The sequence below is a fragment of the Aestuariivivens marinum genome, assembly GCF_022662175.1.
GTDB classification, from domain to species: Bacteria; Bacteroidota; Bacteroidia; order Flavobacteriales; family Flavobacteriaceae; genus Aestuariivivens; species Aestuariivivens marinum.
Genome location: NZ_JAKMCR010000008.1, coordinates 1 through 89,452 on the forward strand (window position 1 = coordinate 1; position 89,452 = coordinate 89,452).

An 89,452-nucleotide genomic window follows, 5' to 3' on the forward strand; every position below is an offset into this window, starting at 1 on the left:
GGGGCTCACCTCTTACCATTCCGAACAGAGAAGTTAAGCCCGTTAGCGCCGATGGTACTGCATCTGTGGGAGAGTAGGTCGTTGCCTTTTTTGGAAACCCTTCACTATTTTTAGTGAAGGGTTTTTTGTTTAAGTTTCTATTTTATTCTATAATACTAAAAGTTTTAAACATCCCTTTAGATTTACTATTAGGGACTTCTGCAATAAAAGCATAGTTGCCGGGCTCTAAGTTTACCTCAAAATATTGAATGTTACCTGTAAGGCCATTATTTACGCCACCTAAAAAGGTAACACCTTCAGGAGCTGGGGAAATTAAACCTTTTGGGTTCATCCAATTCATCCAGGCTTCAAGTTCATCTAGGTTTGCATTATCACTTAACTTTACAAGATTCACATCATGACCAACAAAGTTTTCATGAACAATCTGATCCTTAAAAAACACTGATATAATATGGTTTCCTTTAGTGATTTCTTTGTTATATACAATTCCTTCTGTACTTGAAATAGTAATATTAATATCAGCTTCTGGAGGTTGATTGCCACTATCTTCTTCTAGAATATAAAGTTCTTTTGCCATTCCCATAGAGGCATGAAACATACCATTTTCCATTTTTACATAGCATTCCATAATATGAAATCCTGGTTCAAGTTTAATGGTTACATTTGCAGTCATTCCAGGGGAAATTAAACCGGTACCCCCAACAAATTTAACGTCTTGAAACCATTCTGGTAATGCGCCAAAAGCGTTCATTGCAGCATCCATATCTCCTTTCATAATGTACATCATACCGTCATCAAAAGGTTTCATAACCTGAGATTTGATTGTATCTATAGTCTTGTCATCTGGATAATCATCAAACATTAAAAAATGGGGTTCGTTTGATTTGTTAATATATTTAAACGTATTCCATCCAGATTTAATGGTATCTACGCATACAAAATCCATTACATTGGTCACCACTTCAATACTGTTGTCGATTTTTTCTGTTGCTACAGAATGGTTTGTCTTCTCTTTTTTATCAGTTTTGCAGCTTATTATTAAAACAAAGGTTAGTGTTAATAGAATTTTTGTTTTCATTTATTTAAATTTTATTGGTTTTATATTTCATGAGAAATTAGCAAATAATCATTTCGGCTGATATCAACTTTTTGTTAAGACTCATTATAAATCAAATGTTTACATAAATATAATAAATAATTGTAAGTTATATTTTTTAGTGTACAATAAAGTGTGTTTTGATAAAGCAAGATTTATAAACTAATGTTTGGTCAGTTTTTTCTATTTTCGAGAAATTAATAAAACTTGCGTTACCACAGCTCTTAAAAACTATTGGAAATATTAATTAAGTATAAATGAAACAAATTTTAATAATTATAAATACAGTTGTTTTAATTTCAACTCAAAGTATTTTAGGACAGAGCAATAAAAAAGGAGGTGTTGCATTTGCTGAAGCATTGACTAAGGTATCCACTTCCAATGTTCCAGATGATCAAAAATTACTTTTAGTTAGAAAGCTTATGCCTTATGCTACTACTGTAAACCAAAAGAAACAGATTATTGAGGCAGCAGGAAAAATAAAGACCTTTTTGGCACTGGTATTTGTTTCAGAGTTTTTAGAAGACAAAGACTTATCCACTGCAGCATCTAATGCAGCAATAAACATCGCATTACCAACCCACGGAAAGAAAAATGGTTTAAGCGGTGTATTGGTTAAGGCTATTGTGTCTAGGAGCATTAATAATTTTACTGAAGTATATAGTGGATATAAGAAAGCTGATGTAAAAGAATTTTTAAAAAATATGCCAAAAGATGAAGGTTTTGTTTCCATTTTTAATGGAAAGGATTTAACGGGTTGGGAAGGATTGGTTAAAAACCCTATTGAAAGAAAAAAAATGTCTCAAGAAGAATTGGCACAGGCACAGGCAGAAGCTAATGAACAAATGCAAAAAGATTGGTTTGTTAAAGATGGTATAATTGGTTTTAAGGGAGAAGGCTATAACAACATATGTACCATTAAGGATTATGGTGATTTTGAAATGCTTGTGGATTGGAAAATCACAAATGGAGGTGATAGCGGTATTTACCTTAGAGGGACACCGCAGGTACAGATTTGGGATATTGCAAGAACCAATGTGGGTGCGAAGGTTGGTAGTGGTGGCTTGTACAACAATCAAAAACATGAAAGTAAACCTCTTGTGGTAGCAGATAACCCTGTTGATGAATGGAATACCTTTCGTATAAAAATGGTTGGAGAACGTGTTACGGTTCATTTAAACGGTATTTTGGTTACCGATAATGTGCCCTTAGAAAATTATTGGGACCGTAGCAAAAAAATATTTCCAAAAGAGGCAATTGAACTACAGGCGCATGGTGAAGATCTTGGATTTAGAAATGTGTATGTAAGGGAAATTATATCTGGAGGTAGTTTATTAACAAAATCAGAAAGAGAAGAAGGTTTTAAATCATTATTTAATGGTAAAGATTTAGATTATTGGGTTGGAAACAAAGACGTTTATGTTGTTGAGAATAATGAAATTGCTGTTAAACCAAAGCAGGGAGGTTACGGTAACTTGTTTACGGCTAATGAATATTCCGATTTTATTTTTCGCTTTGAGTTTAAATTAACACCAGGAGCCAATAATGGATTGGGAATTCATGCACCTCTTGAAGGTGATGCTGCATATGTAGGTAAAGAATTGCAGATATTGGACAATACGGCTCCAATTTATGCAAACTTAAAGCCGTATCAATATCATGGTTCAGTATATGGAATTATAGGAGCAAAGCGTGGGTTTTTAAATCCCGTTGGGGAGTGGAACTATCAAGAAGTTATAGTAAAAGGCGATGCTATTAAAATTACGCTTAATGGTGTTGTAATTGTTGAAGGAAACATTAATGAAGCAACAAAAAATGGTACTGCAGATGGTAAAGACCATCCTGGACTAAAGCGAGACAAAGGACATATTGGATTTTTGGGGCATGGCTCTGAACTTTGGTTTCGAAATATTAGAATTAAAGATTTAGCACCCTAAAATAAAAAATTTGTAGCCTGTTTAGATTTTAATTATTGGTTCGAGTTTGAGAGTAATAAATGATTTGCGCGCTTATTTCCTAAATATTTATGCTTTATAAGGCATTGAAGACTGTTTGCATGTGCAACTTTATTAAAAGTTATAGTATTTTAGGAATTAATTCTTGTCTAGGGACTTATATGGTTTGTACTTTATTATAGTGTTAAAGACTTGTCAAGATTTTAATGTAAGTTTGTTTCTTTTTTTAGACTAAAACCATAAATTTTTTGTTAAATAAAATTAGTATTTTAGTCTTTATGAACATTATTATCCAATCAACACTAAAAACACTTCAAAAATCAAAATATTTATTATTGAATTTGGATGATGCCACTTTAGACAACAAATCTATTTCGCCTTATTACTCCAGTATTGGAGGGCATGTTCGCCATATCTTGGATTTCTATGACTGTATTTTGAATAGTAATGAAGGTCATAAAGTTGATTTAACAGCTAGAAAGAGAAGTAAAAATGTTGAAACTTGTTGTCAGCATGCTATGGGTTACTTGGAGCATATTATTGTTAAACTTGAAAACTTTGATAGAAATATTGAAGATCAAGTTACAGTTAATGACGATTTAGGAGTTGGGGTAATTGAAATGCCTTATACCTATGCTGCTTTGTTTGCCCAAGCCAATAGCCATACCATACACCATTACGCCATTATTAGTTATATTTTGGATCGTCTAAATATTGTTATAAATGATACTGATTTTGGGTATAACCCAACAACTCCAAAAGCACCTAATCTTAATTAGAACTTTTTTTAAACATACTATCTAAAATTGTATTAATTCCCTTATAGGCTAGGTATAATGCCAAGCAGCAAAGTACAATGGCTATTATTAGAATAACCATATCAATAGGAGGTTTTATTTTTGTTTGTGAAATGTAAATGAGTGAAGGGCCAGAAAACATGCATGCTAAAGCGCCCCCCATTAGTTTAAGTCCTTTTAAAAGAATATTTTTATCCGTTCTTTTGATATTTGTCATTATAATGTTGAATTGCTAATCGAACACTTCCAAATTTATTTAAAAGCTTTTGTGCTTCACCTAAAGGAATGTTAAGCTCTTTCATTACCATTTTGGTTCCTCTACCCACAAGTTTGTCATTGCTTAATTGCATGTCTACCATTTTATTGCCCTTTATATGGCCTAGTTGTATCATTGTAGTAGTAGTAATCATGTTGAGGACTAGTTTTTGTGCGGTACCAGCTTTCATCCTAGAACTTCCGGTAACAAATTCGGGGCCAACAATAACTTCAATGGGATATTGAGCTGTATTTGATAAGGGACTGTTGTGATTACAAGTTATACAGCCAGTAATAATATTATTTTCGTTACATTTTTTTAGTGCCCCAATAACATAAGGTGTGGTTCCTGAGGCGGCAATTCCAACAACAACATCTTTACTTGAAATATTATAGGCTTTAAGGTCTTTCCAACCTTGGGTGGTTGAATCTTCAGCAAATTCAACAGAGTTTCTAATGGCTGTATCACCACCAGCAATCAATCCAATAACCAAGTTGCGAGATACACCATAAGTTGGTGGACATTCTGAAGCATCCAAAATACCCAAACGACCACTGGTTCCAGCACCCGTATAGAATAAACGACCACCATTACTTAATTGTTTTACAATTTTTTGTATTAACAGTTCAATTTGTGGGAGTGCTTTTTCAACTGCAATAGGAACAGTTTTGTCTTCGTTATTTATATTTTGAAGCAACTCTTTTACACTCATTTTTTCAAGATGATTGTAGTTGGAATCCTGTTCAGTTGTTTTTATAAAATCCATACTCCACAAAAGTACATGAATTTTTTCATTTAAAAATTCTCCAAAACTAAATGAAAATATATATTAACTTTCTAGTAAATGAGTAAAGTCAAACCAAGTGTGAATTTTCCATAAAATATTTAGGATAACTATTTTATCAATGATTATCTGTAAAATTATTTTATGTCATAAGTGAAAGTATCTACCTGTGAAGCCCTAAAGTAGCCCAAAGGATAATTTTTAGGATTAGTTTCGTTTATACAATTACCCCTTACTGTTGCTGGTTGTACTTCAAAGGGATCACCAGATTCTTCATCAGATTGTTGCAGAAGTATGCTCAAATACTCAAAAAACTGTTTTGAAATTCCATAGTTTCTTATTTCAAGTATATCTCCAGTTTCTAAATCTTCTTCTGAGTGGAAAGCAAATATTTGATTGCCGTCTGTGAACTCATCATCATAAACTTCCAGACTTACTATGTTTGTTGAAGTGTTTATAAATTCAAAAAGATAATAATTATTGATTCCTTTGGGGTCCGTGTAATAAGCTTCAATTTCTGTTTCATTACCACTAAAGCCTCCATCGTTTTTTTGTTCTACATATTCAATTGAACTAACCGGCATGAGTTGTTCTGTAGCGGTAAAAGTTTCTTTATTGTAGATAATGGTTAAGTGGTATATGCCGTTAATTTCTGGAACAAAGGAGTCATTTTTGTAAACACCTGTTAGCCCTTCTTCAATGAAATTGTAAGTATTGTTAAATGCATCGGATACTACTACGGTTGCTCCAGTAGCTGGGGGTACATCATCGTTAAAAAAAGGTGCGGTCAATGTCAATTTTACAAATTGTAAGTTTCCCGTGGTTCCATTAACCCAGTTTATGTTTGCATCTATAACCAATCTTGGGTCGGTGGTTTTTAAATCTACATCTATAACATCTTCACAAGACGAAAAACTAATAACCAATATCATTATATAGATTAATTTTTCCATGAGCTAAAACTTAAAATTGTAGGATATAGAAGGGACGACCCCAAATATTGATAAGCGGTTAGCTTCATTTTTGCCATTATCCTGATTTCTTCTAAAAGCGATTGACGCAGCATTTCTTCTATTATACAAATTATAGATTCCAAATGTCCAATAACTTTTCCAACCATTAGTTTTATCTGGTTTTGGGGTATATCTTGCTGAAATATCAATACGGTGGTATGAAGGTAATCTATCAGTATTTCTGTCATTATAGTTTGGAATGGTTATACCATTAAATTCATATTGACCATTAGGAAAGGTAGTTGGTTGCCCTGTTTGAAATATAAAGTTGGAGTTTAGTTTCCATTTTCCATTCAATTCATAACTGCCTGTAACAGATAAATCGTGTGTTTTGTCAAAAGGTGTTTTATACCAATGTCCATTGTTAATTCCAGATTCTTGTGATGTTCTACCTTTGGTTTGCTGTTCTGATTTTGATAGGGTATAGGCTAGCCAACCTTTAAGGCGGCCTTCGTTTTTTCTTAAAAGGAGTTCAAGGCCATAAGCTCTTGCCCTGCCATTTAAAATCACCTGTTCTATAGCGTTATTGGCTACTAAATCGGCACCATCAATGTAATTGATCCTGTTTTTAACGGTTTTAAAAAAACTTTCGATTTCCAATGTATAGTTGCTTTCTTTGAAATTTGTAAAAAATCCTACTGCAAATTGATCCAACAATTGGGGTTTGACATATTTTCCACTAGGTGTCCAGACATCCAATGGGGTGGGTGAGTTTGTATTGGACAGTAGGTGTAAGTATTGACTCATCCTATTGTAGCTTGCTTTAATGGAATTTTTAGCATTGATCTGGTATGCTAATGAAGCACGGGGTTCTATATTTAAAAACTTAGCAATTACATCACTGCGTTTAAAAATTTCTACGTCTATTGGATCTGCTTTTTCATAGATTTGAAAGTTATCGTTAAATAGGACTGGTTGGTCGTTTTCATAAACGTTTAATTCGTTTTGTCCCATTCGATGAAAAGTACTTAAGCGTAATCCGTATGAAAGGGAAAATTCATCAGACACTTGATGATTGGTATCTAAATAAATAGCATTTTCTAAAGCATATTTATCGGTAAGCTTAAACGGGTTTATCCCAGAGGATTCTGTAGTTGGTTTTATATCTCCTGGATTAAACTTATAATAAATGCTATTTAAACCATATTGAAGTTTAAATTTATTATTTAGGTAATGCTTAAAGTCGTATTTCAAATTGAAGTTTTTAATACCCGAAACCCAGTCGAATTCTACAAAGTTTAGCTTTAAATCGTAATCATAGTTGGAGTAAATCAAAGATAAATTGGAAAATACTTTATCTGAAAACAAGTGGTTCCATCTAAAGTTAAAAACAGCATTGCCGTATGAGTTTTCGAATGAATCTTGGATTCTAAAAACATCACGACCAAAATAACCAGATAAGTAAATATTGTTTCTGTTGTTTATTTTGTAGCTCAATTTTGTGTTTAAATCGTAGAAATAAGCAACATTATCTAAGTCAAAAAGCGGTAAAAATAAGTGGGCGTAACTGGATCGGCCTCCAAAAAGAAACGATCCTTTTTCTTTTTTAAGAGGTCCTTCTGCCAAGAGTCTACTAGATACTAAACCAAGGCCTCCGTTCATATGAAAGGCTTTGCTGTTACCTTCCTTTTGATAAATATCTAAGACCGAAGATACCCGTCCTCCATATCGCGCTGGAATACCTCCTTTATACAAGCGAAGGTCCTTAATCGCATCTGGATTAAATACTGAAAAAAACCCGAATAAATGTGACGAATTATAAATAGTAGCTTCATCCAGAAGTATTAAATTTTGATCAGTTGCACCACCCCTTACATTGAATCCGGATGAGCCTTCGCCGGTATTTGTAACACCGGGTAGCAAGGTAATGGCCTTAATGATATCGGCTTCCCCCAAAACTACCGGAATATCCTTTATGGTATTGGCAGATAGCCTATTGATACTCATTTGGGGCGTTTTAATATTTAGCCTTTCAATATCTTCTGTAATAATGATTTCATCTAAGTTTTCGAGGGACTCCGTTAAACTGAAATTTTTTACAATATTTTCAGATAATGTTAGTGTTTCAGAAATTGTTTTGAATCCTAGATAGCTAATAACTATGTTGTAAGTGCCTTTTGGCAATGTAATGGAATAAAAACCATATTCGTTTGTCGTGGTTCCAGATTGTATTTCTGGAAAAATAACATTTACACCTATTAAGGTTTCGTTACTATTCTTTTCTGAAATGGTTCCACTTATGGTAAATTTCTCTTGAGCATTTAACAACAAATTATTTAAAATGAATAGCGAAATAAACCACAAAAGGATTTTATGCATGAATTTTTTTGATAAAAATATAAAAAAAGCCCCATTACAGGGGCTTTTAAACTTAACTTTATATTTTATTTAACCAATAATACTGTTTAGTGTTTTGCTCGGTCGCATCACTTGATTGGCCAAAGCATCGTTAGGTTCATAGTAACCACCAATACTAACTGGGTTTCCTTGAATTTTATTTAGCTCGTTTACAATTACTGATTCGTTATCAGTTAATTGTTTGGCAATAGGAGTAAACTCCTCTTTTAAAACTTGGTCTTTGTTTTGGTTCGCCAGTTCCTGTGCCCAGTACATAGCTAAATAAAAATGGCTGCCTCGGTTATCCAATTCGCCAGCTTTTCTGGAAGGCCCTTTTTTGTTTTCCAAAAGTTTTTCGGTGGCCTCATCCAAGGTTTCTGATAAAACTTTGGCTTTTGCATTGTTGTTAACATCACTAAAATGTTCCAAAGATACAGCTAGTGCCAAAAACTCACCTAATGAATCCCAACGTAAATGGTTTTCATCTAAAAGTTGTTGAACATGCTTAGGAGCAGATCCACCAGCACCAGTTTCAAATAAACCACCGCCATTCATTAACGGTACAATGGAAAGCATTTTTGCACTAGTTCCTACCTCTAAAATCGGAAATAAGTCGGTTAGGTAGTCACGCAAAACATTACCCGTAACCGATATGGTGTCCTGTCCAGCCTTCAATCTTTCACACGTGAAAGTAGTCGCTTCAACAGGAGCAAGAATTCTTAAGTCCAATCCCGTTGTATCGTAGTCTTTTAAGTAGGTATTTACCTTTTTAATCAATTCAGCATCGTGAGCCCTGTTTTGGTTTAACCAAAAAACAGCAGGTGTTTGTGATGCCTTGGCACGGGTTACCGCTAATTTAACCCAATCTTGTATTGGTGCATCCTTAGTTTGGCACATTCTCCAAATATCACCAGTTTCAACAGTGTGTTCCATCAATATGGTCCCTTCTGAATCAATAACTCGTACTGTTCCATTAGTAGGAATTTCAAAAGTTTTATCATGGGAACCATATTCTTCTGCTTTTTGGGCCATAAGCCCAACATTGGGAACAGTTCCCATAGTAGTTGGATCGAACGCACCATGGTTTTTGCAAAAATCTATAGTAGCTGCATAAACACCAGCGTAACTACTGTCTGGAATAACTGCTTTTGTGTCCTGCAATTCACCTTTGGCATTCCACATTTGACCAGAAGTACGTATCATGGCTGGCATAGAAGCATCTATAATGACGTCACTAGGGACGTGTAAATTGGTAATGCCTTTATCACTATTTACCATAGCAATTGATGGTCCATCTTTATAGGTGGATTCAATATCAGATTCAATGTCCTTGCGTATATCTTCAGGTAGTTCCTGTATACGTTCCAAAAGATTTCCAAGACCTGAGTTTACATTTACTCCAAGTTCATCTATTACTTTTCCATGCTTCTCAAAGACATCTTTAAAGTATGCTCTTACAGCGTGCCCGAAAATAATTGGGTCACTAACCTTCATCATTGTACCCTTCATGTGCAATGAAAAAAGAATGTCTTTAGATTTTGCATCAGCAACCTGTTGGTCTAAGAAGCTTACCAATGCCTTTTTGTTCATTACAGTAGCGTCTATTATTTCGCCTTTAAGTAATGGAAAACTATCTTTTAAAGTAGTTATATTTTCTTTACTGTCAATGTGTTGTATCTTTATGGATGTAGCCCCTGATATAGTAATCGATTTTTCATTGTGAGCAAAATCACCGCTGGTCATGGTTGCTACATGTGTTTTCGAATCACTAGACCAAGCACCCATAGTATGCGGATTCTTTTTTGCATAATTTTTTACAGCTTTAGGCGCACGTCTGTCACTGTTTCCCTCTCTTAATACAGGATTTACAGCACTGCCTTTAACCTTATCATAGCGTGATTTAATTTCTTTTTCCAAAGCATTGCTAGGTGAGTCTGGATAATTGGGAACAGCAAATCCCTTTTGTTGTAGCTCTTTTATAGCACCTTTCAATTGTGGGATTGAGGCACTAATATTAGGTAATTTTATAATATTGGCTTCTGGTTTTGTAGCTAATTCACCTAAAAAGGCCAAATCATCCGAGACACGTTGGTCTTTTCCCAAATAATCTGGGAAAACAGATAATATTCTGGCAGCTAGAGAAATGTCCCTTGTTTCTATGGTTATACCGGTTGATTTAACAAAAGCTTTAACTATGGGTAAAAAAGATCGTGTAGCTAACGCAGGAGCTTCATCGGTTTTTGTGTAGATAATTTTTGACATTCGTTGCCTTTTTTAATTTTAATATACTGTAGTTTAGGTGTTTATAACTAGCGCCTTTTTTGGCGTTGCGAATATACAAAAAAATGATAGTTATTATAGTCGATTCCAGAACCAAAACCCAATAAAGTAAGCTAATTAAAAGGTAATTAAAAAAAAGTATGGACAACTAAGCAATCGTTAAAAAACATGAAATAAATTCATAAAAATACAAAAGCCATATCATGGTAGAATTTACTACTTTGACATGGCTTTCTTTGAAATAACTTTCATTGACCTGTTTGGTATTACTACCAAAATCGATTCAAATTTTCATCAAATCTTTTCAATTCAAGTGCTGTTATTTCAATGAAGCATTTGTGTAATTTTCAAAATGTATTGACCTATTACTCGAAATGCTCCCGGTTAATTGTTTTTCTTGATGCTTGTTTAACTATACATTCGCTTTCACGTTTGAATAGCCCCCAAGCATTGTCCTTAAAACAGTACTACTGTTTTTTTGGACTTTCAACTACACGAGTTGCCATTTGCTTTCGCACTTGGGACTTTTTGTAGTATCATGGCGCTCTGCTAACACACGCATACACATGGCGCATCCAACCTCAAAAAACAATTAAATTTAAAGAACGTTACTTTAAATAAGAATCTCAGCAAATTCATTTTTTAAATGAAACCAAACGAGTTTGTCATTGATTCTTATGCTAAGATAAATTAAGAATTTAAATTCGCAAATTTTTTATCTTGCTAAATATCAACTGCTTATCAACCAAGGTTATTAACAATGGTTAATAAAAAAAGAGCCTTGATTTTTCAAGACTCTTTTATAATGTGCTGTAGCTAGTAAAATATTAGTGTCTACGCTCTTTAATTCTTGCTTTTTTACCAGTAAGTCCTCTAAAGTAGAAAATACGAGCTCTACGGACTTTACCACGTTTGTTAACTTCAATTTTTTGTAAAGCAGGCAAATTAATTGGAAAAATACGTTCTACTCCAATTGAACCAGACATTTTCCTAATGGTAAAAGTTTCTGATGCACCAGAACCTCTTCTTTGGATAACAGTTCCTCTAAAAAACTGTGTACGAGTTTTGTTTCCCTCTTTAATTTCGTAATAAACGGTAATTGTGTCACCAGCACCGAACTCTGGTAGGTCTTTTTTTGTTACAAATTCGTCTTGAACAAATTTTACTAAAGATTCCATATCTTTATTTTTAAATGTTTGATTCGAAACAACATTCACGATTTTCGCCAGAGGTTGATTCGAAATTGGGTGCAAAAATAGTTATTAATTGCCAATATGCAATACTTTGTGGTTGTTTTTTTGTTGAAAAAATAAATTACGATTGCCTTAGTTTTTGTAAATTTAAAAACACATCAATTAAATACGTAATATTATGAATAATAATATGGTAGGTTGGTTTGAGATACCTGTTAATAATATGGACCGTGCCAAACAATTTTATGAAACTGTTTTTAATGTTGAAATTAATATCCATGATTTTGGAGGGCTATTAATGGGATGGTTTCCAGACAGGGGTGAGGCCCATGGTGCCCAAGGGACTTTAATTAAGCAAGATTCTTATATACCAAGTAAGAAAGGGGTACTTATCTATTTTTTAAGTGATAATGTGCAAAACGAATTGGATAGAGTGGTTACCGCCGGTGGTGAGATATACCAACCTAAAACACAAATCTCACCAGAGCACGGGTATATGGGTGCTTTTATTGATAGTGAAGGAAACAGGATTGCATTGCATTCAAAAAAATGAAAGATTTTTTACTTTCTTAACTTTGTGGCATGATTGATATTGACCTGCTTTACCATTTAGAATCGTATTTAACCAATTCTCGAAAAACTAAATTCCAAGACGTTTTATCACAACGCACCAAGCATTTTACAGTGGCTATTGAAGATGTTTACCAACTACACAATACAAGTGCAGTGATGCGTAGTTGTGATGTATTTGGAATACAGGAAGTTAACATCATTGAGGAAGTAAATACTAAACGGATTGATCGTGAAATTGCCATGGGAGCCCAAAAATGGGTAGACATTAACCGGTACAATTCAGTAAATGATTGTATTAAGGATTTAAAACAAAAAGGTTATCAAATTGTAGCAACCACACCCCATGCTAATGATTGTGATTTGCATGATTTTGATGTCACCAAAAAATCATGCTTTTTCTTCGGAAGGGAAACCGAAGGCTTATCGGATGCTGTTTTAAATAATGCCGATCGTTTTATAAAGATTCCCATGGTTGGGTTTACCGAAAGCTTAAACATTTCGGTATCGGCGGCCATTATTTTACAGTTTGCTACAAAGAAGCTAAAGCAAAGCCATATCAATTGGCAATTGAGCGAGTCTGAATTATTGGAAAAACGCTTGGACTGGTGTAAAAAAACAATTAAGAGTTATCAAAAAATAGTGGATAGATATTATAATAGATAAGTTCGCTATGTATTTTTTATTTTACATCAAAATAAAGGGGCGTATTAATAATAAACCCCTTTATATAACTAGTACGTGGTTTTACAAACACATCATATATGCCGTTAAGGCTTCTTTTTCTTCTTTATTTAATTTCAATTCCAATATTATATTGAAAAACTCAACAGCATCATCTAAGGTTGGAAGTCTACCATCATGTAAATAAGGAGGGGAATCTTTTATTCCTCTCAACGGGAATGTTTTTACGGGACCTTCAGGCCTTCCCTTATAAAAACGCTCTACTTTTAGGTCATGCAAATAATCATCAACAAAAGCAGGGCCATAATGACAAGTTGCACACTTTGCCTTGCCTTTAAATAACTTTTCTCCTAGTAACTCTTGCTCGGTAGATTTACTTGGTATTAAATTGCTCATGGCATCTAATTTAGGTGCTGGAGGAAAATCGAGCATGGAATTAAAATCACCCATTCTATTAGACAACGCTCTTTGCAACCCTCTTTGCCCAATATGTTGTTGCATGCCCGGATCACCATCAAAATATTCTTCTACTTCAGCAAAATGATCCATACTTCTAATGGAACGTTTGGAGCCTAATTGCATTGCATTAAAATTACCACGCATGGTCGGAGTATCTACACGTAACCGAGCCAAATTGGGTCTGCTGTCTGGCCCTAACTCAATAGCTCCATTGGTATGGCCATTTACATGACATGAAAAACAGGATACTCCCACGCTTGGTTCTAAGGTAACTCTATGTGGAGTGTGGTTAAACCATGTGGTTGGAGTAGGGGTTAGCAACTCATTTAAACCTTCCATTTGTTCAGGGGTAAGAAGACCGTTAAAAATCTCATAGTAATTTGCTAACGTTACTTCTCTTCCTTTAGTTACGTCGCCAAGTTCCTTATGGTTAGATAAGAACATTGGTGGTGGGAACTCTGGTAAATATTCATCTGGAAAATCATGATCCACATCAATCCTGGCATGCTCAGGATGTACTTTGTTCCAGCTATCTGGAAAAAGCATATGTGCAGTAGTCTGTAATGGATGCGCTAGAGGTTTATAAGGAAACAGGTCCTTATTTTTAATTTCATCTGGAGAATATTTAGACAAAGCCTCATAAGAAGAAATTCCTTTTGGCAATCTTGTAATGGGCCCTTTCATTATGGGTTTCCTTCCTCCAGACATCACTTTACCTTCATGGGTTTTACCATTGAAGTCATAACGTGAATTCATGTACTTTTTAACATCGGCCATTAATTCTGGCTTTTGTTTTTTGTGGAATGCAACCCACTCTTCCCAACTCATTGGCAATTCTGGAGTTGTAAAGGAACTTTTGCCTTTACCTCCATATCGCCATAGGTCAAAAGGCGTGCGTTCTCCTTTTTTTAAATCAGGGTAAGGGATTAAGGAGTCAATGTGCCCTGATCCTAATTCATAATCGGGCTCTTCGTAATCTTCAATTACTGCACCTGGAGATTGCAATAAATGTAATTTGTTATTAATAATTTGAAAGCTTAAAAGTATTAAGCTTCCAAAAGCTATTAATAGCGCAATTCGAATCTTTTTCATTTTTGTCTAGTTAGTTTTGATTGGTGCTAAGTGATGATAATTAATGCCAATTTTTTGGATTAATATTCACAAATTTAATCGTTTGTCTTAAAAAAAGCAAAACAAGACTAGCTTAGGTTTAGCAAATACTTTTTTTATTTGTTTTAAACTATTTAAATATAGATTAGATGATTAAAAAAAAAAGATTTATAATTTTCTTGCCATCAATATGGTATGTGGTTCAGATTTGATTTCTGAACCTTTGTACTCTACTCTAAACGTTTTTATGTTGCTAAACCTAGCTTTTTTTAGTTGATGCTTTAAATCCATTAACTTATGAAAATAAAAAAAGACCCTACCAGCATTATTGCTCTTAAAATTAGATTCATTGGGTTCACCTTCAACAAAACTTAAATAGATCAATCCGTTAGTATTTAGTAAATTGTATGTACTAGAAATAAATACATTACATTCTTTTTGCGATAAATAGGGTAGGCAGAATCCACCAATAACACCATCAAAGGAAGTGTCGAGTTTGGCAATATCCCGATTATCCATAACGGCAAAGTTTGCTGATGGATTGTTCTTTGTGGCCAATTCAACCATATTAGAAGCTATGTCTATTCCCAAAATGTTGAAATCTGGTCTTTTGGATAATAAGTACTTTGTAATATTTCCAGGGCCACAACCAACGTCCAACAATTTGGCTTTGGCTTTGGTAATGGTTTGACAGATATAGTCGTAGGTATGGTTATACACGTTTAAATCCATAAACTTGTTTTCATAGACTTTGGCTATGTTGTTCCATGTGTTGAATGTTTCTTGGTATTTATCCATTATAAAGTCTATGGTGGACAATCAAAGTTTATCTGATTATAGTCTATTGGTTTTTAACTTGAATCAGTTTAAGTAGGTCTTTATTTTAAAGGTATTCTGCTCATTTGTTTATGTTTCGCATTCTATTAGTTTTTTTATTTAAAATGCAGTCATTGATTTGTCTATTATTTCTTTTTGTCTTTGCCTTATCAATCAGCTAATTTAACAACACCATTGCACCATTTCAATTCGATTTCAACATTGTAATAACTTATTTAGGGCGGTCTTTTATATGTAAATATCTAATTGGTCCCATTCACCTATATCAGATTCAAAAGTAAGCGCCAGTCTGCCAGATATTTGATTTGCCTTAAAGTAAATAATTTTGTAGCAATTGTGTCTTGCTAAAGTGGATTTTACTGGTTTAAATTTCACATATTATGCCTGAAACCATTCATAATTTTCAAAATCTTCTTTGTTTTGACTAAAGCTTATTTAGAGTGAATAGTATAAACAGGGTTGATATTAAGTTTTTAATATTTTTTTACTTTTTCTAAACACTAAATTACAATTATCTTTTTAAGCAATGGCTAATGTTAAAGGTAGCTCAACCACCATTTTTTATTATTCAGCTTATATCGGCCAAACCAAACACAGCTAGGGTAGAGCAATAACATTATACCAAACCAAATAACATATACCCACCCTAGATTTACACCATAGCCTATGAGTTGTTTGTTTGTGGAGACAAATCCTTTCAATATCATGGTATTGAATCCGTAACCTGTAAACTCAGCAAGAATTGCGGCAAAAAAGTGTATCACGTATATGTGTAGGATATAAATAAAAAAGGGGACTTTACCAAAAGTGGAGCAAAAGTTTACAATGCGTCCTTTTAAATTCTCAGATTGCCCCAGAAAAACTAATGACGGTCCCAATGTCATTAATAAGTAGGATAATGATGGAGGATATTTTGAAGGATCCAAAAAAGAGATAAAAGTTGCTTCAAAAAGCTCATACTCAAGCCATGGACGAGAATTACCATACAGATTTATACCCCGAATAATAAAAAAACCTATAATAGCCCCTATGCCTATTTGAGTCAATATTTTTTGACGGTATTCAGGCAAAACATCTTTATTATAGAATTTTCCGAAGTAATAGCCCAAGGACATTACGCCAATCCACGGTATTATTGGGTAAACTATACGCAATTGTATGTAGTTAAACAGAGTGTAATAACCTCTTTCATGGAAGATAGACCAAAGCATGCTGCCTTCAAAGTGTATGTTATCCAATATATTATGGCCAAAAATGATGATTAGGCTTATTGCCAAAATGTTTTTCATTGAAAGATGTATGACTGCAGCTAAAAAGATCATGCTTATACCTAATGACCAGATTACTAATAAGCCCATAGATTCAAACTGTAAATTAAAACTCCATCCTATATGAACAATAGTAAATTCTATAAATACTAACCAAATACCACGTTTTAAAAGGAAATAGGATAATTGTGCCTTAGTTTTTTTTCTACCTACTAAATAAGCAGAAATTCCAGCGAGGAAGCTAAATGCAGGAGCACAAAAATGGGTAATCCACCGAGTAAAAAATAATATGTAATTACTTTTCTCGGGATCTGCTGGGTCAAAAATAAAGGAGTTGGCATGAAAATAGTCACGTGTATGATCCAGTGCCATGAATATGATAACCATTCCTTTTAGTATATCAAGTGATTTGATCCTATTGTTTTTCAATTGATTCATATTTTGGTTGATGGTTATTAAAGGTTAGGTTTTGGTTTTGTTGCGTGAAAATCTCTTAGGATTTTGAATCGGCAAACCGAAGGTAGTAAATTTGAACGGACTTTACGATAGGAAATTTAGAATCAACTATAAACAAAGTTGTGCTGATTTCTTTTTTAGTTTTTCAATATTCAGTTCATTTAATAGCTTTCGATTTTTTTACTCCGCACAGATATACAATTTTGTTTTAGAATTATCAAAATCAGCTAAATCAGAAGTAAATTCTGGTTTATTCTCAAATCTGTCTATTGAAATGTTGTCCATGCTCTAATTACCCTCAACTCATAATATATTTACGCACTGATATTTTACGGATAATATTTAGTAAACAATAAGTAAAACCAGTTTAATTCTCCACAATTTCTACCTCAAAGAGTTTGTCCCAACGTTTTCCTGTGACAAAAATGGTATTGGTTTCTGGGTTATAGGCAATGCCATTCAATACATCCAACTTTTGATGCTGAGTGACTTTTTCTTTTAGTGATGAAAAATCAATCACCCCAATAACAGCACCATTGTTTGGGTTTATTATAGCTACGCCATCTTTTTGGTAGCGATTAGCATATATTTTCCCATTAATCCATTCCATTTCGTTTATACCCACTATTTTTCCCTTGTTGGTATATACCTGTATGTAGCTTTGTTCAACAAGGGTGTTGGAATCCAGCAACCAAATATTTTCGGTGCCATCACTCTTGTAAATGGTGGTGTCGTTATTGCAAAGTCCCCAACCTTCCTTACTGTTACCATATTTAAAGCTACTTATTTTATCGAAGGTATTTACATCATAAACAAAACCAGTGCCTTCACGCCACGTGAGTTGGTAAATTTTATCATCTAAAATGGTGAGGCCTTCCCCAAAATACTCGTCGGCCAAATCCATATTTTTAATGATGTTACCAGTTTTATAGTCTATTTGACGTAATTGGGATTCCTTATACTGCCCAGTGCTTTCATATAAGTTGCCATTAAAAAACTCAAGGCCTTGAGTATAGGACGTGATATCGTGCGGATATTCATTTACAATGTTATAGGTATATATTTTTGGAGCCTCGTTATTCAATATGGTGATTGAGGTAGAGGCTACCTGTTTTTCATTATTGTAATATACAGTGGCTTCAATGTTGTGTTTTCCCAGTTTAATATCAGTAAGTGGTGTGGACTCTTCAATTTTTTGGCCGTCCATTATAAAACAAACAGAATCGATAATATGATTTTTTTTGTTCTTTAGTTTAATTTCAAGTGTTTCATTCAGGAAAATATTACCCTTTTTAGCGTTGGTGCTTAAACTAAAGTCGCTTTTTCTTTGCTTGGTATTTGAGCCACAGGATATAAGAGTTGTGCTTAAGAATATGATACTTAGATATTTGAAAACCTGCATTGTTTTTTTAAATTTTAAGCAAGATATTTATTTAAAATCGGTTTAAAAAATCATTGTGAAAATTTTAAAAGATTGTATCTTTGCACCCGGCAAGTCCTACACAACCAGCTCCTGTTGAATCCTCCAGGGCGGGAACGCAGCAAAGGTATACGGTTGTAGCGGTGTGATGTAGGTAGCTTGCCTTTTTTTATGCACTAAATTTAGATTTGGTTTTAAAAATTTTTACTTTCACTTTGTGAACTTTAACGTCCAGTATGGTTTGTGTATTTTTTTAATTGGAATTTAACTTATAAAATGGATAAAATAGTTTTAATAACTGGAGGATCTTCAGGCATCGGAAAATCTGTAGGGGAGTTTTTAATTGAAAAGGGTTTTGTAGTTTATGGTACCAGTAGATATCCTGAACGTTATCCGGAAAGCAGATTGCCTTTGTTAAAAATGGATGTAAAGGCTGTTGAAACTATTAATAATACGGTAAAAACCATTATTGAAAAAGAAGGTAGATTGGATGTACTGGTTAATAATGCCGGCGCAGGTATTACGGGACCTATTGAAGAAATACCCGAAAAAGAGATTAAAGCCAATTTTGAAACTAATTTTTTTGGTCCTATAAATGTTATCAAAGCAGTATTGCCACACATGCGGCTGCAACAATCTGGTTTAATCATTAATATCACCTCTATTGCTGGCTATATGGGACTTCCGTTTCGAGGTGTTTATAGTGCAAGTAAAGGGGCATTGGAGCTTATTACCGAAGCATTTAGAATGGAATTAAAACCGTTTAATGTGCACATGACCAATGTGGCTCCAGGTGATTTTGCTACCAATATAGCAGCGGGACGTTATCATGCGGCTTTAAAGACAGATTCGCCATATAAAGACGTTTATGGCAAGACATTAAATTTAATGAATGCCCATGTTGATTCGGGGAGTGATCCCAACCTAATGGCAATGGCCATTTTTAAGGTGATTCGAGCGAAATCCCCTAAAGTGCATTATAAAGTTGGGGAGTTTATGCAAAAGGTATCCATTGTTTTAAAACGCATACTACCAGATACCATTTATGAAAAACTGTTGATGAACCATTATAAACTTTAGGTTTTGGTATACTATTTGTTTTCTGTTTAAAAAAATAGTCTATATGAACAAAAGCTTAAAGTATTTGTCGGTTATATTGATCTTAATTTTTGTAACTAGTTGTCAGGATATTTTGGAATGTGTCATTAACAGACACCCTGAATTACCTGATAGAATGTTGGCAACCGGTCAAGTCGACCAATATTTTTTTGAAGAAATAAAGGCTGAAATTAAAAATGAACCTAGGGATGATAGTTACTATTATTACTTTTCTATTGAAGGTGATTTACCCAGAGGACTGGAATATATAATTGACTATCGTTCTGTAATTATTCAAGGGTTCCCTTTAGAACCGGGAAGGTTTAATTTTACAGTACGTTTAAGTGTTGAGCAAGCCAATGATTATTTTGAAAATTGCGAAAGTACTTTAAATGATTGTGATGGCTTGTGTAAAGAAACCACATCACAAAGGTATTCGGTTAGAATTCAACAATAATAGGTAAAACAAGCGATTTACTAAGTTTAACTTTTAAATTTGTTGATATATTTTAATTAAAAATCACTGCCTTAGTGTCTTAAAATTGTAAATTCGCCAAAAATTTATAGTTTCAACTAAACAATAACATCAATGAAGTTTTTTATAGACACGGCTAACTTAAGTCAAATAAAAGAAGCCCAAGATATGGGTATTTTAGATGGCGTTACTACCAATCCTTCCTTAATGGCTAAAGAGGGCATTACAGGACATGATAATATTATGAAACATTATGTTGATATCTGCAATATTGTGGATGGTGATGTAAGTGCAGAAGTAATCTCTACCGATTTTGAGGGTATGATACGAGAAGGAGAAGCCTTGGCAGAATTGCACGATCAAATTGTTATTAAATTACCTATGATAAAAGATGGGGTTAAAGCTTGTAAATATTTTTCAGAAAAGGGCGTAAAAACCAATGTTACTTTAGTGTTTTCACCAGGGCAGGCATTATTGGCGGCAAAAGCAGGTGCAACTTACGTATCTCCATTTATTGGGCGTTTGGATGATATTTCTACTGATGGTTTAAACCTCATTGCAGAGATACGACAGATTTTTGATAACTATGGTTTTGACACTGAGATACTGGCTGCATCTGTACGTCATACCATGCACGTTATAGATTGTGCAAAATTAGGAGCTGATGTTATGACGGGGCCATTAAGTTCTATTGAAGGTTTGTTAAAGCATCCTTTAACTGACATTGGATTGGCTAAGTTTTTGGAAGATTATAAAAAAGGTAACCAATAAAGGTTTTCTTAGTTATAAAAAATCCGCTTCTAGTTTCTGTTCTAGAAGTGGATTTTTTTAGGATATTATTTTAAAATTTACCTGTTAATAGCACCTAGAAGCTCCTCTTCAAAATCACGATCAAAAATATTGGAGTTACTATTTACAATCTTTTTGTGCCTATCAACTATAAACGTTTTGATCATAGGGTAAACAGCAAGCATTTCCCTAGCTGTTTCTGGATTTGTGAATAGGTATTCATTTTCCAGTGTTAAATGACTTCGTTTAAGAGCTTTTTTTATAGTTTCTGTATTATAGTTATCAATATTAATTCTCATAAAAGTAACCTCAGGATATTTAATTTCCAATTCCTTTATTTTATTATGGCTGTCTTTAAAATGACCATAAGCTGAAAGGGACCAAAAACAAATAACGGTTGGGGTTTGTATTTTAGAGTTTAGGTTGTTTTCATTGTTTTGATAATCCTTAATAGTAACGTTTGGTAGATAATTTCCCGACTTTAGATTTTTTATGGCTAATGCATGTTGTTTTATCATTTTCTTTTTTTCATCATCGTTACTTTTAGCTAAATAAGATTCAATGATGGTTTCACTATGCTTTTCATTTTTATTTTTAGCTAAAAACCTAGCAGTGTAATAGTAAAGTAAGTCGTTTTTTATACTTGTATTGTCAATTAAGCTATCAATAAACTTTAATTTATCTAATGTATAACATACATGGTTATCGTCTTCAGTATGATTTAAATGGGTTCTAAGTGCTAAATTGCTAATACTAGTGCGTAGAAATGACTGGTAAGTAAAAAGATCTTTTAAAAGGGAATCGTTGTGGTTAATCGACTTTCTATAAGAATAAAACCCTTCTGGTAGCGACTCCATTAATTCAGATTTACTCTTGGTATAATGATACAATGGATATATTTCCTTTTTAAAATAATAATTGTAATTAATGTTTGCTCTTGCAACGTCATTGAAGAACGTAGAGGTTTCGTATTTTTCTTTAAACTCAGCTAATTCTTTATTCTTTTGGTCTTTAATGGAATCAACTTGATGCTCAAATTTTGCAGGTTTCAATTGGCAATATTGATACAAATTTTTATCATCAATTTCATTTTGCAAGAACTCATTAACGAGGTAGTTGTTTTTTTTAGCTCCTGAACCAGTATATACAAGTGATTCGTCAAAGTCCAAAGTATTTAATCTAAACATAATACTGTCTAGAGGTTCCAAAAACACCATTTGAAATTCATCGGCATGGCGAAAGGTATAAAAACCGGCTTCTAAGTTGTTTATTTTATAAGTGAACTTGTAATTGCCATCCAATAATATGGTATCTAAAACTTTTTCTGATTTTGAGAGTACAATGAAATTGCATTTCGGATTTATAATCTGCCCTCCAAAATAGGCATAATTACTATCTTGTGAATTCGTGCCTTTTTTACATCCAAAAAGCGAAATTGCAAATATTAAGATTCCAATGTAAAATTTCATAAATCCCTTTCTCTTTATTTTAGGTGTTAACACCCAAATACACCAACAAAAATATATCTTGTATTTATAATGTCCTGTTAATAGCCTGTTAAATCTTGTTTTTGTTATAAGCCTCTTAATTTCAGTTATTAAAAATATAGTTGTATACAGTTCTTCTAACCATTGAAAATTTTCTACTTTTGCAAAAATTTTTAATAAACGTTATGTTATCAGTTTCTAATCTTTCGGTCCAATTTGGAAAACGTGTACTTTTTGATGAGGTTAATATCACTTTCAATAATGGTAATTGCTATGGTATAATAGGAGCAAATGGTTCTGGAAAATCTACTTTTTTAAAGATTTTGTCAGGAAAAATGGAACCTACCTCAGGATATGTGTCATTAGAGTCTGGTAAGCGTATGTCTGTGCTTGAACAAAATCATAATCTATATGATGGGCATACTGTTTTGGAAACGGTTTTAATGGGCAACAAGCCATTGTTTAAAATTAAGACTGAAATAGATGCTTTGTATGCAAATTATTCTGATGAGAATGCTGATAGAATAGGGGAATTACAAGTTCAATTTGAAGAAATGAACGGTTGGAATGCCGATAGTGATGCTGCAGCATTATTGTCTAACCTAGGTATAAAGGAAGAACTTCACTACACTATGATGGCCGATTTGGATGGAAAACAAAAGGTTCGTGTATTATTGGCACAGGCGTTGTTTGGTAATCCAGATGTGTTGATTATGGATGAGCCTACCAACGATTTGGATTACGAAACTATTTCGTGGTTGGAAAACTTCTTGGCGAATTACGATAACTGTGTTATTGTAGTGTCTCATGACCGTCACTTTTTAGATGCCGTTTGTACACACGTATCTGATATTGATTTTGGTAAAATTAATCATTATTCTGGAAATTATACTTTCTGGTATGAGTCTTCACAACTAGCTGCAAAGCAACGTGCCCAACAAAATAAAAAGGCAGAAGAAAAGAAGAAGGAATTAGAAGAATTTATTAGACGATTTTCAGCGAATGTGGCTAAAAGTAAGCAGGCTACTAGTAGAAAGAAAATGATTGATAAACTTAATATCGAAGACATAAGGCCAACCAGCCGTCGTTATCCAGCCATTATTTTTGAGAGAGAACGGGAAGCTGGAGACCAAATATTAAATATAGAAGGTCTTTCGGCTACAATTGATGGCGAGGTCTTGTTTAAAGACATTGATTTAAACTTGGCCAAAGGTGATAAGGTGGTTGTATTTTCAAGAGATTCTAGAGCGACTACATCGTTTTATCAAATTTTAAACAATAATGAAACAGCTGATTCCGGTAAATTTGCTTGGGGTATAACCACCACACAATCGTATTTGCCCTTGGATAACAGTACGTTTTTCAATAATGATTTTACATTGGTAGATTGGCTGAGGCAATGGGCTAAAACCGATGAGGAACGTGAAGAGGTGTACATACGTGGATTTTTAGGTAAGATGATTTTTAGTGGTGAAGAAGCTCTAAAAAAATCGAATGTGCTTTCTGGTGGTGAAAAAGTGCGTTGTATGTTGAGTAGAATGATGATGTTAAGGGCAAATGTATTAATGTTAGACGAACCTACAAACCATCTAGATTTAGAAAGTATTACGGCATTTAACAACTCCCTAAAAAACTTTAAGGGCACTGTATTGTTTACCACCCATGATCATGAGTTTGCACAAACGGTTGCCAATAGGGTAGTGGAATTGACACCAAACGGTGTTATAGATCGTTATACAACATTTGATGAGTACATGCAGGATAAAAAGATTAAGGAATTACGTGAAAAAATGTATTCAGTAACAGTTTAGAAGTTATTAAAAATTATAATAAAAAAAGCAGAAATAAGAGATAGAACTAATCTTCGGCCATTTCTGCTTTTATTTTTTTAACAATGGCCATAGCTTCATCAAGTTCATCATTATTTACAAAAATTTCTTGAAAGCCTGGAACAATTCCCCCTCCAAAACCTGCAAGACGAGCCGATTCGGTTTCATCCTTAACAATAGCATTAATACCATTTTCTTCTAACTCTTGTATAATGTGCTGAGTAATGACTAAACTTCCTGTGAAAATTTTTGTGTAATTTGAATCTCCCATCTGTGCAAAGATTTAATATAGTGTATTAAATATACGTAATAAAAGGAACAACAAAAATTTTATTGAAAATTTATTTGAACTATCGCAATTCAGCCCCAAGCAATTTTTCAAAATTGGTTTGAAGCTTATCCATAATCTTATCAATTTGTTTATCGGTTAAGGTTTTGTTGTCATCCTGCAATGTAAAACTAACCGCATAACTCTTTTTGCCCTTAGGTAAATTTTTTCCTTGATACACATCAAAAAGATTCACCTCTTTTAATAACTGCTTTTCGCTTTGTTTGGCAATTTTATAGATGTCTGCAAATGAGATATGTTCATCTAGAAGCAAAGCAAAATCACGTCTTACCTGTGGGTATTTGGGTATGGGTTTAAAAGTGATCTTATTTCGTTTCACCAATTCAAGAATAGCATCCCAATTAAAATCGGCATAAAACACTTCTTGTGAAATGTCAAAAGCTTTTAAAATGGATTTTTTTACCAATCCAAAATCAACTAATTTGATTTTACCTTGATTAATAGTTAAGCCTTCTCCAAATAAATCATTAGAGATGGGTGCTTCCATGTATCTAGAAATGCCAAGCCGTTCTAAAACAGAACTAATAATGCCTTTCAAAAAGAAAAAGTCGCTTTTGCCTTGGAGAGCATGCCAGTTTTCCGAGTTTCTACTTCCTGTAACTAATAGACTTAAATGCTTTAATTCTTTCCTTTCATCATCAAGTTGATGATAGGTTTTCCCAAACTCAAAAAGTTTTAGATCATTTCGCTTTCTGTTAATGTTATGGGAAACCGTTTCCAAACCCGAAAACAATAATGATTGTCTTAACACAGATAAATCATTACTTAAGGGGTTTAATATTGCAACATTATTTTCATCTTTTAACTCTTCACTTAGTACAGTATAATTAGGTGTGGTAAGAGAATTAGAAAGGATTTCGAAAAACCCTTGTGATGCTAATAGGTCCCCTATAACATCTTGAACTTTATGATCTTCAAAACGTGAGGTATTAGAAATCGATGCGTTTAGTTTTGTGGTTGTATTAATATTGTTGTAACCATACACTCGTAAAATTTCCTCTATGATATCGGCTTCACGCTGTACATCATTTCTATAGGCTGGTACGGTTAGTCCCAAACCAGTTTCGGTTACATTATTTACCTTTATTTCTAGAGACGTAAGTATGCGTTTGATAATTTCTCTAGGGATTTCTTCGCCAATAAGTTTTTTAGCGTTATCAAAACTCAGGCGTACTTCAAAATCTTTAATTTTATTAGGATATATATCAGCAATATCACTAGTAATTTCACCGCCTGCAATATCCTGTATTAAAAGTGCAGCACGTTTTAGGGCATACTCTGTAATATTTGGATCAATACCGCGTTCAAATCGGAATGACGCATCAGTATTTAATCCGTGACGTTTAGCTGTTTTACGGATACTTACGGGATTAAAATAAGCACTTTCAAGGAATATGCTTGTAGTGCTTTCGGTTACTCCAGAGTCTATACCTCCAAAAACACCAGCAATACACATAGGTTTTTTAGCATCACAAATCATTAAATCGTCCTCATGAAGTTCACGCTCTACACCGTCCAAGGTTGTAAATTTAGTCCCACTTTTTAAAGTTTTTACTTCAATCTTGTTTCCAGTTACTTTAAGTGCATCAAAAGCATGAAGTGGCTGACCCAATTCATGTAAAACATAATTTGTTGCATCTACAATATTGTTTATAGGGCTTAACCCAATGGCTTTTAAACGATGCTGTAACCATTCTGGAGAATCTTCAACCTTTAATCCGGAAATTGTAACTCCACAGTAACGAGGTGCCAAATCTTTATTAATAACATCGACATCAATTTTTAATGTACGATTGTCTGTATGAAAAGCACTTACAGAGGGGGTAATAAGTTCTAGATTAACATCTCTTTGTAGAAAGCCAGCTTTTAGGTCTCGTGCAACACCCAAATGACTCATGGCATCGGCACGATTGGGAGTTAAACCAATTTCAAATACACTGTCGTTTTCAATTTTAAAAACATCTGCTACTGGAGTCCCAGGTTTTAATTTGGAATCGAGTACCATAATACCATCATGCGATTTACCCAATCCGAGTTCATCTTCAGCACAAATCATCCCATGACTTTCTTCGTCTCTTATTTTTCCTTTTTTTATAGTCCAAGATTCACCTGTCTCGGTATATAGGATGGTTCCAATAGTGGCAACAGGGACTTTTTGACCTTTGGCGACGTTAGGAGCGCCACAAACTATCTGTAAGGGGTGTTCGCCGCCTACATCAACAGTAGTTACTTTTAATTTATCTGCATTGGGGTGTTTTTCGCAGTTAAGTACCTCGCCAATAACCACGCCTTTCAGCCCGCCTTTAACCGATTGATAACTTTCAACGCCTTCAACCTCTAAACCTAAATCGGTCAATAATTCACTTATTTGTTCTGGAGACCAATTGGTTTTAATAAATTGTTTTAACCAGTTATAAGAAATCTTCATAAGTCATGTACTATTTAAGCTAGCAAAGATAAAATAATGCTTGAAAGCATTCAAAATATTGGGATATTAAAAACTATAATAATTTAACAACGATGGTAGGTAAGGAAATATGTTTTGTGTCGTGTTATTTTTATCATTTTAAAATACTATTAATCTGATTGAGCTCTTCTTCGCTAAAATTTAAATTATTCAATGCTTTTACATTTTCCTTCAATTGCTTGGTAGAGCTGGCACCTATAAGAACAGAGGACATTTGCGGTTGTCGTAATATCCAGGCAATAGCCATTTGGGATAGTTTTTGTTCACGATTTAAAGCAATTTGGTTTAGTTGTTTTATTTTTTCAAGATTACTGTTAACTGTATCTTCATTTAAAAAAATAGAACTGCCACCAGCACGAGAATCTTTAGGAATCCCATTTAAATACCTATTTGTAAGCATCCCCTGAGCCAAAGGAGAAAATGCAATACCACTTATACCATTAGTTTCTAGGGTATCAAAAAGTCCATCTTCAACCCATCTGTCAAGCATGGAATATCGTACTTGATTTAGAATAAAAGGAACATTTAATGCTTTTAAAATTTCTGCAGCCTTTTGTGTTTCGGCAGGTTTGTAATTGGATATACCGACATACAATGCTTTTCCTTGTCTAACAATATCAGCCAAAGCACCCATAGTCTCTTCTAAAGGAGTATTAGGGTCTGGTCTGTGGTGGTAAAAAATATCAACATAGTCTAACCCCATACGTTTTAGACTCTGGTTTAAACTGGCAATTAAGTATTTTCTAGAGCCCCATTCACCATAAGGTCCATCCCACATTAAGTAACCGGCTTTAGAAGCGATAAAAAGTTCATCACGATGCGATTTAAAGTCGGAGTTCAATATTTTACCAAAGTTTTCCTCGGCTGAGCCTGGAGGAGGGCCATAGTTATTGGCTAAATCTATATGTGTAATACCAAGATCGAATGCACAACGCAAAACTTGTTGTGCATTTTCAAAATCATCATTATGTCCAAAATTATGCCATAATCCCAAAGAAATGGCAGGTAAAAGTACACCGCTTTTTCCAGCTCTTTTATAGGTCATGGCATCATAGCGGTTTCTAGCGGCTTGATATGCTGTCATTATATTTATAGGTTATATATTGATTCCGTTAAGCTTTAAAAAAGAGTTTTATAGTAACTATAAACAAAATAAATGCAATAAAGGCAATAAGAATCCAAATGCTGCCTGCATAAAAGCGTTTATGAAGTTTTAGGTCCTTTCTATATGTAAATGCGATAATTACTGTAAACACAATAAAAAATAAAACTCCAAAAATGATTTGACCTTTACTGAACATATAGTTACTTTTATGCAAATTTAATGAAATCGTAAAGATATATGAAGAATAAAATTGAGGCTGTAAAGGTATTTCATACCGCATTTAAAATTGGCCACCGGGAAACGCCAAAAGCAAATTTGGGTCTAGAAAAAAATATGCTTAGGTTTAACTTAATGCGGGAAGAAAATGAAGAATATCTAGAAGCTGCCAATAACGATGATTTAGTTGAGATTGCCGATGCGCTAGGGGATATGCTCTACATCTTATGTGGAACTATTATAGAACACGGTATGCAATATAAAATTGAAGAAGTTTTTGATGAAATACAGCGTAGTAATATGAGTAAGTTGGGAGAAGATGGCAAGCCCATTTACAGGGAGGATGGCAAAGTTTTAAAAGGGCCCAATTACTTCAAACCCAACATTCAATCTATATTAGAAAAATAAATAGATAAATAGAGAAGACTACAGGCTTCTCTATTTATTTTCTAATCAACTTTATAACGCCAATCAAAAGGGTCTTCAGTCTTGTTGGTTTGTATATCGGTAATACGCTTTTTTAAATAACTGGCATAGGTATCGTCTAAATCAGGTAACTCATAATCTGTACCGTTGTAACCAAATCCAGATATTGGAGAAACAACAGCGGCTGTGCCAGCACCAAACATCTCTTTTAAGGCTCCATTTTCAGCTGCTTCAACGACTTCGTAAACTGATAATTTTCTAACCTCTATGGGGATGCCTTCAGATTTAGCTAACTCTATTATACTTTTACGGGTTATACCGTCCAAGATACGATCACTGGTAGGCGCAGTGATTAATGTATCGTTAATACGCACAAAAATATTCATGGCACCAGCTTCTTCAATATATTCGTGGGTATTATCATCTGTCCAAACCACTTGCTGGTAACCCTTTTCAATGGCTAATTGTGTAGGGTAGAATTGTCCGGCATAGTTTCCTCCTGCTTTGGCATAACCTACACCACCATTAGCAGAACGGGAATATGTTTGTTCTATTAAAACTTTAACCTTTCCAGAAAAATAAGATCCTGATGGCGCGGTTGCAATTATAAACTTATATTCATCGGCAGGCGAGGCATGAAATCCGTTTCCGGAGGCAAACACAAACGGCCTGATATAAAGGGAGCTGCCTTCGTTTTTTGGAATCCAATCGCTATCTACTTTAAGTAAGGTTTTTAAGCCTTCCATAAAATAAGTTTCCGGCAGTTCTGGTATGGACAATCGTTTTGAAGAAATATTCAAACGCTTAAAATTGTCTAACGGACGAAATAACCAGACATTATCATTGGCATCTTTATAGGCTTTCATGCCTTCAAAAACTGATTGGCCATAGTGGAAAATCTTAGCCGAAGGATCTAATGAAATATTTTGGTAGGGCATCACTTTGGGTACTTCCCATTCACCATTTTTATAATTGCAAACCAACATATGATCAGAAAAGATACTGCCAAACTTCAAATTATCAAAATCTACATCGTTAATCTTAGAGGCACTTGTTTTTATAACCTCTATAGTATTAGTTATACTATTCATAGCTCTGTTATTTACGAAACAAATTTAAGTAAAAACGTTTTTAAAAAAGGGGTATATTTACACAAATCACTTAAAATTAAAGTTTTCCTATTATGAAGTCATTACTGCTTGGGTTAATTGCTGCTCTATTGTTAAATTCCTGTAAGAACAAAGAACAAAACCAATGGTCTAATGAAAATATGACAACTACAGAATACGCTTCTTTTGGCAAAGTAATAATTTCAGATGATGCCATTGCAGCAAAATCTATGGCGACTCATTACAACAAAATGCAAGTAGGCGATAGTATAAATTCTAAAATGATAGCTACCGTAATCGATGTTTGTCAGACCAAAGGCTGTTGGATGACACTGAAGCTGGACGGCCAAAGTGAAGTGATGGTCAAATTTAAAGATTATGGTTTTTTTGTTCCAAAAGATATAAAAGGAGAAACTGTAATTGTTAATGGTTTCGCTTATGTAGAAGAACAGTCTGTGGACGATCTTCGACATTATGCAAAAGATGCGGGGAAAACTATAGAAGAAATTGAAGCAATTACCGAACCTAAGAGGATATTTGTTTTTGAAGCGGATGGTGTGCTTTTAAAACAATAATGTGAAGCGGAAAATTATTTTAACGTCAGATGGTTCGACCACCATTCATTTGCCCGAATGGAACGAGCAGTACCACTCTAAGCATGGTGCCATTCAGGAAGCGTACCACGTTTTTATAAAACATGGACTGCATTATTATTGTCATTCAGTTACTGAGCGCTCGGGACAAGAATTTGAGTCATCAAATTCTGAGATTGCCATACTTGAAATGGGTTTTGGTACTGGTTTAAACGCATTTATAACCTTATTAGAATCCAAAAAACTAAAAGTCAAAATTGACTATATCGGTATTGAGGCTTTTCCGGTTACCATAGATGAGGTATTAAATCTTAATTATCCAAAAGCATTAAATATGAAAGGAGGTGATGCCATTTTTAAAGGGCTGCATAGCATTTCCTGGGAAGAACGTCACAACATTGATTCCTTTTTTTCATTAGCTAAGCAGAAAAAATATTTTGAAACTATTGATGATGAGGATAAGTTCAATATCATTTACTTTGATGCGTTTGGTGCTAGGGTGCAACCTGGTTTATGGACTAAAGTAATCTTTAAAAAAATGTACGATGCTTTAAAGGTTAATGGTATTTTAGTGACATACTCAGCTAAAGGTAGTGTGCGTAGAGCTATGCAAGATGTAGGTTTTAAGGTTGAAAAATTACCTGGACCGCCTGGTAAACGTGAAATGCTTAGAGCAGTAAAATATTAAAGAGGTTATGTGTTAAACCTAATATAAACTGCTGGCATTCCCATATCCTATTTTGTAACTTTATAAAAAAATAGATATGCGGGTTTTAATAACGGGAGCAACAGGGCTAATAGGACAGGGTATTGTTAAACAATGTCATGAAAGAGGAATAGATGTAAACTACTTAACAACCAGTATTTCAAAGATAGAATATGGTAATAATTATAAAGGTTTTTATTGGAACCCTAAGACCCAAGATTTAGATAAACAATGTTTTAAAGGTGTTGATGCCATAATTCATTTGGCCGGAGCATCAATTGCTAAGCGTTGGACACCTAACTATAAGGAGGAAATTATCTCTAGTAGGGTCACTACCACAAATTTACTCATCAATACTTTAAAAGGTGAATCCCATAACATTAAACAAGTGATATCGGCAAGTGCGATTGGCTTATATCCAGATTCCTTGGTTAATTATTACGATGAAAGCTTTAAGCCTTTTGGTAAAACGTTTTTAAGTGCTGTTGTACAGCAATGGGAGCAAGCTGTAAATGAATTTTCAAAATTAAATATAAATATTGCTAAGGTTCGTATAGGGCTTGTGCTTTCAAAGGAAGGAGGAGCGTTACAAGAAATCGCTCAACCTATTAAGTTTGGTTTGGGTGCTGCATTTGGTTCAGGAAAACAATGGCAATCTTGGATACATATTGAAGATTTAGTAAAACTGTTTGTTTATATTCTTGAGTATAATTTAGTTGGTGTTTATAATGGAGTCGCTCCCAACCCTGTTACCAACAAAGAATTAGTTAAGGCCATTGCCAAAAGATTAAATCGACCTTTGTTTTTGCCTAACATACCTAAGATTTTTATGAAATGGCTATTGGGGGAAATGCATACCATTTTATTTGAAAGCCAACGTGTGAGTTCAAGGAAAATTGAAAATAAGGGATTTCATTATAATTATAATTATTTGAAACCGGCCCTCAAAGACTTGCTAGGAAAATAGACAGTTAAATTAGTCTTCAATTCGGTTTTCATCAAATGCTGAAGGGAGTAGTTTTGGAATAAATTTAATAACTAAGGGAAGCAATAAGGCCCCTCCTGGCAATATAAAGATGGCCAAACTTGGGATGGATTTAAAAATATCCAACAACTGTTCTTGTACTTTTTTTTGTTCTTCCTGGTTGAGTTCCCTATGGGTTGAATGAGTTAATAATATGAGCAGTTCTTTACTGTCCTTTAATTCTTTGTATAATCGCTTACTATTTCTAGAAATAAGTTTGCTAACCATTTTACTTGAGTTGTCATAAAAACTCTGCACAATATTTTTAGAGCTTAATAAGGCAATTTCATTTTTATGCTTAGTGTAAAACGAATTAACAAATGCGATCGATTCTTTTGTTTTATAAGGTACTATATTAAAATCGCTTCCTAATTTTGAAATAAACTTAGTTTCATTGGTATCAATAACCCTGTCACTCCAACTGGCCATACAGGTGAGGTCCAAAACATAATATTTTTCTAAGGTTGTTGTAATTAAGTCAATGGCTGAAACGTATTTCAATGGTTTTGCATCGTGATAGCGTATTGAAGATTCAAAAAGTTTTATTAAACTTTCATCATATTGATTTTTTTTGGTTTTGGCATCTATTGCATCTAAAACAATGGCTTCTATGGCCCGCTCCAATTGTTTAATGTAGTCTATTGATATAATGCCTTCTTTTAAAAATTTTTTATAAGCAAGAATATCAACAAACAACAAAGCATTAATTATAAAATAGTTAAAGTTTTTTGTTAGTGCGTTATGGTCTATATGGATGCGTTTATGTATTACTTTTTCTAGCTGTACATTAGAGGACTTACTACCCAATATACCATCAAAAAAAGAAGTTTTTAACTCGTTTATGGCTGTGTAAAATTGTAAAACACTGTCAACAAAACCTATTTTAGGATTTACGTTATGATGAGTATACAAAAAAGCAATGGTCAAGTTGATCTTACAAATCTCATCTTCCAAAAGATCGTGTTTTTCAATTATATTAGCAACAATACTGAGGTTGCTACCATAGATAAAACCACATGATCGTAATGCAGTATAAAAAGTGTCTTGGTCTGCATTTAAAAAATCAGTATTGCTGATAGTTACTCTTAGTAGTTTTTTTATCCAACCTGTAGCCGATGGGTTCATTGCGTATAAGTTGAGCGCAAAATTAAGTTTTTTACTGTAAAGAGACGATATTTATTTTCCAAAACGATAGCATTTATGTATTATTTAAGATTTGTTGGATTAAATATTTTTTTTAAAACCCATACTTTTTATTAGTTTGCTTAGCAAAACAAATAAAAGATATTTTGAAAATAGTAGTTTTAGACGGATACACATTAAACCCTGGTGATTTAAGCTGGAATGCTTTAGAACATTATGGAGATTTAAAAGTTTATGATAGAACACCATATAGCAATGAGGCGATTTTTGATCATATTGGAGATGCTGAGGTTGTTTTTACTAACAAAACACCTGTGCCTAAGGAGGTTATCCTTGGTTGTAAGCATATAAAATATATAGGTGTTTTAGCCACAGGGTATAATGTCGTGGATGTTGGTGTAGCTAAAGAGTTTGGTATTACAGTTACCAATGTTCCTGCATATAGTACCAATGCCGTTGCACAGTTTACAATGGCTTTACTGTTGGAAATGTCCCACCATGTTGGTGACCATAACTTAGCAGTTAAAAATGGTGATTGGATTACGTCTCCTGACTTTTGTTTTTGGAATTCACCTTTAATTGAGCTTAATGGTAAGACTCTTGGTATTATTGGTTTTGGTCGAATTGGTCAAGCCACGGCAAAGCTAGCACAAGCATTCGGTTTAAAAGTTTTATTTCACAGTAGAAGCCGAAAACCAGAAATGGAAACAGATACTTGTAAATATGTTGAACTTGATATATTATTTGCTAAATCGGATATAATAAGTTTACATTGTCCGCTTTTTGAAAATACCAAAGGCATTATTAATAAGCATAATATCGAAAAAATGAAAAAAGGTGTTATGCTTATCAATACCTCAAGAGGGGGGTTGGTTGTAGAAGAAGATTTGGCTAGTGCGTTAAATTCTGGTAGAGTTTCCAATGCTGCTGTTGATGTAGTGTCGAATGAGCCTATTAGTAAAGATAATCCTCTACTTAAAGCAAAAAACTGTATTATCACACCACATATTGCTTGGGCACCTATAGAGGCTAGACGACGTTTAATGCATATTGCTATCGAAAATTTAAAGGCTTATATTAGCGGAAACCCTGTGAATGTTGTTAATGACTAGCTTGCAAAGCAGATCTTTCTTTAAGTTTCATTATAAACAAGCATAAAAGAATAAGTGAGAAGGCATAAAAAACATCTTCAATGGGTATAGTAAATAATCTAATACCTAAATTTTCAGTATTGTTATACCAAACCACTTCATTTTTTATTGTACTTCCTGTTAACAACCCATTGACTAAAAAAAATGGGATTAGTATAACTAAGAAGGTTAGATAAAATCCTTTGAGTAAGTCTAAACTTTTGTTAAGGACGATTAGTAACAATATAGCAGCAATGCTAAAGTTTATAAAGGTATACCATCTGTTGTAATTATATAATGCCATTACAGTAAAGCCAATAATAAAAATGTAGCTAAGCATTTTAGTTGTTTTGGTAGATAACTCCATTTTTGGAAAGTAATACAAAAGAGCATAATGCGTAAATACGCAGGCATAAGGTATACATATAAAGAACAACCATTCTTCAATTGGAAGGTTAAATAGATTTATACCTAAAAGATAATTGTTATTAAACCCCCAAAAGCCATTAATTGTAAACGCAATATCCCAAGGAATAAATACAACCATACCTGCCAAAACACTTATTATAAAGGGTTTCCAAAGCTTATAGAATTTTAATTTGGGATGAAAACTGAAGATGAAAGGGATGGATATTGATCCTAAATTTAATAACAGATAGAGGTAATTCATCCGTTATTTTTTGAAATATTTAAAAGGAACAAACAACATACCAAAACATTCACCATCTTCTTTACCTAAGTGCTTGTGATGAATTTTATGTGCACGCCTAACGCCTTTAGCGTACCAGTTGTTAGCATTTCTAAAAAGTTTAAAGCGCTGGTGTATAAAGATGTCGTGAACCAAAAAATAGGAAAGTCCATAGGAAAAAATACCTAACCCAATTGGTAGTCCTGCCCAGAGGTCTTGATACTTCCATAGTAATAAAAAACCAATGCTAACCACAGCGTAGAATACGAAAAAAACATCATTGCGTTCAAACCAACTATCATGATCCTTTAAATGGTGGTCTTTATGGAGGGTCCATAAAAACCCATGCATGATATACTTATGGGTAAACCATGCCATAAATTCCATAAAGCAATAGGTGCCCAAAAAAACAAGTATCCAAATAAGTGTTTGCATGTGCTTAATTTACATTAAATTTAATTGATATTTTACATAACTACGCATTAACAGCTCCAGTTTTTTATGATTGGAAACTCTAATACGGGTGTTTTTAATTTCTAGGGCTGGAGTCTTTTTTAATTTTTTTAGTAATTGCTTATAATACCTGTAAGCCATAAACACACCAAATTTAGCTTCAATCGGCAATTTTTTTATACCGCTTAACCCTTTTTCAAAATCATTTTCAATGTCTTCTATGATTTCCTTTTTTGAAGTTTCATTTAATTTTTTTAAATCGGTGTTTGGGAAATAAGTTCGGTCAAGTCCTTCAAAATCTGCTTTAAGATCCCTTAAAAAATTAACCTTTTGAAACGCAGAACCAAGTGCCATAGCAGCATCCTTGAGTTTTTCATATTCATTGTTATCTCCTTTAACAAAAACTTTTAAGCACATAAGGCCAACCACATCCGCAGATCCATAGATATAGGCTTTGTATTCTTCATCAGTTAGATAATTAGTTTTATGTAAATCCAAACGCATGCTTGCCATGAATGAATCCACTAAATGTTTATCTATATTGTATTTGTGGTAGGTAAGTTGGAAAGCATTTAAAATAGGGTTTAGGCTAATTTTATCTCGTAAGGCATTTTCTAAATCATTCGAAAACCTATTAAAAAGTGTTTCTTTATCATAATCATGGAAAGAGTCCACAATTTCGTCTGCACAGCGTACAAAACCATAAATATTGTAAATGTCACTTCTAATGGATTTGTAGAGCATTTTAGTGGCCAAAGAAAACGATGTGCTGTACGTTTTGGTAACTATTTTACTGCACTTATAAGAAACGTTGTCAAAAATATATTTCATAAGCTTAACCGTGGTATTTAATGATTAAATTTGCTGCTAATTTCCCTGATATTAAGGAGGGTGGTACTCCAGGACCAGGAACTGTTAGTTGACCCGTAAAAAATAAACGTTTAATTTTTTTACTTTTCAATTTAGGTCTTAAAAAGGCAGTTTGTAATAAGGTGTTGGCCATACCATAAGCATTTCCTTTATATGAGTTGTAATCTTTTACAAAATCGTTTACACAATAGCTCTCTTTAAATATAATATTTTTTCTAATATCTTGAGAGGTCAAGAACTCAAAACGATTTATTATTTCGTTAAAATAGTGCTCCCTTAAAATGTTGGTATCCTTTAAACCTGGTGCCAGGGGAATTAAAAAGATACCAGCTTCCTTACCTTCTGGTGCTAAATGGGAATCGGTTATGCTAGGAAAACTGGCATAGAAAAGGGGGTTTTCAGGCCATTTGGGATTATCGTAAATAGCCTGGGCATGCGTGTTAAAGTCGGTATCGAAAAATAAAGTGTGATGATTTACATTCTTTATTTTTTTATCAAAGCCAACATAAAATAATAGGGAGGAAGGAGCAAAGGTTTTTTTATTCCAATATGTTTCGGAATATTGTCTAAACTCTGGTTCCAAAAGTGTTTCAGAATGATGGTAATCGGCACCACTTAGAACAATGTCAAAATCATATGTTTTTCCTGAACAAACCAAACCTTTGGCACAGTTTTTTTCTACAATAATTTTTTCAACGGGAACATTGGTTATAATTTTTACACCCAGTTCTTGGGCTAAGCTTTGTAATGCCAAAATGACTTGATACATTCCTTTTTGAGGATGGTAAGTGCCAAGACCGAAATCAGCATAATTCATAAAACTATAGAAAGAAGGGGTGTTACTAGGTTTAGCTCCAAGAAATAGTACTGGAAACTCAAGAATTTTGGCTAATCGATCATTTTTAAAAGCTTTTCTAACATCTTTTTTTATGTTACCTAAAAATTGACCTAGATTTCTTATTGTTGTCGAGTTAACTAACTCCAGAGGTGACATTCCAGGATTGTACACCAAATCCTTTATGGCAATATTGTAATTATTTTTAGCTTTTCGTATGAATTTTTGCAACTTTTTTGAACTTCCGGGCTCTTCTTTTTCAAATGCAGCTGTAATTTTTTCTAAGGTATCTTCAATGGTGATAAAATCATTCTTTCCAAAATAAATACTATAGGCAGGATTTAACTTTTCTAAGGTGTAATAGTCGGTAGGTTTTTTACCAAAATCTGCAAAAAAACGCTCAAAAACGTCTGGCATCCAGTACCATGTAGGGCCCATATCGAATATAAATCCATCTCTTTTTAATTGTCTGGCGCGACCACCAATGTTATTGTTTTTTTCAAAAATAGTAACCTCATATCCAGCTTTTGCCAAATAGCATGACGCCGAAAGAGAAGAGAATCCAGATCCTATTACTGCGATTGATTTTTTCATATTGTTTAACAAATATAATTAAAAGTTAAACAAAAAACAAATCGAGATTAAAAATCATCAACTAAACTTTCAATGGAATTGTAAATGAAAACTTTATGGGAAGGTAAGCTAAAATTACTTAAGTCTTTTAGCTTAGGTCCTAATATGTGTAATCTTGAGTTTTCTTTTTTAAGCAGTAATTCATTAAAATCATTAATGTAATCTGGAATTTTATCAGTTTCAGGTTGTATTGTAAAATAAGTTATAAAGGTAATATCGTCATAATAGTCATGAAGATCAAGAAGGCTTTCCATAGGGACACTTTCACCTAGAAAAATAGAATGAAAACCTTTACTGCGTAACTGATAATTGATGAACAACAGGCCAATATCATGAATCTCATTTTCTGGTAAAAAGAGAACATAAGTTTTTGTTATGGGTTTGGGTTCTAAACTCTGTAAACGTTCTATGTTCAATAAAATTTTTTGCTTTATGTGTATGGACAAAAAATGTTCGTGTGCTGGAGTAATGGTTTTGGTTTGCCATAGCAGACCAATTTCATTTAGTAAAGGTAGAAAAACAGTATAAAATATCTCGTTAAATGTTTTGTTTTCAATTAAGTTGTTATAGGTATTGTAAAATAAGACTTGATCAAAATTTAACATCGCCATTTTAAAAGCATTAATACCATGATCTTCCACCTTAGACCGTGAAGCTATCTCTCTAACCTTAATTGGTATTTCTTCTTCGCCTAAACTTGCAATTTTTGATATTTTTAAACCATTATTATTAAGGTAAGATATATTTAAAAGCTTTTGTAAGCTTGCATTGCTATAATTTCTAATATTAGTTTCAGAGCGATTGGGACTTAACAAATTATAGCGTTTTTCCCATATTCTAATAGTGTGTGCTTTAATGCCTGTAAGATTTTCAAGATCCTTGATGCTAAAATTAACTTGAATATTGTTCATCTTTTATTTATTATTTTTAAACAAAATTACAAATATTTATTGATATCTATAAAATAAAATGCAGTAATTAGTCATTTTACTCGCCTAATACAAATTAAAACTATACACTTTAGGACGTTTTTGCTTTAATTCCTAAGAATTTAATAGTCATACATTCTCAAAATTTTTGAACTTAATTTTACAAATTGAAAAGTTGATTTTTTTAGAAATAGAAATATTACAGGCATATCAGTATTTAGTTTTGTTTTATCTGTCAAACTTGTTTTTCTTTGTTTCGATTTACAAAAGCAGGTGTTTTTTGGATCTGATTTATTGGGATATTAACACATTAAATAGAGATTGGTATTGAAAATTCTAAGAATGAACATTTTTTATAAACCAATAATAACATTATCACTATTGGTTATTATAACTTCTTGCAAGAATAAAGTAGATCAATACGTTACTGTTGATGAATTGAATAAGACTGTATTTACATCAACTGATTTAATTCCTGACAATCATTTTTTGGGGGATGCAACCTGTAAAACATGTCATGCTAAAGAGCATGACTATTGGAAAGGCTCCCATCATGATAAAGCTATGCAAATAGCTTTGGACACCACCATTTTAGGTGATTTCAATAATGTGAAATTTACCAGCCAAGGTATAACTTCACGATTTTTTAAAAAGGATAATGAATACTTTGTTAATACCGAAGGACCAGATGGTAAATATCATGACTATAGAATAGTATATACTTTTGGTGTTTCACCACTGCAGCAGTACATTGTTAAATTCCCTAATGGCCATTACCAATGTTTAAGAACGGCTTGGGATACCCAAGAAAAAAAGTGGTTTGATTTGTATCCCGATTTTAAAGTAGTGCATTCTGAGTGGTTACATTGGTCTAGGGGGGGCTTAAATTGGAATACCATGTGCGCCGATTGCCATTCCACTAACGTTAGGAAAAATTATAATGAAAATGCGTCCAGTTACAATACCAAATATGCTATTATAAATGTGAATTGTGAAGCCTGCCATGGTCCTGGGAAAACCCATGTGGAACAAGCCAAAGCATTAGGAAGTAATTACAAGTTCTCCGGCGACCTTACAATGACTTCCCATACTAATCCTAAGACTTTAGTAGATGCTTGTGCCAGATGTCATATGAGAAGGGAACAGATTTCAGAATTTTATAATTTTGAAGGAAGTATGTTGGATCATTATTTTCCACAATTAATAGCAGAACCCATTTATTATCCGGATGGCCAAATTTTAGATGAAGACTATGTTTATGGTTCTTTTGTGCAGAGTAAAATGTACCATAATGGTGTAACGTGTACCAATTGCCATAACCCTCATTCATTAAAACTTAAATTTGAAGGTAATAAACTTTGTGCACAATGTCATTTACCTGAAACTTACGATAGTCCCAGTCACCATTTTCATACTATAGGTACTGAAAGTTCAAAATGCATTAATTGTCATATGACCGGAAGGTATTATATGGGCAATGACTTTAGGCGCGACCATAGTTTTAGAATTCCCAGGCCAGACCAAAGCCTTAAATATGGTACACCCAATGCCTGTACCCAGTGCCATACAGATAAAGACAACCAATGGGCTTGGAGTGCCTATATTAAGCAATATGGAAAGCCCAAAAAGAAGCATTTTTCCGATTTGTTATTACCTGGTTTAAGGGGTGGTGACGATGGTTTTAAGCATTTGAAAACATTGGTTAAAGATACCATATATCCAGAAATAGCACGAGCTTCTGCGGTTAAAGCGATGGTTAATTATAATGATCCCGCGGTAATAGATAATTTATTGTACTTTTTGAATGATGATTCACCACTGGTTAAGGGGGCTAGTTTGGATATTTTGGGTGAAATAAACACAAATGACTATAACAATTATTTTTTACCCTTGTTGAAAGATTCTAAACGATCGGTAAGGGTCAAAGCGTTCTTTGCATTGGGAAGTTTGGATGAGGCACTTGTGCCAGAGCCATATAAAGAGGTATACAGCAAAGTGAAGGTGGAATTTGAAACTAGCTTAGAAGTCACTTCCGATTTTTCTGGGGGCAAAGTAAAACAAGGTAATTATTATTTAAAACAAGGTAATTTATCTGAAGCTATTAAATCGTATGAAGCAGCCTTGAAAATAGATAATTTAAACAATATAATAAGAACCAATTTAGCGAATCTTTACTATAGAAATGGTGAATTTATTAATGCCGAGCAGGCCTTTAAAACTATTATACAACAGGAACCCGAATATGGACCTACCTATTATTCCTATGGTTTATTATTGGCAGAATTAAATAGAATTGAAGAGGCCATTGGGCAAATGAACTTGGCCATAAGGTATATGCCAGACAATCTAAGGGTGTATTATAATTTAAGTTTGCTATACGATAAAATTAAATTCTTTGATAAAGCGGTAGAAACAGCTAAGAGCGGATTTGAACAAGCACCACAAGATGAAAGTATGCTTTACATTTTGGCTTATGCCTACTCAAAAAACAATCAAATGGAAAAAGCCAAAAAAATGGCAAAAACTCTGGTTGATTTGTATCCCCAAAATACTAATTACCACACATTTTATAGGCAGTTGAATACTATACAACAATAATTTATGTGCGCACGAGAAGACTCGAACTTCCACGACCTAAGTGGTCATTAGGCCCTCAACCTAACGCGTCTACCAATTCCGCCACGTGCGCAAAAATAGAAAGCAGCAAAAATAGAAAAAGTTAAGCAATAATAGTTAACTTTTTTATTGTAATTGGTCTTGTGTTTTTTCTAAATATTGCAGATACAATATCGTGGGATTTGTATATGTTTTTAAATATCTAATTTTATTTTTTTGAATAGAGAAGTAAATAGTAATAAAATAATAGCAATAGTTTAGGATACGACTGATCTCATTTTTATGGAAATTAATATATTTGGCACAAAATAAAATAATTCAGATTAATTAATAAAATAGAATGAGTAAAGTAGTCACATTCGGAGAGATCATGTTACGATTGGCTCCAGAAGGTTTTTTAAGGTTTTCGCAGGCCAGTAGTTTTGATGTGGTTTATGGTGGTGGTGAGTCTAACGTAGCCGTATCGTTGGCCAATTATGGGATTCCGGTGGATTTTGTAACGCGTTTGCCTAAGAATGACATAGGTGAATGTGCGATGATGGAGCTGCGAAAAAGAGGTGTTGGTGTGGACAAGATTATTTGGGGTGGTGACCGATTGGGTATCTATTTTCTAGAAACTGGAGCCGTGTCAAGGGGCAGTAAAGTAGTTTATGACAGGGCACATTCGGCGATGTCTGAAATCAAATTGGGAATGATAGATTGGGATGAAGTCTTTCAAGGTGTGGAATGGTTCCATTGGACGGGGATTACACCTGCAATATCTCAAGGTTCTGCAGATGTTTGCTTGGAGGCTGTAAAAGTGGCGAGTGAAAAGGGTATTACTATTTCAACAGACTTGAACTACAGGGCCAAGTTATGGAAGTATTGTGATGCGGCTCATAGAGAGTCCATTATGACAGAGCTTACCTCGTATTGTGATATTGTTTTAGGTAATGAAGAAGATGCAGAGATGCACTTCGGGATTAAGCCAGAGGGGATTAGTGTACAGACCGAAGGGCACAACGTTAAGGCAGAAGCCTTTTTGTCGGTATGCCAACAAATGATGAAGAAGTTCCCAAAGGCCAAGAAGGTAATTACCACTTTGCGAGGATCCATTTCAGCTTCACATAACACTTGGGCAGGTGTACTCTATGACGGAAAGACCTTGTTTGAGACACGTCAGTACCAAATTACAGATATAGTTGATAGAGTTGGAGGAGGAGATTCTTTTATGGGTGGATTGATTTACGGTTTGTTGAAATATCCGGAAGATGATCAAAACGCACTGGATTTTGCCGTGGCGGCATCCTGTTTGAAGCATACCATTAAGGGAGATGCCAATTTAGTGACCGTAGCTGAAGTGGAAAAGCTCATGGGGGGAGATGCGTCGGGGCGTGTGGCACGATAAACCTAAAAATAAAATAAAGCTAATTTAAAAAAACAATGGCACAATATACAAGAATTGAAGTGGCTCAGGTAATGAAGGATACGGGGATGGTTCCTCTATTCTTCAATAGCGACTTAGAATTGAGCAAGAAGGTATTAAAGGCCTGTTATGATGGTGGGGCGCGTTTGTTGGAGTTTACAGCACGAGGGGATTTTGCACATGAAGTATTTGGTGAACTTGCCAAATATGCCATTAAGGAACTTCCAGGGATGATCATGGGTGTGGGATCGGTTACCGATGCTGCCCAAGCGAGTTTGTATATGGCATTAGGAGCGAATTTTATTGTTACACCCGTGTTAAGGGAAGATATTGCCATAGTATGTAACAGAAGAAAGGTATTATGGTCCCCTGGTTGTGGTAGCCTTACGGAAATTACTCGAGCAGAAGAATTGGGCTGTGAAATTGTAAAATTGTTCCCAGGGGATATATATGGTCCCCAGTTCGTAAAGGGCATCAAGGGACCCCAACCCTGGACGAGTATCATGCCAACAGGAGGTGTCTCTCCAACAGAGGATAATCTAAAGGGCTGGTTCAATGCAGGTGTAACTTGTGTAGGAATGGGTTCCCAGCTAATATCTAAGACCATTATTGCCACTAAGGATTTTAAAAAACTTCAACAAGATGTTAAGGATGCATTAGCTTTAATAAAGAAAGTTAGAGGTTGCTAATTAATGTGTTATTGATCCTTTTTAGTTGTAATAAAGACTAAAAATGTATGATTGATTTAGTGTTATATATTATAAATTTACAACTAATTGGTGAATGGTTTTATAAAAAGTAAGGATTCACAGAATGTCGATTCTACAAAATACGTTTAAAAGATATCAATTAAACATAAAGAAAATAAAAAAAAGCCTGAAAACATTAAGTTTCAGGCTTTTTGAATAATCTTGAAAAATTTCCAGTGACCGGGCTGGGGCTCGAACCCAGGACCCTCTCCTTAAAAGGGAGATGCTCTACCAACTGAGCTACCCGGTCTTGTGCAGTACCTTCCGTAATGCGGGTGCAAATATAAAATGTTTAATCTATAAAACAATGCTTTTTTTGAATTAATTTTCGTTTTTTTGCATCACTTTATTCTATGTTTTTAATAATCAATTTGTAACCGTAAAATGATAGTGGTTTTAATAGGGTATATGGCATCTGGAAAGTCTACCATTGGAAAAATGTTAGCTAAAAAATTGAACTATAATTTTATAGATTTAGACGATTACATAGAAGTTTCTGAAAATAAATCGGTTTCAAATATCTTTAAAACCGAGGGTGAAATTTATTTTAGAAAACAGGAAACCCATTATTTAAAGGAATTATTGCAATCAAAAAATAACATCGTATTATCATTGGGTGGAGGTACGCCTTGTTTTGGAGACAATATGGATATAGTATTGAATTCAAATGCTAAGAGCATCTATTTAAGAACATCTATTAATACCTTGGTTGAAAGATTAAAGACAGAAAAGAGTAAACGCCCATTGATTGCACATATCGAAACCGATGAGTCGCTAATTGAATTTATAGGCAAACATCTTTTTGAGCGTGCTACCTATTACAATAAAGCAAATGTGATACTTTCAACTGATAATAAAGCGGAAAACGATATTGTTGAAGAATTGGTTGCGAATTTATTCTAAAACAACCTTGCAGTTATTGCCTTCGAGAATCACTTCAACATGCTCATGTAGCGATGTTGATAATGAAATACCTTTAAAATCGGCCTTAACAGGATATTGCTTATGGTTTCTGTTTACCAAAACAGCTGTTTTAAATTGCTTTAAAGGTACATCTAAAAAATGCTTTACACCATATATTAAGGTTGAACCTGAGTATAATACATCATCAACTAAAACCAAAGACTTATTTATATATTCTGAAGGCGGGATAGAAGTCTTAATTTCTGTTCTAGGATTTTTTTTGTCAATATAAACTTCACAAAGTATAGGTTCAATATTGGATATGTCTTGAAGCGTTTTTTTTATTTTTTTTGCCAACAAAACACCATTATTGGCTATGCCAGCTATAATAATTTCACTTTCATTGATATTGCTTTCATAAATTTGATAAGCAATTCTTCTAATCTTATTTTTAATGTCATCGTGATGTAGAATCACGTTATTTTTAATAGTCATTCCCGTGCAATTGTTTAAGTTATAAAATTACTCATTTTCTTCAGTAAAATTATCAATATCCCTTCTATCTTTTTTAGTTGGTCGTCCAACACCCTTTTTGCGATAGTAATCTTTTGCATATTGTAATAGTTCCTGGGCTTCAAAAGCTTCTTTTGGAGTAGTGTCTGTTCTATAAATATCCACTAATTTTGCTCCAACCCTGTTGTCCGGAACATCATTAATGGTAAATGTATAATTTATTTGGTTTTTGCGTATTTCAATTTTATCTTGTGGGTAAACTTCCCTGCTGGGTTTGGCAATGTCTTTATTTATCTTTACTTGACCTTTTTTACAAGCGGTAGTAGCTAGTGATCTTGTTTTAAAATATCTAACACACCATAAATACTTGTCTATACGCATATTATTTAGTCTAAAAACTACGTTAATGTTGTTGTGCAAAATTATATTTAAATTGTATCTTGCGCCTCAAAAATAACAATAATGAAACGGTTATAAATAAATTAATCATTATTTAGTTTAGGACTGTTACTTTTTCACTACTAAAAAACATATCATATGAAATGAGCAAAATATATTTAATTTTTTGCATACCGTCAAAAGGATTAATTTTTTTATAAAGCGCGCCGGTTTATTTAAGCAGAAAATTTTATTTGTTTCCATTTCGCCTAAAATAAAAATTTTAAATTGATGAAAATAGAAAGATTAGCTTTAGTTGTTTTATGTACTTTAATCGGTATTGTATCTTGTAAAAAAGATGATAATGGTTCAGATATAACTCCTGTTGAAGTTAGGGATCGTACAGAGCAACAAATGGCAGACAATGATTCTCTTGTTGAATATTTAAATAATCATTATTATAATTTCGAAGTTTTAACTGGATTAGAAGACCCTAGTCTTTCGGATATAGTGATTACTAAATTGGAAGAAGGAGAAAGTATACCAACAGGACATAAACTACTAATGGATGATGTTGAAGCTAACGATTTGGTCTATGCGGAAACAGATTATAAAGTTTATATTTTAAGGTTAAACCAAGGTGGCGGTATCAAATCTCCCACATTTGCGGATGAAGTTAGAATATTTTATGAAGGTTTTTTACTAAGTGGGGAGGTTTTTGATAGTGCTAGTACACCTGTTGATTTCGATTTGGTTTCGCTCATACCAGGTTGGAGAAAAGTAATACCTACTTTTAATGTTGCAGAATCCTTTATTGAAGTAGGAGATGGTACTGTAGATTATAAAAATACAGGATTGGGTGTTATGTTTTTACCTTCGGGATTGGGTTATTTTTCAAATGCAACTTCAGCAATACCTGCCTATAGTCCAATTATCTTTAAGTTTGAATTGGTGCAAATGTTTGAAAATGACCATGATGGAGATGGTATTCTATCTTATCTTGAAGATTTGAATGGTGATGGTGAGTTTATTGTAAATACTGAGGATTTAACGGATGCTACAGATGATGATACAGATGGGGACTCCATACCAGACTATGCAGATAACGATGATGATGGTGATGGTATTCTAACTAAAGATGAAGATATTGATGGAGATGGAGATCCAAGAAATGATGATACAAACGGTAACGGGATACCAAACTATTTAGACCCAGAAGATAAAGGTTGAAAATCTTTTATTATGCTTATTAATTAAATAACTTTTGTCTCTGTAAATTAAAAAGTAAATGGGTTGTATACTTGGGTAATGTCTAAAATTTACAGATAAGCATGAACAAACAAAAGGCTCAACCACTTATCGATTATATCAACAAGTATGTTTTACTTACACCTGAAGAGGAAAACATATTATTATCATTCATACGTTTTCGTAGGTATTTAAAAGGACAATATATTGTACAACAAGGTGATGTTTGTAAACATGAATGTTTTGTATTGTCTGGTTGTACAAAAACTTTCTATTTAGATGAGGAAGGGCAGGAGCATATCATCATGTTTTCAATAGAAGATTGGTGGGCTTCAGATATGGGAAGTTTTATAACCCAAACGCCGGCCGATTTTAATATTCAATGCTTGGAACATACCGAGCTGGTCATGTTTTCGTATGACACCATAGAAGACCTTTATGCTAAAATCCCAAAGTTGGAGCGTTTTTTTAGGCAAATAATTGAAAAAGCATTTGTGGCCTCACAGAAACGAATTGTTAGGAACTTTAGTTTAACGGCAAAAGATCAGTATCTCTATTTTAAGGAGCAATACCCCGAAATTGAACAGCGTATTCCACAATACATGGTGGCTTCTTACCTTGGTATTACAAAGGAATTTTTGAGCAAAATTAAGAGTCAGTTGGCTTTGGAATAGATCAATAAACAACCGTTTCTCAATTTTCATTCAATTATAATTAAACTAGTTTAATATAATTTCGTAATCTAGTTCATTTTTATTAACGTCAATACTTTAGATCTTTGTAATAGAAAATTTTTATTAAAATTAAAATAATATAATAATGAAGAATTCAATTAAAACAGCATTAGTATTAGTGGCCTTTGCATCATTTTCCTTTACGACATTAAAAAGGGAAAGAAAAGCTATTAAAATTGAGGAAAGTAATGTAGTATGGAAAGGTTATAAAGTTACAGGATCTCACCATGGAACCATAGCAATTAAATCTGGTGAGTTGGTTTTTGAAGAAGATAAATTGGTAGGAGGGGAATTTGTAATTGATATGAAGTCTATTACCGTTAATGATTTACAAGGTGAATACAAAGGGAAATTGGAGGGACACCTAAAGTCTGATGATTTCTTTGGTGTAGCAAATCATCCTACATCATCATTAGTGTTCACGAATGTAGAATCTAGTGGTAAAAACGCTTATTCTGTTACTGGAGACTTAACCATAAAGAACATTACCAATCCCATAACATTTGATATTTCAGTTTACGGAAGCAAGGCGACGGCATCATTAAAAATTGATCGCTCTAAATATGATGTAAGATATGGTTCTACAAGCTTTTTTGATAATTTAAAGGATAAAGCGATTTACGATGAATTTGATTTGGTTTCAGATCTCCAGTTTTAAATTGATACTGATTGATGGTTAAGAAGCGTTCATTTTTTGAACGCTTTTTTTGTGTTAGAAAACCACTAATATTAAAGACAATTTTGTGTTAGACTTTTCGGGTTATTAAAACGCTTTTCTTACCCTTTAAATTGGAAGTAAAAAAGAGATAGAGGTCTCCACCATCTTTTATGTTTAGTTTTTTTCTTATTTGCGTTACGCTTTCAGGAAAGTTTCTCGTAGTGATATTAGCTTTTGTTATCTCTCTTTTTTTTAACTCTTTTTTACTGTAAGGCAAAACGGATTCAATTTTAAATACCCTACCTGGGAAATCAATCAGATGATCATTGGTATATAAATGCGAATGTTGATGTAGTTTATAAAGGTTTAGTTTATTTGAAACCGAATGAAAGCCACCAGCTTTTAGTATGGCACTATTGGGTTCGTATAAATAGGTAAGGGGCGAACTATATTTTGTTTTGGTTAATTTTTCAAAATCAAATGAAAAATCAAATTTTTCGTTGCCTAGTTTTTTAAAGTTAATGGTTTTAATTAAGATATTGTCGTTAAATCCATCTTCCAAAATCCATAGCAATTCTTTAACCTCGTTGTTTACTGCTACAACATGAATGGTCTTAACATACCTTAATTCATTTATACCTGCAGATATATCAAGTAAAGGCGAAGTCTTAATCATGATGTTTCTAGAATACGCAAAGAGTAAATTCAAATGACTTGGAACATTGGGTAGACAATCTTTTAAAAAGAAAACCTTTCCTTTAGAATCATGTCTTCTGGATGGATCAACGTAAATCCAATCGAACTTTTCGCTGATGCCTTCTAGATAACTAATTCCATCTACAGCATGTGTTTCTATATTGGTTATTCTTAATTGTTTATAATTGTGGTTTACTATAGTAGAAAGATTTGTGTCTAATTCACAATGTGTTACATTGTTAAACCACTTGGAAAAATATAGACAATCTACACCAAAGCCACCTGTAAGATCTATTAAGGAATTTCCTTTTATTAAGTTTGATTTATATGCTGCGGTAATTTCAGATGAGGTTTGCTCTATGTTAAGTTTATTGGGATAATAAATGCCTTTGCAATTAAACCATGTTGGGAGTTTTTTTTTACTTCGTTTTTTGGCTTCAATCTGCTCTATAATATCTCTAGTTTCAACAGCTTCAAAAGAGGTGCCTTTTAAGAGAATTTTATTGATACTATAATCTAAATTCTCTTTAATGAATTCTTGAATTTCAGTATTTAAAATTGATTTATTCAAAAAAACTATAAATCCTTAGTTAGCTTTTTTACAATCTTGTTTTCCGATAAAAAGGCCTTTAAAATAACTTTAATCGAAGTATAGGCAGGTACTGCTATAATCAAGCCCAAAACACCAAACAATATCCCAGCAATAAGTATTACTAAAAATATTTCTAACGGGTGCGATTTTACACTCTTTGAAAAAATTATTGGCTGACTAAAAAAGTTATCAACTAGCTGTCCAATGGCTATAACCAAAAGTACCCATAATGTTTTGTGCATAATAACTTCACTAAAACTTTGGTCCAAACTACTGGTCATTGTTAAAGTTACCATTAAAAAGGCTCCAATAAGGGGGCCAACGTAAGGGATTAAATTAAGTAAAGCACACAAAAATGCAATAACTATTGCATTATCTACACCAATAATGAATAGACCTATAGTGTAGATGATAAAAAGGATTAAAATTTGAAAAATGAGTCCTACAAAATACCTGGACAGTAAATCTTTTATTTTGGTTGAAGAGGTTTTCCAACGTGTTTCCTTGTTGTCTGGTATTAAAGTTAATATTGCATTTTCAAACAATCTACTATCCTTTAAAAAGAAAAACGAAATAAACAATACTGAGAATAATCCAATGCTAAAACTGCCCAAACCACTAACCACCGAGTTTAAAAAATTTGGGATTACAGAGTAATCTATTTTTGAAAGTAGGTTAGAATCCTTTAAGGATTGTTCTACATCAATTTGATGTAAATTAAAGTAACCAACAATCTCTGAATATAAATGTTCAATATTACTTTGCAGTTCATTAATATTTAAAAGGGATAAATTGTGGCCTTGTTCAATGATGAGCGGAATGAATAGTCCCATCAAACCAATGAAAATACTTAAAAGCAGCAGCATTGAAACAACTACTGCAATGGTGTTTTTAAATTTTAAACGATGCTGTAAAAACAATACAATAGGCCTTCCAATAAGCGAAATTACTACTGCTATGGCAATGTAGCCTATAACCGATTGTATTTTGAACAGAAAATAAAGGACCAATAAAATACTAACTATAATAGCTATTGCCCTTAAAATACCTTTTGAAATCGTTTTAGAATCCACCTAATGGGTTTTGGAAAGTAAATCTAGTTATTTCATTTAATAAATAAAAGCTAAAAAAAAGATATGTATGATAAGTAGAGTAATGTCTTCAAGTTTTTAGCTTTTGTTATGTTTTATGACAGAAGAGTTAATATTGTTTTATCCTTCTATAACTTCTTTATATTCCATAAAAAAGGCTTCAAATAAAGTCATGGTCTCATTAAAGAATACCATCACTTGTTGCCAAGAGTTTTTGTTATGAATGGAGACTTTTAATTCCAATGGCACATAAATACGGGAAATTTCTTTGTAATTGTCTAAAATATAGGCCTCATCATAAATTGCATTGGGCAGGTAGTTTTCCAGTAGAATTGATTTTAAAGCTACTAACTTTTCCCAATAGTTTATGCGGTGTTCCAAATCGTCCTCTAAATCTAATGCTACCAGTGCTTTTTTTGTGTCGAAATGAAATTTAAAGCTTAGACCTTTGAGTTTGGTATTATATAAAATCCATTTTTGTGGAAAGGATTTTCCAAAGTTAATCCAAAACTCCCGACGCAATAACCGTGATTCTTCCTTGCTAAACATTAGATTATATAAGCTGTTGCGACCCCAAGAATAATTGCAATGAATTTTGAAAGGTTAAACTTATGTCCGTCACTGCTTTCAAACAAAATGGTGGTAGAAATATGAAAAAAGATACCTATAACTACAGCATTGATAATTTGGGAATAATCTGCAATAGCAGTAGAGTTATTGGATATTAAGGTACCTAATGGTGTCATTACCGCAAATACCAATAGAAAAAAGGCAATCTGTATTTTACTATATTCAGAATGTAGTAAAAACACGGTTATAAGTGTAGCAATTGGGATTTTATGGATGAGTACACCGTAAACCATATCATTATGCTCGTGTATTGGGAAGCCTTCTAAAAAACTATGGATGCAAAGGCTTATAAATAACAACCAAGGGAAAACCGTTTCGTTTTTGTGTAAGTGTACATGGCCGTGTTCTGCACCTTTTGAGAACAGTTCTAATACAATCTGCAACAAAATACCACACATAATATAGAGCCCAGTGAGCTTAGCCTCTAAATGATGATAAACTTCTGGGAGTAATTCAAAAAGGGTAAGGGCTAATAAAAAAGCACCACTAAAGGAAAGTAACAGTTTTACATTCCATGATGTTTTGCTTTTTATAATACTTGCTATTAGTACACCAAGAACTACTGCATAAAAGGGTAATAAATAATCGTTCATAGAAATGTATTATTTAAAAATCATGATTAAACGGTCAGAGGTTTTGGTATCGAACTTACGTAATTTATAATCACCAAAAACTTCCAATAAATTTACTTCAGCTTGATCAAAAAGGGTTTCAAAATCGCTAAGAGTAAAGGCTTTTACGCGTTCGGTAAATTTATATACCTTAGCGTCCACTTCAAATAGGATGTCCTTAAAAATGTAACCATCCTTTTCATATCGGTTCAATCTAAATTCAATACCATCAACTATTTTAACGTTTTCAGGCACTAAATTATCTATAACCTGGGTGCTATTCATAAAATCAATAACACCAAAACCATATTCTTTTAAATCGCCTTTAATGGCTTTAATGGTATTAAGGTTACTGGCATCATTTTCAAAGTAACCAAAACTGGTGAATAGGTTAAACACGGCGTCGAATTCCTTTCCAAACGGTTGGCTCATATCGTGTACTTTAAACCGTAATCTATGGTTTTCGTATTTTTTTGCAAAATTTATACTGTTCTCACTTAAGTCAGCTCCCGTAACATCAAAACCTATTTTATTTAAATAACGTGCATGTCTACCCCTACCGCAAGCCAGGTCTAGAATCGTGCCTCCAATTGGAATATTCAAATAACGGGTAAGATTGTCCATAAAAGCATGTGCTTCAGTAGCATCCCTATCTTTGTACAATATGTGGTAATACGGTGTATCGAACCAAGAAGTGTACCAAGTTGTAGTGTTGTTGGTCATAATATTTTGGTAGTTCCCTCGCCCCGATAACTATCGGTGCGGGTAAGGCTTTCCACTATATCCCTGAAACAAGTTCGGGGGATGCCGCTTCTATCCTTAACCTATATTTTTGTAATTTTTATGTTTGCCGTAAAATTACATTATTTTTGCAACCTATTCGAATTAAGATATGGAAGAAAATTTTAAAATGGTCGCCAAAACCTTATTTGGTTTTGAGGAGCTATTGGCCGACGAGCTATTACAATTAGGAGCCCAAAAGATACAAAAAGGGACACGTATGGTGTCGTTCTACGGTGACAAAGGCTTTATGTACAAGGCTAATTTAGGGTTGCGTACTGCCATTAAAATTTTAAAACCCATAAAAACCTTTTCCGTTAATAACGAAAAAGATCTCTATAACAATATTTATGCGATGGATTGGGAACAGTACTTAAGTGCTACAGGAAGCTTAGCCATAGATGCTACGGTGCATTCACATTTGTTTAAACACTCCTTGTTCATTGCCCAAAAAACAAAGGATGCTATAGTTGATAAGTTTCGAAACACTACAGGACACAGACCCAATGTAGACTTAAAATTTCCGGATGTAAAAATTAATGTGCATATTGATAGACATTCGTGTACAGTGTCTTTAGATGCTTCTGGTGACTCCTTGCACAAGCGTGGCTATAAATCGGCTACAAACATTGCTCCTATAAATGAAGTATTAGCAGCTGGATTAATTATGTTGTCTGGTTGGGATGGACAGTGTGATTTTATGGATCCCATGTGCGGTAGTGGTACCCTGCTTATTGAAGCGGCGATGATAGCCTGTAACATTCCACCTAATTTGATGCGTAAAGAGTTTGCATTTGAGCGTTGGCAAGACTGGGATGTTGATTTATTTGAAAAAATTGAAGACTCGCTTTTAAAGAAAACTCGGGACTTTCATTATAAAATTATAGGCTACGACAAAGCACCCAGTGCAGTGGCAAAAGCTAAAGAGAATGTAAAGCATGCCCAATTGGAGGATTTTATACATGTTCAGCATGAAGATTTCTTTAAAACCCAAAAGGGAGGCGACCAAAAATTGCATATGGTGTTTAACCCTCCTTATGGTGAACGTTTGAATATAGATATGCAGGATTTTTATAAAAGCATAGGAGATACATTAAAACAAAGCTACCCAGGTACCGATGCTTGGTTTATAACCAGTAACCTTGATGCGTTAAAACATGTAGGCTTACGGCCTTCAAGAAAAATTCAACTGTTTAATGCAAAGCTGGAGGCTCGCTTAGTAAAGTATGTGATGTATGAGGGGAGTAAGAAAGGGAAGTATATGAAATAACGAGCATTGTTAAACAACTTGTTTGGAAGAGAATCTGTTCAGTCCAAAATGTCATTCAGAAGAGTAAGGTGATGTGACAATCCCTTTCATTTTACTGGTTATTATAAATTTACAGAAGGTTTTATTATTTGTTCTTCAGATCTCACGATGACCTAAAAGAGATAGGTATAGTTAACCAAAGGTTCTCAACAATATTGTATTTTTATTGTTAATTACTTTGTTTGGTCGCTGTTTCATTTTTTATGTTGAAATGTTATATTAGCGTTCTATCATTTAATTTCACAAGTATTTATGGCAGTGCAATCTAATTATACCGAAGACAATATACGTTCACTTGACTGGAAGGAACATATTCGTATGCGACCAGGGATGTATATTGGGAAGCTCGGTGACGGATCATCGCCAGATGATGGTATCTATATCCTGTTGAAGGAAGTGCTCGATAACTCCATAGACGAATTTGTTATGGGTGCGGGCAAGACCATTGAAATATCCATACAGGGAAATAAGGTGATTGTTAGGGATTATGGTCGTGGCATTCCACTGGGGAAAGTTGTAGACGTCGTGTCTAAAATGAATACAGGTGGTAAGTATGACACCAAAGCTTTTAAGAAGTCAGTAGGCCTAAACGGGGTAGGTACTAAAGCTGTAAATGCCCTTTCCCATTACTTTAGGGTAGAATCTACCAGAGATGGAAAATCTGCTTCAGCAGAATTTGAGCAAGGGAATTTAACCCATCATGAATTGTTGGACGATACCTCGAGACGCAAAGGGACTAAGGTCTCATTTATACCAGATGATTCTATTTTTAAGCACTATAAGTTCCGTAGTGAATATGTGGTAAAAATGCTTAAAAACTATGTTTACCTCAATCCCGGGCTCACCATTGTCTTTAACGGGGAAAAATATTTTAGTGAAAATGGATTAAAGGATTTGTTAAGTGATAATAGCAATGAATCTGATTTATTGTATCCTATCATACATTTACGAGGTACCGATATTGAAGTGGCGATTACCCACAGTAAAAGTCAATACAGTGAAGAATACCATTCGTTCGTTAACGGACAAAACACCACTCAGGGTGGAACGCACTTAAATGCCTTTAGGGAAGCTTTGGTAAAAACCATTCGGGAGTTTTACGGAAAAAACTTTGATGCTTCAGATGTTAGAAAATCCATTATAAGTGCCGTGGCCATTAAAGTTATGGAACCTGTTTTCGAAAGCCAGACCAAAACTAAGTTGGGATCAACCGATATGGGTGGTGATTTGCCTACCGTTCGTACTTATATTAATGATTTTGTAAAAACCCATCTCGATAACTTCTTACATAAAAACCCCGATACAGCAGAGAAGATACAACGTAAAATTTTGCAAGCAGAGCGAGAGCGAAAAGAATTGTCCGGAATTCGTAAATTGGCACGTGATCGTGCCAAAAAGGCGAACCTCCATAATAAGAAACTACGTGATTGCCGTGTGCATTTTGGTGATACTAAAAATGAACGAAATTTAGAAACAACTTTATTTATTACCGAAGGAGATTCAGCATCAGGAAGTATTACCAAATCGCGTGATGTAAATACGCAGGCTGTGTTTAGCTTGAAAGGAAAACCCCTTAATTGTTATGGGCTGACCAAAAAAATTGTTTATGAAAATGAAGAGTTTAATTTGCTTCAGGCGGCTTTAAACATTGAAGAATCACTTGAGGATTTGAGGTATAATAATGTGGTAATTGCTACCGATGCCGATGTAGATGGGATGCATATTCGACTGTTATTGATAACGTTCTTTCTTCAATTTTTTCCTGAATTAATAAAAGAAGGTCATCTATATATTCTGCAAACACCCTTGTTTAGGGTGAGAAACAAAAAGGAAACCATTTATTGTTATTCTGAAGAAGAACGATTGAATGCTATTGAAAAGTTGAAGCCTAAGCCTGAAATAACACGATTTAAGGGACTAGGTGAGATATCGCCGGATGAATTTAAACACTTTATAGGAGAAGATATTCGATTAGACCCTGTAATGCTGGATGATAACATGTCCATTGAAGAGCTGTTGGCATTTTATATGGGTAAGAATACACCCTCTAGACAGGAATTTATTATTGATAATTTAAAAGTAGAGTTAGACCTTATTGAAGAAGAAAAATAGATGCGTACCAATAACGGTAAAATTAGAAATATCATCATTTCGGTATATTTTATACTCATTGTTGCAGCTATAATCTCATCTACCGTTTTTAGTTTATTTCAAAATCTTACAGGAAGTCCAAAACTTACTTTTTTTGTTTTGTTATTTGGGTTTATCGGACTGTTTTTGTTGGTACATTGGATTTCAAGGTATTTTGAATACGACAGTGATGGCATGAAAGTTATTGTCATTAATAAAGGACTGTTATTATCAGATTACTTAAATTACAGGGAGCATAAAGTAGAGTTTGAAAAAAAGGATTTAATCGCTTATAAGTTCCGCAATTATTTGGTGTATAAAAGTTTGGTGCTTTATTTAAAAAGCCGAAATGGTGGCAGTAAGAAAGTAAGTTTTAATATCACCTTAGTAGATAGAAGAAAACGAAAATATATTAGGCAGTCCTTAAGGAAAATGGTTAAAGCCAACCAAGGAATGTAAATTACAGATAAACATTACTTTAAGTGATATTGAGGAAAAGTTAAAAGTTGATGATAGAAGAAGAGAACGACGATTTAGTTAACGAACAGGATAAACCAAAGGAAACCATTACCCGGGTTACCGGGATGTATAAAGACTGGTTTCTGGATTATGCTTCGTATGTTATTTTGGAACGTGCAGTACCCGCTATAGAAGACGGTTTTAAACCTGTACAACGACGTATTATGCACTCTATGAAGGATCTGGACGACGGACGCTATAATAAGGTAGCCAACATCGTTGGGCATACCATGCAGTACCATCCCCATGGCGATGCCAGTATTGCAGATGCCATGGTTCAGATAGGGCAAAAGGATTTACTAATAGATACTCAAGGAAACTGGGGTAACATTTTAACTGGAGATAGTGCGGCTGCATCACGTTACATTGAAGCTCGGTTATCAAAATTTGCCTTAGATGTTGTATACAGTCCTAAGATTACCGAGTGGCAAGCCAGTTATGATGGCCGTCGTAAGGAACCTATAAATTTACCGGTTAAGTTTCCTTTGTTATTAGCACAGGGAGGAGAAGGTATAGCAGTGGGCTTGTCTACAAAAATATTACCGCATAATTTTGTAGAACTTATAGAGGCCTCTATTAAGCATTTGCAAGGGAAACGATTTAAATTAGTCCCTGATTTTCCAACAGCCGGTATCGCTGATTTTTCCAATTATAATGATGGTTTGCGAGGTGGTAAGGTACGTGTTCGGGCTAAAATATCACAGTTGGATAAGACCACATTGGTGATTTCTGAAATACCATTTGGAACGACTACCTCTTCTTTAATCGATTCCATATTAAAGGCTAATGATAAGGGTAAAATTAAAATCAAACGCATCGAAGACAATACCGCAGCTGAAGTTGAAATATTGGTACACTTGCCCTCTGGTCTATCACCAGATAAGACCATCGATGCCCTTTACGCCTTTACCAGTTGCGAATCTTCCATTTCACCTTTAGGTTGTGTCATTGAAGATAATAAGCCTTTGTTTATTGGTGTTTCTGAGATGTTGAGACGGTCTACTGACAATACTGTTCAGTTATTAAAACAAGAACTGGAAATAAAGTTAGGCGAACTTGAAGAACAATGGCATTTTGCTTCTTTAGAACGTATTTTTATTGAGAATAGGATTTATCGGGATATTGAGGAAGAAGAAACCTGGGAAGGTGTGATCAATGCTATAGATACAGGTCTTCAGCCTCATGTTAAGCATTTAAAACGTTCGATTACAGAAGAAGATATTGTGAGGTTAACCGAAATCCGAATTAAACGTATTTCAAAATTTGATATTGATAAAGCCCAACAAAAAATTGAGGCTTTAGAAGAGCAAATAGCTGAAGTAAAGTATCATTTGGCTCATCTTATCGATTATGCTATTGCGTATTTCACCAGACTAAAAAATGATTATGGTAAAGGCCGTGAACGCAAAACCGAAATCCGAATTTTTGATGATGTTGATGCTACAAAGGTGGTTATTAGAAATACGAAGCTTTATGTGAATAGGGAAGAAGGCTTTATTGGTACTGCTTTGCGTCGTGATGAGTACGTATGCGATTGTAGTGATATAGACGATATTATCGTGTTTACAAAACAAGGTAAAATGATGGTGACTAAAGTAGACACCAAAACCTTTGTTGGTAAGGATATTATTCATGTGGCAGTCTTTAAAAAGAAAGACAAGCGTACCATATACAACATGATTTATCGTGATGGTTCCCGCGGGCCTTCCTATATCAAGCGTTTTGCTGTGACCGGCATCACTCGGGATAGGGAATACGATTTAACCAATGAAAATAAGGGTTCTACGGTACTCTATTTTTCGGCAAATCCAAATGGGGAAGCCGAAGTGGTTACCGTGTTATTGCGCCAAGCAGGAAGCATTAAAAAATTAAAATGGGATATCGATTTCGCCGATATCCTCATTAAAGGACGGGTTTCTAAGGGTAATTTAGTGACCAAGTACAGCGTGAAGCGTATCGAACTCAAGGAAAAGGGGTTGTCTACTCTAAAACCGCGAAAAATTTGGTTCGACGATGCAGTACAGCGTATCAATGTAGACGGTAGAGGGGAGCTTATAGGTGAATTTAGGGGTGAAGATAAACTGTTAATCATTACCCAATCGGGTGTTGTAAAAACTCTTACTCCTGAAGTGACCATGCATTTTGATGATGATATGATTGTTCTTGAAAAATGGGTCCCCAAAAAACCAATATCTGTTATTTATTACAATGGAGAAAAGGAATTGTATTATGTTAAACGCTTTTTAATTGAAAACGAGGGCAAAGAAGAAAATTTTATTTCAGATCATCCTAACTCTCAATTAGAGATTGTGTCTACCGATTGGAAACCAATGGCTGAGGTGGTGTTTGCTAAAGAACGGGGTAAGGATAGAAAGGACAATATGCAAGTGGATTTGGAAGCATTTATAGCTGTAAAAGGTATTATGGCTTTAGGAAACCAGTTGACAAAAGATAGGATAAATCAAATAAATCTTTTAGATCCATTGCCTTATGAGGCTCCTAAAGAGGTCCATGCAGATGATTTAGAAGTGGTAGATGAAGAAGAGGTTGTTGGTGAAACAAAAAAAGAGTCAGAGGCTTCAACTAATGGCGAAGCCAATAATGATGATTTAGAAATAGATAGAGAGGGACAGATTACCTTGTTTTAATTAGATGTTTTTTTAGTTCTATAGTTCAAAAATTCTACAAATAGAGAAAAAGCAATAGCAAAGTAAAGATATCCTTTGGGAATTGCTCCTACGTTTTTGTCAAAAAATGTCGTGTGTGATAGATGTGCAGCCTCAGTTATTAGCATAAAGCCAATCAAAATCAAAAAGGCAAGCCCGAGCATCTGTATACTTGGGTGTGTGTCAATGAATTTTCTAATGGGATTAGCAAAACCAATCATTATGGCTATTGAGATAACTACAGCTATTATCATTAAAGCTAAATTGTAATTATGATTTTCATGTAACCCATTGGTCATACCCACAGCAGTTAATATGGAATCTATTGAAAAAATAAAATCGATAATTAAAATTTGTGTTACAGCTTGGGATAATGAATGGATCTTTTTATTCTTTATCACATTTTTATCATGATTGGGGGTTTCAACTTTTTCTTTTATTTCGGAAGTACTTTTATAAATTAAGAACAGCCCTCCTAAGAATAGTATGATGGCTTGCCAACTTAGACCTATACTTAACCAAGTGGTATCAATTTTATAAAATGGCTCCTTTAATGCTATTAAAAAGCTTACAAAAAACAATAAAGTTATACGTTGAACCATTGCAAGTATTAATCCAATATTTGTTGCTTTGCTTCTTTGTTTTTCCGGTAGTTTATTTGCCGCAATGGATATAAAAACAATATTGTCTATACCTAAAATAATTTCTAAAAAAGTTAAGGTCAATAATGCCATGATGGCATCACTGGTAAGAAAGAAATCAAACATGAAACTTTGGTTTTACCAAAAATAATAAAAGAAAATGTATGCACTATCTCTAGAAATCAACTTATTTTATGCATTCAATTAATAAAATTATGCAGGAGTATCAATCTTCCAAAACTAAATGTCCTTCTGCTTGTAAATCCAATATTTTTGCAAAGAGAAATAGAATTTTTTGATTTGATCCACATGTAAAAGGGGTGTTTTTCTTTTATGGAAAATACCTTTAGAAAGATAGTTGATTAACTGTTTAGTATTGCCTTTACAGAATGATTATGGCATATTATTACCGCATTAATTTCAATAAAATCATGGGTTTGCATATACACCAATAGCAGCAATCAATTGATCTTCTTTATAAATCCCAAAGTATTGTACTTGTTGTTGTGTTTTTTGATTTAAAATATTCAGGATAGGCCAATTTTACGAGTTGGATGAGGTCGTTGTGATGTGTGTGGGTGAGTTCAATATTTTTCAGTAATATAATAATCAATTGAGGTATATATATTATTTGTAAACCTATATATTGCTTGGGAGCTTTAAAATTTATAGGCATTTTAGGTTTATCTCAAACAATAAAGAAATTCTTAGTTATACAGGCATGCTTTTGTATGGTATAGCAGGTATCTTGGTCATTGATAAAGTCACTAAAAGATGCATAATCTAAATGATAGAATTTCACATTATCATAATCAATAGCTTGATCCCATTGATGTTTGGTAAGTGAACACCAAATTGGATTGTTTAAAGGAGCCTTGTCGAGTAAATTAATAGGAAACTAATTTTCAGTATCAATTTTTTCTTTTATAGCATTTATGATAACATCAATAGGCGTTAAGTAGTCAAACCAAATAACATCTTCTCTTTTTCTAAACCAAGTAAGTTGTCGTTTAGCAAATCGACGCGAGTTCTTTTTTATTTCAGAAATTGCAAAATCCAACGTCCATTTGTTACTAAAATAATGAAACAATTCCTTATAGCCTACGGTATTCAAAGCATTTAACTGTTGGTATGGTAATAAAGCTCTGGCTTCATCGATTAATCCTTGTTCAACCATTAAACCCACCCGCTGATTGATACGATCATAAATTATGTCCCGTTCGGCTTTTAAACCAATAGTTATGATCTTAAAGTTACGTTTATTTTTTCCTTTGTTTAAAAAGGATGAATACGGCTTACCGGTACCAATGCAAATTTCTAAAGCTCTAATTACTCTATGTGGATTATCAACAGCAATGGTATTAAAGGCTTTTATGTCTAAGGTTTTTAATTGATTTTGTAAACTGGCTAGCCCTTTGTCTTGAAGTTGCTTGTTCAAGTTTTTACGAATCTTTTTATCTACATCTGGAAATTCATCCAATCCATTGGTAACAGCATCGACATATAGTCCAGAACCACCAACCATAATAACGACATCATGCTTTTTAAATAGCATATTTAAACAAGATATCGCATCTTTTTCAAAAGCACCAACACTATAATGGTCTTGTATGGATTTATGATGGATAAAATGATGCTTAGCCTGAGATAATTCATCTTGGGTTGGGGCAGCTGTACCAATTTGCATTTCTTTAAAAAATTGGCGAGAATCAGCCGAAATAATTTCAGTATTAAAATGTTTAGCCAATTTAATACTTAATGTTGTTTTACCGATGGCCGTTGGTCCAATTATGGAAATTAGGTGTTTAGTCATGATGCAATTTACAGCCACATTTAAAGCAGAATTCTGCATCATCACGGTGCGTTTCATTTAAACAATTTGAACAACATTGTGGGTTAAGCGGCAATGATGCGGTTGGTTCATTGGATTTTTGGGATTTACTTTGACTCGTGTATTCAGCCGAAACAATACCCGTTGGCACAGCAATAATGCCATAACCTAAAATCATAACCAACGATGCTATAAATTGTCCTAAAGGCGTTTGAGGCGCAATATCACCAAAACCTACTGTGGTTAAGGTAACAATACACCAATATACACTTTTTGGAATATTGGTAAATCCGTTAGCTTCACCTTCTATTAAATACATAATGGTTCCCAAAATAATAGCCACAATAAGTACGGCAAACAGAAATACCGAAATTTTTGCTCTACTAGCTTTTATGGCATTGACCAAAGTATTTGAAGCTCCTAAATAACGTGCCAGTTTTAAAATTCTAAATACCCGTAATAAGCGTAATGCCCTTAAAGCGGCTAAGGCATGTACACCACCAATAATTAAAGAAATGTATTTTGGGATGGTGGATAGAAAATCTATTATCCCATAAAAGCTAAAAATATACTTAAATGGGTTTTTAACAGTTATGATTCGGGCTATGTATTCAATACTAAACAGAATGGTAATGACCCATTCCGATATGTTTAAAAAGCCATGGAGCTTAGTGTCAATACTGTTAACACTTTCTAACATAACTAGTACAACACTGGCCAAAATGGTAATTAGAAGAACAATATCAAACAATTTTCCAGCAGGCGTATCTGCTTCATAAATAATTTCTTGAAGTTTTAATCGCCATCGGTTGATTGTAAATTTGCTCATATACTCAAAAGTAATAAAAAAGATAGATTATTTTTTCTTTAATAATATGAGTGTGTTTTTTTGAATGTCAACCACCTTATTCATAAACTCTTTCAAATAGGGATAATATTCGGGTGAAAACTCAGAAGATTTAAAATCAATTCTAAACAGTACATTTAAGATATTATTAGTAAGTTGGGTTGAAAAGCCTATTCTGCCAGTATTATTTGGCAGTGCTAGACTCGCATTTTCAGGTTGTTCAACAAGTTCATATTGATTACCTAAATCTAAACTTAGAAGAAAAAGATAACTGTCATTATAACCAAAATCAATAGGGTAGGTTCTTTCTTGTAATTTAAAAGGATTTTCCTTAAAAAATTTAATAAAAAAAGGATTTAGATATATATTGTCTCCAGTACCAGCATCGAGATATTCAATATCGTAACTTTTAGAAAAATCATAGCTGGTTATATCTTCAGTATCAACTTTAAAGTTATAGATTTCAGCATTTGAAAAACTATCTTGTAAGTTATTTAAATGAGATTCACTATTGGAAAAGTAATTTTTCTTTTCGTTTAAGGCATGATAGCCCGTAGTTTTACTTTTAATGCTACCAGTTATAGTATTATCATTATTTATGGTCAAATCCATATTAAGGTATACGGCAGAAGGCCTTTTAGGTTTTATATCTATCCATTCACTTCCATTTTTAAAATCCATTAAGCGGCCATAGCTATTTAAACACCTAAAAGGGACTTCACCAAAGCTTAAAAAGTCATCTGTAGCATCCAGCAAATAGGATTTGGAGTCTATGGTTATTTGAACAATTAAATAATTAAAATCTGAAATAACAGGAAATATTTTTGTGGGAAAGCCATTGTCCCTTGTAGAAATTAAAACAGGATGAACATCAATACCAGCTTCTTTTAATAGATTGTGTAGTAAGATATTTATAGAAGACACATTGCCAGTTTTATCTTTAATTAAGTCTTTAACTGATACATCTTCAAAAATTCTATACTTTCCGTTCCATGTAAAATTTTGCTGGACAAATTTGTAGATTTTATCAGCTTTTTTAAGTAAGTCAGTTTCATTAATAAGGTTGGAATCAAAAAAATCCTCTAGGTTTATTGACTTAGATAGTTGTCTACCTATGTCTTTATCTGTTCTAAATTCCCTGTCAGCTGTTTCCCATGTTTTGGTATAATTATATTCCTGGCCTTCAAAGTTTTTAAAGGTCATTAATTCATATTCAATTCTGGCCAAGTAATTAGATTTATGTGTCATATAATCCTCTTCAATGAAAGCAGGGATATCTTTCATGGCATAATGACTAACACCACAATCTGAATACGCACCACGACTACCCTCCAAACATCTTTTTTTAATCTCGGAAGTGTTAATATCCAATTTTTTATGTCCTACCAATTTAATATTATAGGTCCAGTTGGCTGGAATACTGGTTTTATAATCGCTATACAGTTTTGGAATATCACTTTGAAACTCCCAGCCTTTATATTTAAACATAAAAGGTGAAGTTAAGGTGTAGCTATAAGTAATAACAGACCCTTCCTTAACGTTAGGCAAGGTAAATTTAACCAAGGTATAATTGTCATTGTATTTCTCTTCAAAAATATGCTCTTCTTCTAGAGTACTTTTAGTGACATCATTTCCTTCTTTATTGTATGTGGTTGCTAAAATATTCTTTACCTGTTCAAAGTTGGTATTGTCTTTTTTGTAAAGATTAATAGTTATATTGGCTTTGCTAGCACCTTCCTTTTTAAGAATTTTTATTTTATGTTTAACTTGAGTTATAAGTTTGTAATTGTTGGGGTCAACATGACTATTACCTTCTTCATAAATAACTAGGGCAGTTGCTGTAGAGTCTTTTTCATAAAAGGTAGATTCTATGTCTCCAAGGGTAACACGATAAGATTCTGAATTATAGTTTGACTGACAAAAACTGGTAATACAAGAAAAGACAAGAAGGATAAGGATTGGTTTTTTGTACATTTTTAGAAAATAAGTTTTTTTATTCTATTGTTCTTTCGTAAATAACTTTGAATAATATGCTGGGTGTCCCTATTATTTCGCATAGGGGTAATTATGGATTCCAGTACCTCAATGTTATTAATTTGATAATTTAGGTTAAAAAAACCCAAGCCTTGAAATATACCATTTTTAATGAGTATGGCACTGCGTTCGTCGACATCACGACCCTTGTCAATAATTACCATATTTTTGTTGGCGTAACTATTTTTGTCAATCAATAGTTCAATGCGTTTGTTGTATAGTTCTGGAGTTTCTTTTTGAATACAGGCACCATTACACATTTTTATATCATAATTAAAGCAGCTTGTTTTGGTTTTGTATAGTCCTGTTAACTTTTGACAAAGGTTGTAATCTTCAATAGCTTTGGTAATAAAACTCTTTCCACTTTGACGGGTGCTAAACGTTGTGATAGGGTTTTTTCTACCATCGGCTACATCAATTTTAAGATTTATATAATTATTGTCATCCTTAAAACTGTATAAAGCATGGGTGAAAATAGTTCGCCTTAACGCACGGTTAAAAATAGGCTTATTACGCTTTATTTCTTCACTTTCCTTTAACAGTGCTACTAATTCACTGCCAGTGGCCTCATAGGTTACCGCAGACACCAATTGCTGTATTTTCTTCGATTTATGATTGGTACTCGTAAAATGCTGATTAATACGTCGTTTTATATTTTTGCTTTTACCTATATATATAATTTCTCCATCCGATTTATGAATATAATAAACGCCTGTTATAGATGGTAACTCCTCAATGATATCAATATGCTTAGGCTCAAGTTGATATTTTGGGTCTAGTCTTATGGCATTTTGTATTATGGTTTTTGAGGAATCCTTGTCAATTAACATTTTGAAAAGCTTTACCGTAGCTTGCGCATCACCTGTAGCACGATGTCGGTCAGCTACTGGAATTCCAAGCGATCGTACTAGTTTTCCAAGACTGTAGGAGGTTTGTCCAGGAATTAACTGTTTGGCCAATTCTACTGTACATAGCGTTCTGCGTTCGTACTCAAACCCCAAACGCCTAAATTCTGTACACAAAATACGGTAATCAAATTGCGCATTGTGGGCTACTAATATGCAATCGGTTGTGATTTCAACTATACGTTTAGCAATTTCATAAAATTTTGGTGCATTGCGTAGCATACTACTATTAATACCCGTAAGGTTAACCACAAAAGGCTGTATCTCACGTTCTGGGTTTATAAGGCTAATAAATTGGTCGACAATGGTATGGCCATCGTATTTGTAAATGGCTATTTCGGTAATACCTTCTTCATTGTACTTACCACCCGTGGTTTCTATGTCTAAAATCGCGTAGATTCGTTAATTATTGATTACTATTTGTTAAGGGGAATTACGTTCTCCAAAAATACTACTTCCTACCCGAACCATTGTACTACCACAGTCAATGGCTAAGGTATAATCGCCACTCATGCCCATACTAATGGTTTGAGGTTTAAAATTAAAAGTTTCAATTTGTTTTAAGCTATCAAAAGTGTTTTTTAACAAGGTAAATTCTTGTTTTACCTGATGCATGTCCTCAGTGAACGTTGCCATACCCATAAGTCCAACTATTTTTATGTTTTTTAAAGAAGAAAATGGTTCACTTTGAATGAGTTCCAAGGCTTCTTTTGGTTCCATTCCAAATTTTGAATCTTCTTCGGCTATTTTAATTTGAAGCAAACAATCGATTACCCTATCGTATTTTTGGGCCTGTTTATTAATTTCTTTTAATAATTTAAAATTATCCACGCCATGGATTAAGCTTACAAACGAGGCCATGTATTTCACTTTATTGCGTTGCACGTGTCCAATCATGTGCCACTCAATATCTTTGGGCAATTGCTCATACTTTTCAACCATATCCTGGATTTTGTTTTCTCCAAAAATAATCTGGCCAGCATGATAAGCTTCCATGATATCACTGATGGGTTTCGTTTTTGAAACCGCTACAAGGGTAACATGGTCTGGTAAAGTGGATTGTATATGCTTTAAGTTTTTTGGTATACTCATTTTACATTTTGTCTCCTATTACATTGGAAAATGACTCTAGATCTTCATTTGAATTAAAAATATGTTTGGGAATATAAATAAACTGTGCCTTGGAAATATATAACAACCAATAATCGGATTTGGAAATTATTTTTTTAATGATTTTAGGATTTAACTTACTTTCGCTATCCTCTCTTTTAAAATATAAAAAACTATCGTCAAAGGATAAGTTCATTTCTTTAAAAATAGGATTGTGCCCCTTGGAGTTTGTCCAAAAATAGAGATAAACAAAAACACTAATAGGGTATATTAGCAAAAAAATAGCAAGGAAATCGGTAAGTTTATCTTGTCCAAATGCTTGTAGATGGAATAGCCCTAGAAAAAACATTATGATGTAAAGCCACCAATACGCCTTTAAGCGCTTGAGAAGAATAATTTTGGTGTAAATCCCTTTTGTAAGTGAATACGGTTTGGTCTGCGTCATTAATTATTTTAAAAATTGTTTGGCAACGGTCTCTGCTTTTTTACTGTTGGAGTAATCGTAAAATCCTTCACCTGATTTTATTCCTAATTTCCCTGCCCGAACCATATTGATCAACAATGGACATGGCGCATATTTTGAATTCTTAAAACCATCGTACATCACATTTAAAATAGACAGGCAAACATCTAAACCAATAAAATCAGCTAGCTGTAAAGGACCCATAGGGTGCGCCATACCCAATTTCATAACGGTATCGATTTCTTCAACACCAGCTACACCATTATACAGGGTTTCAATGGATTCATTAATCATTGGCATTAAAATTCGATTGGCTACAAATCCCGGATAATCGTTAACCTCAACTGGAATTTTACCAATGGTCTTAGACAATTCAATAATGGTTTCCATTACTTCATTGCTAGTATTATAGCCCCTAATAATTTCAACCAATTTCATAATAGGTACTGGGTTCATGAAATGCATACCAATCACCATTTCGGGTCTTGAGGTCATTGATGCAATTTGAGTAATGGAAATAGAGGAGGTGTTCGTTGCTAAAATGGTATCCTCAGGACAAGCTTCGTTAAGCTGCTTAAAAATATTAAGTTTTAAATCTACATTTTCGGTAGCGGCTTCAACAACTAAACTAGCATATTCAACACCTTCTGTTAAATCTGTAAAGGTGGAAATGTTGCTTAACGTTTCAGTTTTATCGGCTTCAGTGATTTTGTCTTTAATGACCATTCTATCCAAATTCTTGGTAATGGTTTCGATTCCCCTTTTTAAAGCGGCTTCATTAAGGTCTATAAGTTGTACCTTAAATCCGTTTTGAGCAAAAGTATGGGCTATACCATTGCCCATAGTACCTGCACCTATAACTGCAACGTTTTTCATTTCTTTTTTTATTTGTAGCTACTTAAAACAATCTATTATTTGTGTGGCAACCCGTAAAGCTTCTGTACCATCATGAAGGGTTACAATTGGGGTGGTATTGTTATAAATAGCATCAGCAAAGGTTTCTAATTCTTCTAAGATGGAGTTTGTTTCAGCTATTTTAGGATTGTCGAAATAGATTTGTTTTTTAACACCTTCTGCATTTTGTAAAATCATATCAAAATCTCCAGGGTGTTCTGGAGCATCCTTCATTTTTACCACTTCACATTGTTTGGTTAAAAAATCTACCGAGATATAAGCGTCCTTTTGAAAGAAGCGTGCCTTGCGCATTTTTTTTAGTGAAATTCTACTGGCCGTTAAGTTGGCCACACATCCATTTTCAAATTCAATCCTTGCATTGGCAATATCTGGTGTGTCACTAATTACAGTAACACCGCTAGCTGAAATATGCTTCACTTTAGATTTTACAATGCTTAAAATAATATCGATATCATGAATCATTAAATCCAATACAACAGGTACATCTGTTCCCCTAGGGTTAAACTCAGCCAAACGGTGGGTCTCAATAAACATAGGTGATTTAATATCATTTTTTACCGCTACAAATGCAGGGTTAAAACGTTCTACATGACCTACCTGTCCACGAAGGTTGTGTTTGGCTAAAAGTTCTCTGATGTGTTCTGCTTCTTCAACAGTATTTGTAATGGGTTTTTCAATAAAAATATGCTTGCCTTTAGCAATAGCTTGTTTGGCACAATCATAATGTGATAAGGTTGGAGTTACAATGTCCACCATATCTACAGCATTGATAAGGGCATCTATAGAATTAAAGAATTTATACCCAAATTCCTGTTCTACACGCTTTCCGTTGTCCTCGTCGGCATCATAAAAGCCTACCAGATTATATTTTTCTGATTGTTTGAGAAGTCTTAAATGAATTTTCCCAAGGTGACCAGCACCAAGTACACCTGCGTTTAGCATAATTGTTACGTTTTCAACAAAAGTACATGAATTTTTTTATTCAAGTTTTGTGAAAAATAAAATCCTTATGATTTATTTCCAGCTTTAAAATGTTTACTTAATTTTATACAGTTAAACCACATCAAAATATTGAAAGATACTTTTAAACACAAGGGATTACGACAACAACTAGTTAATGTTGTGAAAGGCAAAGGGATAACAGATGAAAAGGTATTAAAGGCTATTGGCAACATACCGCGACATTTATTTATGGACTCTGGATTTTTGGACCATGCCTATCAAGACAAAGCGTTTCCAATTGCGGCCGATCAAACCATTTCGCAACCTTTTACGGTGGCATTTCAAACGGAATTATTACAGATAAAACCAAACGATAAAATTTTGGAGATTGGTACAGGAAGTGGTTATCAAACAGCAGTATTATGTGAATTGGGCGCCCGAGTGTATAGTATAGAACGTCAAAATGAGCTGTTTAAAAAAACCAGCAAGTTTTTACCTAAACTAGGGTATAGGGCCAAAAAACTTATTTTTGGTGATGGCTATATTGGTCTTGAGGAAGAAGCCCCTTTTGATGGTATAATTGTAACCGCAGGAGCTCCTTTTGTACCCAAACCTTTGTTATCGCAATTAAAAATAGGAGGTAGGTTGGTTATCCCCGTGGGCGATGATGTGCAAACCATGACTCTTTTTATTAGAAAGGGCCCTAAGAAGTTCGAACAGCATGACTATGGCGAGTTTAGGTTTGTGCCGCTATTGGAGGATAAGAATTAGTGTTGCTTAATAAGTGTATTTTCAGCCTGTAACAGATGCCTTATATTGTGGTTAATAACCACCCTAAAAGTGTCTCCTAATTTTAGGGTTACTAATTTGCCCAGTGTAGTGGGCGTCTTTACTTTGTTTAGATTAACTGTTTTAGCTTTTTCTAACAGATTTAACATTTTTTCCTGTTGTTTTAAAAAACGATCTATAGTGCTTTTATTAAGTTTGCTTCCATTTGGGTTTTTACTTTTAAACGTTTTCATTCTGTTTAATTTTTCTTTGGGCAACATACCTTTTGCAAAGTAATCCCCTAAAAACCCTGGCTCAAAATAGGTCTGTTGTTTAGTTTGACTTTGATTAATAACCTTTTCAATTTCAGGGAGGTAAAAATCACCATAAAGATTTAGGTGTTCTAGGCATTCTAAAACACTCCAGGTGTTTTCGTCAGCCTTCCAGTTGAGTTTTTCTAGTTTGATTTTGTTCAGGTTTTCAGCTTGAACTGTATTCTGTTTTGTTGAATCAATTAATTCTGAAAGGAGCATATCTGCTTTTATCTTCATAATTTATGTTTTTGCAAAGGTTGAAAATTAAGCAGATTAAAAAATTGATTGAAGTTAAGATTTTTTAATTCTTGAGAACGTTTCTGGGGTCATTCTTAAATAAGAAGCAATATATTTATTGGGGACCTCTTGAAATAATTGCGGACTTCTTTTTAAAACACGATTATAACGTTCAACAGGTGACTGTGTTAAAATATCACGTTCCCGTTCCATTTGTTGAAGGACAAATTGTTGGAGTATAAGTTGCCAGATTTTTGTGTTTTCAGAAGAAGAAGCAATAAAGTCCATAAATTTGGTTTTATCCAAAACTTTAACGGTAGCTTGTTTTAACGCTTGAATATAAAAATCTGTAGGCTTTTCGTTTAAAAAAGAATCCAGTGCGGCAATTAAATTATTTTTGTAGCCAAATCTGATGGTGTGTTCTTCATGTGCTTCAATAACAAAAACCCTAAAACTTCCTTTAATAACCCAATATAAGTTGGTATCGATAGTTCCCCTTTTGGTTAAAAAGTCATTTCGGTTCAACATTATAGTGCTATCCCATAAATTTTCAGCATTTAGGGAATCTATAAGTTGTGTGATAGGATTCATTGGTTTTAGATTGACTTCTCTATATATTTAGTCCCAAACAAATTTCCAAGAACCATCAGGTTGTTTTTTCCAAACAGTATGGAAAATGCCAGTTGAAGTAATATCCTTACCTGTGGAATCTTGATAGGTGTATGTGTATTTGCCATATGTATAGCCTAAATCGCCAGAGGAAGAGACGTCAACAAAGCTTGGTTTCCAGTTCAATCCTTTTGAAGTTGCATTTTTCATATAATCACTTATAGCTTGCTTCCCGTTTATAATACTATCATTTCTTAAGAGCACTCCATTGTCTGCAACATAGGCTAAAAAAGCTTTATTCATGCCTTCCTTTTGAGCCATTACCGCAAAATTATGCTCAGTTTCAAGAATTTCATTTTTCCATTTTTCTATATGGTTAGATTTTTTCGTTAAACTATTTTCACAAGCCACTAAAACTATTGCTGTTAATATTACATAAAATGTTTTCATCTGTTTATATTTTATTTTTTTTAAATGGTCAGATGTAATTCACCAATAATCATTTTGGTTGGTATCAACTTCTTGTTATGGCTCATTTCATATTATTTTTAATCTATAAAGATTGCGTCTTTGAATGCTTCACTACCACCAACTATAGGTAAGATTAAGCTTGTTCCATCCAGATCTATAGCTAGTTTCGTGCCTGGTTTTGGGTGTAGCGTAAAATCTTTATCACTGGAAAAAATCATTAATCCTATTTGTTGCCCTGCTTTAATAACTTGGTCATCTGGCTGAAGATTGAAAGTTATCTCATAGAATTTACCTAATTCTAAAGGCTCACCATTAGTCATGGATTTATTATTTTGAGGATCTGCCCAACCTCGGGTGATAATATTATCTGTAATTTTTACTTTTCTCCCTTCATTCCAAGGCAATGAAACCAACCAAACAGATAAGTTTGCAGCGGGCTTACTACTAGCGAGTTTAACAGTGATTTTTGGTACACCAGAAATGTGTATATCCTTAGAAAGTTTTGGGGTTACATATAATAATCTATGGCTAGTAATTTCAGCTTTTGCCAAAGCTTCACCATTAAATGAAAAATTATCTATAAGGGTTTCAGTGTTTTGGTTTGGAATTTTTGTGGTGGTTAATCCACCTACTTCGGGAGCTGCTGAGGTTAAGTACAACGTTATATCTTCGGCATCAGGGTTAGGGAAGTCTTTGTAAGGTGTAGGATTTTCCATTTTATCATCTTCACGAACGATCCAAGCCTTGTTGGATTCATTTTCAATTCCATTATCTATACCATGCAAATAGTGTGTAAACCACTTGTTCATCATACTCACAGGAGGAGGACCACCATGTCCCAATTGATGATAATAAATACTGGTCTCCAGTCCCATTTCTTTAGCTTTTTTATAAATACGGTAACTATGTTCTGGCATCACATTCCAATCGTTGAAACCATGAGACATCAATAAAGCGGCTTTCATTGGTTTCATGTCATTTAGATAATCACGTCCCGCCCAAAAGTCATTATAGTCTCCTGTTATACGATCCATACCGTTCTTCATTTCAGTATCCCGTATTTTAGTATTATTATGGGCTCTTTTAGATTCATCACCACTATGAATGTAATCATATAGCACATCAATATCTTCACCAAGATAACCCCCGGGCGAACGTACAAGTCCGTTTGAGCGATAGTAATGATAGTAGGAGGTGTTAGGTGCTACTGGGATAATAACTTCTAGCCCTTCAACACCAGTTGTAGCAGCGGCTAAGGGTATGGTGCCATTATAAGAGGTCCCCGTCATACCTACTTTACCTGTACTCCAATATGCTTTTACTTCTTCATTTCCATAGGGCTCGGTATAACCTTTAGCTCTGCCATTTAACCAATCGATTACTGCTTTAGGTGCCAATGATTCATTGTCGCCACCAACAGTTGGTGCCCCTTGGGATAAACCAGTACCGGGTGATGAGGAATGTACAACAATATAACTTCTTGGGACCCAAGTGGCAATTTGTGAGTTCGATATAATCGGGCGATTTCCTTTACGTACCACTTCTGGATGTACACGTTCTTTGCCTATTTCACCTAATTCATGCTTTACGTCCCAAAATAAGCCTTCAACATCTGGTGCAACTCCAGCATAGTAAGGGCTGGACTCATAAATAACAGGTAGTTTTAATCCTTCTGTATCAGTTTGGTAAGGTCGGGTCACATCAACATGCATTCGATCCAATTTACCATCACCATCAGTATCAAAAGTAGTTTCTACAAACAAATCATGTCTGATCCATTTTTTAGGGGTATTAAAATCTTCAACAACTTGTGCTTCCCCTTCTTTAAAAACGGGTACTGCCTTTTCTTGTGCAATTACTGATATAGAGATTAACGTAAAAAGGGCTAGTATATTTAGCTTTAAAATAAATGTCATTATTATTTAGAGTTTTAACCAGAGGTGTAAACCTTAAGGTAAATATTTTCTTGGAATAGGGTTGTGTCTTGTTTCGTTAGTCCAATAGATATTGATAATCCACCAGCGTTTACCATCGTTAAACAGTTGTATGCTATTAATCCCTCTCATAAAGGGATCTTCGTCGGTTTTACTATGATAAGATTCGTAAGTGCTAAAGACATGGGCAATATTGCCAAAAACCTCAATTTTTCTATGAATTTCCTTTTCCAAAAAACCATGTTCAACCAACCATTTTCCGGAAGTTTTTATATAATCTTGTGGAGCCATAAAATGTGTTTTGTAATCTCCAGATTCGTCTTCACCAGCTAAGATTAACTTGGCATTGGGGGCAAATAAATGCTTAAACTGTTTCCAGTTTCGTTCTTCTCCTTTTTCACCCGAAATTACTGAATAAAGTGTTTTAATAGTATTGTTGATACTTAACACAGATGTAGTATCTATAACAAACTCATTAGGTTTTTCTGTAAGTTTTTCTTGAGCATTACTTATAAAAAATGCTAGGTTAAATATACATATTGTGGTAAATAATTTATTCATATTATAATGGTTTTAATATTGGAAAAATAAGTAATATCGAAAAATACAACCGTTAACAAATCCATAAAATTATTTATAGATCTTTTTTATTCTATCTAGGTTTCGTTTATTATCCCTGTCCTTAATAGTTTCACGTTTATCGTATAGTTTTTTTCCTTTAGCCAATGCAATTTCCAGTTTGGCATAGCCTTTTTCATTAATAAATAATCTTAAGGGAATAATGGTAAGTCCAGAGTTCTGCACTTCCTTATTCAATTTTTTTAGTTCTCTTTTATTGAGTAATAACTTCCTAATAGCCTTAGGCTTATGGTTGTAGTGGGTACCATAAAGATATTCCTCAATCGTCATATTAACCACAAATAGTTCCCCACGATCATTAAATTCACAAAAACTTTCAGTAATAGACGCCTTACTATTTCTAATGGATTTTATTTCAGTTCCAGTCAACACAATTCCAGCTGTATATTTATCCAATATCTCATATTGAAATCGAGCTTTTTTGTTTTGTATGTTAATGTTTTTTTGCATGGCACACAAAACTAAACAAATTTTATGTTTTTAAACTGAAATATTATTTCATTGTGAAGCAAAGCTTTATGGTTACATACTAGGATTGAATCATACTATTTTTAATGTTTTCACGTTAAACCAATGCGAATTTTGAATGGTTTTTTTGCGTTTTTTTAAGTATGGTTTTACTTGCCTTCCCATAAAACATTTGTATTTTTGGCAATCTATTTAATATAATTTTAAAAGTCTAATATGAACTCATACGACGTAGCAGTTATAGGCTCAGGGCCTGGGGGATATGTTGCAGCCATTCGCTGTGCCCAACTAGGCATGAAAACAGCAATAATTGAAAAATATGCAACACTAGGTGGTACCTGTTTAAATGTGGGCTGTATACCAAGTAAAGCCCTTTTAGATTCATCGCATCATTTTGAAGATGCTGTAAAACATTTTGATGACCATGGTATTGAAATCCCTGGTGATATTAAAGTGAATTTAGAAAAAATGATAGCCCGTAAGCAAGCCGTTGTAGATCAAACTACAGGTGGGATTGACTTTTTGATGAAGAAAAATAAAATTGATGTTTATCAAGGGCTAGGAAGCTTTAAAGATACCACGCATATAACCATTTCAGGTAATGAACCTATCGAAATTGAAGCTAAAAACACAATCATAGCTACAGGAAGTAAACCATCAAGTTTACCTTTTATCAGTATAGATAAGGAACGTATCATCACATCAACCGAGGCATTAAAGCTTAAGGAAATACCTAAACATTTAATTGTTATTGGTGGTGGTGTAATTGGTTTGGAATTGGGACAAGTATACAGGCGTTTGGGTGCTGAAGTAACCGTGGTTGAATATATGGATAGGATTATTCCAACCATGGATGGCGGTTTGTCCAAAGAGCTTAACAAGGTATTAAAGAAAGCTAAATTTAAAATCAATGCTTCCCATAAGGTAAAATCTGTAGAAAGGAAAGGAGATGAGGTAATTGTGAAGGCCGATAACAAGAAAGGTGAAGAAGTTGAGTTTAAAGGAGATTACTGTTTAGTATCTGTTGGTCGTCGTCCATATACCGATGGGCTAAATACAGAAGCTGCTGGAGTTAAGTTGAATGATAGAGGCCAGATAGAAGTGAATGACCACTTACAAACTTCGGCATCTAATATTTACGCTATTGGCGATGTTGTTAAAGGTGCCATGTTAGCTCATAAGGCAGAAGAAGAAGGTGTTTTTGTAGCCGAAACCTTGGCAGGACAAAAACCGCATATCGATTATAACCTTATTCCTGGTGTGGTATATACCTGGCCAGAAGTAGCTGCGGTTGGAAAATCGGAAGAACAACTTAAAGAAGCGGGTGTAGATTATAAAGTGGGTCAGTTCCCTATGCGTGCTTTAGGAAGAAGTCGGGCGAGTATGGATATTGATGGCTTTGTTAAGATTTTAGCAGATAAAACTACCGATGAAATATTAGGGGTGCATATGATAGGTGCTCGTGCCGCCGATATGATTGCGGAAGCTGTTGTTGCTATGGAATATAGAGCTAGTGCAGAGGATATTTCCAGAATGTCACATGCACACCCTACCTTTACCGAGGCGATTAAGGAAGCAGCTTTGGCAGCTACCGAGGATAGGGCGTTGCATATATAAAAGATATTAATATAACTAGTTCATTGGTAAATGGACAATAGATAAAATAACTATGCATAAAAAAGCGAATCGTATTGAGGTTCGCTTTTTTTAATTGAGTTAATTGGAAATAATTGCATAACTTCTTAATTTTTACTATTTTAGAACTTCTATTGTTAGAACTATTTTAATCTGTTTATTAGCTGTCTCCAAAAATAGTCTTTGAACTTCGTATTTTATAGAAGTCTTTTTGTTGTGGTATTAATTAATTTTTTTAAACTACAATCAAATGAAGACAGGATTATTTTACTTTGCACTTGCCCTTTTTGTTTCCTTGCCTGCTTTTTCACAAACCACTAATGTCCCAGATGATAAATTTGAAGAATATTTAGAAACCCATAATGCTAACGGAGATGTTGTAACTTTAGGTCATGCAACAAGTATGGGAGATGGTGATTTAACGAACAATAGTGTTCCTACTTCTAAAATAAATACAGTTACAGAATTACGTATTAATGGATGGGGTATTTATGATTTAGAGGGAATTCAGGACTTCACAGCATTGCAAATATTGGATTGCAATTTAAATCCAATTGATACCATGAAATTACCAAGCAGCAATAATTTGTTGGAGCTGTATTGTCATAATATGGATTTAACAAGTTTAGATGTATCGTCACTTACTAATTTAACAACACTTAATTGTCGATTTAATGATATTACCGCATTGAGCCTTGTATCTAATTCTAAATTGGTTAATCTGGATTGTTGGGGCAATCCTTTGGGAAGTTTGACCGTAGACAATCTCGTAGATTTGGAAGTATTGAATTGTCAAGATACCGATTTAGTAACCTTGGATCTTTCGTCTAACGATAAATTAAGAATATTATCATGTGGTTTTAACGATTTTACAAGTTTAACACTAACAAATAATATAGCCTTAACCCATGTTTATTGTTATGCTAATTTTAGTATGACTACCTTAAATCTGCCCGATACAGATACTTTATTACGGTTAGAATGTTATAGCTGCAATATTGGTAGTTTAGATGTTACACCATACACCAACTTAACCTATTTAACCTGTCAGCAAAATGCACTTACTATCTTGGATACCTCTATGAATACAAGCTTGGAATATTTGGATTGTGGAGAAAATGATATAAGCGATTTGTCTTTACCAGATACCAATACACTCTATAGGATTATTTGTGATAATAACGAATTAACTTCATTGGATATTAGTAATAATGATGGGTTAGAGGATTTATTTTGTTACTATAATAATTTGGAAACATTAAATTGTAATAGTAACCCTATTTTAAAGCGATTACAGTGTTATAATAATGAACTTACGTCAATAACTTTTAATAACCCCTTGCTATGGCAGCTGTGGTGTGGACAGAATATGTTGAGCGGATTAAATGTTTCATCTTTAACTGCATTATATGATTTTTATTGTCAGAACAACCAAATTACCAGTATCGATTTATCTAATAATGGTGCTTTACTTTGGTTGGGGATGTGGAATAACCAACTTACAGATTTAAACTTAACCAACAATATGGTTTTGGAATATGCTGAGCCCGGAAACAATCCAAACCTTACAAACCTTTACCTACCTAATACCTTAACGTTAACATCATTATGGGCCTATGGTACAAACCTATCAAATTTGGATTTTACCCAAAATACCAATCTTGAATATCTTGATTTGGGTATTGCTAAATTTACCGAGATTGATGTAAGTATGTTGCCCGATCTTCTTGAATTCTATGCCAATGGAAATGACCTATTGGAATCTTTAAATTTAAAAAACAACAATAATAGCATTTTGGAGTATATGTGGGCACATAATACCCCAAATTTAAGCTGTATTCAAGTCGATGATGTTGTCGATGCCAATAGTAGGGACACAGTAGACTTTTGGAGGAAAGATGAGGGTGTTGATTACTATTCTGAAGACTGTACCCTATCCAATCAAGAAGTAGATTTATTACGTATAACGCTCTACCCTAATCCAACCCAATACAGCATTACATTGGAACTATTTTCAGATACAACCTATAACTTGATAAATGTTTATGGTCAAGTAGTTCAAAAGGGCAATTTCATAGCGGGAGAGAACCAATTGAATCTATCCTTACTTTCAAAAGGAATTTACCTTTTAAGCTTAAATTCAATTGAAGGAAGTACAACTCGAAAAATAATCAAAAACTAATTAAACAATAGCTGTAAATATAAAAGTATTATTCAGCATTTAATCAAAGTTTTAATTTGGTTTATAATGAAACAAGTACAACAATCGAAATAAAAAGAGGTGAAACCCTAACATTTAACCCTTAGTTTAATAATATGTCATGTCATTGCGAAAAATTGATTGCTATCAATTTTGTGGCAATCTCAACATAGTAATCTTGTTAATTGTTTTTAAGTAAAAATTCCTTCAAATCTTCATAAGTGTTAATTTTTAACGCTACTTTTTCTTTATTCATAACGGCCTGTATTTGTTCTGGCAGGGGCTGTTCTTCTTTAATAACTTCTTTAACAACATCTAAAAACTTGGTAGGATGAGCTGTTTCCAAAAAAACACAGTGTGCCTTCGGGTTTTGCGCCAAATAGGCTTTACAGCCCAGATAACCAACAGCACCATGAGGGTCTGCTACATAATTATAGTGGTTGTAAATTTCTAACATAGCTGCTTTAGTTTCTTTATCTGTAAAACTATATGAACAAAGATTTTCTTTTAGCGTTTCAAATGTGTTTTTATAGATTTCTTCGATACGGATAAAATTACTTGGTGCGCCAACGTCCATTGCATTGCTAATGGTCTGTACGGAAGGCTTTGGTTCGTATAACTGTGATATTAAATAGCGTGTCACTACGTTATTGGCATTGTTGGAGGCTATAAAGTGCTTGATAGGCAAGCCAAGCTGTTGTGCCATCATACCAGCACAAATATTACCAAAATTACCGCTAGGTACAGAAAACACAATCTCCTTATACTTTTTATGTAGTTGCTTGTAAGCAAAAATAAAGTAGAATAATTGCGGCAACCATCTGGCAACATTAATTGAATTAGCCGAAGTCAACTGCATTTTACTGGTTAGCCTGTCGTCTAAAAAAGCAGTTTTTACCATGGCCTGGCAGTCATCGAACGTACCATTAACCTCTAAAGCCTTTATATTTTGTCCAAGTGTTGTTAACTGCTTTTCCTGAATGTCACTAACCTTACCACTTGGGTAGAGTATTACTACATTAACCCCTTTAACCCCCAAAAAACCATTGGCCACGGCACCACCTGTATCGCCTGATGTGGCAACCAAAACGGTGACTTCTTGGTTGTTATTTTGATTGAAATATCCTAAACAGCGTGCCATAAAGCGTGCACCAACATCTTTAAAAGCCATAGTAGGCCCATGAAAGAGTTCTAGTGTTGATATATTATCGTTTAGGGTTACTACAGGAAAATCAAATGACAGGGTTTCATCAACGATGCGTTTGAGTTCTTTTTCTGGAATTTCCGGAGAAATAAACTGTTTAATAGTTTCAAAAGCGATATCACTATGCGATAGATTGTCCAGATTTTCAAAAAATGAATTCGGTAGAGGGGTTATACTTTCTGGAAAATACAAGCCCTTATCTGGAGCTAATCCCTTAATGACTGCATTTTTAAACGTTGAATTTGGGGCTTTTTTATTTAAACTGTAGTAATTCATTGTTGTTCTATTTGACGGAAGACCACAGACGGGAGACCGAAGATTGTATTGTTTATTTAAAATGTATTGGAATTATTTTACGTTCTTTCTGAATGCAATAAGCATGTTCATAAGCTGATAAGCTTCTTCATATAATTGATTGAACTTAGGTTTAGTTATATAATTTCTTTTTTCTGATTTATAGAGACAAGTCACAACTTCAGCAAGAGATCGGATAGCATATCCTAGAAATTTTTTTTGCTCAAGATTGGTTTGGCCTATTGAGCCTTCAGAGATATTCAAGGCAATAGAATCAGCAGCTCGTCTTATTTGAGAGGATAAATTGAACTTTTCTTTTTCGGGGAAACTATTGGCAAACCCATCTATAGTTTCTCCAAAATCCATGGCACGTTGCCAAATTATAAGTTTTTCAAATTTAAATTTATCCATGAATCGTTGTTTTTCTATGCATCTTCCGTCTTCCGTCTTCAACCTTAAATTACCTTAACTCCTTGCTTGTTTATTTTCGATACATGCATGTCAAAATCGATTCCAGTATCTGCGTAAGTATCACTTATACTTTTGGATACTTGCTTAGCAGTTTCAAAACCTTCACATAATGAAAAAATGGAAGGGCCGGAGCCCGCAATCCCAGAGCCTAGAGCACCAGCCTGTAAAGCAACTTTTTTTACTTTACTGTAATGGGGTATAAGTTGGCTCCTGTGAGGTTCAACCACAGCATCATGCAAAGAATCTTTAATCAATTGATAATTGGACGTATGAAGGGCATGGACTAAACTTCCAAAATTGCTCCATTGTGTTATGGCATCACTCAGTGGAATAGCTTTAGGCAGTATGGCTCTGGCTTCAGAGGTTTTTATTTCAATTTGCGGATGGATAATTACCACATACAGGTCATTTGGTGATGGAATTTCCAATATATGTAACGGCGAAACGCTTTTTACCAAGGTAAAGCCCCCAAACATGGCAGGAGCCAGATTATCGGCATGTTCACATTTACTGGCCAAGGCTTCTCCTTTTATGGCAAATTCTGTTAGTTGCGTTTTGTTGAACGGCCTATTTAAAAGTTCGTTCATCCCAAAAACGCTCCCCACAGCACTTGCCGCACTACTGCCAATACCGCTTCCGGGTTTAATGTTTTTAAAGATTTCAATGTCAAATCCAAAGTCTAAATCTAAAGCATTGTACATGGCTAATGCCGAAACACCGGCAACATTCAACTCAGTTTTATAGGGTAAATCAAAACCTTCGATATGGGTAATACGAATTCCCTTTTTATCAACTTTTCTAATAACCATTTCATCTCCCACACCATCTAGACAAAACCCCATAACATCGAATCCACAGGAGACATTGGCAACAGTTGCAGGTGAAAATATTCTTATTTCGTTCATTTTTTCAATTAAATAGTTCTCGGTTGCACTAGAGCAAAAATGAGAACTTTCTTTATGTAATATCATGTTTTATTAATTATTCCCAACCCTAATGATATCGGCAAACAATCCAGAAGCTGTTACATCAGCACCAGCACCAGCGCCTTTAATAATCATTGGTTGTTCTGGATATCTTTGGGTGTAGAACATCACGATATTATCCTTACCTTCTAAATTATAAAAGGGATGTCCTTCTGGGATTTCCTGTAAGCCTACACTAGCTTTACCATTATTAAATTGTGCCACATACTTTAACTGACAGTTTTTTGCTTTAGCGGAAGCATATAGGTTTTGATAATGCACTTCATCAGTAATCAGAGATTGAAAGAAGTCATCAACCGTGTCGCTTTTTATTCCAGCTTCAGACAGGAATGATTCGTTGCTGATGTCCTCTAAATTCATTTCCACACCACTTTCCCTAGCCAGAATCAATATCTTTCGAGCTACATCCACACCACTTAAATCAATTCTTGGGTCGGGTTCGGTATAGCCCTCTTCTTGTGCTTGTTTTACAACATCGTGGAATTTTGTGTTGTCATTAAAATTATTGAACACAAAATTTAAGCTACCCGAAAGTACAGCCTGTATGGATGTGATTTTATCGCCCGAGGCGACTAAGTTATTCAATGTATCTATTACAGGCAAGCCGGCACCCACATTGGTTTCAAATAAAAATGGGGCATTGTATTTTAGCGATAAACGCTTCAATAATTTATAGTTGTCCAAGTCGCTGGAGCAAGCAATTTTGTTACACGCTACAACACCAATGCTTTCCCTTAAATAGTTAGCATAAAGATTGGCTACATCACTATTGGCGGTCACATCAACAAAGATACTATTGCGAAGGTTTAAGTCTTTCACCTGTTGAAAGAAACCAGAGAGAGTAGCTTGTTCACCATTGAAAAGTTGATTTTTCCAATCGTTTAAATCGATACCATCTTCATTAAACACCATTTTTCTGGAGTTGGATAAACCAATAACCCTAAGGTTAATTTTTAGGTTTTCCTTTAAAAAGATCTTTTGTTGTTTTATTTGTTCTACCAAGCGTTCCCCTACATTGCCAACTCCAGTAATAAATACGTTAAGCTGTTTGGTTTTAGCCTCAAAAAATTGCTCATGTAGCGTGTTTAAGGCTTTTTTAACGTCTTTATATGCAATCACAGCAGAGATGTTTTTTTCTGAAGCACCCTGAGCAATGGCTCTAATGTTGATGTTGTTCTTGCCCAAAGAACTAAACATTTTGCCACTAATACCTTGGTGGTTTTTCATATTATCACCTACAAGGGCAATGATAGACAATCCGGTTTCAACAACTATAGGATCTATTTTGTGTAAAGCGATTTCGTTTTCAAAAGTTTTGTCAACAGCAGTTTTTGCCCGTTCAGCATCGTTGGTATCAATTCCAATACAAATGGAATGCTCAGACGATGCTTGGGTAATCAATATCACATTGACTTTCTCCTGTGCCAAGGTTTCAAATAAACGCTTTGAAAAGCCAGGAATACCAATCATACCACTGCCTTCCAACGTTAATAAAGCGATATTACCTATGTTGCTAATACCTTTTACGGTGGTATTGTTGTTTATATTTTGATTGGAAATTATAGTTCCTGAATCGTTTGGAGCATTGGTGTTTTTAATATGTATAGGAATATTTAAATCCAAAACAGGTTGTACTGTGGGTGGATATAACACTTTAGCACCAAAATGCGACAGTTCCATTGCTTCTTGGTAGGATATATTCTTAATGGGGTAGGCTTGTTTCACCATTTTTGGGTTGGTGGTATACATGCCACTTACATCGGTCCAAATCTCTAATTGTTCAACTTTTAGGGCCGCAGCAACAATGGCTGCAGTAAAATCGGAGCCACCACGGCCAAGTGTGGTAATTTCACCCGTATCCGATTTTGAAATAAACCCGGGAAGAATAGTGATTTGTTGATTTGCCGATTTAAAATAACCTTGAATGTTTGAGTAAGTCAAGTTGTAATTAACTTCGGCTTTTGTGAAATTGGAATTTGTTACGATTAACTGTTGTGAATTTTTGCGTTCAGCCGATAAACCTCTATTTTTCATGGTCTCGGCTATGATGAATGATGACAGTAATTCACCAAAGCTAACAAGCTTATCTGACGTTTTTGGTGATAATTCGTTTATTAAATAGATGCCATCCAGAAGGTTTTTTAAGGCATTTAATTTTTCATCTAAATAGCTTAAAATAGTATCAGATTGACTCGTATTTAATTCCTTAATAATGTCAATGTGAATATCTTTTACAGAATTAAAGGTATTAACAAAAGACTTGTCTTTATTTTTAGCTTGGTTACCTGCTAATAATAGTTTATCAGTGATACCACCAACAGCTGAGACGATACAGGCAACCTTGCTGCTTTTTGAATAGGTTTCTAATATATTGATAACGTTATTTATATTGTTTGATGAACCTACAGATGTTCCTCCGAATTTTAAAACTTTCATGTTTTAAAGTATTGTTTGTTATAAAATTGATTAAAAGAGGGTGATTTTAAATCACCAGAATAGTCCGAAGTATAAATAATTAGCAACCCCAAGGGGTTGTAATAGTTGTAGTAGTACCAAAAATTGAGGTTGTTCCTTTAAATAAAAGGGTAGTGTAAAAGCTTATATTTTGGACTAAAAGATTCATTGTACGTATTTAAAGTACAATCCAAAAGTATTATTTTTAGCTTAATAAAAAAATTAATCAGGATTTTTTATAAAATTCTTATCCTGTTATTAATTTATTAAAGTTTAAAAAAATAATTAGCTTAAGCATTGAATAATTAATAATACTAAGTAATGAAGTTATTTTCAAAAGAACAGATATATGAGGGGGATAGGTTGACCATAGAACGTCAAAATATATCGTCTACTGATTTGATGGAGCGTGCCGGTACCCAAATATTTAATTGGATGCATTTACGTATGCAAGGGGCTCAAGTGCCTATCCATATTTTTTGTGGTATAGGTAATAATGGTGGGGATGGTCTGGTCTTGGGGAGACATTTAATAACACATGGATATAACGTAAAAATCTATATAGTTAATTGTAGTGATAAACGCTCAAAGGATTTTTTGGTTAACTACGACCGTATAAAAACAGTTACCAAACATTGGCCTGTGCTTTTAAGCTGTAAAGAGGATTTTCCAGAAATCCATCCAGACGACATTATTGTTGATGCTATTTTTGGGGTTGGATTAAATAGACCGGTTAGTGATTGGGTTAAGGCATTGTTTCAGCATTTTAGAAAAACCAAGGCGTTTACATTGTCTATAGATATACCTTCGGGGTTATACATGGGAAAAGCGGTGGAAGATAAAGAATCTGTAGTTTATGCAGGGTATACCTTAAGCTTTGCATCTCCAAAATTGGAATTCTTTTTACCCGAAACGGTTCAATATACAATGCAATGGGAAGTATTGGATATTGGTTTTGATCAGGAGTTTTTACAAACCACAGCAACCGATGCGGAACTCATTGGAAAACACGAAGCCATTACCATGTATAGGCCTCGGGATAAATTTGCCCATAAAGGTGATTTTGGGCATAGTTTAATTATTGGAGGTAGCTATGGAAAAATAGGAGCAGTAACGTTGGCCAGTAGGGCGGCGCTGTCTATAGGATCAGGTTTGGTTACGGCTTATGTACCTAAATGTGGGTATACGGTATTACAAACGGCTTTTCCAGAAGCAATGGTGATTACCGATGCCAATGAGGAAAAGATAACGTCAATTCAATTTAAAATAGAACCCAAGGTTATAGGATTTGGAGTTGGTGTGGGGACAGAAGCTAAAACCATAGCAGCTTTTGAAACATTTTTAAAATCAAATAAAACACCGTTAGTTATTGACGCAGATGGCATAAACATTCTATCAAAAAAGAAAAGCTTGCTTAAATTTTTACCAAAGCAAACCATTTTGACGCCGCATCCAAAGGAGTTGGAACGTATAATAGGAAAATGGACAGACGATTTCGACAAACTAAGTAAAGTCAAGGCTTTTTCAAAAAAGCACCATTGTATTATTGTTATTAAAGGCGCCCATACCATTACGGTATTTCAAGATAAACTTCACATAAACACGACTGGAAATCCAGGATTGGCAACAGCAGGCAGTGGCGATGTGCTCACAGGAATTATTACTGGGTTAATTTCGCAAGGCTATGAGCCATTGATAGCCAGTATTTTTGGAGTTTATTTACATGGTAAATCGGCTGACATTGCAGTAGAGGATTTTGGATATCAAAGTTTAATAGCCAGTCATGTAATAGACTATTTAGGAGAAGCATACCTAGACCTATTTAAACAACCAGAGCAACCGAACCCTGATGCGGAACAAGCTGAACGAACTGAAGAAGAACAATAAAAAAGCCACTGACTTTTAAAAATATGCAGTGGCTTTATATAAAGTAAGGCGTATCGCTTATATTTTATACTCGTCAAATAAGTTGATCAACTCAGGACTAGAAGGTCTTGGGGCATTAGCATTAATGATATTGCCTTCGGTATCAATTAAAATAAAACGAGGAATACCTTGAATTAAATAATCCTTAACAAACTTAGAGTTCCAATCGTTATCAGCAAATAATTGAATCCCTTTCAATTCTTTATCGGCAACCATGGCTTTCCATTTCTCGTGATCTCTAGCTCTATCTATGGAAATGCTAACAAACTCAATATTTTTCCCATGATATTTCTCTTCTACCTCTTTTAAGAAAGGGATCTCGGCCTTACAAGGACCACACCAAGTTGCCCAAACATCTATATACACATATTTGCCTTTTAAATCATCTAGAGAAGTAGTACCGCCTGCATAGTTTTCATAATCCACAAATTTAGGCGACGGACTCCCCTTGGCAACTGCTTTTAGTTTGTTGTAGCTTTCGGTTATTTTTTCTTTATCTGCTTCATTGGTAGAATTAGCCATAAAAAGATCATAAAACGCTTGTAAGTCGCTTGTATATGTTATGCCATTTTGTGCAAGCTGAAATAATAAATTATTTTTTATAGTTTCACTTTCAATATTAGCTACAGTTTTTAAAAAAGCAATGTCTTGTTTTATGGAATCGGATTCCGCCAGTTTGCTTGCTTCATCTCTATAATGGGCGGTAACTAAGCCCTTATAGTTTTCAGAAAAATTAAAGTCCTCTTCATTATTATAATTGATATCGTCCAACTCACTTAAAAAACTTTCGGAAACTTCAACATCTTGTTTTTTTGCGTAATAAGAATGATAAGGTTTGTACTTGTTCAAGGTGGCTAGATAGGCGTAGTTTATATTCCTTTTTTCTAAGGCTTTATAGTCTTCAGAAATACCTTCAAGAGATCCAATATATGCAGTTAGTGAATCCTTAATAGTATTGGCCGTTTGTTTATACTCATCTGCTTCTAAGAGGTAAAAGTTACCCTCGCCTTGAAGCTTTTGTTCAATATTGCGTTTATCGTGAAGATAATTGGTAATTTCAGCTCCTACACCAGTGATGTTTAAGCTGTTTTTATAATCTTTAGCATCGTAGTTTACAGTAAAGTCATTGCCTGTGTTAAGATGTATTAAGGTAGGGTTTTTACCATCGTATAACATATAATTGGAAGGAGCTAATCGTAAGGTATCCTTAAAAGTACCGTCTTCTGAAACATTTATAGTATCGGTAAGTTTTCTGTCCATACTATTTATGGTAAGAACACCACCTTCGAAATTGGAAATTTTTCCAGAAAGAACGGCATAGTCTATAGGAGTTTGTTTTTTACAGCCCATGGCTAAAATCAATAGGCCAGAAAGTATGAGTGCTTTTTGCATTTTTGAGTTATTTTAAAAGTTTAAAGCGCTAAAATAGTGATTTCAAGTACCGCTATGCCGTTTTTAATGATTAATTAACATATTGGGTAGGATGGATAAAACTATTTTAAATTGGCGTTTAAAAAAAAGTTGTTCATCATAGGTTTTTATTGTGATTTTTTTATCAAATACTATAAATTACTGATAATCGATTAAAAAATACCAATAGTCTAAAAAGCGAAAAAAAATGTGTTGATAATCTAAAAATTTAAGTCGATAATCTAAAAGTTGTCTTTTCCAGTTGTGGGAGCTTTAGGTTTGTTATAAATTTGGTCTACCCTCATATCTACAGTTTTGCGCTTTTCACTACTTATTTTTATTGTAGAGCATACTTGATTAATAGCAGAATTTAAGTAGCCCTCGACTTACCAAAAATTTAGCAATGTGCTAGCGCTTTTTGTTTTATCTCAAAGCTTTAGTGATTGTCATGTCTTATTTATGTTAACATCATTTATTAATTAAACAAAAATGTTATGTTAATGTACAATTTTACCCAATTTTATTCACGAATGATACGCTGTTGCTTTGGTCTTAGTGGTATCTTTTTAAAAAGTATAATGGGCTTAGGCTTGGTTATGCTTTTTTTGTTGGTGTCTACGAACGTGAATGCCCAAGCAGGAGTGCCCTGCATAGATGGGGATTCAGGTGAATGGCAAGGTAACGCAGTTACTGGCGCTCCTACTTTCGAATTGAAACACGATGTTTTTATCGGTAATGACGATGATATCTTTACGGGTGGTAAGGATTTCAAAAGTTGGGGGCAAGTTTCCCCCACTCCAGATTACAGTAATTGGACTTTTAGCCCAATGCAGGCCAAGAGTGATATCATGAATGCAGCCGCAGTGATCTACACTGGTATTACTGGTGCGCCACTGTGTTCTGCAGAAGAACCTTTTGATGAATATGACCCTACACATACTTATCTCTTTTTTGCTGGAGATAGGGAAAGTAATAATGGAACGGGCTATATAGGTTTTTGGTTCTTGTTAAATGGTTCTGCTGCAGTTGATGCTGGAAAGGATAAGTATTTTAGTCCAGATCATTATACTAATTTTGGTGAAGAAGATCCTGATAATCCAGGAACGTTTTTTGATGCCGAAACAAGTATTGGCGACCTTTTGGTATTGGCCGATTTTACAGGTGGTGGACGAAATGCAGCCATTACTGTACTGAAATGGGTTGGCCCTGGCAACGGAAATAGAGGAAACAATAACTCCTTATATGAAATTGGTTTAGATTCTCAGGTGGGACAGAATAATGCTGGTCCAACTGGTGTACCCTCCAACTTTGTAGTTCCAGAAGGACAAATTGAGTATGATACGAATGAGTTTTACGAAGGAGTTATAGATATAACAGATGTTTTTGACTTACAAAACAACCCTGAAATAATTTGTGGAGCAACTTGGATGTTAGAAACAAGGTCATCTGATGAAATAACTGCCGATTCTAAAGATTTTGTAGGAGGGAACTTTAATTTAGCTCCTGTTATAAATGTTAGTGATGATGAAGTGTGTGTAAACGGTTCTGCTAGCTTAACAGCAACAGTATCCCATGGCAACATGGTCGTTGAGGATCCGAAAGCAGATGGATATACCTTTGTTTGGTCTGGTCCAGGATCATTTACTGGACAGGGAACTGCGACCATTACTTTTGATCCAGCACAATTAAGTGATGATGGAGATTACTCGGTCATGGTTACAAGCCCCAATGGATGTCCACCAGCTGATGGGGATGCCATTGGAACGCTTACAATAAATGACTTACCTGTTGTAACACCGAACAATGCATCATTGGAATGTACAGAAACAATGGTACAATTAACGGCATCCCCTTCAGGTGGTACTTGGAGTGGAGATCATGTAAGTGAATCTGGGTTATTTGATGCCACAGGATTAGCTCCAGATAATTATACTGTAACGTATACTTATACAGATGGAAATGGTTGTACAAATAGTGCAGATGCCATCGTTACTGTTAACATAGCACCAGATTTAACTATAAACTGCCCTAATCCAGTTTCTGTAGATTGTAATGATGATATTGCAACAGCATTTTCTAATTGGTTAGAAGATTTTACCTCTGATGGAGGTGGTGGAACTATAACTGAAACATATACTGTAACTGTTGATGGAAATCCAGTAGCTATAGGGGATTTAGTTGCTCCCACAAATATTTGTGACGGTTCAGTTATCAATATAACATTTATGGCTTCTGATGAATGTGATCAAGAAGAGGAATGTAGTTCTTCCTTCACCTTAGAAGCAGACACCACTCCACCAACTGCTAGTAATCCGGCCAATGACACTGTTGATTGCGGAAACATACCAAACCCCGATCCATTGGTAGTTATTGATGAAGCTGATAACTGTGGAACACCTACAGTACAGCATCTTGATGATACAGAGCATCCTGGTGTTTGCGGAGGATCTTTTATAAGAACATATAGAGTTACAGATTCATGTGGGCAGTATATAGATGTACAACAAACGATCAACGTCAACCCAGCGCCACAAGCAGCGTTTGTGGAGATGCCAGGAGACACGAGCATGGCTTGCGACGATGCACCACCAAGTGGCACAAGCTTAGGCTACAGCAATGGAGCTACAACAGGAGCTTGCGAAATCAG

Annotated in this window: 78 protein-coding genes, 2 tRNA genes, 1 rRNA gene and 1 other RNA gene; 31 read left to right on the forward strand and 51 right to left on the reverse strand. The window is 34.2% G+C overall.

All coding sequences use genetic code 11. The features are described 5' to 3' along the window. A 5S ribosomal RNA gene (gene rrf / locus MR053_RS13420) occupies window positions 1-90 on the forward strand; the annotation flags it as partial. A gap of 52 nt (window positions 91-142) precedes the next feature. Here the strand turns inward: rrf and MR053_RS13425 are convergent. Further along, window positions 143-1,078, reverse strand: a complete 936-nt coding sequence (locus tag MR053_RS13425) for a hypothetical protein (protein WP_242132925.1) — start codon at window positions 1,076-1,078, stop codon at window positions 143-145. A gap of 275 nt (window positions 1,079-1,353) precedes the next feature. Here MR053_RS13425 and MR053_RS13430 point away from each other — a divergent pair, with 275 nt between their 5' ends. Then, complete coding sequence (locus MR053_RS13430; protein ID WP_242132926.1) at window positions 1,354-3,033, forward strand: 3-keto-disaccharide hydrolase; 1,680 nt, start codon at window positions 1,354-1,356, stop codon at window positions 3,031-3,033. Window positions 3,034-3,329: 296 nt separating this feature from the next. Continuing rightward, complete coding sequence (locus MR053_RS13435) at window positions 3,330-3,830, forward strand: hypothetical protein (RefSeq protein ID WP_242132927.1); 501 nt, start codon at window positions 3,330-3,332, stop codon at window positions 3,828-3,830. On the opposite strand, the gene MR053_RS13440 is transcribed toward MR053_RS13435, so the two are convergent. The 6 genes from MR053_RS13440 to rplS all read right to left on the reverse strand — a co-directional run bounded on the left by MR053_RS13440 (window position 3,823) and on the right by rplS (window position 11,696). Further along, window positions 3,823-4,065 carry a DUF6095 family protein gene (locus MR053_RS13440; RefSeq protein ID WP_242132928.1) on the reverse strand — a complete coding sequence of 81 codons (243 nt, stop codon included), beginning with the start codon at window positions 4,063-4,065 and terminating at the stop codon, window positions 3,823-3,825. The two genes, MR053_RS13435 and MR053_RS13440, sit on opposite strands and share 8 nt — an antisense overlap. Then, entirely contained in the window at window positions 4,040-4,870 is an 831-nt protein-coding gene (murQ, locus tag MR053_RS13445; protein ID WP_242132929.1) for an N-acetylmuramic acid 6-phosphate etherase, read from the reverse strand. Before murQ ends, MR053_RS13440 begins: the two co-directional genes overlap by 26 nt. 155 nt (window positions 4,871-5,025) lie before the next feature. Beyond that, complete coding sequence (locus MR053_RS13450) at window positions 5,026-5,841, reverse strand: DUF4249 domain-containing protein (RefSeq protein WP_242132930.1); 816 nt, start codon at window positions 5,839-5,841, stop codon at window positions 5,026-5,028. Window positions 5,842-5,844: 3 nt separating this feature from the next. Further along, entirely contained in the window at window positions 5,845-8,220 is a 2,376-nt protein-coding gene (locus MR053_RS13455) for a TonB-dependent receptor (RefSeq protein ID WP_242132931.1), read from the reverse strand. A 69-nt stretch (window positions 8,221-8,289) separates the two neighbouring features. Then, window positions 8,290-10,500, reverse strand: coding sequence for an NADP-dependent isocitrate dehydrogenase (locus MR053_RS13460; RefSeq protein WP_242132932.1), 2,211 nt, complete (start codon window positions 10,498-10,500; stop codon window positions 8,290-8,292). Window positions 10,501-11,345: 845 nt separating this feature from the next. After that, window positions 11,346-11,696 (reverse strand): 50S ribosomal protein L19, encoded by a 351-nt coding sequence (gene rplS, locus MR053_RS13465; RefSeq protein ID WP_223547960.1) that lies wholly within the window; start codon window positions 11,694-11,696, stop codon window positions 11,346-11,348. A 193-nt stretch (window positions 11,697-11,889) separates the two neighbouring features. Between rplS and MR053_RS13470 the strand changes: the two genes are divergently transcribed. Together MR053_RS13470 and MR053_RS13475 are read left to right on the forward strand one after the other, a co-directional pair. Beyond that, window positions 11,890-12,264, forward strand: coding sequence for a VOC family protein (locus tag MR053_RS13470; RefSeq protein WP_242132933.1), 375 nt, complete (start codon window positions 11,890-11,892; stop codon window positions 12,262-12,264). A 29-nt stretch (window positions 12,265-12,293) separates the two neighbouring features. After that, a complete protein-coding gene (locus tag MR053_RS13475) occupies window positions 12,294-12,947 on the forward strand; it encodes a TrmH family RNA methyltransferase (RefSeq protein ID WP_242132934.1) in 654 nt (217 codons plus the stop codon). Window positions 12,948-13,028: 81 nt separating this feature from the next. Here the strand turns inward: MR053_RS13475 and MR053_RS13480 are convergent, their stop codons facing one another. From MR053_RS13480 to MR053_RS13495, 4 genes are all read right to left on the reverse strand, one after another. Continuing rightward, window positions 13,029-14,516: a cytochrome C gene (locus tag MR053_RS13480; protein WP_242132935.1), complete on the reverse strand. Its 1,488-nt coding sequence runs from the start codon at window positions 14,514-14,516 to the stop codon at window positions 13,029-13,031. A gap of 186 nt (window positions 14,517-14,702) precedes the next feature. Then, window positions 14,703-15,332, reverse strand: a complete 630-nt coding sequence (locus MR053_RS13485) for a class I SAM-dependent methyltransferase (RefSeq protein WP_242132936.1) — start codon at window positions 15,330-15,332, stop codon at window positions 14,703-14,705. A gap of 575 nt (window positions 15,333-15,907) precedes the next feature. Continuing rightward, window positions 15,908-17,077 (reverse strand): DUF1624 domain-containing protein, encoded by a 1,170-nt coding sequence (locus MR053_RS13490; protein ID WP_242132937.1) that lies wholly within the window; start codon window positions 17,075-17,077, stop codon window positions 15,908-15,910. 385 nt (window positions 17,078-17,462) lie between these two features. Beyond that, window positions 17,463-18,497, reverse strand: coding sequence for a glutaminyl-peptide cyclotransferase (locus MR053_RS13495; protein WP_223547972.1), 1,035 nt, complete (start codon window positions 18,495-18,497; stop codon window positions 17,463-17,465). A gap of 87 nt (window positions 18,498-18,584) precedes the next feature. Between MR053_RS13495 and ffs the strand changes: the two genes are divergently transcribed. The 4 genes from ffs to fsa all read left to right on the forward strand — a co-directional run bounded on the left by ffs (window position 18,585) and on the right by fsa (window position 20,859). Further along, window positions 18,585-18,683: signal recognition particle sRNA small type (gene ffs, locus MR053_RS13500), an RNA gene on the forward strand. A gap of 108 nt (window positions 18,684-18,791) precedes the next feature. Continuing rightward, window positions 18,792-19,595, forward strand: coding sequence for an SDR family oxidoreductase (locus MR053_RS13505; protein WP_242132938.1), 804 nt, complete (start codon window positions 18,792-18,794; stop codon window positions 19,593-19,595). A 43-nt stretch (window positions 19,596-19,638) separates the two neighbouring features. Beyond that, window positions 19,639-20,070 (forward strand): hypothetical protein, encoded by a 432-nt coding sequence (locus MR053_RS13510; RefSeq protein ID WP_223547976.1) that lies wholly within the window; start codon window positions 19,639-19,641, stop codon window positions 20,068-20,070. 132 nt (window positions 20,071-20,202) lie between these two features. Continuing rightward, the gene (gene fsa / locus MR053_RS13515) at window positions 20,203-20,859 is read left to right on the forward strand and encodes a fructose-6-phosphate aldolase (RefSeq protein ID WP_223547978.1); all 657 of its coding nucleotides are present in this window, start codon (window positions 20,203-20,205) and stop codon (window positions 20,857-20,859) included. A gap of 77 nt (window positions 20,860-20,936) precedes the next feature. On the opposite strand, the gene MR053_RS13520 is transcribed toward fsa, so the two are convergent. After that, window positions 20,937-22,346, reverse strand: a complete 1,410-nt coding sequence (locus MR053_RS13520; protein ID WP_242132939.1) for a TlpA family protein disulfide reductase — start codon at window positions 22,344-22,346, stop codon at window positions 20,937-20,939. Between the two features lie 203 nt (window positions 22,347-22,549). Here MR053_RS13520 and MR053_RS13525 point away from each other — a divergent pair, with 203 nt between their 5' ends. Then, window positions 22,550-24,175, forward strand: a complete 1,626-nt coding sequence (locus MR053_RS13525; protein WP_242132940.1) for an ABC-F family ATP-binding cassette domain-containing protein — start codon at window positions 22,550-22,552, stop codon at window positions 24,173-24,175. 46 nt (window positions 24,176-24,221) lie between these two features. Here MR053_RS13525 and MR053_RS13530 read toward each other — a convergent pair whose 3' ends face one another. The 3 genes from MR053_RS13530 to mgrA form a co-directional block, all read right to left on the reverse strand. Next, on the reverse strand, window positions 24,222-24,464 hold the full coding sequence (locus MR053_RS13530) for a putative signal transducing protein (protein WP_242132941.1): 243 nt from the start codon (window positions 24,462-24,464) through the stop codon (window positions 24,222-24,224). A 79-nt stretch (window positions 24,465-24,543) separates the two neighbouring features. Then, a complete protein-coding gene (pheT, locus tag MR053_RS13535) occupies window positions 24,544-26,970 on the reverse strand; it encodes a phenylalanine--tRNA ligase subunit beta (protein ID WP_242132942.1) in 2,427 nt (808 codons plus the stop codon). A gap of 133 nt (window positions 26,971-27,103) precedes the next feature. Then, entirely contained in the window at window positions 27,104-28,093 is a 990-nt protein-coding gene (gene mgrA / locus MR053_RS13540) for an L-glyceraldehyde 3-phosphate reductase (RefSeq protein WP_242132943.1), read from the reverse strand. A gap of 258 nt (window positions 28,094-28,351) precedes the next feature. On the opposite strand from mgrA, the gene MR053_RS13550 reads away from it, so the two are divergent. After that, the gene (locus MR053_RS13550; RefSeq protein WP_223547990.1) at window positions 28,352-28,738 is read left to right on the forward strand and encodes a pyrophosphohydrolase domain-containing protein; all 387 of its coding nucleotides are present in this window, start codon (window positions 28,352-28,354) and stop codon (window positions 28,736-28,738) included. A 41-nt stretch (window positions 28,739-28,779) separates the two neighbouring features. Here the strand turns inward: MR053_RS13550 and MR053_RS13555 are convergent, their stop codons facing one another. Beyond that, window positions 28,780-29,847, reverse strand: a complete 1,068-nt coding sequence (locus MR053_RS13555) for a branched-chain amino acid aminotransferase (protein ID WP_242132945.1) — start codon at window positions 29,845-29,847, stop codon at window positions 28,780-28,782. A 92-nt stretch (window positions 29,848-29,939) separates the two neighbouring features. Here MR053_RS13555 and MR053_RS13560 point away from each other — a divergent pair, with 92 nt between their 5' ends. The 3 genes from MR053_RS13560 to MR053_RS13570 all read left to right on the forward strand — a co-directional run bounded on the left by MR053_RS13560 (window position 29,940) and on the right by MR053_RS13570 (window position 32,131). After that, window positions 29,940-30,440, forward strand: coding sequence for a DUF4920 domain-containing protein (locus tag MR053_RS13560; RefSeq protein WP_242132946.1), 501 nt, complete (start codon window positions 29,940-29,942; stop codon window positions 30,438-30,440). Window position 30,441: 1 nt separating this feature from the next. Beyond that, entirely contained in the window at window positions 30,442-31,146 is a 705-nt protein-coding gene (mnmD, locus tag MR053_RS13565) for a tRNA (5-methylaminomethyl-2-thiouridine)(34)-methyltransferase MnmD (RefSeq protein ID WP_242132947.1), read from the forward strand. Window positions 31,147-31,222: 76 nt separating this feature from the next. Further along, entirely contained in the window at window positions 31,223-32,131 is a 909-nt protein-coding gene (locus MR053_RS13570; RefSeq protein ID WP_242132948.1) for a TIGR01777 family oxidoreductase, read from the forward strand. A 9-nt stretch (window positions 32,132-32,140) separates the two neighbouring features. Here MR053_RS13570 and MR053_RS13575 read toward each other — a convergent pair whose 3' ends face one another. Next, on the reverse strand, window positions 32,141-33,313 hold the full coding sequence (locus MR053_RS13575; protein WP_242132949.1) for an LETM1-related biofilm-associated protein: 1,173 nt from the start codon (window positions 33,311-33,313) through the stop codon (window positions 32,141-32,143). Window positions 33,314-33,477: 164 nt separating this feature from the next. Between MR053_RS13575 and MR053_RS13580 the strand changes: the two genes are divergently transcribed. Beyond that, the gene (locus tag MR053_RS13580) at window positions 33,478-34,443 is read left to right on the forward strand and encodes a D-2-hydroxyacid dehydrogenase (RefSeq protein WP_242132950.1); all 966 of its coding nucleotides are present in this window, start codon (window positions 33,478-33,480) and stop codon (window positions 34,441-34,443) included. Here MR053_RS13580 and MR053_RS13585 read toward each other — a convergent pair. The 5 genes from MR053_RS13585 to MR053_RS13605 are packed head-to-tail and all read right to left on the reverse strand — an operon-like array spanning window position 34,433 to window position 38,851. Further along, window positions 34,433-35,131 (reverse strand): lycopene cyclase domain-containing protein, encoded by a 699-nt coding sequence (locus tag MR053_RS13585; RefSeq protein ID WP_242132951.1) that lies wholly within the window; start codon window positions 35,129-35,131, stop codon window positions 34,433-34,435. The two genes, MR053_RS13580 and MR053_RS13585, sit on opposite strands and share 11 nt — an antisense overlap. A gap of 3 nt (window positions 35,132-35,134) precedes the next feature. Beyond that, window positions 35,135-35,584 carry a sterol desaturase family protein gene (locus MR053_RS13590; RefSeq protein ID WP_242132952.1) on the reverse strand — a complete coding sequence of 150 codons (450 nt, stop codon included), beginning with the start codon at window positions 35,582-35,584 and terminating at the stop codon, window positions 35,135-35,137. A gap of 9 nt (window positions 35,585-35,593) precedes the next feature. Continuing rightward, on the reverse strand, window positions 35,594-36,433 hold the full coding sequence (locus tag MR053_RS13595) for a phytoene/squalene synthase family protein (RefSeq protein ID WP_223548008.1): 840 nt from the start codon (window positions 36,431-36,433) through the stop codon (window positions 35,594-35,596). 4 nt (window positions 36,434-36,437) lie between these two features. After that, window positions 36,438-37,901 carry a phytoene desaturase family protein gene (locus MR053_RS13600; protein ID WP_242132953.1) on the reverse strand — a complete coding sequence of 488 codons (1,464 nt, stop codon included), beginning with the start codon at window positions 37,899-37,901 and terminating at the stop codon, window positions 36,438-36,440. A 47-nt stretch (window positions 37,902-37,948) separates the two neighbouring features. Beyond that, window positions 37,949-38,851, reverse strand: a complete 903-nt coding sequence (locus MR053_RS13605; RefSeq protein ID WP_242132954.1) for a MerR family transcriptional regulator — start codon at window positions 38,849-38,851, stop codon at window positions 37,949-37,951. Window positions 38,852-39,211: 360 nt separating this feature from the next. On the opposite strand from MR053_RS13605, the gene MR053_RS13610 reads away from it, so the two are divergent. After that, entirely contained in the window at window positions 39,212-41,467 is a 2,256-nt protein-coding gene (locus tag MR053_RS13610) for a tetratricopeptide repeat protein (protein WP_242132955.1), read from the forward strand. A 6-nt stretch (window positions 41,468-41,473) separates the two neighbouring features. Here the strand turns inward: MR053_RS13610 and MR053_RS13615 are convergent. Continuing rightward, window positions 41,474-41,558: transfer RNA gene (locus tag MR053_RS13615), tRNA-Leu, on the reverse strand. Between the two features lie 267 nt (window positions 41,559-41,825). Between MR053_RS13615 and MR053_RS13620 the strand changes: the two genes are divergently transcribed. Both MR053_RS13620 and MR053_RS13625 read left to right on the forward strand, forming a co-directional pair. Next, window positions 41,826-42,872 (forward strand): sugar kinase, encoded by a 1,047-nt coding sequence (locus tag MR053_RS13620; protein WP_242132956.1) that lies wholly within the window; start codon window positions 41,826-41,828, stop codon window positions 42,870-42,872. A gap of 35 nt (window positions 42,873-42,907) precedes the next feature. After that, entirely contained in the window at window positions 42,908-43,579 is a 672-nt protein-coding gene (locus MR053_RS13625) for a bifunctional 4-hydroxy-2-oxoglutarate aldolase/2-dehydro-3-deoxy-phosphogluconate aldolase (protein WP_242132957.1), read from the forward strand. A gap of 237 nt (window positions 43,580-43,816) precedes the next feature. Here MR053_RS13625 and MR053_RS13630 read toward each other — a convergent pair. Continuing rightward, a tRNA-Lys gene (locus MR053_RS13630) sits at window positions 43,817-43,889 on the reverse strand. Between the two features lie 134 nt (window positions 43,890-44,023). Between MR053_RS13630 and MR053_RS13635 the strand changes: the two genes are divergently transcribed. Then, the gene (locus MR053_RS13635) at window positions 44,024-44,542 is read left to right on the forward strand and encodes a shikimate kinase (protein WP_242132958.1); all 519 of its coding nucleotides are present in this window, start codon (window positions 44,024-44,026) and stop codon (window positions 44,540-44,542) included. Here MR053_RS13635 and MR053_RS13640 read toward each other — a convergent pair. Together MR053_RS13640 and MR053_RS13645 are read right to left on the reverse strand one after the other, a co-directional pair. Next, on the reverse strand, window positions 44,534-45,037 hold the full coding sequence (locus MR053_RS13640) for a phosphoribosyltransferase family protein (protein ID WP_242132959.1): 504 nt from the start codon (window positions 45,035-45,037) through the stop codon (window positions 44,534-44,536). The two genes, MR053_RS13635 and MR053_RS13640, sit on opposite strands and share 9 nt — an antisense overlap. Before the next feature lie 27 nt (window positions 45,038-45,064). Next, the gene (locus tag MR053_RS13645; RefSeq protein ID WP_242132960.1) at window positions 45,065-45,436 is read right to left on the reverse strand and encodes an RNA-binding S4 domain-containing protein; all 372 of its coding nucleotides are present in this window, start codon (window positions 45,434-45,436) and stop codon (window positions 45,065-45,067) included. A gap of 288 nt (window positions 45,437-45,724) precedes the next feature. Between MR053_RS13645 and MR053_RS13650 the strand changes: the two genes are divergently transcribed. The 3 genes from MR053_RS13650 (at window position 45,725) to MR053_RS13660 (ending at window position 48,073) form a co-directional block, all read left to right on the forward strand. Next, window positions 45,725-46,663, forward strand: coding sequence for an FKBP-type peptidyl-prolyl cis-trans isomerase (locus tag MR053_RS13650; RefSeq protein ID WP_242132961.1), 939 nt, complete (start codon window positions 45,725-45,727; stop codon window positions 46,661-46,663). A gap of 101 nt (window positions 46,664-46,764) precedes the next feature. Beyond that, entirely contained in the window at window positions 46,765-47,355 is a 591-nt protein-coding gene (locus tag MR053_RS13655) for a Crp/Fnr family transcriptional regulator (protein WP_242132962.1), read from the forward strand. Window positions 47,356-47,500: 145 nt separating this feature from the next. Next, window positions 47,501-48,073 (forward strand): YceI family protein, encoded by a 573-nt coding sequence (locus tag MR053_RS13660; RefSeq protein WP_242132963.1) that lies wholly within the window; start codon window positions 47,501-47,503, stop codon window positions 48,071-48,073. An 88-nt stretch (window positions 48,074-48,161) separates the two neighbouring features. On the opposite strand, the gene MR053_RS13665 is transcribed toward MR053_RS13660, so the two are convergent. The 5 genes from MR053_RS13665 to MR053_RS13685 all read right to left on the reverse strand — a co-directional run bounded on the left by MR053_RS13665 (window position 48,162) and on the right by MR053_RS13685 (window position 52,416). After that, entirely contained in the window at window positions 48,162-49,340 is a 1,179-nt protein-coding gene (locus MR053_RS13665; RefSeq protein WP_242132964.1) for a THUMP-like domain-containing protein, read from the reverse strand. A 5-nt stretch (window positions 49,341-49,345) separates the two neighbouring features. Further along, window positions 49,346-50,434, reverse strand: coding sequence for an AI-2E family transporter (locus tag MR053_RS13670; protein WP_242132965.1), 1,089 nt, complete (start codon window positions 50,432-50,434; stop codon window positions 49,346-49,348). A gap of 138 nt (window positions 50,435-50,572) precedes the next feature. Next, entirely contained in the window at window positions 50,573-51,001 is a 429-nt protein-coding gene (locus MR053_RS13675; protein ID WP_242132966.1) for a DUF4268 domain-containing protein, read from the reverse strand. After that, the gene (locus MR053_RS13680; RefSeq protein WP_242132967.1) at window positions 51,001-51,675 is read right to left on the reverse strand and encodes a ZIP family metal transporter; all 675 of its coding nucleotides are present in this window, start codon (window positions 51,673-51,675) and stop codon (window positions 51,001-51,003) included. The genes MR053_RS13675 and MR053_RS13680 overlap by 1 nt, the downstream gene beginning before the upstream one ends. 9 nt (window positions 51,676-51,684) lie before the next feature. After that, complete coding sequence (locus tag MR053_RS13685; RefSeq protein ID WP_242132968.1) at window positions 51,685-52,416, reverse strand: class I SAM-dependent methyltransferase; 732 nt, start codon at window positions 52,414-52,416, stop codon at window positions 51,685-51,687. A 169-nt stretch (window positions 52,417-52,585) separates the two neighbouring features. Between MR053_RS13685 and MR053_RS13690 the strand changes: the two genes are divergently transcribed. The 4 genes from MR053_RS13690 (at window position 52,586) to MR053_RS13705 (ending at window position 59,079) form a co-directional block, all read left to right on the forward strand. Next, window positions 52,586-53,743 (forward strand): THUMP domain-containing class I SAM-dependent RNA methyltransferase, encoded by a 1,158-nt coding sequence (locus tag MR053_RS13690; protein ID WP_242132969.1) that lies wholly within the window; start codon window positions 52,586-52,588, stop codon window positions 53,741-53,743. 291 nt (window positions 53,744-54,034) lie between these two features. Then, complete coding sequence (locus tag MR053_RS13695; protein ID WP_242132970.1) at window positions 54,035-55,894, forward strand: DNA topoisomerase IV subunit B; 1,860 nt, start codon at window positions 54,035-54,037, stop codon at window positions 55,892-55,894. Next, on the forward strand, window positions 55,895-56,371 hold the full coding sequence (locus MR053_RS13700) for a hypothetical protein (RefSeq protein ID WP_242132971.1): 477 nt from the start codon (window positions 55,895-55,897) through the stop codon (window positions 56,369-56,371). It begins immediately after the preceding gene. 50 nt (window positions 56,372-56,421) lie between these two features. Continuing rightward, the gene (locus tag MR053_RS13705) at window positions 56,422-59,079 is read left to right on the forward strand and encodes a DNA gyrase/topoisomerase IV subunit A (RefSeq protein ID WP_242132972.1); all 2,658 of its coding nucleotides are present in this window, start codon (window positions 56,422-56,424) and stop codon (window positions 59,077-59,079) included. Here the strand turns inward: MR053_RS13705 and MR053_RS13710 are convergent. The 9 genes from MR053_RS13710 to MR053_RS13750 all read right to left on the reverse strand — a co-directional run bounded on the left by MR053_RS13710 (window position 59,076) and on the right by MR053_RS13750 (window position 68,785). Further along, window positions 59,076-59,864, reverse strand: coding sequence for a TerC family protein (locus tag MR053_RS13710; protein WP_242132973.1), 789 nt, complete (start codon window positions 59,862-59,864; stop codon window positions 59,076-59,078). The genes MR053_RS13705 and MR053_RS13710 overlap by 4 nt on opposite strands. Window positions 59,865-60,636: 772 nt before the next feature. Then, entirely contained in the window at window positions 60,637-61,551 is a 915-nt protein-coding gene (gene miaA / locus MR053_RS13715; protein WP_242132994.1) for a tRNA (adenosine(37)-N6)-dimethylallyltransferase MiaA, read from the reverse strand. Further along, window positions 61,544-62,398: an ion transporter gene (locus tag MR053_RS13720; RefSeq protein ID WP_242132974.1), complete on the reverse strand. Its 855-nt coding sequence runs from the start codon at window positions 62,396-62,398 to the stop codon at window positions 61,544-61,546. Before MR053_RS13720 ends, miaA begins: the two co-directional genes overlap by 8 nt. 27 nt (window positions 62,399-62,425) lie before the next feature. Next, on the reverse strand, window positions 62,426-64,390 hold the full coding sequence (locus MR053_RS13725) for a DUF3857 domain-containing protein (protein WP_242132975.1): 1,965 nt from the start codon (window positions 64,388-64,390) through the stop codon (window positions 62,426-62,428). Between the two features lie 2 nt (window positions 64,391-64,392). Then, window positions 64,393-65,754, reverse strand: coding sequence for an exonuclease domain-containing protein (locus MR053_RS13730; protein WP_242132995.1), 1,362 nt, complete (start codon window positions 65,752-65,754; stop codon window positions 64,393-64,395). Between the two features lie 24 nt (window positions 65,755-65,778). Continuing rightward, window positions 65,779-66,447, reverse strand: a complete 669-nt coding sequence (locus MR053_RS13735; protein WP_242132976.1) for a YggS family pyridoxal phosphate-dependent enzyme — start codon at window positions 66,445-66,447, stop codon at window positions 65,779-65,781. Between the two features lies 1 nt (window position 66,448). After that, entirely contained in the window at window positions 66,449-66,910 is a 462-nt protein-coding gene (locus tag MR053_RS13740) for a YcxB family protein (RefSeq protein ID WP_242132977.1), read from the reverse strand. Between the two features lie 3 nt (window positions 66,911-66,913). Then, window positions 66,914-67,804: a 3-hydroxybutyryl-CoA dehydrogenase gene (locus tag MR053_RS13745; RefSeq protein WP_242132978.1), complete on the reverse strand. Its 891-nt coding sequence runs from the start codon at window positions 67,802-67,804 to the stop codon at window positions 66,914-66,916. An 18-nt stretch (window positions 67,805-67,822) separates the two neighbouring features. After that, on the reverse strand, window positions 67,823-68,785 hold the full coding sequence (locus tag MR053_RS13750; protein WP_242132979.1) for a Gfo/Idh/MocA family protein: 963 nt from the start codon (window positions 68,783-68,785) through the stop codon (window positions 67,823-67,825). A gap of 129 nt (window positions 68,786-68,914) precedes the next feature. Here MR053_RS13750 and MR053_RS13755 point away from each other — a divergent pair, with 129 nt between their 5' ends. After that, on the forward strand, window positions 68,915-69,556 hold the full coding sequence (locus MR053_RS13755; RefSeq protein WP_223548055.1) for a protein-L-isoaspartate(D-aspartate) O-methyltransferase: 642 nt from the start codon (window positions 68,915-68,917) through the stop codon (window positions 69,554-69,556). Here the strand turns inward: MR053_RS13755 and MR053_RS13760 are convergent. The 6 genes from MR053_RS13760 to smpB form a co-directional block, all read right to left on the reverse strand. After that, window positions 69,553-70,104, reverse strand: coding sequence for a DinB family protein (locus MR053_RS13760; protein ID WP_242132980.1), 552 nt, complete (start codon window positions 70,102-70,104; stop codon window positions 69,553-69,555). The two genes, MR053_RS13755 and MR053_RS13760, sit on opposite strands and share 4 nt — an antisense overlap. Window positions 70,105-70,158: 54 nt before the next feature. Further along, window positions 70,159-70,695 (reverse strand): Crp/Fnr family transcriptional regulator, encoded by a 537-nt coding sequence (locus MR053_RS13765; protein ID WP_242132981.1) that lies wholly within the window; start codon window positions 70,693-70,695, stop codon window positions 70,159-70,161. Between the two features lie 27 nt (window positions 70,696-70,722). After that, a complete protein-coding gene (locus tag MR053_RS13770) occupies window positions 70,723-71,163 on the reverse strand; it encodes a YybH family protein (protein WP_242132982.1) in 441 nt (146 codons plus the stop codon). Between the two features lie 98 nt (window positions 71,164-71,261). Next, window positions 71,262-73,100 carry a Xaa-Pro dipeptidyl-peptidase gene (locus tag MR053_RS13775; RefSeq protein WP_242132983.1) on the reverse strand — a complete coding sequence of 613 codons (1,839 nt, stop codon included), beginning with the start codon at window positions 73,098-73,100 and terminating at the stop codon, window positions 71,262-71,264. Window positions 73,101-73,133: 33 nt separating this feature from the next. Further along, entirely contained in the window at window positions 73,134-73,679 is a 546-nt protein-coding gene (locus MR053_RS13780) for a hypothetical protein (protein ID WP_242132984.1), read from the reverse strand. 69 nt (window positions 73,680-73,748) lie between these two features. After that, window positions 73,749-74,207, reverse strand: a complete 459-nt coding sequence (smpB, locus tag MR053_RS13785; RefSeq protein ID WP_242132985.1) for an SsrA-binding protein SmpB — start codon at window positions 74,205-74,207, stop codon at window positions 73,749-73,751. Window positions 74,208-74,441: 234 nt separating this feature from the next. Here smpB and lpdA point away from each other — a divergent pair, with 234 nt between their 5' ends. Together lpdA and MR053_RS13795 are read left to right on the forward strand one after the other, a co-directional pair. Continuing rightward, the gene (lpdA, locus tag MR053_RS13790; protein WP_242132986.1) at window positions 74,442-75,842 is read left to right on the forward strand and encodes a dihydrolipoyl dehydrogenase; all 1,401 of its coding nucleotides are present in this window, start codon (window positions 74,442-74,444) and stop codon (window positions 75,840-75,842) included. A 268-nt stretch (window positions 75,843-76,110) separates the two neighbouring features. Continuing rightward, window positions 76,111-78,042 (forward strand): T9SS type A sorting domain-containing protein, encoded by a 1,932-nt coding sequence (locus tag MR053_RS13795; RefSeq protein ID WP_242132987.1) that lies wholly within the window; start codon window positions 76,111-76,113, stop codon window positions 78,040-78,042. Between the two features lie 199 nt (window positions 78,043-78,241). On the opposite strand, the gene thrC is transcribed toward MR053_RS13795, so the two are convergent. The 4 genes from thrC to thrA all read right to left on the reverse strand — a co-directional run bounded on the left by thrC (window position 78,242) and on the right by thrA (window position 83,451). After that, the gene (thrC, locus tag MR053_RS13800) at window positions 78,242-79,540 is read right to left on the reverse strand and encodes a threonine synthase (RefSeq protein WP_242132988.1); all 1,299 of its coding nucleotides are present in this window, start codon (window positions 79,538-79,540) and stop codon (window positions 78,242-78,244) included. Between the two features lie 72 nt (window positions 79,541-79,612). Next, on the reverse strand, window positions 79,613-79,969 hold the full coding sequence (locus tag MR053_RS13805; RefSeq protein WP_242132989.1) for a four helix bundle protein: 357 nt from the start codon (window positions 79,967-79,969) through the stop codon (window positions 79,613-79,615). Between the two features lie 44 nt (window positions 79,970-80,013). Further along, window positions 80,014-80,934, reverse strand: coding sequence for a homoserine kinase (locus MR053_RS13810; RefSeq protein ID WP_242132996.1), 921 nt, complete (start codon window positions 80,932-80,934; stop codon window positions 80,014-80,016). 72 nt (window positions 80,935-81,006) lie between these two features. Next, the gene (gene thrA, locus MR053_RS13815) at window positions 81,007-83,451 is read right to left on the reverse strand and encodes a bifunctional aspartate kinase/homoserine dehydrogenase I (RefSeq protein WP_242132990.1); all 2,445 of its coding nucleotides are present in this window, start codon (window positions 83,449-83,451) and stop codon (window positions 81,007-81,009) included. 339 nt (window positions 83,452-83,790) lie between these two features. On the opposite strand from thrA, the gene MR053_RS13820 reads away from it, so the two are divergent. After that, entirely contained in the window at window positions 83,791-85,356 is a 1,566-nt protein-coding gene (locus MR053_RS13820) for an NAD(P)H-hydrate dehydratase (RefSeq protein ID WP_242132991.1), read from the forward strand. Window positions 85,357-85,413: 57 nt separating this feature from the next. Here the strand turns inward: MR053_RS13820 and MR053_RS13825 are convergent, their stop codons facing one another. Next, entirely contained in the window at window positions 85,414-86,787 is a 1,374-nt protein-coding gene (locus MR053_RS13825; protein ID WP_242132992.1) for a TlpA family protein disulfide reductase, read from the reverse strand. A gap of 518 nt (window positions 86,788-87,305) precedes the next feature. Between MR053_RS13825 and MR053_RS13830 the strand changes: the two genes are divergently transcribed. Further along, a partial coding sequence (locus MR053_RS13830) for a hypothetical protein (protein ID WP_242132993.1) occupies window positions 87,306-89,452 on the forward strand: 2,147 nt, incomplete at its 3' end.

Coding starts and splice junctions, on each gene's coding strand:
- MR053_RS13425 (WP_242132925.1), bottom strand. CDS start 1,078: ATGAAAACAAAAATTCTATTAACACTAACCTTTGTTTTAATAATAAGC.
- MR053_RS13430 (WP_242132926.1), top strand. CDS start 1,354: ATGAAACAAATTTTAATAATTATAAATACAGTTGTTTTAATTTCAACT.
- MR053_RS13435 (WP_242132927.1), top strand. CDS start 3,330: ATGAACATTATTATCCAATCAACACTAAAAACACTTCAAAAATCAAAA.
- MR053_RS13440 (WP_242132928.1), bottom strand. CDS start 4,065: ATGACAAATATCAAAAGAACGGATAAAAATATTCTTTTAAAAGGACTT.
- murQ (WP_242132929.1), bottom strand. CDS start 4,870: ATGGATTTTATAAAAACAACTGAACAGGATTCCAACTACAATCATCTT.
- MR053_RS13450 (WP_242132930.1), bottom strand. CDS start 5,841: ATGGAAAAATTAATCTATATAATGATATTGGTTATTAGTTTTTCGTCT.
- MR053_RS13455 (WP_242132931.1), bottom strand. CDS start 8,220: ATGCATAAAATCCTTTTGTGGTTTATTTCGCTATTCATTTTAAATAAT.
- MR053_RS13460 (WP_242132932.1), bottom strand. CDS start 10,500: ATGTCAAAAATTATCTACACAAAAACCGATGAAGCTCCTGCGTTAGCT.
- rplS (WP_223547960.1), bottom strand. CDS start 11,696: ATGGAATCTTTAGTAAAATTTGTTCAAGACGAATTTGTAACAAAAAAA.
- MR053_RS13470 (WP_242132933.1), top strand. CDS start 11,890: ATGAATAATAATATGGTAGGTTGGTTTGAGATACCTGTTAATAATATG.
- MR053_RS13475 (WP_242132934.1), top strand. CDS start 12,294: ATGATTGATATTGACCTGCTTTACCATTTAGAATCGTATTTAACCAAT.
- MR053_RS13480 (WP_242132935.1), bottom strand. CDS start 14,516: ATGAAAAAGATTCGAATTGCGCTATTAATAGCTTTTGGAAGCTTAATA.
- MR053_RS13485 (WP_242132936.1), bottom strand. CDS start 15,332: ATGGATAAATACCAAGAAACATTCAACACATGGAACAACATAGCCAAA.
- MR053_RS13490 (WP_242132937.1), bottom strand. CDS start 17,077: ATGAATCAATTGAAAAACAATAGGATCAAATCACTTGATATACTAAAA.
- MR053_RS13495 (WP_223547972.1), bottom strand. CDS start 18,497: ATGCAGGTTTTCAAATATCTAAGTATCATATTCTTAAGCACAACTCTT.
- MR053_RS13505 (WP_242132938.1), top strand. CDS start 18,792: ATGGATAAAATAGTTTTAATAACTGGAGGATCTTCAGGCATCGGAAAA.
- MR053_RS13510 (WP_223547976.1), top strand. CDS start 19,639: ATGAACAAAAGCTTAAAGTATTTGTCGGTTATATTGATCTTAATTTTT.
- fsa (WP_223547978.1), top strand. CDS start 20,203: ATGAAGTTTTTTATAGACACGGCTAACTTAAGTCAAATAAAAGAAGCC.
- MR053_RS13520 (WP_242132939.1), bottom strand. CDS start 22,346: ATGAAATTTTACATTGGAATCTTAATATTTGCAATTTCGCTTTTTGGA.
- MR053_RS13525 (WP_242132940.1), top strand. CDS start 22,550: ATGTTATCAGTTTCTAATCTTTCGGTCCAATTTGGAAAACGTGTACTT.
- MR053_RS13530 (WP_242132941.1), bottom strand. CDS start 24,464: ATGGGAGATTCAAATTACACAAAAATTTTCACAGGAAGTTTAGTCATT.
- pheT (WP_242132942.1), bottom strand. CDS start 26,970: ATGAAGATTTCTTATAACTGGTTAAAACAATTTATTAAAACCAATTGG.
- mgrA (WP_242132943.1), bottom strand. CDS start 28,093: ATGACAGCATATCAAGCCGCTAGAAACCGCTATGATGCCATGACCTAT.
- MR053_RS13550 (WP_223547990.1), top strand. CDS start 28,352: ATGAAGAATAAAATTGAGGCTGTAAAGGTATTTCATACCGCATTTAAA.
- MR053_RS13555 (WP_242132945.1), bottom strand. CDS start 29,847: ATGAATAGTATAACTAATACTATAGAGGTTATAAAAACAAGTGCCTCT.
- MR053_RS13560 (WP_242132946.1), top strand. CDS start 29,940: ATGAAGTCATTACTGCTTGGGTTAATTGCTGCTCTATTGTTAAATTCC.
- MR053_RS13570 (WP_242132948.1), top strand. CDS start 31,223: ATGCGGGTTTTAATAACGGGAGCAACAGGGCTAATAGGACAGGGTATT.
- MR053_RS13575 (WP_242132949.1), bottom strand. CDS start 33,313: ATGAACCCATCGGCTACAGGTTGGATAAAAAAACTACTAAGAGTAACT.
- MR053_RS13585 (WP_242132951.1), bottom strand. CDS start 35,131: ATGAATTACCTCTATCTGTTATTAAATTTAGGATCAATATCCATCCCT.
- MR053_RS13590 (WP_242132952.1), bottom strand. CDS start 35,584: ATGCAAACACTTATTTGGATACTTGTTTTTTTGGGCACCTATTGCTTT.
- MR053_RS13595 (WP_223548008.1), bottom strand. CDS start 36,433: ATGAAATATATTTTTGACAACGTTTCTTATAAGTGCAGTAAAATAGTT.
- MR053_RS13600 (WP_242132953.1), bottom strand. CDS start 37,901: ATGAAAAAATCAATCGCAGTAATAGGATCTGGATTCTCTTCTCTTTCG.
- MR053_RS13605 (WP_242132954.1), bottom strand. CDS start 38,851: ATGAACAATATTCAAGTTAATTTTAGCATCAAGGATCTTGAAAATCTT.
- MR053_RS13610 (WP_242132955.1), top strand. CDS start 39,212: ATGAACATTTTTTATAAACCAATAATAACATTATCACTATTGGTTATT.
- MR053_RS13620 (WP_242132956.1), top strand. CDS start 41,826: ATGAGTAAAGTAGTCACATTCGGAGAGATCATGTTACGATTGGCTCCA.
- MR053_RS13625 (WP_242132957.1), top strand. CDS start 42,908: ATGGCACAATATACAAGAATTGAAGTGGCTCAGGTAATGAAGGATACG.
- MR053_RS13635 (WP_242132958.1), top strand. CDS start 44,024: ATGATAGTGGTTTTAATAGGGTATATGGCATCTGGAAAGTCTACCATT.
- MR053_RS13640 (WP_242132959.1), bottom strand. CDS start 45,037: ATGACTATTAAAAATAACGTGATTCTACATCACGATGACATTAAAAAT.
- MR053_RS13645 (WP_242132960.1), bottom strand. CDS start 45,436: ATGCGTATAGACAAGTATTTATGGTGTGTTAGATATTTTAAAACAAGA.
- MR053_RS13650 (WP_242132961.1), top strand. CDS start 45,725: ATGAAAATAGAAAGATTAGCTTTAGTTGTTTTATGTACTTTAATCGGT.
- MR053_RS13655 (WP_242132962.1), top strand. CDS start 46,765: ATGAACAAACAAAAGGCTCAACCACTTATCGATTATATCAACAAGTAT.
- MR053_RS13660 (WP_242132963.1), top strand. CDS start 47,501: ATGAAGAATTCAATTAAAACAGCATTAGTATTAGTGGCCTTTGCATCA.
- MR053_RS13675 (WP_242132966.1), bottom strand. CDS start 51,001: ATGTTTAGCAAGGAAGAATCACGGTTATTGCGTCGGGAGTTTTGGATT.
- MR053_RS13680 (WP_242132967.1), bottom strand. CDS start 51,675: ATGAACGATTATTTATTACCCTTTTATGCAGTAGTTCTTGGTGTACTA.
- MR053_RS13685 (WP_242132968.1), bottom strand. CDS start 52,416: ATGACCAACAACACTACAACTTGGTACACTTCTTGGTTCGATACACCG.
- MR053_RS13690 (WP_242132969.1), top strand. CDS start 52,586: ATGGAAGAAAATTTTAAAATGGTCGCCAAAACCTTATTTGGTTTTGAG.
- MR053_RS13695 (WP_242132970.1), top strand. CDS start 54,035: ATGGCAGTGCAATCTAATTATACCGAAGACAATATACGTTCACTTGAC.
- MR053_RS13700 (WP_242132971.1), top strand. CDS start 55,895: ATGCGTACCAATAACGGTAAAATTAGAAATATCATCATTTCGGTATAT.
- MR053_RS13705 (WP_242132972.1), top strand. CDS start 56,422: ATGATAGAAGAAGAGAACGACGATTTAGTTAACGAACAGGATAAACCA.
- MR053_RS13710 (WP_242132973.1), bottom strand. CDS start 59,864: ATGTTTGATTTCTTTCTTACCAGTGATGCCATCATGGCATTATTGACC.
- miaA (WP_242132994.1), bottom strand. CDS start 61,551: ATGACTAAACACCTAATTTCCATAATTGGACCAACGGCCATCGGTAAA.
- MR053_RS13720 (WP_242132974.1), bottom strand. CDS start 62,398: ATGAGCAAATTTACAATCAACCGATGGCGATTAAAACTTCAAGAAATT.
- MR053_RS13725 (WP_242132975.1), bottom strand. CDS start 64,390: ATGTACAAAAAACCAATCCTTATCCTTCTTGTCTTTTCTTGTATTACC.
- MR053_RS13735 (WP_242132976.1), bottom strand. CDS start 66,447: ATGAGTATACCAAAAAACTTAAAGCATATACAATCCACTTTACCAGAC.
- MR053_RS13740 (WP_242132977.1), bottom strand. CDS start 66,910: ATGACGCAGACCAAACCGTATTCACTTACAAAAGGGATTTACACCAAA.
- MR053_RS13745 (WP_242132978.1), bottom strand. CDS start 67,804: ATGAAAAACGTTGCAGTTATAGGTGCAGGTACTATGGGCAATGGTATA.
- MR053_RS13750 (WP_242132979.1), bottom strand. CDS start 68,785: ATGCTAAACGCAGGTGTACTTGGTGCTGGTCACCTTGGGAAAATTCAT.
- MR053_RS13760 (WP_242132980.1), bottom strand. CDS start 70,104: ATGAAGATAAAAGCAGATATGCTCCTTTCAGAATTAATTGATTCAACA.
- MR053_RS13765 (WP_242132981.1), bottom strand. CDS start 70,695: ATGAATCCTATCACACAACTTATAGATTCCCTAAATGCTGAAAATTTA.
- MR053_RS13770 (WP_242132982.1), bottom strand. CDS start 71,163: ATGAAAACATTTTATGTAATATTAACAGCAATAGTTTTAGTGGCTTGT.
- MR053_RS13775 (WP_242132983.1), bottom strand. CDS start 73,100: ATGACATTTATTTTAAAGCTAAATATACTAGCCCTTTTTACGTTAATC.
- MR053_RS13780 (WP_242132984.1), bottom strand. CDS start 73,679: ATGAATAAATTATTTACCACAATATGTATATTTAACCTAGCATTTTTT.
- smpB (WP_242132985.1), bottom strand. CDS start 74,207: ATGCAAAAAAACATTAACATACAAAACAAAAAAGCTCGATTTCAATAT.
- lpdA (WP_242132986.1), top strand. CDS start 74,442: ATGAACTCATACGACGTAGCAGTTATAGGCTCAGGGCCTGGGGGATAT.
- MR053_RS13795 (WP_242132987.1), top strand. CDS start 76,111: ATGAAGACAGGATTATTTTACTTTGCACTTGCCCTTTTTGTTTCCTTG.
- thrC (WP_242132988.1), bottom strand. CDS start 79,540: ATGAATTACTACAGTTTAAATAAAAAAGCCCCAAATTCAACGTTTAAA.
- MR053_RS13805 (WP_242132989.1), bottom strand. CDS start 79,969: ATGGATAAATTTAAATTTGAAAAACTTATAATTTGGCAACGTGCCATG.
- MR053_RS13810 (WP_242132996.1), bottom strand. CDS start 80,934: ATGAACGAAATAAGAATATTTTCACCTGCAACTGTTGCCAATGTCTCC.
- thrA (WP_242132990.1), bottom strand. CDS start 83,451: ATGAAAGTTTTAAAATTCGGAGGAACATCTGTAGGTTCATCAAACAAT.
- MR053_RS13820 (WP_242132991.1), top strand. CDS start 83,791: ATGAAGTTATTTTCAAAAGAACAGATATATGAGGGGGATAGGTTGACC.
- MR053_RS13825 (WP_242132992.1), bottom strand. CDS start 86,787: ATGCAAAAAGCACTCATACTTTCTGGCCTATTGATTTTAGCCATGGGC.